This window comes from bacterium (genome assembly GCA_021371935.1).
Taxonomy (GTDB): Bacteria; Armatimonadota; UBA5829; order UBA5829; family UBA5829; genus UBA5829.
This window is the reverse complement of record JAJFVF010000013.1, coordinates 57,672-173,014: the sequence shown is the minus strand read 5'-3', so window position 1 is coordinate 173,014 and position 115,343 is coordinate 57,672. Positions and strand designations below refer to the sequence as shown.

General features: G+C 50.1%; 105 protein-coding genes and 2 pseudogenes (2 of these 107 cut by a window edge). 45 read left to right on the top strand and 62 right to left on the bottom strand.

Annotation, left to right across the window (positions count from 1 at the left end):
- The 3 genes from tadA to LLG46_10840 all read right to left on the bottom strand — a co-directional run.
- Nucleotides 1-135, bottom strand: the beginning of a protein-coding gene (gene tadA / locus LLG46_10850; GenBank protein ID MCE5323797.1) for a Flp pilus assembly complex ATPase component TadA. It extends 900 nt beyond the left edge of the window; the window shows 135 of its 1,035 coding nt (coding positions 1-135); its start codon is at nt 133-135; the stop codon falls past the left edge of the window.
- Between the two features lie 12 nt (nt 136-147).
- Complete coding sequence (locus tag LLG46_10845) at nt 148-729, bottom strand: sigma-70 family RNA polymerase sigma factor (protein MCE5323796.1); 582 nt, start codon at nt 727-729, stop codon at nt 148-150.
- Between the two features lie 100 nt (nt 730-829).
- Nucleotides 830-2,422 (bottom strand): peptide chain release factor 3, encoded by a 1,593-nt coding sequence (locus LLG46_10840; GenBank protein MCE5323795.1) that lies wholly within the window; start codon nt 2,420-2,422, stop codon nt 830-832.
- 478 nt (nt 2,423-2,900) lie between these two features.
- Between LLG46_10840 and LLG46_10835 the strand changes: the two genes are divergently transcribed.
- The 3 genes from LLG46_10835 to LLG46_10825 all read left to right on the top strand — a co-directional run bounded on the left by LLG46_10835 (nt 2,901) and on the right by LLG46_10825 (nt 6,112).
- Complete coding sequence (locus LLG46_10835; GenBank protein MCE5323794.1) at nt 2,901-3,161, top strand: NAD(P)H-dependent oxidoreductase subunit E; 261 nt, start codon at nt 2,901-2,903, stop codon at nt 3,159-3,161.
- Nucleotides 3,158-4,882, top strand: a complete 1,725-nt coding sequence (locus LLG46_10830; protein MCE5323793.1) for a 4Fe-4S binding protein — start codon at nt 3,158-3,160, stop codon at nt 4,880-4,882. The genes LLG46_10835 and LLG46_10830 overlap by 4 nt, the downstream gene beginning before the upstream one ends.
- Before the next feature lie 81 nt (nt 4,883-4,963).
- Nucleotides 4,964-6,112, top strand: coding sequence for a serine/threonine-protein phosphatase (locus LLG46_10825; protein MCE5323792.1), 1,149 nt, complete (start codon nt 4,964-4,966; stop codon nt 6,110-6,112).
- Between the two features lie 108 nt (nt 6,113-6,220).
- Here LLG46_10825 and LLG46_10820 read toward each other — a convergent pair whose 3' ends face one another.
- Nucleotides 6,221-7,339, bottom strand: a complete 1,119-nt coding sequence (locus LLG46_10820; GenBank protein MCE5323791.1) for a PDZ domain-containing protein — start codon at nt 7,337-7,339, stop codon at nt 6,221-6,223.
- Between the two features lie 197 nt (nt 7,340-7,536).
- Nucleotides 7,537-8,292 (bottom strand): hypothetical protein, encoded by a 756-nt coding sequence (locus LLG46_10815; GenBank protein MCE5323790.1) that lies wholly within the window; start codon nt 8,290-8,292, stop codon nt 7,537-7,539.
- 209 nt (nt 8,293-8,501) lie between these two features.
- Here LLG46_10815 and LLG46_10810 point away from each other — a divergent pair, with 209 nt between their 5' ends.
- The 8 genes from LLG46_10810 to LLG46_10775 all read left to right on the top strand — a co-directional run bounded on the left by LLG46_10810 (nt 8,502) and on the right by LLG46_10775 (nt 16,380).
- Nucleotides 8,502-9,188, top strand: a complete 687-nt coding sequence (locus LLG46_10810) for a response regulator (protein ID MCE5323789.1) — start codon at nt 8,502-8,504, stop codon at nt 9,186-9,188.
- A 3-nt stretch (nt 9,189-9,191) separates the two neighbouring features.
- Nucleotides 9,192-10,955, top strand: a complete 1,764-nt coding sequence (locus LLG46_10805; protein MCE5323788.1) for a PAS domain-containing protein — start codon at nt 9,192-9,194, stop codon at nt 10,953-10,955.
- Nucleotides 10,956-11,139: 184 nt separating this feature from the next.
- Nucleotides 11,140-12,189, top strand: coding sequence for a phosphate ABC transporter substrate-binding protein PstS (pstS, locus tag LLG46_10800; protein MCE5323787.1), 1,050 nt, complete (start codon nt 11,140-11,142; stop codon nt 12,187-12,189).
- A gap of 64 nt (nt 12,190-12,253) precedes the next feature.
- Nucleotides 12,254-13,216 (top strand): phosphate ABC transporter permease subunit PstC, encoded by a 963-nt coding sequence (gene pstC / locus LLG46_10795; protein MCE5323786.1) that lies wholly within the window; start codon nt 12,254-12,256, stop codon nt 13,214-13,216.
- Entirely contained in the window at nt 13,213-14,064 is an 852-nt protein-coding gene (pstA, locus tag LLG46_10790) for a phosphate ABC transporter permease PstA (protein MCE5323785.1), read from the top strand. Before pstC ends, pstA begins: the two co-directional genes overlap by 4 nt.
- Nucleotides 14,061-14,816 carry a phosphate ABC transporter ATP-binding protein PstB gene (gene pstB, locus LLG46_10785; protein ID MCE5323784.1) on the top strand — a complete coding sequence of 252 codons (756 nt, stop codon included), beginning with the start codon at nt 14,061-14,063 and terminating at the stop codon, nt 14,814-14,816. Before pstA ends, pstB begins: the two co-directional genes overlap by 4 nt.
- A gap of 314 nt (nt 14,817-15,130) precedes the next feature.
- Nucleotides 15,131-15,811 (top strand): phosphate signaling complex protein PhoU, encoded by a 681-nt coding sequence (phoU, locus tag LLG46_10780; protein MCE5323783.1) that lies wholly within the window; start codon nt 15,131-15,133, stop codon nt 15,809-15,811.
- 50 nt (nt 15,812-15,861) lie between these two features.
- Nucleotides 15,862-16,380: a peroxiredoxin gene (locus LLG46_10775; GenBank protein ID MCE5323782.1), complete on the top strand. Its 519-nt coding sequence runs from the start codon at nt 15,862-15,864 to the stop codon at nt 16,378-16,380.
- Here the strand turns inward: LLG46_10775 and LLG46_10770 are convergent.
- Nucleotides 16,315-17,310 carry a phosphodiester glycosidase family protein gene (locus LLG46_10770; GenBank protein ID MCE5323781.1) on the bottom strand — a complete coding sequence of 332 codons (996 nt, stop codon included), beginning with the start codon at nt 17,308-17,310 and terminating at the stop codon, nt 16,315-16,317. The genes LLG46_10775 and LLG46_10770 overlap by 66 nt on opposite strands.
- 169 nt (nt 17,311-17,479) lie before the next feature.
- On the opposite strand from LLG46_10770, the gene LLG46_10765 reads away from it, so the two are divergent.
- The gene (locus LLG46_10765) at nt 17,480-18,562 is read left to right on the top strand and encodes an AI-2E family transporter (GenBank protein ID MCE5323780.1); all 1,083 of its coding nucleotides are present in this window, start codon (nt 17,480-17,482) and stop codon (nt 18,560-18,562) included.
- 6 nt (nt 18,563-18,568) lie between these two features.
- Here the strand turns inward: LLG46_10765 and LLG46_10760 are convergent, their stop codons facing one another.
- Complete coding sequence (locus LLG46_10760) at nt 18,569-18,793, bottom strand: hypothetical protein (protein MCE5323779.1); 225 nt, start codon at nt 18,791-18,793, stop codon at nt 18,569-18,571.
- A 98-nt stretch (nt 18,794-18,891) separates the two neighbouring features.
- Between LLG46_10760 and LLG46_10755 the strand changes: the two genes are divergently transcribed.
- Nucleotides 18,892-19,716 carry an amidohydrolase gene (locus LLG46_10755; protein ID MCE5323778.1) on the top strand — a complete coding sequence of 275 codons (825 nt, stop codon included), beginning with the start codon at nt 18,892-18,894 and terminating at the stop codon, nt 19,714-19,716.
- Nucleotides 19,717-19,750: 34 nt separating this feature from the next.
- Here LLG46_10755 and cobA read toward each other — a convergent pair whose 3' ends face one another.
- The 3 genes from cobA to hemC are packed head-to-tail and all read right to left on the bottom strand — an operon-like array spanning nt 19,751 to nt 23,831.
- On the bottom strand, nt 19,751-21,259 hold the full coding sequence (gene cobA / locus LLG46_10750; GenBank protein MCE5323777.1) for a uroporphyrinogen-III C-methyltransferase: 1,509 nt from the start codon (nt 21,257-21,259) through the stop codon (nt 19,751-19,753).
- A complete protein-coding gene (gene nadB, locus LLG46_10745; protein MCE5323776.1) occupies nt 21,252-22,886 on the bottom strand; it encodes an L-aspartate oxidase in 1,635 nt (544 codons plus the stop codon). The genes cobA and nadB overlap by 8 nt, the downstream gene beginning before the upstream one ends.
- A complete protein-coding gene (gene hemC / locus LLG46_10740) occupies nt 22,887-23,831 on the bottom strand; it encodes a hydroxymethylbilane synthase (GenBank protein MCE5323775.1) in 945 nt (314 codons plus the stop codon).
- Between the two features lie 159 nt (nt 23,832-23,990).
- Here hemC and LLG46_10735 point away from each other — a divergent pair, with 159 nt between their 5' ends.
- From LLG46_10735 to LLG46_10725, 3 genes are read left to right on the top strand one after another with little or no spacing between them, the layout of a single operon-like run.
- Nucleotides 23,991-24,740: a DtxR family transcriptional regulator gene (locus tag LLG46_10735; protein MCE5323774.1), complete on the top strand. Its 750-nt coding sequence runs from the start codon at nt 23,991-23,993 to the stop codon at nt 24,738-24,740.
- Between the two features lie 27 nt (nt 24,741-24,767).
- Nucleotides 24,768-26,807 (top strand): ferrous iron transport protein B, encoded by a 2,040-nt coding sequence (gene feoB / locus LLG46_10730; GenBank protein ID MCE5323773.1) that lies wholly within the window; start codon nt 24,768-24,770, stop codon nt 26,805-26,807.
- Nucleotides 26,804-27,004 carry a FeoB-associated Cys-rich membrane protein gene (locus LLG46_10725; GenBank protein ID MCE5323772.1) on the top strand — a complete coding sequence of 67 codons (201 nt, stop codon included), beginning with the start codon at nt 26,804-26,806 and terminating at the stop codon, nt 27,002-27,004. Before feoB ends, LLG46_10725 begins: the two co-directional genes overlap by 4 nt.
- Before the next feature lie 45 nt (nt 27,005-27,049).
- Here the strand turns inward: LLG46_10725 and LLG46_10720 are convergent, their stop codons facing one another.
- From LLG46_10720 to LLG46_10705, 4 genes and pseudogenes are all read right to left on the bottom strand, one after another.
- Nucleotides 27,050-28,321: a hypothetical protein gene (locus LLG46_10720; protein ID MCE5323771.1), complete on the bottom strand. Its 1,272-nt coding sequence runs from the start codon at nt 28,319-28,321 to the stop codon at nt 27,050-27,052.
- Nucleotides 28,322-28,485: 164 nt separating this feature from the next.
- The gene (locus LLG46_10715) at nt 28,486-29,745 is read right to left on the bottom strand and encodes a DUF1835 domain-containing protein (GenBank protein MCE5323770.1); all 1,260 of its coding nucleotides are present in this window, start codon (nt 29,743-29,745) and stop codon (nt 28,486-28,488) included.
- 225 nt (nt 29,746-29,970) lie between these two features.
- On the bottom strand, nt 29,971-31,044 hold the full coding sequence (dnaN, locus tag LLG46_10710; protein ID MCE5323769.1) for a DNA polymerase III subunit beta: 1,074 nt from the start codon (nt 31,042-31,044) through the stop codon (nt 29,971-29,973).
- Nucleotides 31,031-31,060: pseudogene (locus tag LLG46_10705) on the bottom strand (hypothetical protein). The gene dnaN and the pseudogene LLG46_10705 overlap by 14 nt, the downstream one beginning before the upstream one ends.
- Nucleotides 31,061-31,259: 199 nt before the next feature.
- On the opposite strand from LLG46_10705, the gene LLG46_10700 reads away from it, so the two are divergent.
- The gene (locus LLG46_10700; protein MCE5323768.1) at nt 31,260-32,822 is read left to right on the top strand and encodes a sigma-70 family RNA polymerase sigma factor; all 1,563 of its coding nucleotides are present in this window, start codon (nt 31,260-31,262) and stop codon (nt 32,820-32,822) included.
- A gap of 248 nt (nt 32,823-33,070) precedes the next feature.
- Entirely contained in the window at nt 33,071-33,637 is a 567-nt protein-coding gene (locus LLG46_10695; protein MCE5323767.1) for a PEP-CTERM sorting domain-containing protein, read from the top strand.
- 63 nt (nt 33,638-33,700) lie between these two features.
- Here the strand turns inward: LLG46_10695 and tpiA are convergent, their stop codons facing one another.
- The 3 genes from tpiA to gap form a co-directional block, all read right to left on the bottom strand.
- The gene (tpiA, locus tag LLG46_10690; GenBank protein ID MCE5323766.1) at nt 33,701-34,501 is read right to left on the bottom strand and encodes a triose-phosphate isomerase; all 801 of its coding nucleotides are present in this window, start codon (nt 34,499-34,501) and stop codon (nt 33,701-33,703) included.
- A gap of 121 nt (nt 34,502-34,622) precedes the next feature.
- Complete coding sequence (locus LLG46_10685) at nt 34,623-35,831, bottom strand: phosphoglycerate kinase (protein ID MCE5323765.1); 1,209 nt, start codon at nt 35,829-35,831, stop codon at nt 34,623-34,625.
- A 2-nt stretch (nt 35,832-35,833) separates the two neighbouring features.
- On the bottom strand, nt 35,834-36,847 hold the full coding sequence (gene gap, locus LLG46_10680; GenBank protein ID MCE5323764.1) for a type I glyceraldehyde-3-phosphate dehydrogenase: 1,014 nt from the start codon (nt 36,845-36,847) through the stop codon (nt 35,834-35,836).
- 243 nt (nt 36,848-37,090) lie between these two features.
- Here gap and LLG46_10675 point away from each other — a divergent pair, with 243 nt between their 5' ends.
- Nucleotides 37,091-38,449, top strand: a complete 1,359-nt coding sequence (locus tag LLG46_10675; protein MCE5323763.1) for an ADP-ribosylglycohydrolase family protein — start codon at nt 37,091-37,093, stop codon at nt 38,447-38,449.
- 23 nt (nt 38,450-38,472) lie between these two features.
- Here the strand turns inward: LLG46_10675 and LLG46_10670 are convergent, their stop codons facing one another.
- A complete protein-coding gene (locus tag LLG46_10670) occupies nt 38,473-39,066 on the bottom strand; it encodes a GNAT family N-acetyltransferase (GenBank protein MCE5323762.1) in 594 nt (197 codons plus the stop codon).
- 108 nt (nt 39,067-39,174) lie between these two features.
- Here LLG46_10670 and LLG46_10665 point away from each other — a divergent pair, with 108 nt between their 5' ends.
- Nucleotides 39,175-39,891, top strand: a complete 717-nt coding sequence (locus LLG46_10665; GenBank protein ID MCE5323761.1) for a YafY family transcriptional regulator — start codon at nt 39,175-39,177, stop codon at nt 39,889-39,891.
- Between the two features lie 269 nt (nt 39,892-40,160).
- Here the strand turns inward: LLG46_10665 and LLG46_10660 are convergent, their stop codons facing one another.
- The 13 genes from LLG46_10660 to motA all read right to left on the bottom strand — a co-directional run bounded on the left by LLG46_10660 (nt 40,161) and on the right by motA (nt 54,584).
- Entirely contained in the window at nt 40,161-40,721 is a 561-nt protein-coding gene (locus LLG46_10660) for a PEP-CTERM sorting domain-containing protein (GenBank protein MCE5323760.1), read from the bottom strand.
- Nucleotides 40,722-40,837: 116 nt separating this feature from the next.
- Nucleotides 40,838-41,350 carry an AmmeMemoRadiSam system protein A gene (gene amrA, locus LLG46_10655; GenBank protein MCE5323759.1) on the bottom strand — a complete coding sequence of 171 codons (513 nt, stop codon included), beginning with the start codon at nt 41,348-41,350 and terminating at the stop codon, nt 40,838-40,840.
- Nucleotides 41,347-41,985, bottom strand: coding sequence for a glycerol-3-phosphate 1-O-acyltransferase PlsY (plsY, locus tag LLG46_10650; GenBank protein ID MCE5323758.1), 639 nt, complete (start codon nt 41,983-41,985; stop codon nt 41,347-41,349). Before plsY ends, amrA begins: the two co-directional genes overlap by 4 nt.
- Nucleotides 41,986-43,302, bottom strand: a complete 1,317-nt coding sequence (gene der, locus LLG46_10645; protein ID MCE5323757.1) for a ribosome biogenesis GTPase Der — start codon at nt 43,300-43,302, stop codon at nt 41,986-41,988.
- A 113-nt stretch (nt 43,303-43,415) separates the two neighbouring features.
- Nucleotides 43,416-45,263, bottom strand: a complete 1,848-nt coding sequence (mutL, locus tag LLG46_10640) for a DNA mismatch repair endonuclease MutL (protein ID MCE5323756.1) — start codon at nt 45,261-45,263, stop codon at nt 43,416-43,418.
- Between the two features lie 167 nt (nt 45,264-45,430).
- Nucleotides 45,431-45,928: a hypothetical protein gene (locus tag LLG46_10635; GenBank protein ID MCE5323755.1), complete on the bottom strand. Its 498-nt coding sequence runs from the start codon at nt 45,926-45,928 to the stop codon at nt 45,431-45,433.
- A 135-nt stretch (nt 45,929-46,063) separates the two neighbouring features.
- The gene (locus tag LLG46_10630) at nt 46,064-46,717 is read right to left on the bottom strand and encodes a CatB-related O-acetyltransferase (protein ID MCE5323754.1); all 654 of its coding nucleotides are present in this window, start codon (nt 46,715-46,717) and stop codon (nt 46,064-46,066) included.
- Between the two features lie 146 nt (nt 46,718-46,863).
- Nucleotides 46,864-49,470 carry a DNA mismatch repair protein MutS gene (gene mutS, locus LLG46_10625; protein MCE5323753.1) on the bottom strand — a complete coding sequence of 869 codons (2,607 nt, stop codon included), beginning with the start codon at nt 49,468-49,470 and terminating at the stop codon, nt 46,864-46,866.
- Nucleotides 49,471-50,044: 574 nt separating this feature from the next.
- Nucleotides 50,045-50,803: a hypothetical protein gene (locus LLG46_10620; protein MCE5323752.1), complete on the bottom strand. Its 759-nt coding sequence runs from the start codon at nt 50,801-50,803 to the stop codon at nt 50,045-50,047.
- Nucleotides 50,804-50,919: 116 nt separating this feature from the next.
- Nucleotides 50,920-51,405, bottom strand: a complete 486-nt coding sequence (locus LLG46_10615) for an NUDIX domain-containing protein (protein MCE5323751.1) — start codon at nt 51,403-51,405, stop codon at nt 50,920-50,922.
- Nucleotides 51,395-52,738 (bottom strand): tRNA (N6-isopentenyl adenosine(37)-C2)-methylthiotransferase MiaB, encoded by a 1,344-nt coding sequence (gene miaB, locus LLG46_10610; protein MCE5323750.1) that lies wholly within the window; start codon nt 52,736-52,738, stop codon nt 51,395-51,397. Before miaB ends, LLG46_10615 begins: the two co-directional genes overlap by 11 nt.
- A 74-nt stretch (nt 52,739-52,812) precedes the next feature.
- A complete protein-coding gene (locus LLG46_10605) occupies nt 52,813-53,679 on the bottom strand; it encodes an OmpA family protein (GenBank protein MCE5323749.1) in 867 nt (288 codons plus the stop codon).
- Nucleotides 53,680-53,693: 14 nt separating this feature from the next.
- Entirely contained in the window at nt 53,694-54,584 is an 891-nt protein-coding gene (gene motA / locus LLG46_10600) for a flagellar motor stator protein MotA (protein MCE5323748.1), read from the bottom strand.
- Between the two features lie 146 nt (nt 54,585-54,730).
- Here motA and LLG46_10595 point away from each other — a divergent pair, with 146 nt between their 5' ends.
- The 10 genes from LLG46_10595 (at nt 54,731) to LLG46_10550 (ending at nt 65,887) form a co-directional block, all read left to right on the top strand.
- The gene (locus tag LLG46_10595; GenBank protein MCE5323747.1) at nt 54,731-55,813 is read left to right on the top strand and encodes a Nif3-like dinuclear metal center hexameric protein; all 1,083 of its coding nucleotides are present in this window, start codon (nt 54,731-54,733) and stop codon (nt 55,811-55,813) included.
- A 180-nt stretch (nt 55,814-55,993) separates the two neighbouring features.
- Nucleotides 55,994-57,211, top strand: coding sequence for a DPP IV N-terminal domain-containing protein (locus tag LLG46_10590; GenBank protein MCE5323746.1), 1,218 nt, complete (start codon nt 55,994-55,996; stop codon nt 57,209-57,211).
- 103 nt (nt 57,212-57,314) lie between these two features.
- Complete coding sequence (radA, locus tag LLG46_10585; GenBank protein ID MCE5323745.1) at nt 57,315-58,688, top strand: DNA repair protein RadA; 1,374 nt, start codon at nt 57,315-57,317, stop codon at nt 58,686-58,688.
- Nucleotides 58,689-59,062: 374 nt separating this feature from the next.
- On the top strand, nt 59,063-59,962 hold the full coding sequence (nadA, locus tag LLG46_10580) for a quinolinate synthase NadA (protein MCE5323744.1): 900 nt from the start codon (nt 59,063-59,065) through the stop codon (nt 59,960-59,962).
- Entirely contained in the window at nt 59,959-60,810 is an 852-nt protein-coding gene (nadC, locus tag LLG46_10575) for a carboxylating nicotinate-nucleotide diphosphorylase (GenBank protein MCE5323743.1), read from the top strand. The genes nadA and nadC overlap by 4 nt, the downstream gene beginning before the upstream one ends.
- A 5-nt stretch (nt 60,811-60,815) precedes the next feature.
- A complete protein-coding gene (locus LLG46_10570; protein ID MCE5323742.1) occupies nt 60,816-61,541 on the top strand; it encodes a biotin--[acetyl-CoA-carboxylase] ligase in 726 nt (241 codons plus the stop codon).
- Between the two features lie 285 nt (nt 61,542-61,826).
- A complete protein-coding gene (locus LLG46_10565) occupies nt 61,827-63,068 on the top strand; it encodes a 2,3-bisphosphoglycerate-independent phosphoglycerate mutase (GenBank protein ID MCE5323741.1) in 1,242 nt (413 codons plus the stop codon).
- A 218-nt stretch (nt 63,069-63,286) separates the two neighbouring features.
- Complete coding sequence (locus LLG46_10560) at nt 63,287-63,748, top strand: hypothetical protein (GenBank protein ID MCE5323740.1); 462 nt, start codon at nt 63,287-63,289, stop codon at nt 63,746-63,748.
- A gap of 106 nt (nt 63,749-63,854) precedes the next feature.
- Nucleotides 63,855-65,336, top strand: coding sequence for a rhamnulokinase (locus tag LLG46_10555; protein ID MCE5323739.1), 1,482 nt, complete (start codon nt 63,855-63,857; stop codon nt 65,334-65,336).
- Nucleotides 65,337-65,536: 200 nt separating this feature from the next.
- Nucleotides 65,537-65,887 (top strand): hypothetical protein, encoded by a 351-nt coding sequence (locus tag LLG46_10550; GenBank protein ID MCE5323738.1) that lies wholly within the window; start codon nt 65,537-65,539, stop codon nt 65,885-65,887.
- A 133-nt stretch (nt 65,888-66,020) separates the two neighbouring features.
- Here LLG46_10550 and LLG46_10545 read toward each other — a convergent pair whose 3' ends face one another.
- The gene (locus LLG46_10545) at nt 66,021-67,088 is read right to left on the bottom strand and encodes a DUF2961 domain-containing protein (protein ID MCE5323737.1); all 1,068 of its coding nucleotides are present in this window, start codon (nt 67,086-67,088) and stop codon (nt 66,021-66,023) included.
- A gap of 141 nt (nt 67,089-67,229) precedes the next feature.
- Here LLG46_10545 and LLG46_10540 point away from each other — a divergent pair, with 141 nt between their 5' ends.
- Together LLG46_10540 and LLG46_10535 are read left to right on the top strand one after the other, a co-directional pair.
- Entirely contained in the window at nt 67,230-68,816 is a 1,587-nt protein-coding gene (locus tag LLG46_10540) for a glycoside hydrolase family 20 zincin-like fold domain-containing protein (protein MCE5323736.1), read from the top strand.
- Nucleotides 68,817-68,881: 65 nt separating this feature from the next.
- The gene (locus tag LLG46_10535) at nt 68,882-70,825 is read left to right on the top strand and encodes a hypothetical protein (GenBank protein ID MCE5323735.1); all 1,944 of its coding nucleotides are present in this window, start codon (nt 68,882-68,884) and stop codon (nt 70,823-70,825) included.
- 333 nt (nt 70,826-71,158) lie between these two features.
- On the opposite strand, the gene LLG46_10530 is transcribed toward LLG46_10535, so the two are convergent.
- Nucleotides 71,159-72,295, bottom strand: coding sequence for an NDP-sugar synthase (locus LLG46_10530; protein MCE5323734.1), 1,137 nt, complete (start codon nt 72,293-72,295; stop codon nt 71,159-71,161).
- 272 nt (nt 72,296-72,567) lie between these two features.
- On the opposite strand from LLG46_10530, the gene LLG46_10525 reads away from it, so the two are divergent.
- Both LLG46_10525 and LLG46_10520 read left to right on the top strand, forming a co-directional pair.
- Nucleotides 72,568-73,173 (top strand): PEP-CTERM sorting domain-containing protein, encoded by a 606-nt coding sequence (locus LLG46_10525; protein MCE5323733.1) that lies wholly within the window; start codon nt 72,568-72,570, stop codon nt 73,171-73,173.
- Between the two features lie 152 nt (nt 73,174-73,325).
- A complete protein-coding gene (locus LLG46_10520) occupies nt 73,326-74,225 on the top strand; it encodes a prohibitin family protein (protein ID MCE5323732.1) in 900 nt (299 codons plus the stop codon).
- 44 nt (nt 74,226-74,269) lie between these two features.
- Here the strand turns inward: LLG46_10520 and LLG46_10515 are convergent, their stop codons facing one another.
- Nucleotides 74,270-74,785, bottom strand: coding sequence for a PEP-CTERM sorting domain-containing protein (locus LLG46_10515; protein MCE5323731.1), 516 nt, complete (start codon nt 74,783-74,785; stop codon nt 74,270-74,272).
- A 328-nt stretch (nt 74,786-75,113) separates the two neighbouring features.
- Between LLG46_10515 and LLG46_10510 the strand changes: the two genes are divergently transcribed.
- Nucleotides 75,114-78,497: a hypothetical protein gene (locus LLG46_10510; GenBank protein MCE5323730.1), complete on the top strand. Its 3,384-nt coding sequence runs from the start codon at nt 75,114-75,116 to the stop codon at nt 78,495-78,497.
- Between the two features lie 132 nt (nt 78,498-78,629).
- On the opposite strand, the gene LLG46_10505 is transcribed toward LLG46_10510, so the two are convergent.
- The gene (locus tag LLG46_10505; protein MCE5323729.1) at nt 78,630-79,886 is read right to left on the bottom strand and encodes a hypothetical protein; all 1,257 of its coding nucleotides are present in this window, start codon (nt 79,884-79,886) and stop codon (nt 78,630-78,632) included.
- A 15-nt stretch (nt 79,887-79,901) separates the two neighbouring features.
- On the opposite strand from LLG46_10505, the gene LLG46_10500 reads away from it, so the two are divergent.
- From LLG46_10500 to LLG46_10490, 3 genes are all read left to right on the top strand, one after another.
- Nucleotides 79,902-80,138: a hypothetical protein gene (locus LLG46_10500; GenBank protein MCE5323728.1), complete on the top strand. Its 237-nt coding sequence runs from the start codon at nt 79,902-79,904 to the stop codon at nt 80,136-80,138.
- 29 nt (nt 80,139-80,167) lie between these two features.
- Entirely contained in the window at nt 80,168-80,773 is a 606-nt protein-coding gene (locus tag LLG46_10495) for a PEP-CTERM sorting domain-containing protein (GenBank protein ID MCE5323727.1), read from the top strand.
- A gap of 426 nt (nt 80,774-81,199) precedes the next feature.
- The gene (locus LLG46_10490; GenBank protein ID MCE5323726.1) at nt 81,200-81,466 is read left to right on the top strand and encodes a hypothetical protein; all 267 of its coding nucleotides are present in this window, start codon (nt 81,200-81,202) and stop codon (nt 81,464-81,466) included.
- Nucleotides 81,467-81,527: 61 nt separating this feature from the next.
- Here the strand turns inward: LLG46_10490 and LLG46_10485 are convergent, their stop codons facing one another.
- The 5 genes from LLG46_10485 to LLG46_10465 all read right to left on the bottom strand — a co-directional run bounded on the left by LLG46_10485 (nt 81,528) and on the right by LLG46_10465 (nt 88,092).
- Complete coding sequence (locus tag LLG46_10485) at nt 81,528-82,670, bottom strand: Gfo/Idh/MocA family oxidoreductase (protein MCE5323725.1); 1,143 nt, start codon at nt 82,668-82,670, stop codon at nt 81,528-81,530.
- Nucleotides 82,671-82,858: 188 nt separating this feature from the next.
- Entirely contained in the window at nt 82,859-84,016 is a 1,158-nt protein-coding gene (locus LLG46_10480; GenBank protein ID MCE5323724.1) for a radical SAM protein, read from the bottom strand.
- A 26-nt stretch (nt 84,017-84,042) separates the two neighbouring features.
- A complete protein-coding gene (locus tag LLG46_10475; protein ID MCE5323723.1) occupies nt 84,043-85,848 on the bottom strand; it encodes a U32 family peptidase in 1,806 nt (601 codons plus the stop codon).
- A gap of 280 nt (nt 85,849-86,128) precedes the next feature.
- On the bottom strand, nt 86,129-86,686 hold the full coding sequence (locus LLG46_10470) for a biotin transporter BioY (protein ID MCE5323722.1): 558 nt from the start codon (nt 86,684-86,686) through the stop codon (nt 86,129-86,131).
- A gap of 59 nt (nt 86,687-86,745) precedes the next feature.
- Nucleotides 86,746-88,092 (bottom strand): hypothetical protein, encoded by a 1,347-nt coding sequence (locus LLG46_10465; GenBank protein ID MCE5323721.1) that lies wholly within the window; start codon nt 88,090-88,092, stop codon nt 86,746-86,748.
- 345 nt (nt 88,093-88,437) lie between these two features.
- Here LLG46_10465 and LLG46_10460 point away from each other — a divergent pair, with 345 nt between their 5' ends.
- Both LLG46_10460 and LLG46_10455 read left to right on the top strand, forming a co-directional pair.
- On the top strand, nt 88,438-90,744 hold the full coding sequence (locus tag LLG46_10460) for an extracellular solute-binding protein (protein MCE5323720.1): 2,307 nt from the start codon (nt 88,438-88,440) through the stop codon (nt 90,742-90,744).
- Complete coding sequence (locus LLG46_10455) at nt 90,741-91,562, top strand: carbohydrate ABC transporter permease (GenBank protein MCE5323719.1); 822 nt, start codon at nt 90,741-90,743, stop codon at nt 91,560-91,562. Before LLG46_10460 ends, LLG46_10455 begins: the two co-directional genes overlap by 4 nt.
- A gap of 143 nt (nt 91,563-91,705) precedes the next feature.
- Here the strand turns inward: LLG46_10455 and LLG46_10450 are convergent, their stop codons facing one another.
- From LLG46_10450 to LLG46_10435, 4 genes are all read right to left on the bottom strand, one after another.
- Complete coding sequence (locus LLG46_10450; protein ID MCE5323718.1) at nt 91,706-92,581, bottom strand: hypothetical protein; 876 nt, start codon at nt 92,579-92,581, stop codon at nt 91,706-91,708.
- 367 nt (nt 92,582-92,948) lie between these two features.
- A complete protein-coding gene (locus LLG46_10445) occupies nt 92,949-94,769 on the bottom strand; it encodes a hypothetical protein (GenBank protein ID MCE5323717.1) in 1,821 nt (606 codons plus the stop codon).
- 514 nt (nt 94,770-95,283) lie between these two features.
- Nucleotides 95,284-96,543 (bottom strand): ATP-binding protein, encoded by a 1,260-nt coding sequence (locus LLG46_10440; GenBank protein ID MCE5323716.1) that lies wholly within the window; start codon nt 96,541-96,543, stop codon nt 95,284-95,286.
- Between the two features lie 59 nt (nt 96,544-96,602).
- On the bottom strand, nt 96,603-97,301 hold the full coding sequence (locus LLG46_10435) for a hypothetical protein (GenBank protein ID MCE5323715.1): 699 nt from the start codon (nt 97,299-97,301) through the stop codon (nt 96,603-96,605).
- A gap of 223 nt (nt 97,302-97,524) precedes the next feature.
- Here LLG46_10435 and LLG46_10430 point away from each other — a divergent pair, with 223 nt between their 5' ends.
- The 3 genes from LLG46_10430 (at nt 97,525) to LLG46_10420 (ending at nt 100,533) form a co-directional block, all read left to right on the top strand.
- A complete protein-coding gene (locus tag LLG46_10430; GenBank protein MCE5323714.1) occupies nt 97,525-98,505 on the top strand; it encodes a hypothetical protein in 981 nt (326 codons plus the stop codon).
- A gap of 193 nt (nt 98,506-98,698) precedes the next feature.
- Complete coding sequence (locus LLG46_10425) at nt 98,699-99,571, top strand: IS1595 family transposase (GenBank protein MCE5323713.1); 873 nt, start codon at nt 98,699-98,701, stop codon at nt 99,569-99,571.
- Nucleotides 99,568-100,533 carry a P63C domain-containing protein gene (locus LLG46_10420; GenBank protein ID MCE5323712.1) on the top strand — a complete coding sequence of 322 codons (966 nt, stop codon included), beginning with the start codon at nt 99,568-99,570 and terminating at the stop codon, nt 100,531-100,533. The genes LLG46_10425 and LLG46_10420 overlap by 4 nt, the downstream gene beginning before the upstream one ends.
- 205 nt (nt 100,534-100,738) lie before the next feature.
- Here the strand turns inward: LLG46_10420 and LLG46_10415 are convergent, their stop codons facing one another.
- The 3 genes from LLG46_10415 to LLG46_10405 all read right to left on the bottom strand — a co-directional run bounded on the left by LLG46_10415 (nt 100,739) and on the right by LLG46_10405 (nt 103,523).
- Entirely contained in the window at nt 100,739-101,557 is an 819-nt protein-coding gene (locus LLG46_10415) for an aminoglycoside 6-adenylyltransferase (protein ID MCE5323711.1), read from the bottom strand.
- A gap of 545 nt (nt 101,558-102,102) precedes the next feature.
- Nucleotides 102,103-102,354, bottom strand: a complete 252-nt coding sequence (locus LLG46_10410) for a hypothetical protein (protein ID MCE5323710.1) — start codon at nt 102,352-102,354, stop codon at nt 102,103-102,105.
- 338 nt (nt 102,355-102,692) lie between these two features.
- Nucleotides 102,693-103,523 (bottom strand): kinase/pyrophosphorylase, encoded by an 831-nt coding sequence (locus LLG46_10405; GenBank protein MCE5323709.1) that lies wholly within the window; start codon nt 103,521-103,523, stop codon nt 102,693-102,695.
- A 78-nt stretch (nt 103,524-103,601) separates the two neighbouring features.
- On the opposite strand from LLG46_10405, the gene LLG46_10400 reads away from it, so the two are divergent.
- Both LLG46_10400 and dinB read left to right on the top strand, forming a co-directional pair.
- Nucleotides 103,602-103,913 carry a hypothetical protein gene (locus LLG46_10400; GenBank protein ID MCE5323708.1) on the top strand — a complete coding sequence of 104 codons (312 nt, stop codon included), beginning with the start codon at nt 103,602-103,604 and terminating at the stop codon, nt 103,911-103,913.
- A 4-nt stretch (nt 103,914-103,917) separates the two neighbouring features.
- On the top strand, nt 103,918-105,123 hold the full coding sequence (gene dinB, locus LLG46_10395; GenBank protein MCE5323707.1) for a DNA polymerase IV: 1,206 nt from the start codon (nt 103,918-103,920) through the stop codon (nt 105,121-105,123).
- A 57-nt stretch (nt 105,124-105,180) separates the two neighbouring features.
- On the opposite strand, the gene LLG46_10390 is transcribed toward dinB, so the two are convergent.
- The 15 genes and pseudogenes from LLG46_10390 to LLG46_10320 form a co-directional block, all read right to left on the bottom strand.
- Nucleotides 105,181-105,750, bottom strand: coding sequence for a PEP-CTERM sorting domain-containing protein (locus LLG46_10390; protein MCE5323706.1), 570 nt, complete (start codon nt 105,748-105,750; stop codon nt 105,181-105,183).
- 172 nt (nt 105,751-105,922) lie between these two features.
- Nucleotides 105,923-106,336, bottom strand: a complete 414-nt coding sequence (locus LLG46_10385; GenBank protein ID MCE5323705.1) for a PadR family transcriptional regulator — start codon at nt 106,334-106,336, stop codon at nt 105,923-105,925.
- Nucleotides 106,337-106,427: 91 nt separating this feature from the next.
- A complete protein-coding gene (locus LLG46_10380) occupies nt 106,428-107,000 on the bottom strand; it encodes a Spy/CpxP family protein refolding chaperone (GenBank protein ID MCE5323704.1) in 573 nt (190 codons plus the stop codon).
- 50 nt (nt 107,001-107,050) lie between these two features.
- Entirely contained in the window at nt 107,051-108,280 is a 1,230-nt protein-coding gene (locus tag LLG46_10375; GenBank protein ID MCE5323703.1) for a P-loop NTPase, read from the bottom strand.
- A gap of 3 nt (nt 108,281-108,283) precedes the next feature.
- Nucleotides 108,284-109,171 carry an ATP-binding protein gene (locus tag LLG46_10370; protein ID MCE5323702.1) on the bottom strand — a complete coding sequence of 296 codons (888 nt, stop codon included), beginning with the start codon at nt 109,169-109,171 and terminating at the stop codon, nt 108,284-108,286.
- Nucleotides 109,171-109,773 (bottom strand): class I SAM-dependent methyltransferase, encoded by a 603-nt coding sequence (locus tag LLG46_10365; protein MCE5323701.1) that lies wholly within the window; start codon nt 109,771-109,773, stop codon nt 109,171-109,173. Before LLG46_10365 ends, LLG46_10370 begins: the two co-directional genes overlap by 1 nt.
- Nucleotides 109,754-110,611, bottom strand: a complete 858-nt coding sequence (locus tag LLG46_10360; GenBank protein ID MCE5323700.1) for an ATP-binding protein — start codon at nt 110,609-110,611, stop codon at nt 109,754-109,756. Before LLG46_10360 ends, LLG46_10365 begins: the two co-directional genes overlap by 20 nt.
- 1 nt (nt 110,612) lies before the next feature.
- On the bottom strand, nt 110,613-110,807 hold the full coding sequence (locus LLG46_10355; protein ID MCE5323699.1) for a hypothetical protein: 195 nt from the start codon (nt 110,805-110,807) through the stop codon (nt 110,613-110,615).
- A gap of 28 nt (nt 110,808-110,835) precedes the next feature.
- Entirely contained in the window at nt 110,836-111,195 is a 360-nt protein-coding gene (locus LLG46_10350; GenBank protein MCE5323698.1) for a NifB/NifX family molybdenum-iron cluster-binding protein, read from the bottom strand.
- Nucleotides 111,192-111,572 (bottom strand): iron-sulfur cluster assembly scaffold protein, encoded by a 381-nt coding sequence (locus LLG46_10345; protein MCE5323697.1) that lies wholly within the window; start codon nt 111,570-111,572, stop codon nt 111,192-111,194. Before LLG46_10345 ends, LLG46_10350 begins: the two co-directional genes overlap by 4 nt.
- Nucleotides 111,562-111,987, bottom strand: coding sequence for a PaaI family thioesterase (locus LLG46_10340; GenBank protein ID MCE5323696.1), 426 nt, complete (start codon nt 111,985-111,987; stop codon nt 111,562-111,564). The genes LLG46_10345 and LLG46_10340 overlap by 11 nt, the downstream gene beginning before the upstream one ends.
- A gap of 77 nt (nt 111,988-112,064) precedes the next feature.
- Entirely contained in the window at nt 112,065-112,787 is a 723-nt protein-coding gene (locus LLG46_10335; protein ID MCE5323695.1) for a glycosyltransferase family 2 protein, read from the bottom strand.
- Nucleotides 112,780-113,661 (bottom strand): signal recognition particle-docking protein FtsY, encoded by an 882-nt coding sequence (ftsY, locus tag LLG46_10330; GenBank protein ID MCE5323694.1) that lies wholly within the window; start codon nt 113,659-113,661, stop codon nt 112,780-112,782. Before ftsY ends, LLG46_10335 begins: the two co-directional genes overlap by 8 nt.
- A 462-nt stretch (nt 113,662-114,123) precedes the next feature.
- Nucleotides 114,124-114,386, bottom strand: a pseudogene (locus tag LLG46_10325) (DUF3795 domain-containing protein).
- Nucleotides 114,387-114,419: 33 nt separating this feature from the next.
- Nucleotides 114,420-115,343 carry the 3' portion of a formylglycine-generating enzyme family protein gene (locus LLG46_10320; GenBank protein MCE5323693.1) on the bottom strand. The gene runs 105 nt beyond the window's last position, so 924 of the gene's 1,029 nt are visible here — the last part of the coding sequence; the start codon falls outside the window, past its right edge; the stop codon is at nt 114,420-114,422.

Genomic DNA, 115,343 nt, shown 5'->3' with positions numbered 1-115,343 from the left:
ACTGCCAGTACGCTCCAGCACACCATCTACACGGATCGTAGGCGGTTCACCGGCAAGCAGGTGCAAATCACTTGCGCCGCGCGAATGCGCCATCATAATCAATTTCTCAAGCTCGATTGAAATTTGTTCCGACATTTCGGTCTCCTTTCATAAAGGGAATTCCTGGTCGTTGAGATCTTTTCGATCAGGTTCATCGCCTTGGACATAACCAAGCAGCAAGTCTCTCAGTCTGGCCCTGGCATCAAACAGGCGGCGCTTTACCGTACCCAGAGGCACATCGAGGATATCCGATATACTTGCGCAGTTCATTTCCTCAAGATAGAACATCTCGACTGCATCTCTATGGATATTTGGAAGCAACTGCAGAGCTTTGCGGACCACCATGCGCAGTTCTTCGGCTTGCAAACGATCTTGGGCAGAGCACTCACCTGAAGCAGACAGATCATTCTGTTCAACAGGCAGTTCTCGACTTTTACGTAGTATTCTTCCTGCCTGCGAACGGATAATCTGCCTGAACCAGCCGGCAAATGCATCGGGTTCGCGAAGATCGCGCAGATGTGTGATAGCAGTAATGAACGCTTCCTGCACGACGTCTTCAGCAAGGTCATGATCGTCCGTGATTGCAGATGCGAAATCCAGTGCCCATGGCCGAAAACGGCTGACAAGTTCAGCAGCGGCATCATTGTCGCCTGTTTCGCACAGCTTGAGCAGATCGCGCAGCAGAAGCATTGCCTATTGACTCCCTCTATGGTGTTCTATATATAGGAGCCATTTTAAGGCTTGTGGGTTCGATATAGATACAAAAAACGTAGAAATTCGGGGCTGAAGGCTATTCTGGGGCAACGGACTCGAATTTTAAATTAGGGTTTTTCTCTATGACACGTGAAAGTCCCCAATCTCCGTCAAAGAGCACTGCAGGGCGTCCTTCACAGTCTTCGACAAGCCGCGTACCTATCGAGAGCGATATATTGGCGATATCCTCATCACTGCCGATAATCCAGCGCGCATACTTCATGTCCATCGGCTCAAAGATTGTGTCCACATTATATTCACTCTTGAGCCTGAAAGATATCACGTCGAACTGCAGTCTGCCGACCACTGCCACTATCGGTTCTCGCGTGGAGCCTGCGCCTGCCGCATAGAATAGCTGCACAGCGCCCTCGGCCTTGAGCTGTTCCAGACCATTGCGGAATTTTTTGTAATTCGAAGGATCGGGACAGCGGAGTGTGCCGAAATGTTCAGGAGCAAACCTGGGAATTCCGCCGAATGTGACCGGACCGTTCGCGCTGACGCAATCGCCAATCGCAAACGCGCCGGGGTTCACCAGACCCAGGATATCACCCGGATATGCTTCCTCAACCGTGTCTCTGTCCCTGGCAAAGAGTTTATGCGGCCTCGACAGCCGCATCTTTGTGCCGAGTCGGGAGTGATGGACCTGCATGTCCTTCTCGAACTTGCCGGAACATACTCTTAAAAATGCGACACTGTCCCTGTGTTTGGGGTCCATGTTTGCCTGAATTTTGAAGACGAAGCCGGTGAAGTGCGGATATTCCGGCTCAATCATACCCTGAGCGGCTTTTCTGGCGCACGGCGGAAGACCCAACTTCAGGAATGAGTCGAGAAAGAGCCTCACGCCGAAATTGTTGACTGCGCTGCCGAAGTATACGGGAGTGAGCTTGCCGGTGCGCAGCAGTTCTGCATCAAACTCATCACCAGCCATATCCAGTAGTTCCATCTCCTCAAGAAACCTGGCATGCGTCTCTTTATCCACCAGTTTCGCACATTCGGGACTGTCTGGGTCGGTCACAATAACAGGCGCGCGCTTAGCGCCATGCTCAGTCCGTTCAAAGAGGTGCATCTTGCGATCATGGCGATCATACACTCCACGGAAATTGGAGCCATTACCCAATGGCCAGTTCATAGCATGGGTCGCTATACCGAATACCTTTTCAAGCTCATCTAGCAGGTCCAGCGGATCGCGCGAAGGTCGGTCCATCTTGTTGATGAGCGTGAAGATCGGGATTCCGCGCATCCTGCAGACCTCAAAGAGCTTGCGCGTCTGCGGCTCGATCCCCTTTGCTGCGTCTATGAGCATCACTGCATTATCGGCAGCGGTAAGTGTGCGGTATGTGTCCTCGCTGAAGTCTTCATGACCCGGCGTATCCAGCAGATTCAGAACATGGTCCTCGTAGTCGAACTGGAGCACAGTCGATGTGACGGATATCCCCCTCTGCCGCTCGAGTTCCATCCAGTCAGACGTGGCATGCCGCTGGTCCTTTTTTGCCCGAACCGAACCGGCCAGATCGATTGCGCCGGAATATAGAAGCAGTTTTTCTGTAAGGGTGGTCTTGCCCGCATCCGGGTGAGATATGATTGCGAATGTCCGACGTCTGCGGATTTCATCGCGGAAACTGTCAGCCAAAACAAACTCCATAACACACAAAAAATCGCCTTTCCTGCCGCCTTGACGGGAAAGACTAATATTATTATATCATAAACAGCCGCACTATTCGGAATTTGCAGGAATGCAAAGGAACCGTTCAGTTCTGCTGGCGCAAATATGGCTCGGCGGGAGTTTTGTCCTTCCAATAGTGAGCTTACTGGGAGGGCGAGGCTCCCGCCGAGCCAAAAATTCCAGATGACTGAGTCTCTCGGATGCAAAGAATATCAATATGTTTTTGCGCTCATGCAAAGCGCTCACATTCGGCTAGTTCAATTGCGATTAAGATAAAAATGCAGGCGAAATTTCCTGGGCAATTGCTTCCGGTCTACAAATTAACTCTTAGTTTTTGACGATCCAAAGCAGTTGGTCTCTTGACAAAGCAATAATTGGCGTGGAGAATGTTATTGTAGGTCACAGCGATGTGAAGAGGCTGACCCCGAGTGTCAGGAGTACCCCTATGTCCGATAAGCTGGAAATCAAGGTGTGCGTGGGCAGTTCATGCCACGTCAAAGGCGGCAGCAAGACCCTGAGAACCCTTGAGATGCTGATAGAACGAGAGCACCTCGACGGCAAAGTGGAACTCAAGGCCGACCTGTGTCTCGGCAACTGTCTGGACGCTCCCAATGTCGTCGTCAATGGTGAGGTCCATGGCGGAGTTACGCCGGATAAGACCGAGAAATTCTTCAATGACGAGATTCTGCCGCGGGTGCAATCGTGAATAATTCCATCATCACTACCGATAAGGCCAAGTGCAGAGACTGCTACAGGTGCGTCAGAGTCTGCCCGGTAAAGGCGATCAGGATAGCCGACGGCCAGGCGCGTGTCGATGCGGAAAAATGCATATTGTGCGGCACATGCGTGCGTGAATGCCCTCAACAGGCCAAACATGTGCGCGATGACCTGCAGAAAGTCATGCAAATCCTTGCCTCGCCGGACAAAAAAATAGCGTCGGTGGCTCCGTCATTCCCGGCATCATTCGGCGATTATGGCGGCGGCCTGCTCCCCACTGCACTAAAGAAGCTCGGGTTCGATTTGGTGACCGAGACATCAGTCGGCGCTGAACTGGTTGCTCAGGCCACGGCGGAATTGATGGATAAAACAAAGACAACGACATGGGTGACGTCGGCATGCCCTGTGGTGGTCTGTTATATGGAGAAGTACCACCCGGATGTATGCTCGAATATCACGCCTATTGCCTCGCCCATGATTGCACATGCAAGGTACCTAAAAAAGAAATACGGCGACGATGCTAAAGTGGTGTTTATTGGCCCATGCTCAGCCAAGAAAGGCGAGGCTGATGAAGAAATGGAGCACAGTGTGGATGCGGTGCTCACATTCGAGGAACTGCATCAGGCTCTGGCCGATGCAGGGATAAAAAAGAGCGCTCTGGAGCCGACACCATTCGATGATGTGCGTCCAAAGAACGCCCAGCTCTTCCCATTGGAAGGCGGCCTGGCAAAGACTGCATCCATTGCTTCCGGTCTGCTGCGTGAAGATTTCATTACACTCTCCGGCAGCAAGCATGTCGTCGAAATGATCGACCATCTGTCGGATAACACGCCTGTCAGGCTCTTTGAAGCGCTGTTTTGCTCGGGAGGATGCATAAATGGCGCATGTATGGGTCCGGCAAAAGATATATATGCCCGACGGAACAAGGTCCTTCAATATCACAAGAGAAAGACCTATGAAGCCGAGAAAGAATTCGATATTGCCGGCGCTCCCATGGTCGATCTGAAACGCGATATCAGCCCGCGCACACTGCCTCAGCCGCAGTTCAGTGAGGCGGCGGTCAAAGCCGTGTTGGCCGAGACTGGAAAGCATACCGTTGAAGATGAGCTTAACTGCGGCGCATGCGGTTACCCGTCGTGCAGAGAAAATGCAATGGCAGTGCTTTCTGGAATGGCCGAAAGAAGCATGTGTCTGCCTTGGATGAGACGCCTGGCCGAACGCAAAACCGACCAGATCATCGATAACAGTCCAAACGGCATTGTTATGGTCGATGCACAGTTCAACATAGTCTCGTTCAACCCTGCGTTTGCAAGGATGTTCAGCGCCACAGACAAACTTGTCGGCAGACCGATAAGCCTGCTGATGGACCCTGAGGACTTTGAAAAAGTGGCGGCTGAGGTTGTGCCGAGAATAAACGGTAAGGTGGTTTCTTTGCAGCAGTATAGCATAGTCGCAAGCGAGAGCATATACCGGCTCGAAGGCGAAAATGTAATGATCGGCATCTTCGTCAACCTGACCAAGAGTAAGGAAGAGGAAGACCGTATCGCTCGAATGCGCGCAGAGACTCTCGAAGGTGCGGAGAGCGTGATCGAAAAGCAGATGAGAATGGCCCAGGAAATCGCAAGTATCCTCGGTGAAACAACAAGTGAAACCCGTGTCCTGCTGCGCAAACTTACGCAGTTGGCGCAGGATGTGGAAGAGAGTAAATAGAGTTTGAAAGTCAAAAAGTTTGAAAGTCAAAGATACGCTCATTTTGACTTTTCGACCTTTTGACTTTTTGATTGTACATATATGAAGCAGTATACGGTTGATGTAATAGGCAAGAATTTCTCCAAAAAGGGCGAGGACACATGCGGCGACTCGTTCAAAGTCTTTCGCGCGTCTGATTCAACAGTCATCGTGCTTTCGGACGGTTTGGGCAGCGGCGTTAAGGCAAATGTGCTTTCAACTCTTACTGTTGAGATAGTCGGCGGCCTTGCCAGCGGCAACTTAAGTACGCATGAGATGGTCGAAACTCTGGTTGCGACTCTGCCGGTCTGCAAATGGCGCGGCATCGCATATTCAACTTTCTCGATCCTGCGAATTTATGATACTGGCCAGGCAACCCTTGTCGAATATGACTCGCCCGTTTCGTTGAGGCTCAGAGGCGGTGTCAAGGTCAGCCCCGCAATCGGCTCCGAGGTCGATGTCCTCGACAAAACGATCCGTGAGACACACTTCAAGCTGAGGCCGGGTGACGTAATACTGCAGATGTCGGATGGGATTATTCATGCGGGTGTTGGGACGACCATGCGCATGGGCTGGCAGGAAGAGGGTGTCCAGAGTTATCTAAGCCATGTCGCCTATCTCGCCGAGAGTGATCCTGAAAGACTGGCTGATATTGTCCTCAAGCAGGCAAGCGAGTTGTGGGAGTCATCTCCGGGCGATGACGGCACGGTGGTCGCCACCAGATATCGCAAGGCGCGCAATGCTGTGGTAATAACCGGTCCTGCCGGTGACCCGAAAGACATGCCTCGAATGATAAACGAATTCCTTTCCACCCCCGGGATAAAAATAATCGCCGGAGGTACGACATCGCACCTGGTTGCAGAAAAGCTCGGCAAAGAAGTCGAGATCGAGCTGAAATATCTCGACACGGGTCTTCCGCCCACCGCTCAGATCGAAGGCATAGACCTGGTCACCGAAGGCATGCTCACGCTTAACCGTGTGGTCGATTATATAAAGCGCGGCGTGCCGGATGACGATGAGAATGCCGCAACTGACCTGCATGACCTCTTAAAATCATGCGACGGCATAACGTTTATGGTCGGCACTGCTCGCAATGCAGCGCATCAAAATGCCAATTTTCCCCCGGAAATGCTCCTGCGGAGATCAGTCGTTGAGACACTTGCCGCATTGTTGAGAGACGAAGGCAAGACTGTCGAAGTAAGTTATTACTAAGTAAATCACGGTTGGCCGCTTGCATACCACTATAGTTTTTCACACCAGTACAACCACATGCACTAAGCAATTTACTGACCGTAAATATTGATTAGTGCATGAATCTATTCAATCGACTGAAGCAAGGTGATATCGCTCTACAAGGTTTGCGACAAGAAACCATTGCTGACCGTTTCTGACATATACCTCCAGACGTGTCGGCACCTGCAATAATGCTCCGCTACGTTCTTTGGCGCTTATTATTGCGCAGGCCACTGCGATATTTGGGGTTGCAATAACATCTATGCTTTTTATGTCAACCGATGATAAATCGAGAGCATTCCTACTCTCAGCGACCTGCTTGCCCATTACTTCTTGGAAGTTCTTTTTGCTGACCAGAGTCACCTTATTCTGCGTGCGTCTATATGAAAAGAAGCCCAATGGGCAGACTATTTCCTGTAAACTGTCTATATCGCCGTTTTTCAGGATTTCCATTTCTTTCCTGAGGATGTCTTTTATCGGCTGTGGATAACTCAGAAAACCAGTAGAGCCGGAGGGTGTCAAAGTTGCTTCCAATTTTGCACCAGTAAGTCTTGATGGAGCATTCAGCTCAATCTCGGAACCTGATCTTTGGATCAGCAGGCCTACATCAGACTTGTGTTTTTTGTTGATAATATTCGTTGGGGTATCGCTGAATACGGCTGGATCAATATCCTCGCCATTGCAAGAAATAATGATGTCCCCAGCCTTCAGCTGTGCCTTATCCGCAGGCGAACCTGGTTCAACAGACGTAACTGTTATTCTGGCATTCATTATTGCAGGCATGCCAAAACAGACTTTCCAGCGCGCATCTCTTTTTACGGCAATAACAAATTGCTTGCTGTTGACTGTCTTGCCATTGTTGAACTTGTCGTTGACAACCATGCGTATGAATGCAAGGTCGTTTTTCATTGCTATGTGCCGCTCAGTTATTGTCCGAGACCGAAGACCTCCTGCCTGCCAGATCTGTCTTTGTATGGCCATGAGAACATTATCTTTAGTTAGAACGAAGGCACCTTCCGCAGGTTCAGGATGATCTCCAATGAGCAGCAAGCCCTCATCGGAATATTGTGCCCCAAGCAGCTCAATATCATGAAGCGCATGAGCACTCTGGATGTTGTTCAGCATCGCGTTTATGGCATCAATATCATCGGCATATGCAATGCCAGTGAAGAAGCAGACTGCAAACAGCACCAAAACAAACCTCAACAACGATGTGATCCTCCATGCTGATAAAATTTTGAGTCCGAGTTAGACGCTCATGGATTAATTACCGTACGGCGGAAATGTTTCGGAAGCATCCACACTCATTCTTGCTTTTGACGGCCTTATTTGTACAGGTTTTGGACGAACCATTATCCGTCGATGATCACAAAATCTATGGGTCAAGATTAAATACCCGACCCCTATATCCATGAGCGAACCAGCGACATAGTTAAGCCATCTATTTTCACTTCAGACTTAAAAATCTCGCCGCTCGGGTAATCAAAAAGTATTATGATGCTGCCGACATCCTGCCTGGCATCACTTAACGACGAGACGAGTTTGGTAATCGTACCGTTGATTTTCAGGTACTTGATATCACCGAGCTCACCTTTGTCCGAAAGCATGTAGTCGATTGTGATGCTGTCCGATCCCTTTACAGTCCATTTATCACCGATCTTCAGTTCACGGTCGGGAAACTCCAGTCCCAACCAACAATATGCGTATGCACCTGCTTTGCCGAAGAGCACATTCATGTTTTTATCAATTTCGATATCGCTTACTTTTCCCTGCGGCGCTCGTGAATAGCTCATAGTAGCATTGCCTATCGGTCCTTGATATGCACTTGATTTGTTGCCACCGCTTATGAAATCCAATGTCACATTGCCCTCACGCACCGCATATGAGAGCATGGCGGCATTATCCTTAGCGGCAGTCACAGTCTCGACGAACACCGGCCAAGCGTGAACACTCAACGTACCACCGTCTGCCTTTGGATCCTCTAGATCTATCTCGGCCTTATATGCTCGCTTGTTCGTCTCGCTGTCCTTGAATTCTAACTTATATGAGATTGCAGCATTCTGCTCGTCTGCCGGTTCTTCTTCTGCGGCATATACCGACGTCATTATCAACATCACGGCGAAAGCCAATTCAAATACTAGTCGAAAAACTTTTCCCACAATATTGCTCCTCTATATTTTATAGGTCGTGCAACGCACGTCAGTGCTGATACATTCTGTGAACTGTGTTAAAATTCCTTTCTGATTGACACCAACAATGCAGATGTTGACCAACCGCTATCCAAAAACTACAATATCACCTGTATATCTTAACGTATTACTAACAAAGATATGGTTCAATATACGTGTGCTGTCGGGGAGTGATCTCAATGCCAAATGAAAAAGTGTTGATAGTCGACGATGAGGAAGACATTCTGAGGCTGGTCGAGTATAACCTCGCAAAGGAAGGATATTCGACCGAAACCGTCACCACCGGTGAACTGGCTCTAATTGGAGCACGGGCGAGCCTGCCTGACCTGATTCTCCTCGACCTGATGCTGCCGGGTGTGGACGGCTTGAACGTGTGCCGGATTTTGCGCTCCGACCCTGTCACAAAGGCAATCCCGATAATCATGCTCACTGCCAAGGGTGAAGAGTCGGACATAGTGGCAGGCCTCGAACTCGGCGCGGACGACTATATAACCAAACCTTTCAGCCCCAAAGTGCTCATAGCGCGCGTGAAGGCAGTGCTTCGCAGAGAAAAAACCGAACCAGCAACAGAGTCGGACATAATCACGATCCATGATATTCGCATCGATCCAGGCAGGCATGTCGTCACTATTGGCTCCGAGACAATCGAACTCACTCTCACCGAGTTTCGCATTCTCCATGCTCTCGCCAGGCGTCCGGGATGGGTATTTACCAGGTATCAGATTGTCGAGTGGTCGCGTGGCGAGGACTCCGAGGTAACGGACCGGTCAGTGGACGTGCACATCGTCTCGCTGCGGCGAAAGCTCGGTGATGCAGGCAAACACATTGAGACAGTACGCGGAGTCGGTTACAGACTCAAGGAGTAGATAATGCGCAGGAAACCTCTGGTTTGGAAGCTCTTCCCGGTATATTTTCTCATTACTCTCGCTTCCGTGCTGCTCGTCGCTCTATATGCATCCAATTCACTGCGCGAGTTTTACTATTCTCAGGTTGAATCCGACCTTGGAGTCAGGACCAAATTACTTGAAAATGAGTTGGGTTCCGTATATATATCCGGTTCGACCGATAATCTTCAGCGCGATGTAAAGCGTCTGTCAAAGACTTCGCTCACACGTATCACTGTGATATCGCCGGCCGGAAAAGTAGTGGCGGATTCCGAATCGGACCCGGCAAAAATGGAAAATCACTCCGACCGGCCTGAATTTCAAGATGCGCTTAAAGGCAAGGTTGGGACAGCGCGGCGTTTAAGCCCGACTTTGCACCTGACAATGGTCTATCTTGCAGTGCCGATCAAGGACGGTGGGCGCACTGTCGGAGTCATACGCACAGCGCTTGCCGCAACGGCTCTCGACGCCGCTCCAGACACGATTTACCGTCACATATTTATTGGAGCCTTTCTCATCACATTGTTCGCTGCGGTTGCCAGCCTGCTGGCGGTACGCTGGATCGATAAACCTCTGCTGAAGATGAAAGAAGCGGCAGGCCGGTTTGCCAATGGTGATTTCAGTTCGCACATGCCCGCATCCGATATAGAAGAATTTGCCAGTCTTTCTGACACTCTCAACCAAATGGCCGCTCAGCTCGATACACAAGTTCGCACTATCACGCAAAAGTCGAGCGAGCAGCAGGCAATACTATCGAGCATGAAAGAAGGAGTCATAGCGATAGACAATGAGGACAGACTGCTGATTTTGAACCCCATGGCAGAGCGGCTGCTTGGGGTCGATCTGGGTTCAGTCAAGAGCAAGACCATTCAGGAAGCAATACGAAATGCCGAGCTGCAGAAGTTCTTCGAGAAGGCTCACATCAGTCCGGCTCCTGTGACGGACGAGATAGTCTTTCGACCAGGCACATTCATTCAGGCCATGGCGACCCCTCTGCTGGATGCGAACGACAAAAAGATAGGTGTGCTGGTCGTCCTGAACGATATCACGCAGACGCGGAGTCTTGAGAATATGCGCAAGGAGTTCGTTGCCAACGTCTCCCACGAACTCAAGACCCCCATCACGTCCATCAAGGGTTTTGTGGAGACACTCCGTGAGGGAGCGATAAAAGACCCGGACAAGGCTGGTGACTTCCTCGATATTATTTCCCGGCAGTCCGAAAGGCTTGACGCAATCATTGATGATCTTCTGGCGCTTTCACGGATCGAGCAGAGGATCGAATCGAAAGAGATCGAGATGAAGACGGGGAGCATTAAGGATTTGATCCTTGCCGCCATGGTAAGTCTACAGCCCAAGGCAAATGAGCAGGATGTGACGGTCAACTTTGAATGCGACGAAGACATATCCGTGCGCATGAATGCACCTCTGCTGGAGCAGGCGGTCACAAATCTCATAGACAACGCCATAAAATACAGCCCCGGCGGAAGTGTGACGATCAAAACTCAGAAAACGGATCATGAAGCGGCGATACGGGTAATTGATACGGGTGTAGGGATCGAGCCGGAACATATACCCAGACTCTTCGAGCGGTTCTACCGTGTGGACAAGGCCAGAAGCCGCAAAATGGGCGGCACAGGGCTCGGGCTGGCCATCGTCAAGCACATAGTGCAGGCTCACAATGGCAGGACCGAAGTGCTGAGCAAGCCCGGCAGCGGCAGCACGTTCTCGATAATCCTGCCGCTCGGGTAAATTCATACAAACCTTGCGGCTTCCTTACACTATCTTAACAATCGGGCTGTAATCTTAGCAGTAAGTAAATTACGCCCATAAACTTGTATTAGAGATTGCACTTTAACATATACGGATTCTATGCCGAAAAGTGCAATTTACTTAGCGTAAATTGCTTAGATGGTTTGATAATGGAGGCGATTGTATGGATCGACGTGTCATGCACCTAATTCTTGTGGCAGCGTCTGCAGCCATTGTGATCTGCGGATGCGGTAAAAAGGGTCCCGTGGCAGTCAATGGCGGGAAGTCAGTCACCGTAAACGGCGCGGGAGCCACATTCCCCTACCCCGTATATGCACTTTGGGCGGACAAATATCATCAGGTCACCGGCGTCAAGATCAACTATCAGTCCATAGGCTCCGGCGGAGGCGTGCAGCAAATCGTAGCAGGCACTGTCGATTTCGGCGCATCCGATGCACCTCTGACGGCCAAAGAACTCGATAAGGCGGGTCTCATTCAGTTCCCGATGATTATGGGTGGGGTCGTGCCTGTTGTCAATGTGAAGGGGGTCACGCCCGGAAAGCTGAACCTTTCGCCCGAGACTATCTCAGGCGTCTACCTCGGCAAAATCAAGAAGTGGAACGATCCGGCCATAGTCGAAGAGAACCCCGGCCTTACGCTTCCGAATAAGGACATCACTGTGGTCAGCAGAGCCGACGGCTCCGGCACCACATGGATATTTACCAACTACCTCGACAAAATTTCCAAGCAGTGGCACGCGAAGATTGGGTTCGGAAAGTCAGTTGACTGGCCGGTTGGGGTCAGAGGCAAAGGTAATGAGGGCGTGGCCGCATATGTGCAGAGGCTCGACGGCTCCATCGGATACGTGGAATATGCCTATGCCCTGCAAAGCAAGATGACCTACACGAATCTCAAAAACAAAGCAGGAAAAGTTGTTACTCCGTCAATAGATTCTTTCCAGGCAGCCGCAGCTAATGCAGACTGGGCAAATGCTCCCGGCTATTATGTTGTCCTCACTGACCAGCCCGGCGAAGGCAGCTGGCCTATAACAGGCGCGTCATACATAATCATCCATAAAAAACAGTCAGACAAAAAGATCGCGGATGCAATGATCGGATTTTTCGACTGGAGCTATCGGCATGGCGGCGACATGGCCAAGAGACTCGATTACGTTCCAATGCCTGACAGTGTTGTGAAGATGGTCCAGGATAAATGGAAGAGCTGTGGGCTATGAGATATCGGTTGGCAGTCATGCCGGGAGGGCGAGGCTCCTGCCGAGCCTTTGATTTCTGACAACTATGGCAATAAACACTGACACAATAAAACCGGACATAGAACCGGCGGCACCACGCAAGCTGGAGGCGAACCGGCTTTTTAGAAGCATCACAGCCGCCTGCGCAGGCACACTGCTCATTCTAGCAATCGGGATAATATTCGAGCTGTGGCGAAATTCACAGATGGCGATAGGCAAATTCGGCTTCGGATTCCTCACTTCCACAAAGTGGAACCCGGTTTCAGGCGAGTTCGGAGCACTCTCCAGCATATATGGAACGGTGATCTCTACTCTCATTGCCCTGATAATCGCTACGCCTATGAGCGTGGTGGTAGCGCTGTTTCTGGTGGAACTGGCACCAAAGAAGCTAAGCGGGTTCTTCGGGACGGCAATCGAACTGCTTGCCGCGATACCCAGCATCATATACGGCATGTGGGGACTTTTTGTGTTCGCGCCATTTATGGCAAACCATATTCAGCCATGGCTGGGCAAATACCTGGGCTTCAGTTCGCTGTTTCAGGGTCCTCCAATGGGGATCGGAATGCTGACGGCCGGCATGATTCTTGCATTGATGATATTGCCGTTCATATCATCCGTAATGCGCGATGTGCTGCAGATGGTCCCGGCAGTCACCAAAGAGTCTGCATATGGCCTCGGCGCTACAACATGGGAGGTCACCAAAGATGTCTCGATTCCATATGGTCTGCGAGGAATGGTAGGAGCAATATTCCTGGGGCTTGGGCGAGCAATTGGTGAGACGATGGCGGTCACGTTCGTAATCGGCAACGACCACAAACTGGCGACATCTCTATTTGCGAGCGGCAACACGATAGCCTCGACCCTTGCAAATGAGTTCACTGAGGCGTCCGAACCTATATATTTGAGCGCTTTGATCGAGTTGGGACTGGTGCTGTTTCTGATAACAGCGCTCTTTCAGATAGTGGCGCAGATTTGGCTGAAATATGCGGCCAGAGGGAAGGCGGCATGAGAGCACGGTCTGTGACATCACGAAAGCTGACCAACCTGACGGTAACCATCATAGCCGGTTCAGCAGCCGTCCTCGGGCTGTTTATGCTGAGTTGGATACTCATTACAATCGCAGCGCGAGGCTTTGAAGCGATCAACTGGCAATTCTTCACTGACCTGCCTTCGCCTCCCGGATCGAGCGGAGGAGGACTATCCAATGCCATAGTCGGCACGATCATGATTACTATTTTGGCAACTGCGATAGGCGTCCCAATAGGGATTCTGGCGGGAATATATCTGGCCGAGTTCGGACACGAGAGCAAGTTCGCCAACGCTGTCCGGTTCGTGGCGAATATACTTATGGGCGCGCCGTCTATTGTGATCGGGGTGTTTGTTTACACACTCGTTGTAGTCCCGATGAGCGGGTTTTCGGGGTTGGCAGGCAGCATCGCACTGGCAATCATAATGCTGCCAATTGTCACGCGGACCACAGAAGACATGCTCAAACTGGTGCCGAACTCGCTGCGCGAATCGGCTCTGGCACTGGGCGCACCCGAGCACAAAATGATATTTCAGATAATATTTCGAGCGGCCAAAAGCGGGCTTATTACAGGCGTGATACTTGCGGTTGCAAGGGTGAGCGGTGAGACGGCTCCACTGCTGTTTACCACCCTCAACAGCCCATATTGGAGCCTATCGATGGCCAAACCGATGGGCAACCTCACGGTTACAATATTCAACTACGCGATGTCACCATACGCGGATTGGCAGGCAAAGGCATGGGGAGCGTCATTACTGATAACTGCGGGTGTGCTGTTGATGACACTGACGGCACGATTTCTGGTCAAAGACAGGAGAGCGCGCCGATGAACGTCAAGATATCAGTGCGCAATCTCAACTTCTATTACGGCACGCATCAGGCACTCAGGGACAATAACCTGGATATAGCCGAAAACCGGGTGACGGCTATTATCGGGCCGTCCGGCTGCGGCAAATCGACCCATATCAGGTGCTATAACCGAATATATGAGCTGTATAAAGGCCAGTCGGCGACGGGCGAGATCATACTCGACAACAAGAATCTGCTCGATGCAGATGTCGACCTGATCGACCTAAGAATGCGCGTGGGAATGATATTTCAGAGACCAAGCCCATTCCCGATGTCGATATACAACAATGTCGCATATGGCCTGAGGCTGCAGGGCAAAACCAGTAAGAATGAGCTGGACGGACGTGTCGAACAGGCGCTGCGCAAAGCTGCACTGTGGGACGAAGTAGAGGACAAACTGCATGAACCCGGCACTCATCTATCGGGCGGCCAGCAGCAGAGGCTGTGTATAGCCAGGGCAGTTGCAGTCGAGCCGGAAGTGCTGTTGATGGACGAACCGGCGTCTGCAATAGACCCTGTCGGGACCGCCAAGATAGAAGAACTGATTGCTGAACTCAAGGAGCAGTATACGATAGTCATAGTGACGCATAATATGCAGCAGGCTGCAAGGATTTCGGACTACACGGCATTTTTCTTTGAGGGTGAGATTGTGGAGTTCGGGGAAACTAAAGAGATGTTCACACGGCCTCAGAAACAGCAGACTGAGGACTACATCACAGGCAGGTTCGGATAAGATATGCGGGCAGGAATGCCCGAAAAACGACATTTCAAATTATGTCATTCCGAACGAATGTGAGGAATCTGCTTTGCGCACATGTATCCGGTTATGGCTAAGGCTGGGGCTAATGCGATAGGACCGGTTCAAAGCAGATCCCTCGGCTACGCTCGGGATGACTGTATATGCTAGGTTAGACTGTATATGTTAGGTTAGCTTGTCAATAAATAATGCAGGCTGGGCAAGTAATTATTAGCTCGATTTGTGGGGTGTCGTGTTTTGGAATCTGGACTTTCCACTCTCCACGTTCAGCTTACATAAAGGAGCACACAATGAGCACACATTTGCAGCGTGAGATAGATAAACTAAAGAAGAAAATACTATTTATGGGCGCGGAGGTCGAGGACTCTCTGAGCAAGGCCGTCGAATCGCTCGTCACTCGCAACCCTGATCTGGCCGATGAGGTAATAAAGAGCGATGAGGAAATGGATCAGCTCGAAGTCGAGATTGAAGAGGAGTGTCTCAAAATTCTTGCCCTGCACCAACCTGTGGCAATCGACTTGAGATATGTGGTTGCCATCCTCAAAATCAATAACGACCTTGAAAGAATCGGAGACCTCGGTGTCAATATTGCGGAACGGGCGGCATATCTGTCATCACATACTCCGATAGATCTTCCCCTGGACTTCCGCGGCATGGCCGAACTCACCCAGCTTATGCTCAAGCGCAGCCTCGACGCTCTCGTAAATCTGGACACAAACCTTGCCAGGCAGGTCCGAGCATCGGATGATGAGGTTGACGCTATGAACAGGCATATGTATAAGCTTCTGGAAGATTACATTCGCGAAAACCCGGACAGAGTTTCTGAGGCGTTCCATCTGTTATCTACATCGCGCCATCTCGAAAGAATAGCCGACCAGGCTACAAATATAGCTGAGGACGTCATATATATGAGCGAGGGTGAAATTGTGCGTCATCAGCCTGAAGTATTTAATGACATGGGGATTAGATGAGCTTGCCTCCGGGTATGTATGCCTTAGTTTACATCTGGAGGTAAATCGAGATGATACAAGTGGGGCAGCAGGCGCCGGATTTTGAACTCGACGCAGTGATCGACGAAAAGTTCGAGAAAGTCAAACTGAGCACGTATGAAGGCAAATGGGTAGTGCTCTTCTTTTGGCCATTGGACTTTACATTTGTGTGCCCGACCGAGGTAACTGCATTCAGCAAGCGGCTGGATGAATTCAAATCACTCGGCGCAGAAATTCTCGGTGCGAGTATAGACAGCACATATACACACCTGGCATGGACTCAGCAGATTGGGCCTATCCACTACCCGATGCTCTCTGACATAACAAAAGAGGTCAGCCGAGAATATGGGGTGCTGATCGAGGACCAGGGGATCGCCCTGAGAGGGCTGTTTATAATTGATCCAGAGGGCGTTTTGCGATATCAGGTGGTTCACGATCTCAACATCGGTCGCAATGTCGATGAGGTCATCAGGGTAATCAAAGCTCTACAGACGGGCGAGATGTGTCCGGTTGACTGGAATGAGGGCGCCTCTACCCTTGGCAAGGGTTAGGTCAGGGGCCAGCGCAACCTCGTTGATGTCATATAGCGCGAATAGCGGTTTGATGGCGGACGGCAGGTGTTCATCAAATGTGAGTCCCTGCCTCCGCTGCTCATATGGCTCCCAGGAATTTATACGACCTTGCATAGTGCGAACCTCATTTTCAACCATCTCCCATTGGGAAACCACACGCGGATGATTGTGAACCTCGATTATATTCGTGAGCAGCCTGCCGGGATATCGGATCATTTTTCCACGATAATACATCGCCGAGGACGTTCCTCCGTCCAGACTCACAGCATCCGTTGCGCCCAGGGATTTCATCACACTTGCCAGGCGTCCGAATGTGATTGGCGTGCTGACCGATACCAGCAGCAGCTTATTGTATCCGGTTATGCCCATCGCCATTCTGGTGCGACAGCCGAACAATCCCGGATGTCTGAACCCCTCGCGAGCCGGATTGAGCGCATATGCGCCGTTCGCCAGAAGCAGTGGACCTGTGCGCAGGCCAGTCCCGACGCCCGACCAGTTGAACTTTTCACCTTTACGAGTGGCGTTGAATGTGACCGTATATCCCTTTTCATTGATTTTTGTAAAGCATACAGCAGTCCCGATTGCGCTCTCATGCGCGGGCTGACCCTCGATTACGATGGAGCCGACCGGATAGAGTGTGCGGGTGTCGAAATATGTGCCGGTCACTGCTGCCTCGGGAGAATGCCGCTTCACCATGCTTAAAAACGACTCACTGGTGGGAATCCCTTTGGCTGGAAGACCTATCTTGACCTGTATATCCGGGTCGTTGAGGTTGGCTGTGATGACATACGTACATGCGCCGTATATGCGCATCTGTTGCAAGTTCACGCTTGTCGTGTCTGAATGCGACAGGGGCGGCGCAGTAATTACAAGAGCAACGAGGAAAGGCAAGAACCAGCGGGCTTTCATAGTTCCGCACCTCCTTGCCGGCCATTGCACTCTGTCGTCCGATCATCCCTGGTGCGGGCGGCCATGCGGCCGGGGATCGTAATGCATGAGCTTTCTCACTTATTTAGACGATTAGCGGGTTCAAAAGGTTCACTTTTAATGAACCTAATATGAAAAATGGTGGTCTGTAATGGGTGCACAAGGGCTTACTTTCAAAGACCTGCGCAATGCGATACTATTCGCTGCGTTTATATACCTTGTCGTTGTGTTCATCAACGATATTGTGGATGTGCTGCTCGTATTGAGCATCACCGCACTGCTGGTTGTCTCGCTCGATCCCTTCGTGACCTGGCTAGAAAAACATAAGATCCCGCGCTCGGCAGGCACAGCCATTGTGATATTGACGCTCCTGGGAACAATAGCTGGTCTGACATACCTGATCGCGCCTGTTGCCGGAAGGCAGTTATCAGAATTAGCCGCTGACTTTCCAGACCTTCTGGAAAAGATCAGGAGGTGGTTCGCATACTACTCAGAACACTTTCCAACGTTTGCAAAGCTTGCTCCAAAGCTCAATGTCGGCACTCTACTTCAGTTCATAAAACCCTTTATAGGCGGAATAAGCCGGGCTACAGGCAGCGGAATACTCGCCATTGCGGCTGCAGTCGTGATACTGGTGACGACGATTTATTCACTCATCAACCCCAAACCTCTTGTAGACGGGTTTCTGAGCATACTGGACGATGAAGGGAAAACAAGAGCGACTGCGGCATGCAGACTCCTTGCCATACAGATCAGAGCATGGGCACGAGGAACGCTGTTCGCCATGTTCGTCATATTCGCACTTACATGGTTCGCGCTGACTGTGCTTGGGTTCAAACAGGCACTTCTTTTTGCCGTAATTGCGGGCATTCTGGAGATTGTGCCTGTGATCGGACCCATTCTGAGCGCAGTCCCGCCCATACTCGTCGCTCTTGTAATAAATCCAGTGCTGGTGTTGTGGGTCATAGGCTCATTTATCTTAATCCAGCAGTTTGAAAACCATGTGCTCATCCCGCTGGTAATGTCACGACAGGTCCAGTTGCATCCTGTCACGGTAATATTCTGGGTACTTGTGATGGGAGCACTTTTCGGCCTTATCGGCATTTTTATTGCGACGCCAACAGCCGTTATGGCAGGCATTCTTTACGATGAACTGTACTTATGTGAATACAGAGGAATATGCCGTGAATCATCCGAGATCAATACAGAAAATGAGGAAAACACGCAAGAGTAGATTAACTCATTTTTCGGAGACCAGATCGATCACCTCTTCCAACTTCACCCAGATGACATCACCATTGTGCGAGACGTATAACAACATTGCCTCTTCAGCCACATCAAGTAGCCTGCCCTGCCTGGTCTCATATTCGACCTGGCCATCCTTTGCACGGACGGGAAAACGATAGGTCAGCTTGAACTTTTCGTCGGCATCAAGACGCGCCGCGACATCTGAAATGTCAATCAAAACATCCTCCAGCAAAGCATTTTGAGAATACTTCCGTGTCGATAAGAAGTTATATATCGGTCACGAAATATCCTCCCCTGGTATGATAAAATAGATATATGCAATGCAATCAACCACAATATTTCGGCAAAGTTATCGACTTCCACGTGCACGTATACCCCGACAACGTCGCCCAACGCGCCATAGACAATGTCTACACTGCCAATAATCTTATCCCGGCATATGATGGAACGACCTCGGGTTTGATTAATATGATGGATAATGATGGAGTGAGGCTTGCAGTCATTGCTCCGATAGCCACAAAGGCAAGTCAAGTCGAGAGCATAAACGATTGGGCAATATCTCACACCGACAAACACATAATTTCATTCGGCGGCATCCACCCGGACTGCGATGATCTGGACGATCAGGTCGAAAAAATCATATCAGCGGGTCTGCCGGGGATTAAGATCCACTCGAACTGGCAGGACACATACGTAGATGACCCCAAGATGCTTCCTATTTATGAGGCCGCGCAGGGACGGCTGATCGTGACGCTTCATGCGGGCGATGAGGCAACCTACTTTGAAGTGCAGAGAGCAATGCCGGACAGAATACTCCACATTCTCCAACTCTTCCCGAAATTGACTGTCAATGCAGCCCATCTGGGTGGATTTCAGATGTGGGACATGGCTGAAGAATATCTTATCGGCAAAAACGTTTATTTTGACGTATCGGCATGCTTTGGCCATGGCATATCGAATGAGCAGGCTCTCAGGATTATAAGAAACCACGGAGCTGAACATATTCTCTTCGGCACCGATTCGCCTCTTGACAGGCCGTCTGTCATATTCGGCCACCTAATGGAACTTGGTCTGACCGATAATGAGATGGAGCTTATATTGTGGAAGAACGCCGAGAGGCTGCTTGGATTAGACAAATAGTTGGTTGGGGGTATTCTTGCCCCCAACCATCCCTCTATTTCGCAATCAGGGCTTGCACCAGTCCTTCGATAGTATAGTCCTCAGCGATAATATCGGGTTCCAGACCATGCGCTCTGGCAGTTTTGGCGGTTATCGGACCGATGCATGCGATTTTGATGTCTTTGGACAGTTCAAGATCACCCGCAAGCTCTATAAAACTCTCTACAGTCGAAGAACTGGTGAATGTAATTATGTCTAAGTTTTTGGATAATAGTTGTGCACGCAGGTCTTCCGCGCAATCGTGATTTGTGACAGTCTCATATACCGGCGCAACAATAACTTCAGCCCCCATGGCTCTCAAACCATCTGGAATTGTGTCACGCGCTTTCAAGGCTCTGGGGATGAGAATAGACTTGCCTTTCACATCTTCGAGAAACTGCTTTATGAATTCCTCGGCCACATACTCCGAGGGCACATAGTCGGCCATGAGTTGAAACATCCTGAGAGTGTCAGCAGTTTCGGAACCTATCGCTGCCAGTTTTGCGCTGCCGAGAATCCGTATGTCCTTTTTCAGTTCGTTAAGACGCATCATGAACCGGCATACGCCGTTTACACTCGTGAATATTATCCAGTCAAATGTTCTTTCAAGTGCAGCGTCTATAATGTCATAATCGGGCGGACGAATAATCTTGATGACCGGGATTTCGACCACATCCGCGCCCAGTTCATGCAGTTTTTCAGTTAGCTCACCAGCCTGATGCTTCGCCCTGGTCACGAGAATGCGCTTGCCGAAAAGAGGTTTCTTTTCAAACCATGAGATTGTATCGCGCAGTTTTACAACCTCCCCCACGACCGTCACGGCAGGAGGGCTTATCTGCTCGCTCTCACACTTTTGAACGATATCGTCGAGCGTGCCGGTGACAGTCCTTTGAGACGGACATGTCCCCCATTGGATTACTGCAACGGGAGTCTTTGGGTCGCGGCCATTGGCTATGAGACTTTCGACAATATGCGGCAGGTTCTCTATCCCCATAAGAAAAACGAGGGTGTCTACTCCGGTCGATATCTTGTCCCACTTGATATCCGAGCCTTGCTTATCTGGGGATTCATGGCCTGTGATAACTGCAAATGATGACGCGAGGAACCTGTGAGTGACTGGAATCCCCGCATATGCTGCAGCGGCGACGGATGAACTGATGCCGGGCACGACCTCGAACTCTATCCCGGCCTCGGCGAGAGCAATCGCTTCTTCTCCGCCCCTGCCGAAGACGAATGGATCGCCTCCCTTGAGCCTGGCTACCATTCTCCCCTGCCTCGCCTGCTCGATAAGTGTGGCATTTATCTCATACTGGCTGAGTGTGTGGTCGCGCGACTCTTTGCCTGCATATATGATCTGTGCACCATGTTTGATATGGCTAAGAAGTGCGGGGTTTGCAAGCCTATCCGTGACTATTACATCGCATCGCCGGAGCAGTTCCATTCCCCGGAGCGTAATCAACTCCGGATCGCCCGGGCCCGCTCCGATCAGATACACTTTTCCTGTTTTTTTGAGCTTGTCAGCCATTTACAGGAACCATCTCGGGCAAGTTTCTCCCGTTCTTGACGAGTATCGTATCGCGCTTGAAGTTGACATCGTCGAGGTTGGGGTAATCCAGGTTGTAATGCAGCCCCCTGCTCTCTTTTCTCCACTGCGCAGACAGAATAATCAGCTCGGCAGTCAAGGCCATATTGCGAACCTCCAGCAACCTTGCAGTGAGCCTGCCATCAGCATATAAATCATCAGCCTGGCGCTGGATATCGTGAACATCGGCCAATGCGGCAGCAAGTCGCTCATTTGTCCTGACTATGCCGACATATTTCCACATCACCTTTTGCAGCCGCGCAATTAAACCCTCAATCAATTCCGCGTCCACACGCTTATCATGCCTGGTTACCGGAAATTCATTCACGTCGGCATAATCTATCGAGCCTATCTTTCGCTCGACGTCGATGCTTGCCCTTCTGGCAAACACGATTGCCTCCAACAGCGAGTTGCTGGCAAGCCTGTTTGCGCCATGCACGCCAGTACACGACACTTCGCCGCATGCATAAAGGTTTTCGATCGAGCTGCAGCCGTTGGTGTCTACCACCACTCCGCCGCATGAGTAATGCGCAGCCGGCACAACCGGTATCCAGTCACGGGTGATATCGACACCGGCCTTGAGGCAGTTCTCATAAATATATGGGAAGTGATGCTTTACCATCTCAGGGTCCAGATGAGTGACATCCAGATATACGCATTCATCACCGCTCTTTTTAAGTTCCGAGTCTATTGCTCGGGCAACCACATCTCTTGGAGCCAGACATCCCATATCATGATAGTGCTCCATGAATGTCTCGCCATTTGTAAGACGCAGTATCCCGCCTTCACCCCGTACGGCCTCGGATATCAAAAACGAGCGTGCGCCCGGTTCGGGGTTCTCGACATAAAGCGTGGTCGGGTGGAATTGTATAAACTCCAGGTTCGCAATCACGGCTCCCGCGCGGTATGCCATCGCGACGCCGTCACCAGTAGCAATATCAGGGTTTGTAGTGTGCAAATATATGCGGCTAAGTCCGCCTGTCGCAAGCATGGTCTCCTTCGCCCGGATGCTCATCACATCGCCCGTTTCCGAGTCGAGCACATGCGCTCCACGGCAGATGATCTTGTCTCCAACACGCTCAGTTATAAGATCGATCGCATGGTCATGCTCGAAGACTCGAATATCATAATTGGCCTTTACTTGAGAGACCAGCGCCCGTTCGATTTCGCGGCCTGTAAGGTCCGCAGCATGAACTATGCGCCTGGTGGAGTGGCCTCCTTCACGGCCAAGATCAAGGCGGGTAGGCTCTGGTGAGTCTGAACTGTGAGTAAACCGCACACCAAACTCCACAAGCTCTCTGATCCTGTCCGGTCCCTCATGAACGAGTATATCGACCGCATCTTCGTGGCATATGAACGCTCCTGCGACATGAGTATCCCTCACGTGTGCCTCGTATGTATCGTTAGGGTCCATTACGGCGGCTATCCCACCCTGGGCATAGTTCGTGTTCGACTCAGTGTCGCTCTTTTTCGTCACCAGCGCAACATGCCCCAGCTCCGCCGCCTTCAGCGCAAAGCTCAGACCCGCAATGCCGGTGCCCAATACCAATACATCCACATCAATAATCAACTATCCAGCCGCTCCAATATCATTTGTTGCCCCATACCTTGCTTCCTCAAGTAAATCCTCTGCGCCTGCATCTCGCAGTTCGTCTGCCATTCGTCTGCCTATATCTTCCCAATCGTCAGCGCTGCCGCTGAGGCTTTTTCGTATCATGCGCGATCCATCCACTGACGCCACCATCGCATCCAGCGCTATAATATCGTCAGACTCACGTCCATTTACCCCGACAGGCGTCCTACAGCCTGCTTCCAGCGCTGCGATGACGGTTCTTTCGGAACACACACACCTGCGAGTCTGAGGATGATCCAGGCTCGACAATATATCCGCAATATGCTCTCCCGCGCGGCACTGCACAGCCAATGCGCCCTGCCCTGCCGCCGGGATCGAGATGTTCATGGGGATCGCCTCGCTAATTCGGGATTCTAGGTTCATGCGCCGAAGTCCTGCACACGCAAGGATAATCGCATCATAATCGGGCCCGCAGAGCTTCCTGAGGCGTGTATCGAGGTTTCCACGAAGATCACGTATGTTCAGGTCTGGACGGTAATGCAGGATTTGTGCACGACGCCTAGCGCTGCTGGTTCCTACAGATGCACCTATGGGCAGTTCGCTCAACTTACCGGATTTAGAAACCAGAGCGTCCCGAGGGTCCTCACGCTCGGTGTATGCAGCGATGCTGAGGCGTTCGTCCATATCTGACGGCAAATCCTTGGCGCTGTGGACAGCAATGTCGATCTCGCCATTTATCAGCGCAAGCTCTATCTCTTTGACAAACAGTCCTTTATCGCCAATTGCTGCCAGAGGAGAGTCGATAATCCTATCGCCGGTGGTCTTTATGACCTCTATGCGGCAGGAGATATCCGGGTACGCTTCAATAATGCGGCTGACCACCCAGTGCGCCTGCCTCAGAGCCAGTTCGCTCCCTCTTGACCCGACAACTATCTCTTTCATTACAGACAATTATACAGCAGTCCAAGGCAAGTTGGTAGTTTTTTCGTGCATCGCAATATTCTGTGGTTAATCATCTTTTCTATTGACACCTACCGCGTAAACGTGGTATAGTTAGGTTAGTCTAACTTAGGGTTTCCTAACAGCAAAGGATGTTCACAGATGGCAGATAAGCATGTTTCGCTCTCGCGCTCTATGGAAGACTACCTCGAAGCCATCTACAACCTCAAGATCAAAAATCAGGTGGCGCGCATCAAGGACATCGCCCACCTGATGGAAGTCAAAATGCCCTCCGCCACTGAAGCCATCCGTTCTCTCGTAACAAAGGGTTTCGTGAAGCACGAGCCTTATGAAAATGTCGAGCTTACCGATCAAGGTTTGGACATTGCCAGAGACATAGCCAGCCGTCACAGCGCGGTGAAAGATTTTCTGGTAGGCGTGCTCGGCCTGAATGACAATGATGCCGAAAAAGAAGCCTGTGGGATCGAACATGCAATACGGCCGGATACTTTGACAAGGTTCCTCAAACTTGCTGAGTTTGTGCGCGCCTGCGATGATAATCACTCACTCAGGCTGGCACATTTTCAGCATTATATGAAGCACGGCACATATCCTGACGACTGTGACTTCTTCCACACCATGGGCAGTAGGCACGGACATCGTCATTGGCACACACGGCATTCGGGTGCAGCGACTCTCAGCGATCTTGAACCGGGCTCAAAAGGACGAATTGTATTTGTCCATGGTCATGGACCCATCAGAAGACGGCTTATGGAGATGGGGGTCACATCCGGTGCGGACTTTGAGGTGATCCGTATGGCTCCTATGGGCGACCCGATAGAGATCAGAATACGGGGCTACAATTTGAGCCTGCGCAAGTGTGAAGCAGAACATATCGAAGTCGAGTTATAAGTCAGTTATGAGCTTGTGAGTTAAAAATTGAAAACTGAAGTGGATAAAAAAGAAATTGTAATTGCGCTTGCCGGGAATCCAAATTCGGGCAAGACGACTGTCTTTAATGAACTGACCGGCGCGCATCAGCACGTTGGGAACTGGCCGGGTGTCACAGTCGAACGCAAAGAGGGAGTCATCCACAGAAATGGCCACGCGCTCAGGATTGTCGACTTGCCAGGCACATATAGCCTGGCTGCGAGGTCACAGGAAGAAGTAGTGGCGCGAGACTTCCTTCTGGAAAACCATGTCGATGTGATAGTCAATGTTGTAGACGCGGGAAACCTCGAACGCAACCTCTACCTCACCACGCAGCTCCTCGAACTTGGGATACCCATGGTTGTCGCCCTGAACATGATAGATATGGCCGAGCGCCACGGTCACAAAATCCATTTGAAGAAATTTTCAGAACTCCTGGGCGCAGCGGTTGTCCCGACTGTCGCGCATAAAGGCGAGGGAATGGATGCCGTCATCGAGCAGGCTATCAGCCAGGCCAAGTGTAATGTCTGTGAGCCACCCAGAAGTGCACGACATACCCCGGAAGTTGAACTCGAGATCGGCAAGCTGAAGGACAGACTTGCGCTCATGCCGGACAGCTCTGTCCCGATCAGATGGGTTCTCATTAAAGCGCTTGAGGGTGATCAAAGCGCCAAACTGCATCTTGCGAAGTGTTCTGCAATGGGTGATGATGCAATTACTGAGGTGGACAACACCCGCCGCCACCTTGAAGCTCACTTTGGTGACGACCTGGAAGCCATCATAACCGACGGCAGATACGGCTTCATCAGCGGCCTGCTGCGCGAGGCTGTGACACATACCGATGTACACGATGTCACTCTGACAGACAAGATCGACAATATCGTGCTCAACCGCATCCTGGGCATTCCGATTTTCCTGGTCCTGATGTGGCTGACATTCAAGCTGACATTCGATATAGGCGGCATATTCGCAACATATATCGACCACGGCGTCACAGAGCTGAGCATATGGGTGTCTGGTGTCCTGCCGCATGGACCGCTTTCTTCGCTGCTGGTGCATGGTGTGATCGCCGGAGTCGGCGGTGTGATCGTGTTCGTGCCCAATATCGTAGTCATTTTCGTAATCATATCCCTACTTGAGAACTCGGGCTATATGGCGCGCGCTGCATTTTTGATGGATCGCTCGATGCATGTGCTCGGACTGCACGGCAAGTCTTTCATACCTATGCTGATGGGATTCGGTTGCAACGTGCCCGCTGTTATGGCAACCCGCACGCTGGAGACCTATGAAGACCGTGTCCTGACGATCCTCATCAGCCCGCTTATGTCCTGCACCGCCAGGCTGCCAATATACATACTCTTCACAGGCGCATTCTTTTCGCAAAACGGAGCATGGGTAATCTTCTCGATATACGCGCTGGGTGTGATCCTGGCTGTGGTCTCAGGCAAAATTTTTAGAAAGACACTCTTTCCAAAGTCGATCTCGCCGTTTGTAATGGAACTGCCGCCATACAGGCTTCCCACATTAAAGGGCACCATAATCCACGTCTGGGAACGCACCTCTCTATTCATAAACAAGGCCGGGACTGTCGTGCTTGCCGCTTCGGTCATCATCTGGCTGATGGGGTCACTGCCATGGGGCGTAGAGTTCGGCAGCTCAAATAGTTTTGTCGGACATTTGGGCAGGATACTGGAACCCCTGGTCCATCCGTTGGGGCTGGACTGGAAAGCAGCAGTAGCACTTTTGATGGGACTGGGAGCGAAAGAGGTCGTGGTAGGCACTCTCGGTGTGCTATACGGCTTCAAACACGGAATCGGCGGCGAGAAGGGTCTTCAGCAAGCAATCAGTCAGGCATTTACACCGGTCACGGCATATACGTTTATGGTGTTGAGTCTTATCTATATACCCTGCATCGCCACCATCGCGACAATCAAGCGCGAGACAAACTCCTGGAAGTGGACTCTCTTCTCCATCGCTTATTCACTTTCTCTGGCATATGTCATGGGCTTTGCGGTATATAAAATCGGACTTATGATGGGGTTCAAATGAGCGTTATCTTGCAGTGGATTATTGTAGGCATATTGGTCGTGCTGGCGTCAGTGTACCTTGCCCGGCGATTTGCGAAGTCGAGCAGAGGTGATTGCACGGGATGCAGCGGATGCAAGACCGCGAGCAACCCTGACTGCTCGAATTGCCCATTGGCTGATCCGGACAAATTGTCATCAAACATCTCGAATACAAAATAAGAACATGGCGCTTCCACAAAATCATAGAAGCGCCCGGTAAAGTCACTAATTATTCTGTGACAATATCTGCTCACAGAGTCTCAATGCCTCGCGCTCAAATCCAACAACTTCTCTAAGCGAATCGACTTGAGCTTGACGCATCTCAGGCCTCCAGTCATCTCCAGCAGGACTCTCGCCCTTCGGCGCATACTTCTCGCACTCATTAAGCTCTGCGACTATCCGGCTATATACACCTGCGAGATTCATAAGCAAATCTCTGTTTTCCGAGCCGAGGATTTCAGCGTGGTTCGCCAGATAACGTGAGACGGACTTACGCGCATCGATCAGTGAATCCATTACGAACCGGTTTATGCTTGCATGCTTGCAAAAGCTATCGTAATCATTGGGGTCATAACGTGAATCATCAAGCAGATCTGATATCCATGTCTCAAGCCCCTCGAGTCCTCGTTTGTATGAGCATCCGCCTCCCGAAACAAAGCCGTCTCCGCGTGCATATGTGACTGCAATACGCAGAGACGTAAGTAGACTCTCATGACGGCTGCGAGGCGGTTTGCGCTCGCCTATCAGATAGTTGAGCCAGGGCAGACGCTCTGTTCTGGAATAGTCATCGCCTGGGTCATCGAAATAGGTTCTGCACAAAAGCGTTTTGCCTTCATCGGCATATCCGGTGATTACGCCCCACTCCGCTGCGCGAACAAGGTCTATGCCCAGCGCGGGACGGCCTTCATCTATGCTTTTTACGAATGCAACTCTTGTTTCACTTTCACCTTCAGCCCAACCACCTTCAAACCCGAGAGTATCCATTGCTGCCTGTCCATGATCGTAACCAAGCATTCCATCCACACAACTCCAGTCCCAGTCAGGATGGGCAAAACAAAAACGGAACGCAGCACCGCTCAGTCCCATCAAATCATCATAGCCGACCGGCTCTCCTATGCGGTTGAGTGCTCGCAGCAGTGCGCCTATGAATGTGCATTGACCGGGGTTGCCCCAACTCAGTTTCGGAACGCCATCGATCCAGACTTCTCCATTATGCCGATGGATGACTATTCCATTATCCATAATCGCCGATTGCTCGACATGATGCTTCATTGCATTCCAGCTACTGAAGCCGTAATCGAGGGCGAGTGCGAACTGAACCTCGTTGAGCTTCACATCGGATGCCAGAATTTGTGTGTCTGTCGAGTTAGCGAACCTGTAAAGCTGACGCAATATCGGACAAGCGGCACCGTCACCATGTTGGTGAGACTTGAGCAGGCTCTTGGCCTGACGTTTGAGGTGACCCAGGTCGGGTCGCGGTGGTAAATTTGTGGTCATATTGACCTCCTTTCGCATCACGCCTGTGGTCTGCAACTTCAGGCTGAAAGAAGGTGCCAATTATCGCACTCTAAAGGTGAACTGAGTTCTTCCCGCAGACCAGGTGGCGTCCTTCAACGCCACCTGGATAATATCATGGGGTTAAATGCTTGTCAAGGATGAAACTAAGCGGGCCGATTAACGAGCTTTTCATTCGCCTCATCCCATCGCCATACCGATTTCGCTCCCAGCAGATGGACGCCTCCGAACCACTGGTCAATGCCGTTGATTTCAATCCAGTCTGATTTCCCATCGAGCACATCGCGGCCCGTATCCGTGAGATACATACTCAACTTGTCGACAGGCCACGCTTTATTACGGTTTTGTATATTCTCAAGCCCTTCAATTTTTATAAGAGGGCTGGAACCATGTGCCAGAGGTTCCAGTCTGTTGAACAGCATTATGTCTCCAAAATACGGCGGGTCTTCCATATCGGATACATGCCAAAATATATCACCGAATTTATGATAACCCTGAGTTATTACCTCAAGCGCTTCCTGCTGCTCACGGCCGAGCCCGTTTCTCACCGATGGAAACCTTTGCAAGTGGCGCTTTAGCGCAGACGCAATATATGGCAACGCAGATGTATCCTGCGACAGGAAATCTTCTATTGCTGTCGGGTCATCTGAGCGATACGCCTTCCATGCCTGCGCGCCCAGGTCAAGCTCATGCTTGGTCACTTCATGTCGGGTATCCAGCAGTGAAGCCATTTGGTCCGGCTTTAGTTCCCCCAACCCCTTGAATTTCGGCATGCCCGGATACTCGCCAATACAGATCAGGCTCAGCTTCGTATCTCCCATATCGCGATGCGAAAACCAGTCCAGGTGATGAATTAGTATAGTCTGATCATAGAGACATGCGTCGAACCATAATATAACCTCTTCATAGTCCGTATATTCATTAAGCTGGTTATACATGTTGCGGAAGCTCGCAGCGGCATTTTCTGGGTTATCGAACCAGTCTATAAATGTGTCCGAGCGCAGTTTGAACCATGAGTCATCAACCGGGACATCCGGCACTGCTCCCTCACAGAATGCGTCATACCAGACTCTCACAACGCCCGGCACACCGCTTCTTCTCAGGCTCTCTGCGGACACATCGCCGCACTGCAGATGCAAAAACCGACTTTGATCGTGCTTGACTATTACGGCTTCCTTCAAAGCATTCCAACTGGCAAACCCGTAATCCATGGCAAGAGCATACTGCGCCTGCGCCAGAGTCAACTTTGAGCTGAGTATCTCCTGGTCGGAAAGATTGGTGAAGCAGTTCAGACGCCGCAGGACAGCACATACTCCCACGTCGCCTGAATTATGCGATTTGAGGAGTGTTTTTGCCTGCTTCTTGAGGTTCTCAAGGCTTGGCCTTGCGGGTAATGATGTGGTCATCTCGACCTCCTTTCAATTTGCGCCCGCTGTCTGCAAATAACAGGCTGAAAGAAGGTTAATCTTGATTCGCTTAACTGGTGGGCTTAGCCCTTTCCGCAGACCTGAGGCGTCCGTCGCGCCCAAGGTCAGGATATATCAATATTGCGGGTCTGTCAAGTGCAAAAAGGCGGCGATTCGGAGATCGCCGCCCATCATATTACTGTCAACTGATTATCGGCAACCGACCTAGTCTATCTGCATCGGCATAAGAACATATGTATAATCGAATTGTCCCTGCGGCCTGATGACTGCCGGGCTGGACTCTCCCGAAAGCTCCACATCAATCGCCTCAGTGTCGATCACGTTCAACACATCCAGCAGATAGCGGGCGTTAAAGGCCATTTTGGTGTCGTCACCCTCTTTGATGACCTCGACTTCTTCATGTGCTCTGCCGATATTTCCGCTTTCGGCTGTGACCGTCAGAGTGCCGTCCTCTATACTCAAAACAGTCTTATGCGAATTTTCGCGAGCAACAATCTCAACACGCTTTACGCTCTGCAATAACTGATCCGTTGGAACCGTGAGTTTCTTATTGTGCTCCTGGGGAATTACCTTATCATAATTTGGGAACTGACCTTCGATGAGTCTTGAGATAAGGCTGGTCTCACCTATCTTGAACAGAACCTGACTTGCCGCGATCTTGACCTCAATCGTCCCCTCGCCCTCCGGCACAATGCGTGAAAGTTCGTTCATTGCGCGACCTGGGATTATCGCGTTCACGCTGCCCTGGCTCTGAGCGACAGTGCACTCCTGCAGACAGAGCCTGTGACCGTCAGTAGATACCAGCTTCGCTCCGTCATCGGTGACCTGCAGCAGGATTCCGGTAAGGATCGCGCGGGACTCGTCAGGACTGATGGCGAATGACGTCCTCTTGATCGCGTCACGCAGGACATCGTGTTCGACAGACAGGCTGACGTCTTCATGTATCTCCGGCAGCATCGGGAACTCTTCCGCTGGCAAACCCAGAATCGAATAGTCTGATGTGCCGCATTGCAGGCTGATAGTGTTTGTATCATCCACAGAGAGTGTCACATCAGTATCCGGCAGAGCCGCAAGGATTTCGGTCAGAGTCTTCGACGGGACAGCCATCTGACCCGGTTCCTCGATCTTCGCCTCTACAACGCACTCCATGCCTATCTCAAGGTCTGTTGCGGCGATCCTGATCTTATCCTCCTCAGCCGTGATCAGCAAGTGCCCTAGAATCGGAAGTGACGTGCGCGGACTGACAGCTCTTCCGGCAGTCTGAACACCCTCGAATATATCCTTTCTTGCACATATAACCTTCAACGACTGTTCCCCCTTAATCTGCTTTCAAATCTGGCGTTAGTATAGCACAGCAGGCCGCCACTTACAAGTGATACTTGTTGTTTTAGAACTCTATAGCTGCTTCATGAGCTGCGAAAAAACAATCAACTTTTTCCGGCAAAGATGCATCCTGTTAATAGAAGGCCTTCTGTTGTAGAATAGGAGCAATTATGAAAGATCTCACATCACTAATTTCACGGACCAAGTCCGGGGACCTGGATGCATATGGTGAAATCGTGCGCCGGTTTCAGGACATGGCGTATGGTTACAGCTATTCTATGCTCGGGGATTTCACTGCTGCCGAGGACGCTGCACAGGAATCATTTATCCAGGCATACAAAGAACTTGCAAATCTGCGAGAGCCTGACGCATTTCCGGGTTGGTTTCGCAAGATTGTGTATACCCAGTGTGCAATGATCGCGCGGCGCAATAGTGTGCCGACTGTTCCGCTCGATGATGTCATGGAGTTGCCGTCAGCAAACACCGGTCCGCACGAACTAGCCGAACAAAGCGAGATGCGCCAAAGAGTCCTTAATGCAATCCGTGCTCTGCCTGAAAACGAGCGTGTGGTTACAGCTCTTTTCTACATAAATGGATACTCACACAATGATATCGCCGGATTCCTTGAGGTGCCGCTTTCGACAGTCAAGAGCCGACTACACACCGCCCGGACACGGCTAAAGAAGAGGATGATAGACATGGTAAGCGAATCACTGCATGCAAACAAACTGCCCGAAGACTTCGGGAAAAGAGTACTTTCTTCGATACCTGTGCTGAGCTGGGGAAATAATAAAGAATGCACATTCGCAGGCGCACTGGAATCGGCGCTTTCGATTACAGACCATCCTTGCAGCTATGAGACGATAATGGGCGGAACCGCGCTCGCCTTCCGAACGCGCTGGTGGAAAGCTAATGACGGCACAGGTTGGTGCGGGTCGAGTCCGGTTGGGGAGTTTCCTGAAGAGATTGAGGCTGCCGGCAAGGTGACCGGCAGGCCGATACGTATTGAATGTCATCTTGGTAATCCTGAAGCACATATGGAACGATTTGCATCGGACATAGTGACCTCGATTGACAAGGGTATTCCGGTGCTGGGATACGATGAAAAATCCAATGTTTCAGTAATCTGCGGATACGAAGATGAGGGGCACACTATCCTGATGCGCGATTACTTCCGTGGAGATCAGATCAACCGGATTGAAGTGGATAAGTTGGAACCCTTCCTGCTTTTTTTGACTGATTACATAGGTGCTGCCTCTCGCGGAGATACCTTAAAAATGGCACTGGAGCTTGCGGTGGAGAATTTCTCATGGGCAGATATTGTTCCGCATCCAAATCAGTTGGGATCATATCATTATGGCAAACACGCCCTTGCAAAGTGGGCGGATGACATAGCTCACTATGACAATTATACACAGGAAGAGCGGGAGAAATTATTTTTTGTGAGTTGGTGGAATATGGATTGTCTGTATGATGCCCGCCTTGCCGCAGAGAGCTTCCTGCGTCAGAACCTGGACCTGGCAGACTTGGGTAAAGCAGCCGACCTGTACAGAAAAGAAGTGCAGACCATCCATCAGGTATCGGTCGTCTCAAAAGAGGCGTTTCTTGGTCCATGGACCGGTAAGTCTATCTCCGATTGGACTCCAGAGGTAAGGCAGCGCGAAATAGACCTGCTTAACCAAGTGTGCAAGATCGAGGAAGAGGCCATTGGGTCGGTTGTTGCTGCTTTGTGATAAAGGCAAACATCATATCGATGTAAAACCGGACACATAAAGACATTATCTTGTCATTATATATAGCACGCCATATATACCAATATTATCATACATCTTCACGGCATAGCCATGAGTAGGTTGGGCTTATCTGACACAAATTGTCGTTATTGACATCATAGTGTTGACATTCATGGGTTTTGGTGATACACTCCGACTGCTTGCCAAAAAGAATACCAAAGGAGAATGAAAGGAGGGTTGAGGGTAGAATGAAAAAAGCGTTGTTGTGCGCTGTTGTGCTTGTGCTGTTGTTGAGCACAGGAGCGTGGGCTACCGTTATCTGTAACGGCAGTAAATGTGGCGGCACCGGTATTCGAGATTACATCTATGAGGTGTCTTTTGCCACAACGTTCGGCTACTTACAGATCGGCACATGTGACGGCAACATCAATGACTACACAAGTGTGTTGACTCCGAATGGCTGGACGTTCAATATCGTTGAAGCTACAGAAGCAAACGCCGAGCTTCACGATATATTTTCGCCACATGGGACAGTTCAACAGACTCCAGTCGACAAGTGCCCGTATCTCATAGTCTGGGCAAGTACTGACGTTCAGTATGACGTCAGTGCCTTTGTGTTTGGATATAATAATTCAAATGCACCACATGACGCCGACTGGACAATCGGCTTTGCCGATGACGGTGATTGGACCATGGCTCTGGGTATGGGTGAAGGAGTAGTTCACTCTCCGAGCGTGCCTGAGCCTGGCTCATTTTTTGCACTGGCAGCAGGTCTTTTGGGGCTAGCCGGGCTGAAACTAAAGATCAGACGCTAGTTCAACCACAGATGAAAAAGTAACACAAAAGGGCGCAGGGTTGCGCCCTTTTGTGTTATATATTTATTTTGCGGACTTGATTATAGTCGCAAACTTCTCAGCAACCAGCGCCGCACCACCGACCAGACCGCCGTCTATGTTCGGCTTTGCGAGCAGCTCGGCTGCATTCTTGTCATTCATGCTGCCGCCATATTGTATTCGTACAGCATCGGCCACATCCGCGCCATACATATCTTTGACAATGCTTCGTATCAAACCGCAAACTCTGTCGGCCTCGTCCGAATCGCATGTCTGGCCTGTACCTATAGCCCATACTGGCTCGTATGCAATGACCATCTGCATGGCCTGCTCTTTTGTGAACCCGGCAAGATCAGTCTTCATCTGGGCAGTGATGACTGCGTCAGTCTTGCCTGCTTCGCGCTCGGCAAGCATCTCACCGCAGGCAATGATCGGTTTGAGACCGGCAGCGAACGCGAATTTGGCCTTCATATTGACAGTGGCATCGCACTCGCCGAAATATTCAAGGACCTTGGCAAGCTCATCATCAACCGTGCCGAATCGACCACGGGTCTCCGAGTGACCTATAATAACCCACCGGCATCCCGCATCCATAAGCATCTTGGGCGAAATCTGGCTTGTCCATGCGCCGGACTCTTTCCAGAATGTGTTCTGACCGCCGAGCATGATGTTCGAGCCTTTAATCGCATCGCCGACCTTGGCAAGCGACACGAATGTCGGGCACACGGCTATGTCCACATTGTCGATTTCCGCAACGAGCGGCTTAAGCTCATTGACCAGAGCGACGCCCTCGTCAATGGTCTTGTTCATTTTCCAGTTTCCAGCAATAAAAGGTTTTCTTGACATTAGTTTTCCTCTAATAATTTCTTAAGCACTGAGTGGGCGTCACCACTTCGATGTGCATGCAGGCCGCGATAATGACCGCAGCCTGCAGTTAGTTATTACTAATTTGATGTTTTACAGTATCTTATTTATCCTGCAGCGCAACCACGCCCGGCAGTTCCTTACCTTCGAGGAATTCGAGAGAAGCACCGCCACCAGTGGATACATGGCTCATCTTGCTTGCAAAGCCCATCTGCTCGACTGCAGCAGCGGAGTCACCACCGCCGATAATCGTAGTTGCATCAGCATCGGCGAGAGCTTCGGCTATGGCCTTAGTGCCGACTGCAAAATTGGGCATCTCAAATACACCCATCGGGCCGTTCCAGACCACTGTTTTGGACTTAGCGACCACTGCCTTGAACTTCTCTATCGAGGCGGGACCGATATCCATGCCCATCCAGTCGGCAGGGATTCCGTCTACCGGCACAACCTTGCGCTCGGCTTCGTTTGAAAACTCAGTCGCCACGACAACGTCTACCGGCAGTACCAGCTCAACGCCAAGCTCTTTGGCCTTGGCCATTGCATTCTTGGCAAGGTCGAGACCCTCGGCATCCAATAGAGACTTGCCGATCTCATAACCCTGTGCCTTAAAGAACGTATACGCCATGCCGCCGCCAATAATCAGGCTGTTTACTTTGGTGAGCAGGTTGTCGATTACAGGGATCTTGTCCGCAACCTTAGCACCACCCAATATAGCAAGGAACGGCCTTTCGGGGTTGCCGATAGCCTTGCCCAGGTAGTCGAGTTCCTTCTCCATAAGAAATCCCGCAACACCCGGCAGATATTTTGTAACGCCCTCGGTGGAAGCGTGCGCTCTGTGAGCAGTGCCGAACGCATCGTTGACATAAAGCTCACCAAGACTTGCAAGCTGCTTGGCAAACTCAGGGTCGTTCTTCTTTTCTTTTTTATAGAACCGGACGTTCTCCAGAAGAAGTATGTCACCGTCCTTAAGGTCCTTAGCGGCCTGCTTAACCTCATCACCTATGCAGTCGTCTGCTTTTTTTACATTCTTTCCAAGGAGGTCCGAAAGGCGCTGCGCAACAGGATCCAGATTGAACTTCGCTTTGGAATCCGCCGTGACAACACCGTTATCGTCCGTCTCAGGGCGGCCAAGGTGAGACATAAGAATCACCTTGGCGCCGTTGTCTATCAGATATTTGATGGTAGGAAGCGCCGCAACGATACGCCGATCATCGGTTATGTTGCGGTCCGAATCCAGCGGCACGTTGAAGTCCACACGGACCAGAACGCGCTTCCCGCGAACGTCGATATCCTTTACGGTCTTCTTATTCATCCTCAGAGACCTTTCTTGACCATGAACATGATGAGGTCGCCTACTCTCATGGAGTATGCCCACTCGTTGTCATACCAGGAAAGAACCTTGGCGAACGTGTCACCGAGCATCATCGTGGACAGGCCGTCGAAGATCGAGCTTCTCGGGTCACCCTTGAAATCTGTGGAAACCACTGCGTCTTCTGTGTAACCGAGGATTCCCTTCATAGGACCATCGGCTGCGGCCTTGACTGCTGCGTTGATCTCTTCGACGCTGGTCGCTCTCTTGAAGTTGACTGTGAGGTCAACCAGGGAAACGGTCGGTGTCGGGACGCGCAGTGAAAGACCGTGCAGTTTGCCCTTAAGCTCAGGGATTACAAGACCGATGGCCTTAGCTGCGCCTGTGCTGGTCGGAATGATATTCACGGCGGCTGCGCGGGCACGTCTCGGGTCCTTGTGAGCCTGGTCGGCTGTCCTCTGGTCATTGGTGTATGAGTGGATCGTATTCATGAAACCATTCTCGATACCAATGGCGTCATTGAGAGCCTTTGTAAATGGAGCAAGGCAGTTGGTTGTGCAGCTTGCGTTGGACACGATGTTGCATGTGGCCGGATTGTAGACATCCTCGTTCACGCCCATGACGATGGTGGCATCCTCATTCTTGGCGGGAGCGGAGATGATGACTTTCTTTACTGTGCCGTGCTTGTGAGCGGCGGCCTTTGTGGCATCGGTAAAAACGCCGGTGCTTTCTACTACGATCTCGACGCCGTGCTTCTCCCACGGAATGTTCGCGGGGTCCTTTTCGGCATAAACAGCAATCTTCTTGCCGTCGATGATGATTCCGTCATCGACTGCCTCGACGGTTCCCTTCCACGGGCCGTAGTTGCTGTCATACTTGAAAAGGTGGGCATTGGTTTTGGAGTCGAACAGATCGTTAATTGCAACGACTTCGATATCGTTGGGATAGTTCTCAAGCATCCCTCTCAGGGACAAGCGGCCGATTCTGCCGAATCCGTTGATTCCGACTTTGACTGACATTTTGTTTTTCGTTCCTCCTGTCATCGGTTGTTTGGTGGGTGGATTTATACATGCCAAAACAGCCCGGGGACTTAATAAGCTGCCGGGCTTCCTAAACCTATATATTTTATACGGCCAGAAGGCAAGTGTCAAACTTTTTATGTCGGTCGCAGTCGGCGGTTGACAGTTTGCGGTCGTGCAAGGCGGTAGGCAGTCAAAAGTGATATGATATCATGCTGATGGAATTGTTTTGCGGGAGCAAATATGGACAACTCAAATCAACTTGACTGGGCATGGATCCGTCCATGTGCAGAGCATATAGACATCGAGATTATGCAGTGCCATGAAGAAGGAAAAGACATCTCTTTGATTACCGACCAGGCTGCGCAATTGAAAAGTCTGGATTTTACTCTTAGTGAAAACGTTCAGCTTGTCGGGGAATTTTATGACATGACTGCCAGTCTGCCCGTTCGGGATGGTTACCCATATAAAGAACCGTCGGATATCAAAGGGATTCGCGCGCTCAGCAAAGGCTCGGATACAAAGAAAACCTGCGACATCGATCGGGATGTGCTGTATGATAAAGCATATGGCGCGTGGCTGGGCAGGATCGCCGGCTGCATGCTGGGTAAGCCTGTGGAGGGAAGGTCTTCCGCTCAAATCAGAACTTATCTGCAATCTCAGGGCAGGTGGCCGCTGAACGATTACTTTTCAATGAGATCCGACGAATCCGTGCGCAAGGAATGTGGGTTGGACTATGACTGGAGCAAAATGTCCGCTGAAGGGATGACTTGTGCAATTGCGGACGACGATACCAATTACACTACTGCCTGCCTTGCTGTATACAATACACATGGCGCGGACTTTACGCCCAGCAATGTCGCCGGTTTCTGGTTGAACAACATTCCATTTCTATACACATGCACGGCGGAGCGTGTTGCCTATCGAAACCTGGTAAATCTGGTTGCGCCACCCGAATCGGCAGCATTCAGAAACCCATATCGTGAATGGATAGGCGCTCAGATCCGGGCGGATTTCTGGGGATACGTATGCCCCGGCGATCCTGCCCGCGCAGCAGAATATGCGTGGAGAGATGCATGCATCAGCCACGTCAAAAACGGCATCTACGGTGAAATGTGGACAGCAGCGATACTCGCAGCGGCATATGAGACGAGTGATATCGAAACCATAATACGCGCAGGACTAGCGCAAATTCCCGGCACCAGTCGATTGCATGAAAGTATCGAAAGGGTTATCAGGCAATATCATGACGGCCTGAGTTATGAATGCGCCATCGCGGACATGCATTCACGCTGGGACGAGGCTCATCCACACGGCTGGTGCCACACAATCTCCAATGCGATAATCGTGACTATTGCGCTGCTTTGGGGCGCGGGCGATTTCACCAGGACGATCTGCAATGCAGTGATGGCAGGTTTCGATACAGACTGCAACGGAGCGACCGCCGGAAGCATACTCGGGCTGATTGTCGGCGCTAAAAACCTGCCGGACAACTGGGTCAGACCTCTTAATGACACGCTGCATACTGGGGTGGCGGGATATCACTGCGTCAAAATCTCGGAAATTGCAGGCCGGACTGCTGCACTGGCATCACATTCTTAATCCCTGCGCAAGCATAATTGAACCTAGCACTTCTCATGCACATAGTAATCGCCGTAAGGCATGAGTTTGCGGTCGCGCACTTTCTTTCCATCGATCCAAGTCCACAGAATATTACCACGCGGCATAACTATGTTGGTATAACCGCAAGAGTCCAATGCACCGATGCGTTCCGCAGCTTCCGCAATGGCTTTTGTCAGGATTTTCTTTACTCCGAACGCCTCATAAAATTTCTCAGTCGATAGTTCGATGATCTCAAGCAGATGTTCACTCTTTTCGTATGTCGAGCGCAGGTCAAGACGAAGAATGCCGATGTCCTGGGTCTTGTCGAACATCTCGATCGTGCCGACGGCTTTATCGGAGTGTCTGTCGATGATGGAAAATCGAATAAAATCACATTGCTTATATGATCCTATCCATTCCCGAATTGAATCCTGCATCTCGTCCGGCGTTTGGAAATAAAAATCGCATGTGCAGTTATCTGCGTTCATCAATCGGACTGCAGATGGATCGGAATAGCATTCGAGCAGATCATGTGCATCATTCTCATCGACCAATCGAAGCCTGAAATGATCGGATTCGTAAACCGGACAATTGTTATAGACTGTAATATCTTTCACGTTTGCTTCTCCTATGGAATATTGCTTGCAATATTAATTGTAGCGGGGCAATGTTGACAACCTACTGGCATAGTTATAAAATCATTCAATATTTTTTGGTGCAAAAGCATGAGAATACATAGATTGATTGCTATACTAACACTGCTTGAGTCCAGAGGACGAATGAAAGCCCGCGAGTTGGCTTCGGCCCTGGAGATATCGGTTCGCAGTATTCACAGGGATATTGATACATTATGTGAGTCCGGGATACCAATCGCATCGGTTGCAGGTCCATGTGGAGGGTTCGAGCTTATGAGCGGATATGCAGGACGGCTAAACCATCTGGCACATGATGAAGCGGTAAATCTCTTCTTCAGTGGAATCGGAATACATCCGCAGCAGCATACTGATGCGCATTCCAGCCTGATGAGAGCGCTCGCAAAACTGGAATGCTCGCTGCCTGAGCAATATAAGTCCGATATCAGCGCTGTGCGTCAGCGATTTCATTTCGATCCGACCAACTGGTGGGATGACTTGGTGGTTCCATCATCACTGGGTGTTTTGCGACAGTCCGTGCTTCAATCGCGAAAGTTGAATATTACCTACCGAAAAGTCAACGGAGACATTTCGACTCGTGTTGTAAGGCCATACGGAATGGTGGTAAAAGTAATGAGCTGGTACCTTGTGGGATATTGCGAGATACGCCGACAGATACGCACATTCAAATGCGACCGGATCGAAAATGCAGCTATGTTGGATGAGCAATTCACGATACCCAGCGATTTCTCTCTTGCGAGTCACTGGAAGGCCTGTGGAGCCGCGCTCATCAACCGGATTGAAGATTGATCGGAATAGCATTCGAGCAGATCATGGGCATCTTTCTCATCGACCAACCGAAGCCTGAAATGATCGGTTTCGTAAACCGGGCAGTTCCCAAACATTGTCGTTTCTTTCATATCGGCTTCTCTCAAGTATATTGCATGCAGCTCATTATATACGATCAACGGTGAAATATTCAATTCTTTCGCTATGCCTGGTACGCAACGAGAAATCTGCCTGAATTATACGTTACCAAGCAGATTTCTCGAATATGCTAAGAATATGCGCGTCCTTGATCAGAGCCTTTTGCGTCGTGCAATCAGAGCCGCACAACCGCTTATGAGCGCGATGATGCTTGCAGGCTCGGGAGTATCGGGAATTTCCGGAGCAGTTCCGGACGGAACATCCACACTGCCCAGCATTATCCAAGTGCCCCCACTCGAAAATGCGTCATAACCCCAGTTGCCGACTGGAAAGTCCTCCAGGACGTAATCACTCACCGTGGTTGTGTACGCCGACGGAACAGTCATGGAGACAGTGAGTATTTCGCCGTAGTCGATGCCGCTGTTTATTGGATCGCCGGTATACCAGTAAATATCTGAAGCTCCGGTTGGGTCGATCTCAACGCTGAAGTCCCATCCTGTGTCGGCAGTCCAAGTCGTGATAAGCGACGAGTCTACAGGCGCAAAGACATGAAGTGCTGTGATTGTGTCGTATGATTCCTCGTTGTTGAGATAGGAATAGGTGTAGGTGGTGTTATCACCCGAGTTCAGAATGTCACAGCCGATAGAGCCTAATGCTCCAGAAGCCAGAATTGCCACCAGCAGGGCGGCCATAAAAACAGTGCGCACAAACATAAATATCAACCTCCTGTTTTGTATAGCCCCCAGCCACAAAACAGTTGTGCACAAACCGTGCCAATTGCAGAGACTTGATATTCATATATTAAATATTTGTGATGCTATGGCAGAGGTTAGTAATACCGCAGCACTTCAAAACGGTAGAGCTTGACCGGTTCATGGCTGTGTATGTATGCTTTTCGACGAGCAATGTCTATCTGTTGCTCCGCAGTGTCGACTCCATCCAGGTCAGGCAGCAGCAGACCACGCCGTCCTTCACTCTCGACTATCACTCCGTATCTCTTTGGATCAAGTTCAATGAGATCATGAACCGGCTCTGACGGGCTGAGCACGTCCACACTGCAGTCTATGCCGTCAAGCTCTCTCAGTTCGACAGGCATGAACCTCGGGTCACGTGTCGCAGCGCTGACCGCGTTCTCCATAATCTCAAGAGCCAGGCTGTCCATCACAGGTTCTATCGTTCCGATGCAGCCTCGGAGCTGGCCGTCGCACTTGAGACATACGAATGCACCCGCACGGGTCGTAAGCAGTTCATTTGGAATGTCTGCTGGCACACCCGGCAAGCTGCCTTCGTGCAGATAACTATCTATCGCGCTCATCGCAAGCATGACATGTGGACTGTTCATTTAGAAACCGCTTCCTTTTCCTTCGTGGTATCAACTTTCTGACCGATTTTGGATTCTGTGCCGCTCAAAAGCCGCCTGATATTGGACTTGTGCTTTATCACAATCCCAAGGGAAGCCAATATCGCCAGCGCCAGATATGCCGGCGCCACATGTTGGCTCTTCCAGAAAAACATCATTGCAGGAACGGATATTGCGCCGATCATAGACCCAAGCGATACATATCTGGTGACGGCTACCACAACAACCCATATCACGAATGCTATCAGCGCTATTGTCCAGTTGAGTCCGATGATAACGCCAAGGCTTGTGGAGACTGCTTTGCCGCCAGTAAATTTAAGAAATATCGAGAATGAGTGACCCATAATCGCAAGCAGAGCGCCTGCAACTACTATATACTGGCCGACATGCCCCATATTCAGCGATTCGCATATCAAGACAGCGGCGCACCCCTTGAACGCATCGAGAGTAAATACTATGATCGCAGGAACGACACCAATTGAGCGAAGGACATTGGTCGCGCCTATGTTTCCGCTGCCGACTTTTTGAATATCGATTCCGCGCAGTCGACCCATAATTACGCCGAACGGGATCGACCCGATCAGATAACACAGCACAAGCGCCAGTGCAACTTTCAACTATCTCTCCTTCTTCGCTTTTCGTATGATAATCCTCAGCGGAGTGCCCTCATATAAATACTCCCGGCGTATCCTGTTTTCAAGATACCGCACATACGAAAAATGCGCAAGATCGGGGTTATTGACGAAGATCACGATGGTCGGAGGCTTGACATCCGTCATGGTCGCATATTTGACCCTGAGGTCCTTGCCTTTGCGCGTATATGGGTGCTCGTCGACGGCTTCCTGGACGATCCTGTTCAACTCGCCGGTCGGAATGCGCATAGCATGGTTTGAGGCGGCGTCAATCGCAGTATCTACCGCATCGACAATCCCCGTGCTCTCGACTGCCGATGTAAACACAACTGGAGCATAGTCCAGAAATGGTACCTGTCTGTGCACATCAGCTGCAAACTTGCGCATATCCTCTTCGGAAACCAGGTCCCACTTGTTCACGACAACAACGCATGCCCTGCCCGCATCATGTGCAAAACCGGCAACACGTTTGTCGCCGTCACGCAGACCGTCCGCGGCGTCGATCACAATCATCGCCACATCTGCACGCTCCATGGCCCTGACAGCGCGCAGCACGGTATAATACTCCACCGAACCCTGAATCTTTCCCGATTTTCTGATCCCGGCAGTGTCGATGAGCACTATCTCTTCATCACCGCGCCGCAGCACGGTATCGACCGCGTCGCGCGTGGTGCCGGGTATGTCGGAGACTATAGCGCGTTTCTCGCCGAGGATTGCATTTACGAGAGAAGACTTGCCCACATTAGGTCGGCCGATTATCGCAATTCGGATGGCGTCTTCGGGGTATGCAGGCTCTTTGCCTTCCTCAGGCAGGCTCTTTACCACATCGTCGAGCAAATCGGCGACAGCCCTTCCATTAAGTGATGACACGGGGTGAATATCGCCCAAACCCAGCCCATAAAACTCGGCGGCGTCCTGTTCACGGGCGTCATTGTCCGCCTTATTTGCGACCAGCAGCACAGGCGTCTGCGATCCGCGGAGTCTCTCGGCTATGTCCTCGTCACCGGGAGTAATGCCTGTCGTGGCATCGACCATAAACAGGATCACATCGGCCTCATCAAGAGCCACCTGTGCCTGGACAGTCACTTCCGACTTCAGCGGGTCACTCTCATTTAGCAGAATTCCGCCGGTGTCGATCATAACGAACTCGCGGTTGTTCCACTCGGCCTCGGCATAAATTCGGTCACGAGTGATACCGGCTGTATCCTCGACAATTGCAATCCTGCGGCCCACTATTCTGTTAAAAAGAGTCGACTTGCCCACATTCGGCCTGCCGACTATCGCTACCAAAGGTTTATCCATCTGATTCATTTTCCCCTTATTTCCGAATCAGATGGTACCATAGAGTGGGGTCTGAGTCAAACGAACAAGGTAACAGGCCACAGTAACGTTGCCTGTGCCATATTGCCTGCTACCTATATCCTGTGAAATTTGCGATCAAGCTCCCAATTCGAGAGGCTTATTATAATCGGCCTGCCGTGCGGGCATACAAAGGGATTGTTGGTCTTCATCAGGTCATCGACAAGCCGTTCCATCTCAGGCATAGTAAGTAGCTCACCGGCCTTGATGGCCATTTTGCATGATGCGGTAATCAGGACCTGATCCGGGCGGACGAGCAGGTGTTTGGATATACTCAAATCCACTAGTTCCTGGATCATATCACGCAGGGTGCTTTCGGCCTCTTCCAGTTTCACATTTGCGGGAGCGCCGCGCATAACGAATGTATTCTGTCCGAACGGCTCAAGCGCATAGCCCGATTTTCGTATTTCTTCGAGCCTCTGAGTAACGACTGCGCTCTCTTTTGCACTCAGTGAAAGTGTGATAGGCACAACCATCCCCTGCACAGCAATCCCGCTCTCCTCACGCGACTTCATCATGCGCTCGAAGAGCACCCGCTCATGCGCAATATGCTGGTCTATGATGAGCACTCCATCGTCACATTGTGCAATAATGTATAAGTTTCTGGCCTGACCTATAACTTTCACTCCATTCAACGAGACTGTACGAATAAAATTGGAATCTGCCTCTGGCACAGGAGACTCTTCAACCGGAACGCCCTGCCCTTTCGTCCAGACGAACGGGTCATCATTATCGGATTCGGATATGGCTGCTTCTCGTCTCTCGGCCAGAGCCTGCTTGAATGACTCAATGTCGGTCTCCGAATGCTCAACAAAACTCCCTTGGCGGGCTGGCTTTGGCGTATAATCCGGCACTGGACGATGCTGCTGCGCCGTGTCCGAGTTTGCTATAGTTGGAGCGGCTGCGCCAGCCATAAGAGCCTCATTTACAGCTTTATAGACCGCGCTGTGAACCTCATTTTCCCGAGAAAATTTGACCTCGGTCTTGGTCGGGTGGACATTGACGTCCACAAGCTCGGGCACAAGGTCGATAAAGAGCACCGCCACAGCAAAACGTCCAGGCTGCAAGAGACCCCGATACGCCTGATCTAGAGCGTGAGTGACTGTGCGGCTCTTTATAGGCCTGCCGTTTACAAAGAAGACCTGATCACGGCGGTTGATTTTGGTAAGCTGAGGGTTGGAGACAAAACCCTCGACTTTCATTACCAGTGTCTCGAACTTAACCGGAGCAAGCTGCTTTGCTATATCTTTTCCCATCACCTGGGTTATGCTGTTGAGCCGGATACCGGTGCCGGGCGATAACAATACTTCGCGGCCACCGTGGGTCAGTCTGAAATGAATTGACGGGTATGCCATGGCAAACCAGCCGACGATCTCAGTGATATGGGACAACTCTGTTTGAGAAGTTTTTAAAAACTTTAACCGTGCCGGGGTGTTGAAGAAGAGTTTTTTCACAGATATCGTGGTCCCATGAGGCGCACCGACTGATTCAAGGTTGTTGATAGTGCCTGCCTCAACCTCCAGCCTGACTCCATCTGTCGATTCAGTCTTTGTAATCATCTCTATAACCGAGACCGACGCTATGCTAGGAAGGGCCTCCCCGCGGAAGCCGAGAGTGTGGATTGATTCCAGGTCCTCAGCATCTCTTATCTTGGATGTGGCGTGGCGTTGGAGGGAGAGCACGGCGTCATCACGGATCATGCCGCAGCCGTTATCTACTATCTTGATAAGGTCTTTGCCGCCCTCTTCGAGCACAATAGTAATTGAGGATGCTCCTGCATCAATGGAGTTCTCGACAAGCTCCTTTACCACTGAAGCCGGGCGTTCGACAACCTCGCCAGCCGCTATACGGTTTGCGGTGTGCTCATCAAGGAGGGATATTCGGTTTTTTATTACATCTTCCAAGATCAGTTCTTTCTAATCGCGAAAACTCGAAAGAGAGAAAATATTTTTCGGGCGCTTATGTTCGGGCGCGATATCCGATCGCGACCGGAAAAGAACACTGCGATTTGAAATCGCCGGATTCCCTTCGGGGCAGGATCAAATATCCAGCCCGAACAACACATATGAATTTAATCTGATAGTCTTCTGTACCAGATCAAGACTCTGACCATATCAAAAACATATATGCCGCTCACTAACACAAACATCGAATACGTCCATATTATCGTAGACTTGAACAACTCTCGCTGCAGCAATATAAAGCAATACATCACTCCAACAATAAGAACCAGTCTGGCAAGAGCCAGCAACACTACTTTGATTCCATATACAGACGGCCATATGGTAAGCTTGCCGGACCCCATACTCTTCCGACTCATTATACTGTTTGTCAGTGACAATATATTTAGCCACGATTCAACAAACCCGGCTGCCAATCCAATCACAATGGCAATCGAAACTTGAACAATGACATTCTTCGGCACGGGACATACAAATGCGGCGTATCCCGGAATAATCAGCACGCCAATTAGCATTATAGGGACCGCAATCAACATCAGATAGATAAACGGCGGACGGTAATAATATGGAACGTCGTGTTTTGTAATTGTAAGATCATTTACTGTCATTTTCACCCTTAACTGAAGTTCATGCGGTTGGTTTCAAAGCAGATTGGGTGTTTCGGGAGTTCAGTTCCGAAACTAACTCGTTTGATCGCTATGTCTTTGTTCGAGATGAATCAAACATCCAGACCGCACAACAAACTATTCAGCTTTTTCCAGTGCATCTATATCCGCATTCTGTATGTATGGCAGGTTAGCTGCAATTTTACCCGCGTCCCAATTCCACCACTGCAAGGCCAGTAGTCTCTGGATAGCAGATTGATCAAAGCGATACCTAATCAACTTTGCAGGAATACCGCCTACAATTGCATATGGCGGAACATCTTTTGTGACCAGAGCCCTGGTTCCGATAATGGCACCATCGCCTATGCTGACACCTGCCATAATCACCGCCTCATATCCTATCCACACATCACTGCCGATAACAATGTCGCCTTTGTTGTCCCATGCATCATTGACCTTGAAGCCACCATTCCATTCATCATAAAAGATCGGGAACGGATAAGTCGACAAAGACTTGAGTGTGTGGTTTGCCGAGTTAAATATGAACCTGGCGCCGCAGGCAACCGAACAAAACTTGCCGATGATAAGCTTGTCGTTATTGATAGGATAATGATATAAGACATTTCGACGTTCAAAATCAAGACAATGCTCAGGATCATTATAGAAAGTGTATTCGCCGACTGTTATGTTCGGGTTTGTAATGACGTTTTTGAGGTAGCATGTGCTCTTGTCATTTACGCGCGGGTAGACCAACTGCGGGTTAGGGATATTGCCTTTATATTTATCAGTCATCTTTGGTTACTCTTGTCTTAGTTCAGGTGTGATATCCAATCACGACCGGAAAATACTCTGCGACCTAACATCGTAAGGTCTCATATTCGATATAGATCAGATACACAGGCCGAATAAAAACAATAATCAATAAAAAATACCAAATACTATATCTTAAGCACTTGCTTCTGCAGTTCGTAGAGCTTGTTCATGGCCTCTATAGGAGACATAGTAGCAACGTCCAGCTTTTCGATCTCTTCGACAACCGGGTGCTTTTCGCCTTCAAAAAGGGTCAGTTGAAGAGTCTCGCGCTTTGCGCTCACTTTCGCGCCTTTGCCGGTCGCTCGTGAGGCAGCACCATTAGACTCCAGGTCTTTGAGAATCTCCTTAGCCCGCTCTATTGCTTCATTGGGCAAACCGGCAAGCCTTGCGACCTCAATGCCGTAGCTTTTGTCCGTGCCGCCGGGCATGATCTTGCGGAGCCAGACTATACGGTCTTTCTCTTCTCGAACCGCGATTCGGTAGTTCTTAATCCCATCAAGCTGCTTTTCGAGGTCATTGAGGTGATGGTAATGCGTGGCAAAAAGGGTCTTGGCCCCGAGTCTGTTGATCTCCTCAGCAACCGCCCACGCAATCGACAGGCCGTCGTAGGTGGATGTGCCACGTCCTATCTCATCGAGCACGATTAGGGACCGCCGCGTCGCGTTATTCAATATATTAGCAGTCTCATTCATCTCGACCATGAATGTCGACTGCCCGCTGGCAAGCTCGTCATGCGCTCCGACACGCGTGAAGATGCGGTCTACCACACCTATTTCGGCCTCGTCCGCCGGCACAAAGCTGCCCATCTGAGCCAGCAGCACAATAAGCGCAACCTGACGCAGATAAGTCGATTTGCCCGCCATATTCGGTCCGGTGATGATAAGAAGTTGGTCTGAATCACAGTTGACCAGAGTGTCGTTGGGAACAAAGCGCTCCTCAATGAAGTGTTCGACCACTGGATGGCGTCCGTTTTTGATCCTAAGCACGTCGTCGTCAGTGACAGTGGGTTTGACAAAACTCTTTATTGATGCGATTTCAGCAAGGCAGGCCAATACGTCTATCTCAGCAACTGCACGCGCAACCTTGGCGACCTTAAGGGCTTCGTCGGCTACAGCGCTTCTCACCTCGCAAAAAACTTTGTATTCCAGTTCTGCGGCTTTCTCATCCGCACCAAGAACCTTTGCTTCCATCTCCTTGAGACCGGGTGTAATGAAGCGCTCGGCATTGGTGGTGGTCTGCTTGCGTATGTAATCCTCGGGCACCAGGCTCAGATTGGACTTGGTGACCTCCAGGTAATAGCCGAAGACTGAATTGTAGCCCACCTTGAGGTTCTTAATGCCCGTGCGCACACGTTCATCCGCTTCAAGACTCGCTATCCAGCTCTTGCCGTCACGCGATGCATGGCGTAGTTCGTCCAAATCAGCATTATATCCCTCGGCGATGATCCCTCCTTCTCTGATCAAAATAGGAGGGTCGGGCACGATTGCTTTGTCTATGAGTTCAATCAGCGGATCAAGAAATTCAATGGCAGCGGAAAGAGTTTTAAGACGCTCAGTCGACACGTTTTGAAGGGCGTTCACCAGTCTCGGAAGCTGCTTTAATGACTGTGCAAGGCCAACCAGATCGCGCGCATTGGCGCTCTCAGCTACTATTCGTGACATCAGTCGTTCGAGGTCCTGAACGCTGCCGAGTATCTCGCGGACTTCACCACGCATCATCGCATCGTTATATAATTCCTCCACACTGTCAAGGCGTTTATTGATTTGACGAACGTCGAGCAGAGGTTGATCGAGCCATTTGCGCAATGTGCGGCCGCCCATGGCAGTGCGGGTCTTGTCTATGATAGAAAGCAGACTAGCTCCACGTGTATCGGCGGACATAGAGTGAGTAAGCTCAAGATTGCGCCGTGCCGCAGCATCCAATACCATAAAACCACTGGTCGAATATGTGGACATAGTAGATATGGATTGAAGCGCATTGGCATTGGTCTGCTTGAGGTAGTCGATGACCATCGCAGCCGCTTCCAGACCCGCGCTCATATCCTCAGCACCGAATCCCCGAAGAGAATCGGTATGGAAGTGCTCGGTGAGCATCTCCTTGGCCGATTTGCGATATATCGAGTTGTCCTCATACCGAGTGACTGCCGCACCCGTCGTACGACGTATCGGATCGGAGAGGTCAAGCTCCATCTCCTTTATCAAGACCTCCGCCGGAGAGAGCCTGCCAAGCTCCTCTATAAGCTTCTGTGAACCGTGTTTGGCGTCTATCTCGGTCACTGCGAACTCGCCTGTGGATACATCGACCACCGCCACGCCGTATATATCCGGCTCGCTGGCCAGAGCGACCAGATAATTATTGGCCTTGGCGTCAAGCATGCCGTCTTCGAGGATTGTGCCGGGCGTGACCACACGAGTGACGCCGCGCTTGACTATCTTCTTTGTCTTTTTGGGGTCTTCGAGCTGATCGCAAATTGCCACACGATAGCCCTTGGAGATGAGCCTGGCGACATATCGCTCCACGGCGTGATACGGCACGCCGCACATAGGCACATCCGCAGCATATCCCTGGGAGCGGCTGGTGAGCACTATCTCAAGCTCGCGGCTGGCAACCTCGGCATCTTCGCCGAACATCTCGTAGAAATCACCGAGGCGGAACATCAGTATTACATCGGGATATTGATCCTTGATGGCCTGATATTGAGCCACCATGGGAGTGACTTTTTTAGCTTGCATCTTTTCTCCATATAGGGCACAGGGAACAGGTAATAGGCAACAGGACTATTGCCTATTGCCTATGCTCTGTAGTATGATACGTGCTTCCATTGTATTGTATCCCTCCAGGAATCTTTCATGGAGGGATTTACACTGTCTACTCCAGCCTCCAGGTAGGATACCTGGAGGCATAAAACGGACCTGCTGCCGCGCTGAGTCATAGGCTGTCAATCAGAGGTCGTAACCATGTGAGCAAGCTTCCAAGCAACAAAATTAGCGCTATGCTTGTAAGGTACTCTGCCACCGGCACCAACGTCACATAGGCCAACATACCAAATCCAACAAAGGCAAAATAGAATCCCGTTCGCGTGTCACGCCGCTTAGCCTTAAACACCCCGTACAAAGATACTATACTTCCAAGACAGGAAGCGATTGTACCCGGCACTATCACATCTTCACCTCCGCAGATATCATATGGATTGGCGTATTGGGAATAAATTCCCGATACGTGCTTTCAATACCAAATTATAACTTAAAACCATTGCCGATCAGCATATATGCTGTATAAACTGTGTGTAGAATGTAGACATCTGAATTAGCAAGCACACGGAGCATCTTTGACTCTTTGAATCATCCAGCTTACGAACGGCTTGATAGTCGATATCAAGACTTCGGGCAACATGCAGACCTCATGTGGAGCATTTGACACCCTATGCGTCAGATCATAAATCATCTTCCATTCAGGATACGCCATTCTTAATCCATCAAGCACATCCGACTGCCGAAACGATACAAATCTTCCATCGAGCATCAATAGATATGCGCCTTCTAGCAAGACAAAGTAACGAGCTATTTTTCTTGATGCAAGGAATGGATCATCAGGGGTCTTGAACAACTTATCAGGTATCTTTCCGCCGCAGGCACATTGCCACATCGGCTCGGTCCAGCAAATACGCGACTTGAGCAATTCGATAGACGGTGGCGGTGTCGTAATACCCTCTTTTTCCAATTCCGCAATTATATCCGCACCATGGAGCCTGATAGAGTTATATTTGATAATGAATCGCCAGCTATCCTGTTTGCGTAAATGCTCCACAGGAAATACCCCAAGGCTGAATTCCGAGACTACAGGATAATCGCGCTCCAGCATTTGCTTTGTCTTTACTTGCCAGCGCAAATCAGCTTCCGTTGGTTCATCAGTTGTAAAGGCAAACCAGTCCATGTCGGACACTCCGGCCAGAGCCTCATCAAACGCAACACTGCCACCTAATACAACCGTTTTGAGCCGGTCGCCAAAACGCAACCGGCATAAACCAAGAGCACGCTCTATCCCTGGTCGGAACTCATCTTGCACTGTGCATCATTCCTTTTACCTTTCCTGGAGAGCAACCTGACTATTCCAGCCTCCAGATAGGATACCTGGAGGCATAAAACAACGCACAGGTTTCTCGAAACATTATAATTAGCTAGTTAGCTTGTATTTGTTACTATCTTCTGCGCGAGCCGGAGCATCTCTACAGCAAGCTTTGATTTCCCATATTCTAGTATACACAGAAATTGATCAGGAGGTACTAGCTGACGATAAGTGATTTCGTGTTCAGGGTTGAATGCATGAACACTTACAAGACAGCAATACCTAAGCTGGTAATGAATAGAATTGTTGTCCAAGTCGCACACATGCTGCCAACCAAGCAATTGCGCCTTTTCAATCTCACAGCAGGCTTCTTCCCTGACTTCCCGACTTAAAGCAATGTCCAAAGGCTCATCGCTCTCCGGATGGCCGCCCGGTATTCCCCAGTGTAGACCATCAGAACTGATCATTACAATTTGCTTGCTGGAAGTATAGCAAACAGCACTTACTTGTGTGATCTGACTGCGTGGTGGAAGAATATGCGTACCATGCCAAGTGATTTCGTAAATCCTATTGTTAATTGTTGCTATTTCCCTAATATCCATCACATGACATGCCTATAAAGCCATATAAATGACATTCTATGGCTTTTACATTAACCAGTTTTCCCACAAGGCTCTCATCGCCCTTGAAGTTTATCGTTTTGTTCTGGCGAGTGAGACCCGTGATGCGCGTGCGGTCCTTCTGGCTCACGCCCTCGACCAGGACTTCGTATATGTTGCCGACCTGACTCGCATTGATCTCACAAGTAATACGGTTTTGGATATCTATGAGACGGCCGAGGCGCTCATTTTTGACTTTCTTTGTAAGTTGGCCGTCCAGATTTGCGGCGGCTGTGTTCGGGATCACATTATATGCAAACATAAATGCCGCATCGAACCTGATATCCTCAGCCAGACGCAACGTGTTTGCAAACTGCTCGTCTGTCTCACCAGGAAAGCCTACCAGGAAATCGGTGGTAATTGCAATATCCGGCACTGCATTCTTCAGCGCAGCGACACGTTCACGGAAGTGGTCCGACGTGTATTTGCGGTTCATCCGCCGAAGGACCTCGTCATCGCCCGACTGGACGGCAAGGTGGATGTGCTCGCAGACATTGGGCAGGTCGCGCATGGCCTCTATCAGGCGATCGGAAAGGTCTTTGGGGTGAGAAGTCGTGAACCTGATCCTCTCGATACCCGCTATGCCGCTTATAGCATATAGCAGGTCAGCAAAATCGACATGATCGTCAAGTGTGGCGCCGTATGAGTTGACATTCTGGCCTAATAGAGTCACCTCTTTGCGGCCGTTTGACGCCAGTCTTTCGACCTCGGCAACCACATCGGCCAGAGGCCGGCTCCTCTCACGTCCACGCACATATGGCACCACGCAGTATGCGCAGAAATTGTTGCAGCCATACATCACCGGCACAAAACTCTTGAGAGCTTGCCCTGCCCTGTCGACCCTGGGCGGGATTGTCAGAGTATCGGCAATCGTTTCCGGCAAATCCAGCGCGGATTTGAACTTGCGATTATACTGGATATCTTGTATCAGGCTGGGAATCTGCCAGATATTGGCCGTGCCGACCACAAGGTCGAGGTATGGCCTGCCCTTTTTGAGCTTTTCGCCCTCGCGCTGAGCCATACATCCGCAGACACCTATTATCATCTCGGGCTTATCGGCCTTGATCTCACGGAGAATGCCGAGTTTGCTCTTGGCTTTCTCTTCGGGCTTCTCTCGAACGCTGCATGTGACCAGCATCGCTATATCGGCCTGGCGCTCATCGTCAGTAGGCGAATAGCCCATACTCATCAGAATGTTTGCTATTTGCTCGGCATCGTCTTCATTCATCTGGCAGCCCCAGGTAAATACAATAAATTTGAGGTCAGTGGTGGTCATTTTGCTCCAAATCTGCAGGTAAATTCACTGCAGCCATGGTAGCAAAATGCGACTTTTCGTGCAAGGATACAAGACTATTTGGAACCGCTGATGCCGACCGGATCGGACGAGTCTATAGCCTTTGTTTTCGTGCCGATAGCCTTATCGACAGCAGTGCCGACAGTGGGCACTTCGCCCATCCCCTTGAGTACGACAATGATGCTCACACGTCGATTTGTGTAGCTTTCAGGATGTGCAGAATCGCGCGGATGAGTAGCAGCATAACCGCGCACCTGGTCTATCTGTTTTTCGCGCAGGCCACAGCTCTCCATGATCTGTCTGGCGCTGTTTGCACGGTCGGCTGAGAGTTCCCAGTTAGTATAGCCATCTGAACGCGCAAGCGGGCGATTGTCTGTGTGCCCCTCGATAATCACGTTGTTCGGCAGTTTCGTCAGTTCCTGAGAAAGACGACCTAGAAGTTGTTTTGTTGCGGGTTTGACCTTGGCGCTGCCGCTGTCAAAAAACATGGACTCCTTTGCATCCAACAGATCTATCTCAAGCCCTTCGTTTACAAGCCTGATGTCAACATACTGCTTAATATTCTTAAACTCTGGGGTGCCTGCTACGATATTTTCCAGTGTCTGTTTCGTCTTGGCCAAGCGCACTCTGTCCGCCGCTGCCTCTTGGGGTTTTGTGCCGGGACCACCTTTGTCCAGGTCTGAAACACAAAATGGCGCCTTGCCTCCCTGAACTGCCTTCATAAAGCCCACTGGGTCCTGGAAGTAACCCGCAACGGATTGCTTGATATTCTGGCTCAGCCCGACGATCCACATGACCAGGAAGAACGCCATCATGGCGGTCATGAAGTCGGCGTAAGCCACCTTCCATGCGCCCCCATGGTGGCCTGCATGCGATTTGCCCCTCTTAATAACCCGTATTTCAGCTGCTTCTTTTTCGGCCAATTACTTCACTCTCACTATGCGGCTTTCTTTACTTCTTCCGAGCCTTCGTCCTTCTTGCGGCCTCTGCAGGTGTCTTCCATCTCAGAGAAACTGGGCCTGAGTTCGGGTTCGATGTTTCTTCTGGCAAACTCGACGCATATCAGCGGGGCGTCGCCTCTGGCAAACCCGACCACTGCGTTCTTTATGCATGCCATATACTGCGATTCGCACTTGGCGATCGCCTCGCAGGCTTTCGCCATAGGCGCGAACAGTCCGTAGGCCAAAAGAATACCCAGGAACGTGCCGACCAGAGCAGCCGCCACTTTCTCACCGATGACCTCCGGCGGACCGCCGATGGCCGCCATGGTGATAACGACGCCGAGGACCGCAGCCACAATTCCGAAGCCGGGCATGGAGTCGGCAACCATGGTCAGCATACCGCTCATCTTCATCGACTCTTCATGCTGCGCCTCAAGGTCTATGTCCATCATATCCGAAAGGTCATAGACACTGATGCCGCCCATTACGACAAGTTTGAGCGTGTCGGCAAAGAGGTTCAAGGCATGATGGTTCTGCAGAAATGTCGGGTATTTCTGAAACAACTCCGATTCCTGCGGGTTCTCCACATGCTTTTCCAAAGCTATGAGTCCGCCTTTGCGCCCGACCATGAAAAACTCATACATCGCCTGAAGCAGTTCGAGGAAAACTTCTTTCTTGAATGGGTTGCCCTTCATCAGTTTCAAACCCACGGTGACCATAGCTATGGCGTCTTTGAGGGAATAGGCGATTACCACGCTTCCAAACGCGGCTCCACCTATTATAATAAACTCGGTATATTGCATGAGGGCGGCTACCTTGCCCCCGTGCATTGTAAATCCAGCCAGGATGCTGCCGAATACTATTGCGATGCCAACGAGCACAAACATCAGGCAATAAACCCTTCCTTGGAACTAAAAATTGCACTATAAAAATCATTCCATCAAATATGCGCCATTCACCACGGGAATTTGGCATTTATATCTGAGAAGGTGCTTAAGGCAAAAAAAGGGAACATAAGATCGGAGGTTTGCTGATGCCGATCATAGCCGACATAATCGAACAACTGGAGAACTGGGTTCCACCGGAACTGGCCGAAGATGGCGACCCTGTCGGACTGCATGTTGGTGACAAGAGCCGTGAAGTAAAGAAAATCTGTGTCACGGTGGATGTTTCGCCTCACACAATAGACCGTGCGCTGGGGATGAATGCCGATCTGATCGTGTCGCACCACCCGTTGATATATAAGCCGCTCAAGTCGCTCACGCCGGATGAGATAACAGCAAATCGCGTAATCAAACTCATTAAGTCCGATACAGCGCTCTACGCAATGCATACGAACTATGACACAGCCCCAGGTGGGGTAAACGATATCCTGGCCGACCTGCTGGGCGTGACAGGCTGCAAGCCTCTCACAAACCGCAGGCAGGACACATTCTATAAAATCGTCACATTCGTCCCTGAAGAGGCCGTCGAAAGCGTCCGCAACGCCATGGCCGAGGCTGGCGCCGGCAGGATCGGCCAGTATACTCACTGCAGTTTCCGTGTGAGTGGGACAGGATCGTTTGTGCCGCTGCCTATGGCCGATCCATATGTGGGTGATATAGGCAAACTCGCGGAGGTTGAGGAATTCCGACTGGAGATGATCTGTACCGAATCATGGCTGGATGCAGTCGTCGAAGCTATGATCGAAAAACACCCTTACGATGAGGTCGCATATGACCTCTATCAACTTGCAAATGACCCGATCATATATGGCTATGGCCGCGTCGGCACTCTAGAACATGAAATGAGCCTGAAGGACTTCGCCGAGAAGGTACGCACCGACCTTGCAGTAAAATGGCTGAAGGTGGAGGGCGATTTCAGTAAGCCTGTGCGAAAAGTCGCAGTGCTCGGCGGCAGCGGGTCGTCGCACTTCAAAGATGCGCTCGATGCGGGAGCCGATGTGTTCGTAACCGGCGACACCAAACATCACGACATACTAGACGCGAATGCATATGGCCTTGCAATAATAGACGCAGGTCACTTCGAGACTGAGAGGCCCGGCATGATCGCTATCACTCAGAGGCTCAAGGCCAATTACGCCGGATGCGGGATGGAAATTCATTACATCGAATAGATATTTGCGGAAGGACAGAACGTGATTACAAGACCTATTGTATCGCAGAACTGGAAATGGACTGTATTTGCAGTTTTTGTCATGTTATTTGTCCCCTCAACAGCTCAAGCAAATATATGGATACCCAGCTTCGTTCAAGTTATCACGTCTCCCCTTGCGGCATCATTGTTGGTCGTAACGATGATTGTCACTATACCGGTTTTGCTTGTGATCTCAGGCGTCGAAGCGCTGGTCGTGCGCAGATACACAAAAGGAAGAAAAACACCTTTTGGCGGCCTGGTTATTATAAATGCAGTCACAAGTATCTTCGGCACATTCTTTATGCCGCAGGGCACAGAGCTATGGCCCGGCCTGCCTATATGTTATGTCCTGACAATATTATCAGAAGGCTTAATCCTGTTTGTATTTTCCAATCGGATGAGACTGCCGAGGTCGATAAGACAGTCGTTCGTGATATCGGCAAAAATGAACACCGCAAGCTATGCGCTTTTAACGGCTATACTTCTGGCTGTGATTTATCTGCCCCAGATAGGCAATGAGAACCCAAACATCAGGAGAGCTGTCAGCGGAAAACTTGTTATGCATGAATATCGCAATGATTTCCAGATTCTTAACATCTCATCCAGCCCTCCAAAACTGCAGGATGTAGTTGAGCTTGGGCTGCGAACCAGCCCTCTTGATTCGGACGAGAAAAGAATCAAAAATTTTTTATTGCTGGCGGATGGACAAATAATCGGCCTGATGCCTCATAAGTTGCTGCATCTACGATATATTGACGGCAGTTGGCAGAAAGACTATGTGAACTTGCCGGATGGATTGTCCGATCCTGTTGGAATGTCGCATGATGGTGGGCTGATCTGCTGCACATTTCGCGGTCGCCAGGTCATATACGATCTCGAGTCGAAAAAGAAACTGCAGGACCTCGATAAGTATATGGATGGGATTGATCGGGCAGCTTTTTCATTCGACAATCGATATGCTGCCCTTGCGCATCGATATGAAGTCAGTCTCGGCAACAATGCAACACAATCCGCGGTCAAATCAATACTGGTAGACTTGGAAACAGGTTCTGTCACTCCGTTAAAGGACGCATGGTATTTTGCATCTTGCCCAGTCAAGGCACAGGTTGCATGGGTAATAGACAATACGATTGTCGTAATTGACTGTTCGAGCAGACACAAGAGAACAACTAGAGTGCCGGGTTCGATATGTTCCAATTGCATTGCATGGAGCCCCGACGGGTGCTTCATAGCTTATCTGGGACATCCGAACCCGTTTACTAAAGACATCTGGCGGCCGGACGCAAGAGCGGTTGATGTAAAAACCGGAAAATCCACTACGTTTTATCGTAATATCTGGACATCGGGCGCACCGACTAGACTTTTTTGGATGGAATGAGCTTCTCTGAAACAGTTGAAGCCCTTCCGCTCTTCTGCTAAAATATACCGAATGGAAATGGGGTGAAAAGACATGGGTCTGATTGCCCCGTTTGTTTAAGTCTATGGCTAAAACTCATACAAAGTTTGTCTGTCAATCATGCGGCTACGAATCACCCAAATGGCTGGGGCGCTGCCCGGACTGTGACGAATGGGGCAGCCTGGTCGAAGAAGTCGTTGCGCCTGAAGCACCCGTCAGTAAGCACGCCACAGCATTTTCCGGCGAATTCGCCACTCCTACACCAATTACAGACCTCACAGCGACCGGCGCTCAGCGAATATCCAGTGGCATATCGGAGTTCGACCGTGTGCTTGGCGGTGGCGTAGTTTCGGGTTCGCTGGTTCTCATTGGTGGCGACCCAGGTATAGGAAAATCCACAATACTTATACAGGTCGCTAATCATCTAAGCACAAGTAATGGCAAAGTGCTATACGTATCTGGTGAAGAGTCGGCTGAACAGATAAAGCTGCGCTCCAACAGGATCGGGATAGCTTCGCCGATGCTCTACGTGGTCTCGGAGACGAACATCCACGGCGTGGAGCACTATGTCGATAATGTTGCTCCTCAATACGTGATAATCGACTCCATACAGACCATGTTCGATCCAAACCTCGCATCCGCGCCTGGGACTGTGAGCCAGGTCAGAACTTGCACTGCTGCCCTTGCACGGATCGCAAAAAACGCCGGAATACCTGTTTTCATAGTAGGTCATGTCACCAAAGAAGGCTCATTGGCGGGTCCGAGGGTTCTGGAACACATGGTCGATACCGTGCTATACTTTGAGGGAGACCGGCATCAGAGCTACCGTGTGTTGCGCGCGGTCAAGAACAGATTCGGCTCGACGGATGAGCTCGGCATCTTCGAGATGCGTGAGGTCGGGCTGGTCGAGGTGCCCAATCCGTCTGAAGCGCTGCTCGCCGAGAGGCCGGAGCATGGGTCGGGATCGGTTGTGACTTCGACTATGGAAGGCACGCGGCCTATACTGGTCGAGATACAGGCATTGGTAGCGCCCAGCTATTTCCCCAGCCCGAGGCGCACATGCACCGGCATCGACTATAATAAACTCTTGATGATCCTTGCCGTGCTGGAAAAGCGTGTCGGACTTAACCTTTCGGGTAAGGATATTTACGTAAATGTGGCCGGTGGCGTGCGGATCATCGAGCCTGCAGCCGACCTGGCGGTCGCGCTGGCCGTAGCGTCGAGCCTGTCGGACTGCAGCATAAACGACAGCACTATCGCTCTCGGCGAGATAGGGCTTGCAGGTGAGGTGCGGGCAGTCGGCCAGGCCGAAAAACGACTTAAAGAGGCAGCGCGGCTGGGCTTCGACAAATGCATTATGTCAGGCCGCAGCGCAACCAAGATTTCAAAATCTATCAAGATCGAGCCTGCAGGGGTGCTGACAGTAAAGACAGCGATAGACAGCGCCTTTTCGGGATAAAGCGGGTTTTTATCACGAAAACACAAAATGAAGAACGCAAGAAAAGAAGTGCATATTGCTCTGTCGGCTGCAATTCAAAACGGAGGTTAAGCTTATATGTCATTCCCAGCTTGACTGGGAATCCAGGAACAGGCGCTTCGACGGAAGAGAGGTGTCTGGATTCCCGCTTTTGCGGGAATGACACAAGTTTATTTACCTTTGCTATAAGGTTGCATCTTGCTCTGTCATTCCTCACTGCACTCGGAATAACATGGCAAATAACTTAATTTATTAATTGGTCAGCGCACCATTCTTGGTACTATCGGAAAGTACGAAAATAGAATTTCGTGTTTTCGCACATTCGTGCTTTCGTGATTCAAATAGGAAATTATTTAATGAGCGAACTAATAGACAAAATACAAGCACTCAAGGCCGAGCGCGGCGCGGTAATACTTGCGCACAACTATCAGCTCGGCGAGGTGCAGGACATAGCCGATTTTACGGGCGATTCACTCGAGCTTTCGCGCAAAGCCGCACAGACGGACGCGGCAGTGATTGTCTTTTGCGGTGTGCACTTTATGGCTGAGACCGCCAAAATACTCTCACCGGACAAAACCGTTCTGATCCCCGATCTGCATGCGGGCTGCCCGATGGCAGACATGATAAATGCCAATCAGCTCAGGGAGTTCAAGAAGATGCATCCCGGTCTGCCGGTGGTGGCATATGTCAATACAAGCGCAGAGGTCAAAGCCGAAAGCGATATCTGCTGCACATCAGCTAATGCAGTGAAGATAGTCGAGTCTATGGCTGCCGACACGATACTCTTCGTGCCGGACAAGTCCCTCGGGGCATATGTAGCGTCAAAGACAAACAAGCAGGTCATCACATACTCAGGATTTTGCCCCACGCATCACCGCATACTCTCGCAGGACGTGATGCGCGCTAAGCATGCTCATCCTGATGCGCTGGTGATCGCTCATCCCGAGTGCACACCGGATGTAATTGCGCTGGCGGACGGTGTCGAGAGCACATCAGGTATGATACGGTTTGTAAGCGGCAGCGATGCAAAGGAGTTTATAGTCTGCACCGAACGCGGCATACTCCATCGTCTCAAAAAGGATAACCCGGACAAGATTTTCTATAACCCAAGCCCGCTCAATATTTGTCCGAACATGAAGAAGATTACGCTTGAGAAGGTCCTCTGGAGCCTTGAGGACATGAAGTATGAGATCACATTGTCCGCTGATGTAATTGAAAAGGCGCGCGCTGCAATAGAGGGGATGATTGCCATATGATCGGACTGGACCCTGTCTACCTGGAATCCGTGGTCAAAAGTGCAATAGCGGAAGACGTGGGCAGCGGCGACATTACCACGCTGCTCACCATTCCAAATGACATGACCGCTCGAGGCGTTATTACTGCCAAAGAGAGCGGAATTATTGCTGGTCAGGAGTTGGCATGGGTCGTCTTTCACGAGTTCTTTACTCAGACGATGTACGAGCCATTGATCCGTGACGGTAAGCATGTAAAGGCCGGGACCGTGATCGGCAATGTTTCCGGCAAGGCCAGGACAATCCTCACGGGCGAAAGGGTGGCTCTGAACTTTTTGCAGAGAATGTCAGGTATCGCTACTCTTACAGCAAAGTATGTCGACCAGGTCAAACACACCAAGGCGCGTATCGTCGACACACGCAAGACCACACCCGGCCTCAGGCGGCTCGAAAAATACGCGGTCACCTGCGGAGGCGGATATAATCACAGGTTCGGCTTGGACGACGGCATTCTCATCAAGGACAATCATATCGCTGCTGCAGGGGGTATCACGGCAGCAATAGAGGCAGCAAAAGACAGCGCTCCACATACTCTCAAGATCGAAGTCGAGGTTACCAATATCAACGGCCTTGAGGAAGCGATCAAAGCCGGGGCAGACATAGTCATGCTCGACAATATGCCTCTCGACCAGATGCGCAGAGCAGTCACATTTACCGACGGCAAGGTATTACTGGAGGCTTCCGGAGGAGTGAGCCTGAAGAGTGTCAAAGAAATTGCCGAGACAGGTGTGGATTTGATTTCAGTCGGCGCACTCACCCACTCCGCTCCTGCGATGGACATCAACCTGGAGATCGTTGGAGACATAGTGTGATCCCTATGCGAATCCATCGCTACGGCATGGTGACTTCGACCAATGATATAGCAATCGAGATGCTGCGCCGGGGCGAACCTGAGAGGACGGTCGTTACTGCGCTATCGCAGAGCAGTGGACGCGGCAGGCGCGGCAGAAGCTGGATAGATAAGCCGGGCGATTGCGCGATGATAAGCGTAATACTGACACCGGGCAGGCCCATATCTGAAATGGGCGAGCTGACATTCGTAATGTCACTTGGTGTCGCGGACTATCTTGAGATGAATCACAATCTTGAACCGGCTCTCAAGTGGCCGAACGATGTGCTGGTGGGCGATAGAAAGATAGTAGGAATTCTCGTCGAGACAGTAAATGGCTCCGGTGCGGTAGCCGGGATAGGATTGAATGTAAATCAGGTCGAGATGGCAAATGAAATAAAGGATACGGCCACCTCCGTCGCTATCGAGACCGGGCATCAGTCGAATATAGACGAGGCATGCGAGCGTCTTGCTGCAAAAGTGCTTGAAGTGTACGACCATTATCTTTCAAGTGGGTTCGACGAAATCTTGAGACGGTGGCGAGAACGCATGTGGGGCATCGGTCGTATGGTCGAGGTTTCTTCAGAGGCTGGTTCGATCGAGGGGACCATAGATGGCGTGAAACCATCGGGCGCGCTTATCGTCAAATGTGCGGACGGCAGTCTGCATGCAATACATGCGGCGGATGCAATCAGGGTTATTAGAAACACGTAAAGGGCAAGAATGCCCTTCATACAGGGTCGGGGGCAGGAATACCCCCGACCATCGGCATCAGCATGCGTTGGATACTTTGTTCGGGCTGGATATCCGATCCAGTCCGGAAGAGAATATTGTGATGTCAAATCGCAGATTTCTTTGCGGTCGCGATCAGATATCGCGCCCGATCATATATCAAAATAATCGCAGCTTAATATCAGTGGAAAGCCGAAAGTGGAAAGCAGCATATTCTGAACTTTCCACTCTCCACACTCCACTTTCAGCTATTATAAGGAGGAAGTAATGGCAACACCGAAAGCAGTGCTTTTGATCGCAGACGGTCTGGGTGACAGGCCGATTAAGGAACTGGGAAACAAAACTCCCCTGGAAGCGGCAGATAAGCCAAATTTGGACAAGCTCGCAGCCGAGGGTGAGTGTGGTCTTATGGACCCTATAGCGCCTGGGATTCGCGCAGGCAGCGATACATCCCACCTCGCAATTTTGGGTTACGACCCATACAAATATTACACCGGCAGAGGTCCATTTGAGGCAGCCGGGATCGGCATGGATGTCAAGAAGGGCGATATAGCGTTCAGGTGCAACTTCTCCACCGTGGACGATAATATGGTCATAAAAGACCGCCGCGCTGGCCGGATTGAGAGCGGCACGGATCAATTGGCTGCAGCCATAAATGGTATGAAGCTCAGCAGCGGTGTCGAGGTTATCTTCAAAGAATCGGTGGCGCACAGAGGCGCATTAATCCTCCGCGCACCCGGGCTCAGCGCTGAGATCACAGACACCGACCCCCATCATGAGGGCGTGGCTGTTTTGACCAGTGAGCCATGCGACCCTGATAACGCCGCAGCAGCAAAGACCGCTCAGGCAGTCAATGAGTTCGTCAAAAAGTCCTATGAGATTCTAAAGGACCATCCGGTCAACAAGGATAGGATTGCCAAGGGACTTATGCCCGCGAATATCATTCTGCCCAGAGGCGGTGGGATCGGGCCTAATATAGAGAGTTTCGAGTGCGAGCATGGCCTTAAGGCCGCATGTGTCGCGGAGACGGGTCTGATCAATGGCGTCGCAAAATACGTCGGCATGGATATCACCGAGGTCCCCGGCGCAACAGGCGGGCTGGACTCCAATGTGATGAACATGGCCAAGGCAATTGTCGAGCAGCTCAAGGACAATGACTTCGTGCTCTGCAACGTCAAGGGAACCGACCTCGGCGGTCATGACGGCGACCCCCAGGCGAAGCTCGATGTTATTAAGAAGCTCAACGAGATGATCGGATATCTGCATGACAATGTGCCGGAAAACACTTATATTGTGCTCACAGCCGATCACTCCACGCCATGCGCAATCATGGACCACTCGGGCGACCCTGTGCCGATCGTATTCTGGGGCGAGGGCGTGCGCACCGATAAGTGCGATAAGTTCGATGAGAGATCGGTCACGTCTGGTGGGCTTGGCCGCATTCGAGGCATCGATGTGGTAAATATCATCACTCAGCTTATGAATGTACAGGAGAAATTCGGGGCGTAGGAAAATGTTTTACCCTCCAGGTAAGATATTTGGAAGGATATGAAACACGCCCGTGCCAGCAATTGACACGGGCGTGTCCCAACTAGTAGAATAGCCGCGAAAGCCAATGTAGATCAAAAGCAATGTTAGGCAAGACAAAGAGAATGCTAGGCCATCGGATATATTTCTATGCGACGCGCGAGGATCTAGAACCAGTTATTCATTCAATCGAGGTTCTGATGAAATTTAATTATGCGCTGACCGGTCTACATACTTCGCTCAGTTTTCCAGTGTATTCCTCTGCGCTTGAGATTCCGACACTTGGTCAAGCAACGCAGGACTCGGCTATTGGTTGCGATTCGTATCTGGTTGTCCCAATCGGCACCCAAATTGTGGTTCGAGAGGTACCACAGATATCCGGTGGGGTCAGGTATGCGGTTGACCAATTAGTGAACCCCGATTCGATACACTTTCAGTCAGGCGGAGTGCGGGAAGGTGGCATAATCATCCACGGGCTGGTCGATACGACAGGACAGAGCGACAACGCGAAGGTAATATTTAAGCTCTTCAAAAAGTACTTAACGAAGAGTCTCATTAAGCAACAGGCATTCTACGTTGGTCCCACCGCGATAAAACTAAAGGAACAGGGATTCCGGTTAACGGCGGCAGTTCAATGCCCTCGCGAGTATGACCTTACATGATTCACAAATGAGGAAGCTCAACGAAAAGAATCTATTCTCAACACGACACTTTGCCGTACTAGTATGCTGCGCAAACCATAACTCATAACCCATAACGGAGCAAATCATGGCTAAGGATTCTAAGTTTCTGGCATTCGATTTCGGCGCTGAAAGCGGGCGCGCACTTTTGGCGACACTTGAAAGCGGCAAATTGACTCTGGATGAGATCCACAGATTTCCCACCGCATGCGTCTCGACCCTGGGACATATGCACTGGGACGTGCTGCGACTCTTTGATGAGATCAAACAAGGGCTCAAACTTGCGCTTGAGAAAACCGGCGGCAAGATAGACGGCATCGGGGTGGATACATGGGGTGTAGACTTCGCACTGCTCGGCGAAGATGGCGAACTGCTCGGCAACCCATATCATTATAGGGATGTGCGCACGGACGGCATTCCAGAAAAGCTCTTTGAATTAGTGCCTTGGGAAAAGGTTTTTGAGACGACGGGCATTCAGCTTCTGCCGTTCAACACTCTATATCAGCTCTATGCCATGACGCTTGACCATGCGACGGCTCTTAGGGGCGCATCGACGCTGCTCTTTATCCCTGACCTGTTCAACTATTGGCTCACAGGTGTGAAGTCATGCGAGTTTTCGATAGCGTCCACATCTCAGTGCTATGATATGCGGACCAATGACTGGGCATATGGCTTGATTACAAAGCTCGGCATACCCGCGTCAATCTTCCAGAAAACAGTCGAGCCGGGCACTGTGATCGGTACGCTTTCAGATTCTCTGGTCAAAGAACTGGGCATGGGCGCTGATATAAAGGTAATTGCTCCGGCGACTCACGACACCGGCAGCGCTGTGGCGGCAGTCCCCGCCAAGGACAAGGATTACGCTTATCTGAGTTCGGGGACATGGTCCCTGATGGGAGTTGAAACCGATAAGCCAATCATAAATGACAAGTCCCGCGATCATGGGTTCACAAACGAGGGCGGCGTGTCGGGCACGATCAGGCTGCTGCATAATATTATGGGGCTGTGGATCGTGCAGCAGTGCAGGCAGACGTGGCTCAATGCAGGCGAGCAGATATCGTATGCAGAGATAACCGATATGGCTGCTGGATGCGAAGGGTTCGTATCTGTGGTAAACCCAAATGCCGCCGTATTCCTCACTCATGGCGACATGCCAAGCCGCATACAGAATTATTGCCGTGATAGCGGCCAGAAAGTCCCTGAGACGAAGGGCGAGATCGTCAGATGCGCTTTGGACAGCCTGGCTCTGGCATATCGCGCCACAATGGAAGACCTCGATGACCTGCTCGGCAAAAAACTTGGTAAGATCCATATAGTCGGTGGCGGCACGCAGAACAAGCTGCTTTCTCAGCTCACTGCAGACGCGACGGGACGAACAGTCATTGCAGGACCCGTGGAAGCTACTGCAATCGGGAATGTGCTGGTGCAGGCTATTGGGACAGGTATGGTTGCCGACCTGGGTGAAGCCAGGCAGATCATACGAGACTCATTCGAGTTGACCACATATACGCCGACGCGGTCTTCGGAAATTGAGAGCGCTTATGCAACATTCAGGTGCTTGTCCAAGTAGTTTTGTTTCTGGAGTGACCAGGTGACAGAAAATTCAGGATTCGGAGATCCTGATCTGGTTTTAGGGTGGCGATTCGGAGATCGCCACCCATCAAGAATTGTTGGTAAAGATTGGATGCCGGGTGCGCGAGGTGGATTAGAGCAGTTTGAGCTGAGAGGACGTATTCCTGAATCATGCTTCAAGAAAGGAGTACGATTACCATGGCAACTATACCGATTGAGTTTATTGACTGTTCAGTAATATGGAATTGTCGACATATAGACCTACCTTTTCCCATTAAAGATGCATTCGTAGTGGGGAAAACGATAATTGTTCTCTTCAAACAAGACGCTGCCGATCTTGGAAAATCTTTCCAAAATCTTATCGCTCTGGATTCAAACGGTTCTCAGTTGTGGATCGCCGCGCTTCCGGAAGTGCAAATAAATGGAATAGCAGATGCATACCTCCAGATAGTGTCGCGGGAACCATTGATTGTGTATACTTGGTCTGGCTATGATTGCACAATTGATATAGCAACCGGCAAAATCTTAAAGCAGCAGTTCACTAAGTAAAATTGCAATCCATCAAGGAGAGTGCCTCCGCAAAATTCAAGGACTTGCCTGCGTAGTTATGTTTCGGGCACGATGGATATCGTGCCCGACCATAGAGATCCAAATACTCAATACAAAATCTAAATTACTAAATCTATCTGGGCCATCTGAGGTGAACGGGCAGTATCTCAGGAAACTTGGCATGCGGCTCGACCTGATACCAGTAGGCCGTGGAAGCGATATCGTCCTGAAGCTGCTGATATTTGCCGTTCGGCCACCAACCCAGCGCCTGGATTGTAACCTTGAGATCACTGTCAAACCTGACCGGATCGGGTATGTGCCAGCGGTATAACCCGAACTTCGGCACCTCATTGTCAATGTGGCGAACCAACGGCATGCCGGTGTAGGAGCCGGAATAGGGTTCCTCCCTGCCGTCGGGACCATGGAAACACCATGCACCGCAGAAGTAATCTTCAGTGCCGGTACCGCAGATTGTCGGGAACTTGGTGTCGCCGTCCATGAAGAACTTGATCTCGCCTTCGCCCCACCAGCCGTTTGCAAGCTGTGTCCAGGCCAGGTATGTGCCCACATATTGACCTTTGCCTTTGATGCCGTCGAGAATCACATGCTCGGGCGCATCTATAGGAGTGACCGCGCGCCTCCACTGCGCATGGAAATATGCAGCGTCACTGGGCACATCGTCGAGTTCATAATCTACTTGATAGAAGAAACCATGAATCGGCTCATGCCACTGGTTCTCGATCTCGATTTTGGCACTCTTTCTAAACGGCATAGGCCAGTAGGAGTTGAACCCGCCGCTGGGGTTCACGGCCATCGGGATCGAATCGACTTTTGTCCTAATGGCATGCCCGCAGCAGAAGAAATCACCAAGTGGGACTTCAACCGAAGGAATCTTCTCACCATCCCAATACACTCTGATGATACTGTTTCGATAAGTCTTTTCATTGGCCGTAATCCAGATGTGGCGGATAGTGCCAGACCCCTTTATTTCGGCTATTGTTGTCTTGGAATTCGGTTCCAAGGAGATGCATGGGCGGATTTTCCAGCCCTGGCCCAGCATCGACCCTGCACTATCGGCCTGGGGAATTTCCATCGCGCCTTTGCCTTTTTCACCATTGGGGTTCTCGGCGGATATACTGCGTGTTTTTGCGTTGGTTATCTTCGCGACGTTTGACAGAAAACCTGTCTCGAAGAAGCTCATTTCGTATATTTCCTCCTGATGGATATTCGATTATGCAACAATGTAGCACTTATATCCATGACGGTCAAGCAAATTCATTGACAAACTGTCTGCCATGTGCCAAACTGAGCTTAATCACACAGATTGGAGAGACCGAAATTCGTGGGCACAAGCATAAACATAGTGCACAAACCAAACAATATCGAACATGATATAGCCGCTATCCTGGCAAAGAGAATAACTCAGCGCTCAGGCTCCAATGCGGTCGGCAGCCCTGGTGATGTGAGTGTATTTCTTGAGATCGAAAATGACGGACATCCAGAAAGTTACAGCATCATCGATGCACCGAACGACGGAATAAAGATAGTCGGCTCTGATGGACGCGGGTTGCTCTATGGTGTCGGGAAATTTTTGCGGACTTCCAGCTTCGACAATGGCTTTGTGCCGAGCACATGGCGTGGCAGTTCCAGCCCGGATTGCGATATCCGCGGCATATATATGGCAGTCCACTTTAATAATTTCTATGAGGCTGCGCCTGCAGATGAGGTCGAACTATATCTTCAGGAGCTAGCTCTGTGGGGAGCAAACAGTATTGCATTCCATTTTCCACCGCAGCAGTTCGATGGTTTCAACGACCCGGCGGCAAAATGCAATATTGAGAAAATACGTGTGCTGATGCAGACTGCAAAACGCCTGGGGCTGGATGTTGGTCTGATCGAATGCCCGAATATAGGATTTAGGAATGCTCCCAAAGAGTATTATTACCAGCCGTTTCCTGATGATCTAAACAAAAGAGGCAGCCTCGGGACCCTGCTGTGCCCCAGTATTCCCGAGAGCAGGAAATATCTTTTGAAGCTCTGGGATGGGCTGACAGACGAGTTCTTGGACATTGGGCTTGATTTCTTCGTGTCATGGCCATATGACGAGGGCGGATGCGGATGCGACATGTGCTGGCCGTGGGGAACGAAGGGTTTTCTCGACATTTCAAAGGATGTCTCCGGCATAGTCCGGAGCAAGTTTGCCGGTGCAAAATTTATCTTGTCGACATGGCTGTATGACACTCCAGATGCGGGCGAATGGGAAGGCCTGAGCAGATCAATGGCCGACGATAAGTGGGTCGATTACATAATGGCAGATGCGCATGAGGACTTTCCGCGTTATCCGCTCGATCACCCGGTCCCCGGCAATCTGTCTCTGATCAACTTTCCTGAGATCAGCATGTGGGGTCAAGGACCATGGGGAGGCTATGGAGCCAACCCACTGCCTGCAAGGTTTCAAAGGCTGTGGAGCCAGGCATCAGACAAACTCGCAGGTGGATTTCCATACTCTGAGGGTATATTTGAAGATATAAACAAGGTCATATGCCTCCAGTTATACTGGGATAAGGACAGACAAGCAGATAATATTATAAGAGAATACATATCCAGCCAGTTTTCGCCCGGTGTCGTGGATAAAGCATCTGAGGCTATTGATATATTGGAATCAAATCACTGCCGTGAACAGATCGGCGAGAACTCGGCGAAGGCATGGGAACTGATTAAAGAAGCAGACGACAGTCTATGCGGCGATATCAGAAATTCATGGCGATGGCGCATAATTTACTTGAGAGCGCTGATCGATTATGAAATGTTCAAGACAGGCGGCAGATTGTGTGGTTCGACCTTGAAAAACTCATTCGCCGAACTCACGGATATATACTACGCACAAGAGGCTTTTGGAGTGGTTCATCCTCCAATTGTCGACGAATGAGTGGGAACATGTGCGTTCGCCATGCGTCTATAAAATAGAGGAATAAGCAGGAGGGCGGAAGGAGAATGACTCGCAAAATAATCTTCTTCAAGCGCATAGCTGCAGCCATGATGGCTGCACTCGCGCTGTGCTATATTACGCCTTCGATTGCGGATTCCACCTCTACCGACGCTCTCGGTGTTGTCACGGACGTCATTGTGGGTCATGGCAATAAGGGTCCCTATTTTCTTTCGTGGAACCAGATCGACTCGAACACAGTGAGCGTAGTCCTGAACGGCAGGACGCTGCGTTCGACCACTGATTATAATGTCGACACCACAAACGGTATGATATCGTTCAATGCAAATGTGCTCAGTGATGCAATCGTGCGTGTCTCATATAAGAAAACCAGCAGCTCAAAATCCACATCAAGCACCACAAACACACCTGTCTCCATCAACCTTATGCAGAATGGTAGTTCAGGACTGAACTTAACCAGCCTTTATGTGAAAAGTGCAACCGACAGTGAGGCAGGAGATGCGGTTATGGGCGTTGGTGGTAATAAGTCATGGTCCGGCGGCAAGCTCGAGTCTACGTTCCTTATGAGCCAGAAGACAAATGACGACGAATCGGATTCTGCCGATAATCTGGACACCTCTGCATTCAAACTCAGCAACACAACGAACCTGGGTGGACTCAAACTCACCGGAACATACTCCAAAGCAGGAAAAGATTTTGCCGGAGCCAAACAATATGGGCTTACGACAGGCCAGCAGACCATGAACCTTTCAGGCACCTATGGACTAGGAAAACTGCAGACCGGCTTCAAGTTTCAAAATGCTGACCAGACATCAGGAACAAATGAGGGCTATTATTCACGTGTCAACGAGCAGACCATGACCTATGCTCCCACGGGTGCGACAAAAGTCTCAATGGCTCATTCGACTACTGAGAAAGGCAATTCCCTAGCTGATGACTCAGAAACGGCCATCGAGACCAGCAAAGTGCAGTTGGATCAAAAGATAGGTTCCAAGACAAGCACAAGTTTGAGCGTTGTAAACACAAACACAACGGATGATGATTCCACAAATCAGGTTCAGACTAGGCAGGCGTCACTTACAACAAGTGCGATCCAGGGTATGAGTGTTCAGGGTACCGTTACGCAGAAAGACTCACTTGCCGATGGCTCTCAACAGAAAGTGTCGACTGCCGTCACGATATCTCCAATGTCCCAAGTGACGGTGAAAGCGGCATATACCGAGACAAACTCTGACGATAGCGATGAAAACGAATTTAAGAAAGATGTCAGCCTGTCGGTGACACCGGTTAAAAATGCCAAGCTTACAGCTAATTTTTCTCAATCGGGCGCAGATGACACTGATGCCATGACAAAGGGCGCCGCGCTGGAGATGTCACCAAGCAAAAAAATGAAGCTGTCCGCAGGGTATAAACAGGTGACCGACAGCAGCAACGGTATCATGACGATACGCGATTATGCCGCCACAACATCGCCATGGACATTTTTGAGCATGACAGGCAGCCTTCGCGACCGATGCATGGAGCAGGACTTTGCCCCAGACACAAGAAAGCTCAACCTCTCGTTGGCCCCATTCAAATTTATAAAACTGACCGGCGACTATCAAGAGAATCCTGAGAACACAAGCGGTACTGTGCAAGAATATAAAGCTACAACGATGGGTATGAAGTTCACGTTCGGCAGTATCGGACTGACAACCAATTATACATCCAAAGACGAATACTCTGAAAACGCCTTGTCGGATGAACGCGAGGTAAAATTGGAAGTCCCGGCATTCGGTCACGGCAAAATGAAGACTGGATATAAGATGGCGCGCAGCCTGGACGGGTCTGAAGTCTCGAAAAACACATATTCCCTTGGCTATGAACACTCAATCGGGTCGGATTTCAACCTCTCGCTGACGGGTTACTATTTACGATATATGCAGGACCAGGTTTTGATACCGGAAGAGTCTGAATATAAGACTGAACTGAACCTGGGAATTAAGTTTTAAACGTAATCATCGAACATTCATCCAATGGAGGATTTATTATATGTCACAGACAGAGATCGAACCAGTACAGGGTGCTTGCCGCCATATGAGAGCAAGATATAAACTTCAGACATCGCATAAATCACCTTTTCCCGAAAAGAGGTTCATAAGGTGGGAGTGTGAGCGTGGATATGATATTGAGAATTCAAACCAGGAAGACTTGACCAAATGTACGGATCAGGTAACCGGTTGCTGGAGAGAGGGATCATAGTCTGCATAGCTCACGGACTATGTCAACAATTTTCCAATTGCGGAGATGCTGAATTTATGAGTCGACATCTCCGCAATTATTTTTCATTCTCGTCTTATCACGACACCGGCTTCGATCTTACGACTCTCCATTCCGCGCTTTGATGGAGTTGTTGGAATCGTGGGAGAGCTTTCGACTGTCGGCTTTGAGTAGTGGATATTGGAAATCAACATCTGATCAGATAGCCCATCGCCTTCAGTGATACTATAGCCGCCGCCCACAATGCAACTGCTGATGCGGCAATCGCGACCGACAAATGAGCCACTCCCAATTACGCTGTGCGAGACTTGTGCATAATCATCGACCACACTGCCTTCACCAACCACTGTGCGGCTGCCGATTATTGCGCCTCTTCCGATACTGGCACCAGCGCCTATGTAGACCGGCGCGGATATCTCCACACTCGGGTCCACAACAGCCCTTTCACCAATCCATATCCCCTCGCCTATGTGCGTGGCCGGCAGATCGAGCATTAGTTTTCCTGTCAGTGCGTCGAAATGTACGTTTCGATATTGACCCGCATCTCCCACGTCACACCAGTATCCGGCAGGCGATAATGCTTTAATCGACTCACGGTTCGCAAGCATCGCCGGGAAAACTTTTCTGGAAAAATCGCATGACGCATCATAAGGTATACAGCTCATCACTTCGGGTTCGAGTATATATATACCGGTCGAGACCATATTTGTAAATACTTCGGTCGATTTGGGCTTCTCAAGAATCCGTGTCACATTAGCTGACTCATCACACCCGACAACGCCGAACTGAGTCGGTTCATTGACCTCGGCAAGCAAGATAGTGGCGATTGCGGAGGACTTTTTGTGCTTCCTTATTGCGTCGGCAAGATCGAAATCGGTCACTATGTCGCCATGAATGACTAAAAATGTGCCGTCGATCATCTTTCGAGCCTGTTTCACGGCTCCAGCCGTCCCAAGAGGTTCATTTTCTATGCAGTAGTTGATATTCACGCCCCAGCGGGCACCATTGCCAAAGTAATCTATTATATCCTGCCCATCTCGCGATATGGCAGCTATTATATCCTCTATACCGTGCTTGCGGAGCAGATTTATGGTGTGTTCCATCACTGGTCTGTCGAACAATGGAGCCATCGGCTTCGGACAATCGGACGCATAGCAATGGAACTGTGTTGGTCTTCCACCCGCCAATATTATCGCTTTCATGAGAGTTACCCCATTCTTTTGCATACCCGTAAAATTACGGAGTTCTAAAGGTATTATCGGTTTGTCTGCCCTATGGTGTTAGCCCGCATTATTCACGAGAAACGTGAATAATGCTCCCGGAGACATGGATTATGCGCTTTATGCATAATCCGGGTTAGATAAGCATTCATACAATAAATCATATAAATTAACCGTTGACAACCAAGCACTAATAATATATATTGCAATAGAATGAAAAGCAAAAGATCGATAATATTGGAAGGGGTAAAAGTATGAGAAAAATGATGTTAGTTGCAGTGTTACTGCTTATTGCCTGCAGTGTCGGGATTGCATATGCAGGAACATATGAACTGACGATCCCCGCAGCAGGATATTATTATGGGTCTGCCAGATATTTCAACATTGACTTTGGCCGGGAGTTTACTAGCATATCCGGCATGAGTATTGAGTGGTCCGGCGCGGTTTATCCCGGATACTACTATAATTTGACGGAAGGTTTCAGCGGCCCTTGGGGCGGTATGTTTTATATAGGAATAAATGGACCCAGCAGCAGCACGGCTTGGGATGCAGGCACATCTACACTGGGCACAACAACATACCCAAGTTGTGAGAGCTTTTCACAAACCGATGCTTTTGAGCCGTTCGACAGATACAATGTAGTGCCCTGGGACTTTCTCTTGGATGGCAAAGGTACTATTTATGTGGAATTTGTGCCATCGAATATCGCAGGCGGCGCTACGGGCACGAACCCATATGGCATCCTTTCTTCGGCAAAACTTATTCTGGATGCAACTGTTCCCGAACCGTCATCAATCATAGTCATTATGAGCGGCATATTGGCTTGTGGATTTAGCATAGCCCGACGCAAGAAGGCATAACCTGTTTTTTATATAGTATAGTGTTCTTATGGCCTGTGATCTGGATCACAGGCCATTTTTTCAAGTAGATTCTTGAAATCATCCTAAAGGACTAGTGCAAAACAACGACGAATTATATTCTGCGACAAACTGTGGTCGCAAGGAGGATGGTAATGGGATTTGTATGGCTTGGTTTGATCTTATTTATGGTCTCGTTTATGCTCAGACGCTTTCACAAGGAAACCAGCGATAATATCAATTTGAGACCCTGGGCATGGGCAACCAGGATTCTGGCCATTGTAATGGTGATCGGCGGCTTGCTGTCAGCATCCATCGTCATCGTGCCTGCAGGTTACCGCGGTGTAAAGATGCGTTTCGGAGCTGTAAGGGGAACGCTGAACGAAGGTATAAGTTTCATCGTCCCGTATGTAAATTCAGTTGAACTTATGGAAGTCAGGACACAAAAAGAAGCCTCAGAGGCGACTGCAGCATCCAAGGACTTGCAGATAGTAACAACATCGCTGGCGCTTAACTTTCACATAGACCCAGCACGCGTGGGTGATCTCTATAAATCTGTGGGAATTGACTATAAGTCGAGAATAATCGATCCGGCTGTGCAGGAGTCCATTAAGATGGTGACTGCCCAGTATACGGCTGAAGAACTTATTAAGCATAGAGCGGCCGTTAAGACCGGTGTCGAAGAAGATATCACCAAACGTCTGAGTGTATATGATTTAATTGTTGAGCCGGCGGGGCTCTCCATAACAAACTTCAATTTCTCAACTGAATTTAATGCCGCAATTGAGGCTAAACAGGTCGCTCAGCAGGAGGCTGAGAAACAGAAATACATTTTGCAGAAGGCGGAACTGGAAAGGCAGACTGAAGTAACTATGGCAAAGGGCGCGGCGGAAGCAGCCAAACTAAATGCACAGGCGCTTCAGGCGCAAGGTGGTTCAAAAGTGCTTGCGCGCGAATGGATAGAGAAGTGGGACGGCCATGTTCCGACCGTCTCCGGCGGTGCAGGCAATGGTGTGATAATAGATATCAACTCACTGCTCAGAAACGGTCAGTAAATATGATAAGATAGCCCGGCATTATTAACCGGGCTATCATCACACTAGACTCGCCTTCGCATCTTTACTCCGACAAGGGATGTAATCCCCACCAACATAGCAATCATACTAGCAGGTTCCGGCACAGCCGTCTCCAGCACGCCGAACTCACTCGGGCTTTCACCCGGATTATCGATGTTATTGAACATTACTGTCCATGACTGATATGCAGGCGCAGCACTATACTCCGCCTGGAACCCATTCTCACTCTCCCCAGCGTATAGCTCATTCGTCACATACATCCAACTGATGAAGTGAGGCACGCTGGTGTCACATGCCCATCCCGACGGTGAAGACACATTGAGAACGTCCGTCGATTCGTCAACTTCGATCGCAAGGAGCCAGATTGTATAGTTTGCGCTCGCGCTTGTGTTTGTCAGTGTGTAGACCCATGCGCTCGGGTCACCTATATCTACCGGCTGTCCCATAACAAGTGCACTATATTGCTGTGCGCCTATTGCCTGGCACATCGCCGGACCGCAGCAGACAATCAATATCGCGGCGATAATTAACGCTCGCATCAGACATCGCCCTCCTTTGGCTGCTGAGCTGTCAGGAATTCAAACGATTATGTGCTGGCCCATCAATAAGCGAATGCACCTGTCATACATCCTACTCACTTGCCTTATGACGTGCAAGATGCGTGCCATATTTCGCCTGAGCTGGCATAAATGGCGTAGTTTAATATAAACTCATGCACAATAAATGTTGAGCTTAATTACCGTACTAAATAATAATTTCATAACTCAGGTTTTCATGGCAGGCAGACGGGTATACTTCGATGTGGCATCGGCAGCCGGGCGTAATGTCACGCCCTCAAGCCCAACGGCAAAGGAGGACACAAGACCTATGTTGCGATTAACCCTGCTTCTCACAATTGTCTGTCTGTGCAACACTCAAGCACAAGCAGTTCAGTCATTTAAACACAAATGCTACAGTGCCGAATTTTCGAATGGTGAGTTTCGATATCTTTCCAGATCATCGCGTAATGCTGATTTCAAATACGCATTCCATAGCCTGCAGTTGGGCGCAAAGCGGATTATCTTCAAAGGCGATCCTGAAGTAAAAACTGCGCATGATGCAGTCTGCTATTATTACGGCAATATCATATCCGAAAGCTACAGCGCTCTGGATAAGGGCGTGGAGCAGACATGGGTCATAAATTACAAGCCGAAGAGTATAGGCGACGTTATTATCGAAGGCGAGATATATTCCCCACACACTCCACGAACCTCACCTTTCGGCATAATCTTTACCGATAAAAATGGTCATGTGGCGCTTACTTACGGCAGGGTCACAGTGATAGACAGTGCAGGTAAAAAGTTCGCGTGTCTTCCACAAATCAGCGGCAATAGTCTGAAAATATGTATCCCTTACAATTTTATATCCAGCGCAAAATTCCCGATACAGGTGGACCCTGTTGTCGGCAATGAAACACTGGTCTGCCCGACATACGGCGCTGCGCCGGGAACTCAGGAATCAATGAGCATTGCTGCGGGCAGTAATGGCTACCTTGCAGTCTGGTCGGACACACGTGGTCCCGATGATTCGGACATATTCGGCTGCAGGATCAGTTCGAGCGGCGAAATTATCGATGTGCTCGGCATACCGATATCCACATCCTCGGGCAAACAACTTACACCGGATGTCGCCTGGAACGGCACCGAATATCTTGTGGTCTGGGCGGATAGGCGGAATTCTCTACAGCACATATACGGCTGCAGGGTCCGACCAAACGGCGAAGTGCTCGATCCTCAGGGAATTCTTCTGTCTGGATCGACCGCCAATCAGTATTACCCTAAAGTTGCATCGGACATGAGCAGCTGGCTGGTGGTCTGGCAGGACACAATCAGCACCTCGCTGGATGTGTATGGCTGCAAGGTCAACTCGGACGGGACTATTAGCAGAAGATACGGCATCTCCACGACCGCCAACAATGACGAGATGCCGGATGTGGCATACAACGGGACCAACTATATTGTCGTCTGGCGCGATTATAGAAATTATTCATCGAGCAATACCGACATATACGGCTGCAGGGTATCACGGCTCGGCGTCCGTTTAACGGGGGATGTGCTGATCTCATGCACGTCGACCGGGTCGACCGGAGCGCCGGGAATCCAGATGAACCCGCGTATCTGTGGCATGGGCACCACATGCATGGTCGTCTGGGAAGATTACAGAAACTCAGACGATGAGTCCGATGTATATGGAGCAAGGGTAAGTTCAGCAGCCTCCGTTCTGGACAAAGGCGGCATTGCGATATCTACTCAGTCCGGCGATGAGGAGATGCCCTGTGTCGAATATAATGGCAGCAGGCTGCTGGCCTTATGGCGCGCTAAGGGCTCGGACAGGACCATGCGCGGAGCCAGGCTCGACACAAGCGGCACAGTCCTCGACGCTTCGGGTATTGCAATATCGACCGGTATGGCGGGCGCGACATGTGGATGTGCGGCAGGATTAAACAGCTCGTTTGTTGCGGGATGGAGCAGTTTCAGCGTGACGGACTCGGATGCGCTGACCACACTCGTAACCAACGGCGGATCGGTGCAAAACGCTGCAGGTAATACGACATCCATGGCGCTCGACGATGAGAATGACTACTCCGTGGCCGATAATGGCAGTGAATACGCAGTCGTATGGTCCCAAAGCGTAAACGGCAGCTGCGATATTATGGCTGCAAGGATATCTCATGATGGCGAGCCGCTGTGTGACGAGCCAGTAAATATCACTTCCACATATTACGGCGACCAGGTCGAACCGTCGATAGCATGGAACGGAACAAAATATCTTGTGGTATGGTCGGGCAATGAGACATATTCATCCACCGAATGGGATATTCGCGGTTGGTTTTTGGATTCCAATCTTAACAAACTGAGCATATCACCATTTTCAATATCTGTGGCCTCGGAAGATCAAGCAGACCCATGTGCGACATCCAACGGAACCAGCTTCTTTGTGGCATGGGAGGATTCCAGATCGGCTGTCTCGCCTAATTACTATACTGATATATACGGCGCCGTGGTATCGTCCAGCGGCACAGTTACAAACGCGACAATCTGCACCTCCACCGGCAGCCAATTGAACCCTTATACCGCCTCAAACGGCACAAATTACTTTGTGGTTTGGGAGGATTACCGCTCGTCAGCGCGGATATACGGCACGCGCGTGACCTCCTCGGGAACCGTGCAGGACTCAGGTGGAATCGCCATGCCGCAGATAACTTACAGTGAAACGACACCCAGCGTATGCTATGGCGGCGGCAATTATTTCGTCACATGGTCGGACATCAACAGAATATCGGGGTGTAGGGTCTCCACAACAGGCTCGGCCCTCGACACCTCCGGCCTTTGTATCGACAGTGGGACCAAGACAAAATCCAAGCCGAGCGCTTGCTGGGACGGGTCGATATATAGAGTCGTATGGGAAGACTACCGCTCATCAGATTCAGCAAACTCTGACATATATTACACCACTGTCGATTCGACCGGTGTAGTGTCTTCATCACCGAAGATCGCGCTCGTATCGAACCTGATCCCGCAGTTGGCACCAAGGATATTCTACTCAGGCAGCCAGGGCTTTATGACATATTCACGGCTATACAATTACTCCGACGGCGTATGCGCAGTCACATTGCAGGATCAAGCCGCTCAGGAAGTGGACACAATCGCGGAGGCAAAGAGTCTGTCTGCCGGGACAACGGTCTCACTTGCAGACAAAGCCGTAACTGGTGCATTCTCAGGCTACTTCTATATCGAGGACCTCGACAGGGTGAGCGGGATTAGAGTGATATCTGATGCGGCCATTACTCGCGACAGTCTGGTGAATGTTATCGGTCCCATATCGATATCCGACGGTGAGCGCCAGATCATCTGCACGGAACTCTACAATCTAGGCACGACTGATGATCCCCCTGCCCCGCTTGGAATTCGAGGCGACTATCTGGGCGGCGCTGCGCTTAATGCTCAGACACCGGGAATCACCGGCGCATACGGCGCAAACAACATCGGACTGCTGGCAACCACATGGGGCGAAGTAACATCCACCTCATCCACATATTTCTATATCGAAAGCCGTTCCGGCACGACTATCAGGGTCACATCCGGTTCTCTTTCAGAGCCAGCGGTGGGAGATTATGTGTCCGTGACCGGAATAGTCTCGTGCGAGTTGATATCCGGCGCAGTGTGCCGCGCAATACTGCCCAGGGAGCAAGACGATATAGTGGTTTACTAGTGATAACTATGCGATGCTGCAGGGATGGACATTATGAGTAGATTTGCAGACTGCAAATTAGTGGCATTCCTGCAGCACATCAAGCTTTTCCGAGGTTCAGACACTTTGGTCAAAGTAATAGATCATCGCGGATCATCGGAATGGATTATGATCAATCGAGTGAAGTGTTGAAAAAGCATTTTGTCCATTTTGCTTCGTTATTCCAACATATATAGCAGACCTGCTTTGCCTAGATGGCCATAGAAGCAGAGGTGGGCTATAGGTTCGGTAGAAACAGATACCCCACTTGGTTCCTTCTTTTGGCAGCTGGAAATCAGCTTTATATCGCAACGATCTTAAAGTTTTGAGGTCATTTTCCCATCTTGATATTTTGTCTGTTGTTGCATAGAGATCAGATATTACCTTAATTTTAGGTATCCACAGAGCATACGTTTCTTCAAATTTCTCTGGCTGTTTCTGCTGCTGCCAGAGCTTGTTAGCAAAACCACGTATGCTCTTTGATTCTGCCAGTAACTCCTCGCTTGCAACACAACCGATGACAACAAGTTGTTGAGATAGATATCTATCTGTTGTCTTAAAAGTGTGATCCGCTGCAACTGTTCTGGAAAGCTTTTCTAGGTTTTCATAACCGGCCAAGTTTTTAAGTTTTAGAGGTTTGCTGAGGTCTCCACAGCTCACATAGATTTTTGCAGCAGGCAAAGCATAAATACATAGATCAACAAGATAAAAACATCCATTTACAAGCGTAATCATGGCTATTGAAATCATCACCTTAAAATATAGCCTACGACTACGCTTTGGCTTTTTACCAACCATCGCTATGCCTTTCACTATAAATAAGAACCATATGAAACATATTACTGCCAATCCGCATGCTGCAACTATTGTTTGCCAGTTATCTTGTGGTCGCAATTGAAAATTGGTATTACTTACTATGCATCGATAAAGAGATGTATACAGACTCTGGCCGATAGAATTACAGATCCAGGTTGATAAAATTGAATAGGGCAGATAGTATGCAGAAGCATAACAGATGATTTTTGCAACCAACCATCTCTGCTCCCTATTCCAACCTCGAAACATTATTGTAATGAAAAACCAGAATACCATACTTCCCATTACAAGCTTCGGTAGTGATAACTTCAGGCTGTTGTGGATGTTGCCTTTTGGAAAAATATTATCTACAACAATCAGACTAATAAACGTGTTTAGACACCAGAACCAAACTGGCCCTATGATATCTTGATCCGATGATACATTCGCATTTCGCGTGAGCCATTTCAAAAATTCCGATGGATGAAACACAACCTGAAAGAACGTTGACGGAACAGTATACAGTGCTTCGATCCAATCTCGTATATTTTTTTCTCGAATCTTAGGATTTTCCATTCGCAGCAATATCCAATGGTATTTCGTTCGTTGCTTCGGTCAGCAGTCAACTTTGCACTTCCTGATGATTTCAACTATCCCGCTGCAGAAGCCGCCGAACGCACCAGCCTTATAAACTCACCCGCATTCTATCCCCAACCTGCCAGGCTGTCAACATCAGCTTTTGTTAGGCTGCAAATAAGCGGCATTACCACAGCATATCAAAAAGTGGCGAGATCCGACTGGAACTTTTTGCTTGCCTGTCTCGACTAACAATTGCAAAACATCCTATGGAGGCAACTATGCGCGTACACCTTGTTGTTGTTGTGACAATACTGTTGTTAACATATCCAGCCTTGGCAAACGCACAAGCAGCAGTCGACTTTGACGACTTGGTTACAGACACAAACTATTATGTCGGAGACACATTTGTATCAAATGGTATTGAGATCAGTCTGGACGCTCTTTCGTCCACTTACCTGAGTGGCCATTGCACCATAATATCAGATGGATATGCTTGTGGATCAGGCAATGAAGCCTGGACAGGCAACGTGATGCTTCACTTCGGTTTTGGTAGTATTTCAGGACTATCGTTGTTGTTCGGAAACTATGGTGGCTACACAAAAGTTGAAGTTAATGGAGACACACAGAAAATTTACAATATGCTGGATTTGGACGGCGTACAGATTGGTGGGGTTAATGCTTCCGTCACCCAGAGTGCACTTACCGGCAATGTCCACGGTTGCTTAACGCTGAGCGGTCCGATTTCCTCTTTTGGTATTGGCGGACAAGAATTCGCAATTGACAATGTGACTGAGGTGCCGGAACCATCCACTGCGTTGTCATTAGTGACCATATGCAGTGCACTTCTGGGGATAAGCAAGATGCGAAGGCGTCATGTGCTCTAGACAGCCAACATTGTAGACTACGACTGACAAGACATTTGGTGTTTTGGTGTTTCGGGAACAAGTTCCCGAAACACCGCCGGACGCATTATCCCTAAAAACTCACCCGCATTCTATCCCCAACCTGCCCAGCTGTCAATATTTACCGCATTAACTGCATAACTCGTTCAGCGTCTCAGCGGTTCAAAACACCTAATTCATTTGTGTCGCCCAGAATTATAAAAACTTTGCGCGTAAATTCTTAAGAATAATGTCTACATTTAAGAAAATGGTGGTATACTTCTATATCAGGCTCAACATCAATAGTCTCATCTAGCCCGTATTATGCATAAAGCGCATAATACGGGTTTCCGAGAGCATTATTCACGTTTCTCGTGAATAATGCGGGCTAATAGTGGTTTGCTATTTCCGCGGAGGGGGGAGATCAAGATGACGGTAGTCGATTCAGCCATGACAAGAGAAGTCATGAGGGACATCTCAAAGCGGTCTGCGTTGGATTTAGGCAGTCTGGACGTGCATGTTATGCGCGGAGTCATCTATCTTCGAGGCAGACTTGAAAAGATCAGGAGCAGCGATGACATCGACCTCCATGAAGAGCTTCACATGATCGTGAAAGTGTTGAGGCTCAAACCTGGGATAAGGGACGTTATTTGCGAGGTCGACATCAAAGGTCCGAGGATGAACCTGCGGCAATGAATATTATTTAGCCCGGTCCACAGTGTGAACCGGGCTTTTTTATGGTCCCAGCCTGGATCGGCTAGATATCGAGTTTGGGAATATCAACGGGCATGCCGCCGTTTCGCATAGACTGTGCCCCACAGCATCCTGTCGCAACGCTCATGCGCCCATCGATTGGTGACGCAATAGGCGCCTTGCCATCGATCACATAGTCGAGGAAACCCTCTGTGATGACAGGGTCCGCACCACCATGGCTGCCTTCGGACTTCTTGATCTTGTATGTGCAATCTGATAGTTCACGATAATCGTTTGTGCGGCGTGTCTTGACCCAGACCTTGTTGGCTCTCTCAGATAATTCCACGCTGCCTTCGGTCCCGATGAACACGTAGTTGCGCTCGTCATCCGGCGTGAAGTGGCATTCCAGATATGCAGCTTTTGCGCCCGATTCGAGCTGCATCAACAGGAAGTTATTGTCCTCGACATCAACATCCTTGCGCTTGGCGCACTGTATGAGTTTCTCCCAATGCGGAGTCTCTGCAAGACAAGTGTCTTTTTCGTCACATGTGCGGCAGTTGAGGTCATTAGGCTTATCGCCGCCGAAGAAGTCCATATCACCAAACGCAGCAACCCGTTTTGTATATGACCCGCATATCCAGTGGACAATGTCGATATCGTGCGAGCCTTTCTGAAGCATCAGAGATGTGCAGTTTTTCTTTGTGGCATGCCAGTCATGGAAATACCAATGGCTGCCGCTCCATACGAAGTGGCGAACCCATGCGGCCTTGATCTCACCTATCATGCCCCTGTCAACAACGTCTTTCGCGGTGCGATAGATATTCATGCATCGCATATTGAACCCGACCATCAGTTTCTTGCCGGTCTCTTTTTCTGTGCGGATGATATGATCGCAGCCCTCAACGGTGATGGCCATCGGCTTTTCGAGATAGACATGCTTACCCGCCTGAAGCGCGGCGACAGCATGCTCTTCGTGCATAAAGTCGGGTGAAGCTATCATCACCGCATCTATATCTTTACGATCCAGCATCTGACGATAGTCAAGAGTCGTGAAGACCGAATCGCCAAAACGTGATTTAAAGTCGGCGAGGTTTTCTTCTTTTACATCAGCCCCGGCTACAACCTCGGCACGGCTGCTGTCTTTCCAGTTGTCGGCAAGAGATCCTCGCCCGCACACACCAATAACGCCTATTCTCAGCTTGTCCATATCGTCCTCTCAATAACCGGCATGAGGCTAAATCATGCCGCTAATTCTTCGGGCGAAGAGGTTAAATCCATAACCAACATACACCTTGACTACTTTAACACGCTGAGCTTGGAAAGGCAACAGGGAATGACAAAAACTTGTGCGGGTCGGTGGCTTTGGTATCCGATATCTAGCGCATAGCGTAGGGTTTACAGCCCTATCTCTTCATCCGTCAGATAGCATGCAGGGTCGGGAGCCCAAATATCGTTATACACCGCCTCGGAGCGGACTCTGAAGTTGCCGTTGCAGATTTCCAGCCATTTGCATTCGGCGCATCTGCCTGTGAGCAGTTTTTTACGATCCTTGAGACCGGCCATAAGCGGATCGGATGTATCGAGCCAGATATCGCCGAACGCTCGCTCGTGGACGTTGCCGAATGAATAGTGCCGCCAGAACTGGTCGGCATGGACATTGCCTTCGTTATCCACGCATGCAATGCTGATCCCCGAACTGTTGCCGCCGTTGACGCGCAATAGCTTCAACACGTCCTCAGCCCGACCTAAACCCTCATGAAGCATACGCATATATAGATACGGACCGTCGCAGTGATTGTCGACCGTCAGGATATCGATATCCAGTCCACGGCGCGCAAAGTCGGCTGTGCGATCTATAATTTTATCGACTGCCGACCGTGACTGCTCATGCGTGAGGTCCTGATCCTTGATCGAGCCGCCTCGACCCGTATAGACCAGGTGATAAAAGCATGCTCTCGGGATATTGTGCTGCTCGATAAAGTCGAATATGGTGTCGAGCTGGTCATAGTTATGCCGGGTGAGCGTGAGCCTGAGACCACATTTCTGCCCGACCGCTACACAGTTATCAAAACCTCGCACAGCCGCCTCGAAAGCGCCTTGTTTGCCGCGAAATTGATCGTTATCCTTGCCTATTCCGTCCAGGCTGATCCCCACATAGCCGAACCCTGTCTGCTTGATATGCTCGGCCATTTTCTCAGTTATGAGAGTGCCATTGGTGGATATTACAGTGCGCATGCCGAGTTCATTGGCGAGTGCGGCATGCTCGAAAATATCATCCCTTATCAGAGGCTCGCCGCCAGAAAAGAGCAATACGGGCGCGCCAAAGTCGGCAAGCGACCGTATCATTGCCTGAGATTCATCGAATGTAAGCTCATTGGGGTAAGCCATATTGTCGGAATCCGAATAGCAGTGGATGCACTTGAGGTTGCACCTGCGAGTGCAGTTCCACACCACTATCGGCTTGCGCTGCATCGCGCCCTGGCTCGCGCGGCCATATCGCAGTGCGTCGCCTGGAGTAGATTTGCCACAATATAGTTTGGTTATATCGATCATTATCGCTCCAAAAAAGTGTGCGGCAGTCAACCGTTAACCAATATCACATCCATCTCGCAGCGTGAGCAGTCGAAGCGAAGTTCCAACTTGTGACCCTCAGAATCGACCAGGAACAGCGGCTCATTTGCCTGCTTTGATGATCCGCACAGGCCGATCTGGCGCTTTATGCAATATCGAGTGGTCATCACTTTGCGACCGCGCATATCCAGACCGGACTCAGCCGCCGGTTCGACCGATGAGACTCCATGGCGCTCATAAAACCGCCTTGCGCAGATGTTGAGCACATTGCCCCGGTAAGATAGATATGTCTCAGGATACGGCACATCATTCCTGATGATCGCACCATAATCAATCGGCCTGTTCACCGCTCGCACTCCTATCAGTTCATCCAATACGCCGCGGCGCAGGCTGTTCAAAACCGATATCGGAATAAAGTATATATCGCTGAGTTCAAACGTCACGTTTGTGCATGTAAATATTGTCCCGCCGAGCTTGCTGAGCTGTTTATTTATATTGTCGATGGTCTGCTCGGGCTTTTGCGCAATAACTTTCTCGCATTCTATCGAATATTCAGCCGTGTTGCCGTCCTCGTCCTCAGCAGTCAAACACAGCCCGGTATCCGTGTCATGCAGGCTCATCGAGACATCGATTAGCCTCTCTGCTTTGGACTTCTGCAGCCGCGTAAGATACTCATGATCGTGATTGCGAAAGATAAAAGTGCCTTTTTCTATGCCGTCGAGCTTATCGGGAATGATCGTCCTGCCCCGTACGTTGTTTATCACACTTCCACGCAGATCGCCGCTGCTGTCAAAAAAGCAAATGCCGTCGCCGTTGTGCATGGAAATATTCGCATCCACAGTCACTCCGCGCGCACTGACCGATGTCACCTTGCCCACAGCTTCGCCTACCATCTTGGGGGTATCTATCGAACCCATATCATAATCGCGGCCATGCAGAAAATACGTAGTGTAGCCACGGTTGAATGTCTTGTTCACGTCGGGTTTGATATCGATCCGGCTGGCGCCTGATGACGGCCTCTTGACACCGAGGTCGTCCAGCTTCTGCCTGTAGAACGACACCACATTGGCCACATACGGCCTCTCCTTGAGCCTGCCTTCTATCTTGAATGAGGTCACACCCGCCTCGATAAGGCTCGACAAATGCTCAGAGAGGTTCAGGTCTTTGAGCGAAAGCAGGTGTCTGCCGGGTATCAGGGTTTTGCCCTTATTGTCGACCAGATCATAAGGCTTGCGGCACGGCTGCGCGCATTCGCCTCTGTTCCCACTGCGCCCTCCCAGGGCGTAACTCATATAGCACTGACCACTATAGCAGACACACAGCGCTCCATGCACGAAAAACTCAAGCTCGATATTTTTTGTAGCCGTTCGTATTGCCTTGATCTGATCCAGGCTGAGTTCACGTGCAAGGATCACCCTGTTTATGCCCACTTGCTCCAGAAATGACACTTTTTCGGGGGTGTTGTTGTGCATCTGGGTGCTTGCGATAATCGGAATGGGAGGCAGGTCGCATTCGAGCAGGGCGGTGTCCTGAATGATGATGCCGTCTGCGCCTATATCATATAGCTGCCGGATCATTCTCAGAGCTTCATCTATCTCGTCATCGCGCAGAAGCGTGTTGACAGTAACGTATACCTTTGCCCAGTATTTGTGCGCATGCTCAGCCAGGCTCGCAATATCATCCAAGTTGTTTCCGGCGGCAGACCTTGCGCCGAACCTTGGCGCGCCTATATATATCGCGTCCGCGCCGCAGTCTATAGCAGCAATGCCGCATTCAATATCTTTTGCTGGAGCCAGAAGTTCAATTGGTTTCATAACAGTCGTCGGTCGACATTAATTCTATCACACGCCTTAATATAAATACGTAAGTCGGGGGCAAAAATACCCCCGACCTGCGCAACAACAATAATCCAATAATCAATATAAAATATCAAATACTAAATAAGGTGCACCTCTTGCTTAGATCTATGTCATTCCCGCGAAAGCGGGAATCTAGACACCTATCTTTCGTCAGGTACATGGTTCCTGGATTCCCAGTCAAGCTGGGAATGACACATAAACTACATCTTAGTTATGGGATACACCCTGCAAAATACTAATTATGCTTTCTGGTGCATAGACCGGCGGCTATTGCGGCTTTTGCCGCATCCACGCCAATAAACGGCACTGCGCCGACCAGCCATGCGCTCAGACCCGCAAATGGATGTCCCGGCCACACGGCAAGCCAGCATACTCCGCATGTATGTATCACGCCTACCCCGATAAGCCCAGCCGCAAATGCAAACTTGAGTGACGCATTTTCACGAGTCTCCATAAGCCTACCGACCATATATGCCGCCCCCACGAACCCGACGAGGTAGCCTACCGTAGGGCCGGTAAGGACCGTCGGACCTGAAACAGAACCGCAAAAAACAGGCGCACCCATCAGCCCTATGGCAATATACTCGATCTGCGAAAGCGCTCCGAGACGGCCTCCAAGCACCATGCCGCACAATATCACCGCGAACACCTGTCCGGTAAACGGCACAGGACTTATAGGCAGATAAAATATGATCTTAGCGCAGAGAGCAGTAAGCCCGGCGCCTATAAGGGATGCAATAAGCGCCTGATAACCAGTCAGTTTCCTACTTCTTATTTGAGTCAGAACTTGCATAATAGACTACCTCTCATTTCTACAATCGACCAGTCATTGTAACATCAAATGAAAAAAAACTAAAGGTTGTAAAGCGTCACATGGAACGAAAGGCGCTCCATTCTGTTGTTCCAGCGCAACCATGATGCCAGACAGTCACTCCGCCAGCCATACAGCGCTTCCCAGTTATAGAAGTCATCTTCATCAATATCATAACTCAGCACCAGCCCGATAGTATGCTTGCTGAAATTGACTTGGAATGCACCTTGATACTCGTGAAAGATATCCACATCATCGAACTGAAACGGCGTTGTGCCGCTCTCGCTGCGGGCTATATATCTGATTGAGGCAAACGATGAGTTCGGGAATAAGTGGCTGGCGTCTATCGCGAATGCGGATTGTTGATAGTGGTCGTTATTGCTGTAGTTCGACCATGTATGCGAAATTACCGGCTGAAGAGTGGTGGACGGACCGAGCGGGATAATATTCAAGCCTGCTGTGGCGACAAGCTGATTGCGGTCGATGAAACCTGCTGGTCCGGGTGTCTCCTTATAGTGCCCCCATGTCGCGATAACCTCAGGGTAGATATCCAGTCTGGGATCGAGTTTTGTCTTGGTAAAATTGATCTGCCTGCCTATATAGTCCAACCCGAACTCGGGCTGTCTATAGACAACCAGATTGTCATTCTCGATGTCATACGTCCTTTGTTTGATCGTAAATGTCCCGAACCCCCTCAACCGTGCTATGCCGGGCGGCTCAAGCATCTCGGGCGGACACGGCTCCCCGACAGGCTGCTTAGGCAGGTCCAGGACATCTGACCGCAGCGAATCATAGGTCAAAAAGCGTCCCGGAAAACGGTCCAGGTTGCCATTGATACCATATTGCCCGGTCAACTGACCCTGCACACCGTTATTCGTGGTCAGACATATATCGGCTGTCGTATGGAATTGATCGTTGTCTATGATCCGCAGTATTTGAGAGAGAGTAAATCCATCGTTCTTATTGAAGCCGGGAGTCGGAAAGACATTTGTAGATGCACTCGCCCCACCAGTCCTGAGCTTTATCGACGGCAGCGTCAATACTTTAAGTTTGCCCAGATAAAGAGAAGCATTGCGCGCACGGATTTTTTGGTTCGGAAGCAGGGTTACCTCACTTGCTCGAATGTGATAGTCCGGTCTTTTGGCACAGCATGTTGTGAACATAACGTCGCGCATGGTGCCTGTGCGTGCATTGTAATCATATTCAGCCGATGATGCCCATATTCGAGTCGATCCTCTTTGAAAGAGCACATCGCCGTCCGCCCATATCTTTGGTCCCAACAGTCCCCACTGCCTGCCTTCCACGCTTATCTTCTCAGGCTGGTCGCTGACGCACACAGGCTGAGGACGCACGACATCCGGTTCGCCGACAGAATCCTGTGCAAACACGGGGTCATACGCCGATAATAACAAACAGAGGATTAAACAAATACGCAGTTTCATTGCACGGTCAATCTAGCACAGCAGCTGCGTCATTGTCAATTATAGACGCCGGGAACAGCGCAATATGGCCTATCGTATTGTTTACGTGAATGGAATTATACACTATGTTGAACAGCCAACTGATGTATGAGTAAAGCTCACTTGTCATTCCCAGCTTGACTGGGAATCCAGAAACCTGCACACTAACGAAAACCGGGTGTCTGGATTCCCGCTTTCGCGGGAATGACAGGCTTGTTTGCCTTTAATGTAGTGTTTACATAAACGCAATTTTCCACTATATTGGATGACTATATGAGAATTAGAGCATTACTGATCACAACAATTCTTCTGTTGACTGCATCACTGGGCGCACAGGCTAAGGAAACAATCGTATTCTGGTATGGCGCGTCTCAGGACGAGCGCGCCGCCTACGAGAAGATGATCGCAGACTTCGAGCGTCAAAACCCGGACATCAAAGTCAACGCAATGCTGGTCCCGCAAAAATATGTGGAGCAGAAGCTGATACTCTCAGTGGCGGGAGGAGTGCCGCCTGATGTGGTGAGATTTTATGCCCATCTTGGCGGCGAGCTTATGTCCCGAGGCGGTCTGGAGCCTCTTGATAACCTGGTCAGACGCGATAAGTTCGATGTGCATGATTTCTACAAAGTTGGACTCGAACAGAACACCTACGAGAGCAAGCTGTACGGCATTCCGTGGGTCTTGAGTCCGAACGCACTCTTTTACAACAAGAGGCTGTTCAAGATTGCTGGTCTAAACCCTAACAAACCTCCACAGACCTGGGCGCAGCTCGAAGAATACGCAATGAAGCTCACCAAGCGCGATGCCAAAGGCCGGATCGAACGCATAGGCTATGCCGATTTCTTGTATAACCCGAACAATTTTTCCATGTATCTCTGGCAGTCCAATGGCGAACTGCTCTCCAAGGACGGCAAGAAGGCATTATTCAATAGTTCCGAAGGTGTCTCGGCGCTGACATGGATGAAGTCATTTCTGGACCGTGAGGCAGGCGGAGTAAAGCCTCTTCAGACATTTTCCGCAAATTTCAAGGGAGCCACGCAGGACCCGTTCGGCCAGGAAATGGTCGCGATGCGCGTGGACAGCCCGTTCCGCATACCCGACCTCAAAAAATATTTTCCAAAGCTCGATTATGGTGTCGCAGGGGTCCCTTATAAGGACAAACCCGCAATTGAGGTGGTCGGCAACTCGCTCATAATCCCACGCGGCAGCAAACACCGCGAGGCAGCATGGCGGTTCATCAAATTCGCGTCCAGCCCGGAGCAGCTTGCAGCCATATGCAAAGTAGCGGGACGAATACCGGCGAGGATATCGGTTGCGCACAGGCCGGAGTTCTATTCAGACCCGATTACCCGTGGGTTCATAGACCAGATTCCATACGGTCGCACTGTTCCGATTGTGCCGGGCTGGCAAGAAGTGTCGGATACACTTGCCAGAAATATCGAACGAGCGCTGAAGGGCCAAGCGTCTCCCAAAGCCGCACTCGACGCGTCGGCAAAGTCGGCAAATACGATTTTGGCTAAGGCAAATGAAGATATGTCCAGATTTCCTATAGTGCCGTGGAAAATGCTTGGGATAATCGCATTTTGCGCACTGGCCATTACGGCCGTCGGGGTCGTAACCTATGTCCGAAAACACACTAACGGCAGCAGGTCCGCCCGCAAAGAGGCCGCGACGTTTTATATGTTTGCCTCGCCGTGGATAATAGGTTTTCTGACGCTCACACTCGGTGCCATGCTCGCGTCGTTGGTAATCAGTTTCAGCAAATGGGACGCGCTATCCCCTGCCCACTTCATAGGCGCGCGGAACTATTCTGATATGTTCACTGCCGACTCCAGGTTCTTCAAGGCTCTGACGGTCACGGGCTATTATGCAGTCTTCAGTATACCGCTCGCCATCGTTGGCGGATTGGCAGTATCGGTCCTGATGAATCAGAAGGTGTTCGGGATCCGTCTCTTCCGCACGATGTATTACCTGCCCGTAGTAATTTCGGGCGTGGCGACGTCGATGCTCTGGCTGTTCGTGTTCAACCCGACCACCGGCATTCTCAACAAACTGTTGACCCTCAACATAATTCCTGGAATATCCGGCGGGCACTTCGCGTGGCTGCCTATATGGGCGAACCCGCCGAGCTGGCTGCTTGACCCCGCGTGGTCGATGCCCGCATTCATCATAATGGGGTTCTGGGGTGTCGGCGGAGCGATGATAGTATATCTGGCTGCGCTTCAGGGAATCCCCGAGGAATTATACGAGGCCGCCAAGCTCGACGGTGCGGGCGCATGGAAAATATTCAGGCATGTCACTCTGCCGCTGATGACCCCCGCGATATTCTATCAGCTCGTGGTGGGAACGATGTATTCACTGCAGATGTTCACCCAGGCATATATCATGACCGGCGGCGGACCCGAAGACTCGACACTCTTCTACGCCCTCTACCTCTGGAAAAACTCCTTCGAGTGGATGAAGATGGGCTACGGCTCGGCAATGGCGTGGATACTTTTCCTGATCGTGCTCTTGATTACACTGTTCCATCTCAAAGGCTCGCAGCGATGGGTCTATTACGAGGGGTCTAGTCAGAAATGAAGTATATTCGCACAGCATTTACATATCTGTTGATACTTGCCGGAGCGGCATTGTTTCTGATCCCGCTATTGTGGATGGTGACGGTCTCGCTGAGCACGCCCGAACAGGTCGCTCAACCAGGAATTCACCTGCTGCCGACCCAGCTTAAGTGGGATAACTACAAGGCAGCCCTCACGCTCATGCCGTTTGGCAGGTATGCGCTGAACACAGTTATAGTGACGTTCTTCGCGGTAATGGGCGGTATGCTCTCCAGCGCTATGGTGGCGTTCGCATTTGCGCGTCTCAAGGCTCCGGGCAAGGACACTCTTTTCATACTGATGCTGAGCACGATGATGCTGCCGGCGATGGTCACGATGATACCAATCTTTATAATCTTCAAGAGCTTCGGCTGGTATGACACACTGCTGCCGCTGATCGTGCCCGCGTTCTTCGGCAATGCGTTTTATATCTTCCTGATGCGTCAGTTCTTCCTCACTATCCCCGTGGAACTGGAAGAAGCCGCAAAGATAGACGGCTGCGGCACATTCCGCATCTTCTGGCAGATAATCATGCCCCTGTCGAAACCCGTATTGGTGAGCGTGGCGGTGTTTTCATTTGTTGCGCACTGGAACGACTTCCTTACTCCCCTGCTCTATCTGAACTCAGTAGATAAGCGCACACTCGCACTCGGCCTTGCCACATTCTCGGACGTGTGGGGAGTGGATATAGTCTCGCTGATGGCTGCGTCAACTGCAGTCCTACTGCCTGTGCTCATTATATTCTTCCTGGCGCAGAGATACTTTGTGCAGGGTGTTGTGATGACGGGGTTGAAGGGATAATTCCTAATAAACAGGATTAAAATCCCAAATACAGAGGTCCGGGATTTAAGTCCCGGACCATCAACAACTCAGAACACCGTGTATAAGCGTCATTCCCGCATGCAAGTGTTACACATTTTTGAGCAATTACGTTCAGCATAATGCTACCAACTGAAGTTCATTGAACCACTGAGCAAAATCGTGTTGCTAAAATCTCCCATGAGAAGAGCAGCATCAAACTTGCCGAATTCAGTGCCGACACCAAAACCGGCGGTAAACCCTTTTGAGTAGCTGGAACCAAGTCCATAGTATCCTGCACGAACGGCAAAATCTGTTAATACGGAATTTTTCGTAAATTCCGGCAGATGCAGTTCGCAACCCACTCTAAAGGCTCTATCAACTTCGTCAGTGACGTCATAAATTTCAGCTGATATAAGCGAGTTTTTGTCCGGCCTAAATGCAAAGCCGGGTCTGATATTTCTACAGTATTCTGTCGCAGTTATACCGTCGACTTTTACCTTCGGCTTGTTTACATCTTGAATCAACAGACCAAAACTGATCTGGTTATCCAGTTTGTAAAGATAACCAATATCTAACCCAACACTTGTATCTACAGACATACCTGGCGCTGAGTCCTCCACCTGTCGAATATTTATTCCCAGCATACCTGCTTTGCCTAAATCAGCTGCTGCAGACACCCAATACCAGTCCTGTTTATCTATCACATAACCAAGTTGCATGTTATTTTTGATGTAGGATACACCAAAGGCAAGCGGCTGTTCCGTCTTTGCATCTGTTATGCTCATCGCCACTGAAGCATAATCTTGATAGTTGATTTCATCTCTATTGGTAGTTGTATGCATTCCAGTGAAATAAGGCATGTTTGGTTTAAGTTGGGCTAAACCAGCAGGATTCCAATATGTAGCGTTAGCATCATCAGCAACACCGACAAATGCGCCTCCCATAGAAAGTGGTCTAGCTCCAACACATGCATTCACAGCAGTCACATCAATTAATAGCAAATTGATGATCACAAACACCCTAAACCACCTCATTATTTCCCCCTTGTATCATAATTTAATTTGTGGCACGTGAACTGAAGTGCCAAGCATTACAGCACAAAGATATCAACAGATGAGTTACTTGTCAAGATTGAGCGATTTACATCGTACATCCGTATCATATTGCCCACCCGCAAGACATAGATGGATTGCGTCACTGCCAGTGAACAAAATTGATGTCTTCGGGGATTAAAATCTTTAATATAGAAGTCCAGGATTCAAATCCCGAACCATCAGCAATTTATTGGCTTGGCAAGCTGCGGGAATTAACGCCGTGCAAAACTGAAAACGCCGAGTATAAGCGTCACCCCCGCAGCATACAAAAAGATATATTTGTAGCACCAGGTCATTTCTTTTTTGCCGGACGCGTATAATGATCACCAAGGCTTCGCGTCCCAAGAGAATCAATTGGTGTGATAGCTCCAGAAGGAAAATCCAAATAGCACACATTCCATATTTGGTGCAAAGTTGTGAATCCTCGACTGGTATTCAACTGGAAAAAGCGTGTATTCTGCCCAAATGTGGACACACTAATTGACACAGCAACTGCATCAGTAACACCATGTTGGCTAAAATAGTCCACCCACAACCTGTAGCGTCCATCAGGCAACGAGTCTGCTGTGATATGTTCTGGACCAAAACCATCTATATCATCAAAGTCAAGTGAGCCACCCCATAATGGATTCTTATTGTAGTAGTAGCAGTCATCAGTAGAGAATGGCTCAGCGTAATCTGGTGTTAAGTGAAGGTCTAGATCATTGTAATCAGTATTCCATGACAATTCAGTCGCCAACAATTGGGAAGGTATATCTGCAATCACATTGACGGTAGCAGTCGAACCACCGGCGGAAGGCATAAATGCAGCCACTCGAATCACATTACTACCTGGATTGAGAGCAACAGTTTGAGAAAAGCTACCATCGTCGTCTACAGGCAGTGCACTGGTGTTGACACTTGTACTGATGGTGGCACGGCAGGATGTATTCCATGGCCATATAGTTCCGGTTACAGTGCAAGAGACAGAGTGTATAGTAGTCCCCGAAGAAGGGCTGGAAATGGTGATATCTGGTACAGTCCACTCGTTATTTCCACCCAGCGTAATGTCTCGGTTACTATCAGGGCCATACCAAAAATCCGCGTTGTTGTCATGGAGCGACGACGCCGGGCATGCATCAACAGCCTGCCGTAGTGTCTTTCCAGCAACCATGTAAGCAATGATTCGCCATGCAGTGTAAACTGCCGTGCCCTGTGCATCACTCCATCCAGTATATGCATCGATTCCATGTTGAAATAGCGCATTCCTGTATGATTCGAAAGCAGAACCAGAACACTCTAAATTCATAAAGAGTCCATGATTAAATGATTTTGTCGCATATGCACTCGACCAGAAATCACTATTGACGGCAAAGAAATCACCGCGATTGTCTATATTATGCAGCCGAGCTATTCGGCCCTTCAAAAAGTCGAAAGTAAAGATGTAAGAGGTCTTCCACCGTCCTGCCATAGTATAATATGGGTTTTGTGGGTCACCAGTAAGGCAACCGTGCCCACTGAGCAGAATCAGGCTATTGCCTTGAAGGTCTTTCAGAATATCAGGAGTACATGTTTCCTCAGTGTACAGTGTCACAGTAAACCCTGATGCCTCTAATAAATTCTTCATCGATTCAAAATAAGGTAGTCGGACGGCACGTTCAGTCTCATACGTAAACGAATTTATTATCACAGCATTCCGATTGCCTATCGATTGGCGTATTCTTTGGTTACTACTTATTATCTCCCGAGTCCTGGTCTGCACATCTGGAATATCTGTGGGAGGCTGATCTTCGGGATCATCATGCACCCACATTTCTGTACCGCCCGCAGAATAGCGAACAATCAAACCATCGTTCGAGACTGTCGCACTTTCGACACCTTGCTGCTGTCGAGCAACAGCTACCGCATCATTTAGCGGTGAATCGGATCCATTCTCTTCATTTGTAGTTATAGCATTTGTTATAGCCGTGCTGGCAGCTTCTATTTGATTCGCCTGATCTTGTGTCAGCGTAATTGGCTGGCTTCCACCACCTCCCCCACCTCCACATCCAGCAAATAACACCGCGCAGACAGCGGCGATTAGTGTTAATACTACAATCAAATATTGCTTATTCTTGCAATATTGCACAAACATACTCTCTCTCCCTTTTCTTGTAGTAAAATATATCTTATCAAGTGCTACATATCACTAATAGCCTCAACCGCATTTTATCCCCAACCAGCCTACCTGTCAATATTCAAAGACTCGTTTCGGACATTCGTGTCATATAGCGCTCTTTAACAAGGCAATTCCTGATCAGTTCACAACTATTGAACGGCTTTTAGCTAAAATACCATGACCTGTTAACCACATTTTTTCGAGTTGTTGCCTTGTAATCATGGGAGAATATTGTTAACTGATGATTAATTCTTTCGCGTTTTCGCAATTTCGCGTTATTGTGAGAGGAATGAATTTGTGATATAAAAAAAACCGCTACCCCGTATTATGCGGGAAACGCATAATACGGGCTCCGAGAGCATTATTCACACTTCTTGTGAATAATGCGTAAAAACGAACTGCCCACGCTTAAAATTTCTAATTTCACGCTCAGTTCGTTTTGACGATTTTGCGAATTTTGCTCATGGTCTTGGCTGCGCCGACTGTGTAGCTACTTAGTCTCCTGCAGCCCATTCTCACCGATCCAGTAGTCCACAAACTGCCGCGCGCTGCGGCCTGATCGCGCGTGCTGCCAGGAGAGCGCGTTCTTTCGCAGGTCATCGGTCATCTTGATGTCCGCGCGCTGTGCCAGGGTTTCGACAATCTTCAAAAACTCGTCCTGGTCGGGCGCGAGGAACGGCAGCTTGATCCCGAACCTGTCCGAGAGCGAGAGCTTTTCCTGCATAGTGTCGCCGGGATGCACCTCATCATCATTCTTTTGGCGGTCAGAGAAGCGCTCTTTTACTATATTGCGCCTGTTCGAGGTGGCATACAGCGCCACGTTCACCGGCCTGGCCTCAAGCCCGCCCTCCAGCACTGCCTTGAGTGCCTTATACTGAGTCTCGTTCTCCTCGAATGAGAGGTCGTCGATGAAGAGGATGAACTTCTCGGGGCGCTTGCGCAGGATCGAGAGGATGTCCGGCAGGTCGATGAGGTCGTCTTTGGCAACTTCAACCAGCCGTAGCTTGCGATGTGCATACTCGTTGAGCATGGCCTTCACCGTGGAAGACTTGCCTGTGCCCCTGTCGCCATAGAGAAGCATATTGTTTGACGGCAGACCCGCCAGCAGCTTTTGAGTGTTCCGAGAGACGGCCTCGCGCTGCCATTCATATTCCACCAGGTCGTCCAGGCGGATCGGGTCCGGCGATTCTATGCCCTTGAGCTTGCCACCACCCGATGATCTCAGCCACCTGAAAGCGTAATATTTGCCGAAAAGCCCTGTTCCGCTCGATGCATAATATCCGGCGATCCGTTCGAGATATGTCGACCAGTCGCAGCATCCGCTCAGTGACTTCTTGAGGTCGAGCAGCCGCTCATCCACCCGTGAGGCGGCTATCGGTTTGAATGTGTCAAGAGAGGGATAGTCCGCCAGGATAGAGTCGACATCGGCATCATACAGCTCCTTGAGGGCTTTGAGTTCAGAGCCGACCTGGCTCACCAGGGACTCCCCCATCCCATCGAGCCCTACCATCTCGGCCTTGCGCGCGAATATATTGTCATCGGCAAGGATAACGTTCATGAGGTGGTTCTGCCATGCGTTTCCTATTACAGGCTGACTCGCCATCTCAGCGCTCTCAGCCAGAATCGCGAACAGGTCGGCCCTGCCCCGCTCATCATCCGCTCCATTGCCGTCGAGCAGGCTCAGAATCAAACTGACCGCCTCATCATCCAGGACCGAGCCGAATATCGATATACATCCCGCAATACTCATCACCAAAACCTCCGAACTACACCGATATTCTAGTCCGCTCAGTTTGTATGGTCAAGGCTCTATCCTGTCCAACCCAGCAGCTTTGTGTAGAACGCAGAGTCCTGGGATATGCCGTATTGTGTGAGATGGCTGCGGATCATGGCTTCGGCTTTGTCGCGGCCAAGGTGGTCGGCGGCGGTGAACATATCCGGCACCCAGCGCTCGACCAGGTCCCATATATAGCCGTATGTGCCCATGGTCCTGCCGGTGATGCCTGTCTTGGTGATGATGAACTGTCTGTCGAAATCATGCAGGATGCGGTCGGCAGCAGCCTTTGCGCCCGGGGTGAGTTGGCGCTTCAGGTCCTTTATAGGAATGGGACCGCTCGCCTCAATAATGCTGTAGATCAGCCTATGCTCCGGCGTGAGCACGCCGTTGAACACGAGTTCGTCGAACACTGCACCGTTTGTGGCCATAAATGCAGGCAACATGGCGTATGAGATGAAGCATGGCTTGCCGCCGAAGACACGGGTGTAATAGACTCGCTTTTCGATGTGCAGATCGTCTTTCCAGAACCATGGGTGGGGCACATCCGGCTCCACATCACCAATCACTGCGCTTTGATACGGGAAATTCGGGTATCCGGGCAGTTCCATGCTCATGCAGCAGCCGACTGAGTCTACAAAGCGGACCATGTCTTCAGGTGTGCAGACTCTGCCTGCCCATTGCTTATGCCAGGGGCTTGGTTGATGCGGGGTTGTTTTGTTTGTATGTGCCATAACTGATTTCCTTTGAGATATCATAACACATAGGCTAAGCTGCTGGAATTAACGCCGTGCAAAACTGAAAACGCTGATTATGGGTGTCGTCCCCGTATTAGCATACAAAGGATATACTACGCTTTTTTACGTATATACGTATTATAGTGATGTCTATTGCATCTACTTGATAAGTGATTATAGAGAATATTATAGCCTGCATATTTGATAAAGGGTGGATTAAATGAATAATAGACCCATGCAACGTTTTTCGGCAGATAACCTTCCGAGATTTAAACAGGGAGTGATCTTACTTACTCCATCGGAAATGGCATACAATCCGTGTAATGACTTGATTTTTCCCAGCGTGATCAATGCACAGGATTACTGCTCTGATCCGCTCGGCAAATATTATATGTATTACGCACCTCATAATGAACCTGGGGGAATATGCCTGGCTTATGCGTCATCCCTACGCGGTCCTTGGATCGAATATGCGGATAACCCCATTATCTCGAACCAGTGGTTACCGCATTATGATGTTGAGCATGTGTCAAGTCCTTACGCAGTTTATATATCGGAGGAGTCACTGCTCTTTCTTTATTACCATGGCGACAACGAGCTTACGCATTACGCCATCAGCAAAGATGGTATAAGTTTCACATATGGCGGGGTGGCCATCGATTATACTATGCTTCCCGGATCCGATGTTACGGCATACGCCCGAGTGTTTCGTCTTACATCCCCTGATGGTCCTTTTCGCTATGTTATGCTGTTTATGAGCTTGGCTTATGAGCCGGAATCCTGGGATACCTTTACATGGTATGGGTTATACCGCGCATGGTCGAACGATGCGCGAAGCTGGCATGTCGATGACAACCCTATCATCTCGCATCGAGATCTTCAGGAACCCGATGAGTATTTTGTCTGTTCGCCATGTCTTTTTTCCTGGCATGGGAAGCAGTATGTGGTGTTTCACAAAGATTGGAAAGATAACAGGGTTCCAGGCGGAGTGCTTAGTGATTTATTTGCTGTCGAAGTTGACGCAGGTTTGCAGCCAATAGGACCACAACGGCTATTTTGCAGCCGGCAGCTCTTCGGTGATGACTGCATGCGTGTCAGCGATCCCTGTCCATTCTATGAAGACGACACGCTCTATCTTTTCGCTGCCATCGGCGGCCGTTTGGGTCAGAGTATCGGACTGACTATGGCCCCTATGTCATAAGTTCAATACATACTTGCTAAGCTGCAAGCGTAATGCTCTGAATATTTGGTGTTTCGGAAACTTGTTCCCGAAAAATTGCGGGCATCATACTTTTTCGGAATGTCCTAGCAAAAGGTAGTGAATTATCCCTTGACAATGCCTGTTTACCATGATAGAATACAACCAGCCTAGCAAATGGTAGAAGGTTTGTGTTTTGAATATCGTATCTGTATATGAGAAATTCCCTACAGAATCGGACTGCATTAACTATCTTGAACAAGTTAGATGGAGCGGCACTCCTGTGTGCCCGTATTGCAAATCCGATCGCACAACTCCTTTGCCGGAAGAACATCGCCATCACTGTAACAACTGCAATACGTCATTCAGTGTCACTGTAGGCACGATCTTCCACCATACTCACCTGCCACTGCAAAAGTGGTTTCTTGCCCTGACTCTAATCCTCAATGCCAAGAAGGGGATAGCTGCTCGTCAATTAGCTCGTGACTTGGATGTCCATCGAAACACAGCTTGGTATTTAAGTATGAGAATACGTAACGCTATGGCGGAAGCAGATCAACGCTCATTACTAACCGGAATAGTTGAGATGGATGAGACCTATATCGGCGGTAAGCCTCGCAAGGGTGACGGAAAACCTCACAAGCGTGGTCGTGGCACTGACAAGATTCCAGTAGTTGGAATGATAGAGCGAAACGGCGAAGTTAGATGTGCGGTCATGAGGTCAAAACAACTAATATCTCGATCGCTGTGTGCATTGGTTAGAGAACACGTCAACCGCAATGAATCTACACTAATAACCGACGAGTATCGTGGCTACATGCGCATGAGTTGGATTTTGCCACACGAGACCGTTAATCACAAGGTATGGTACGTTGACGGAGACCTTCATACAAATAATATTGAAAGTTTTTGGTCTCTCCTTAAGCGTGGTATTGTTGGGCAATTTCACAAAGTAAGTGTTCGGCACTTGCCACAATATGTCGACGAATTTTGCTACAGGCATAATCATCGGGAAAATAATGATCTGTTTGCATTAACGATCGCTAGAGGTTTGGGGGTAGCATTATGACAACAACCAATAAGTCGACGACTGTAGACTCCATGAAGCAAAAACAAGACCTACCATATGCTACACACGATGGGGAACTGCATATTTCTGCTTCAACAATCCCCTGTGCAGTTCTAAATGACGGTCGACGAGTTTTGACGCAACAAGGTTTTTTGCAGGCTGTTGGCAGGGCTGCAAAAGCAAAAGCAGGACAAGGAGCTGCTGGGGAAAGCAAAATGCCAGCGTTTTTGGCGGCAAACAATCTGAGAAAGTTTATATCAGACGAACTGCAGAAAGCATGTGCACCTATCATATTCAAGCCACTTCACGGAGGTTATAGAGGAATAGCCTTTGGATATCCAGCCGAACTATTGCCGATGGTTTGTAATGTATTCATAGATGCCGAAGATGGCGATGTGCTTTTGGCTTCACAAAAGCACATCGCCAAGAAATGCAAATTGCTTATTCGCGGGCTTGCGACAGTAGGCATAATCGCACTTGTGGACGAAGCTACCGGATACCAGGAAGTGCGAGATCGATTAGCACTGCAAAAAATACTCGCAAAATATATAACCGACTATCGTTTGCCTTGGACTAAACGTTTTCCAGACGAATTCTATCAGCAATTGTTTAGGTTGAATAATTGGCGATATTCTGGAATGTCGGTAAAGCGTCCTATTAGAGTTGCACAACTGACCAATGATCTTGTTTATGAACGATTAGCTCCTGGCGTGCTAGATGAATTAAAACGTCTTACTCCAAAAGATGATAAAGGACGCCGAAAGCACAAATATTTTCAACACTTGACCGAAGACCATGGTTGTCCTGCATTAGAAAGGCATCTATTAGAGGTGATAGCACTGATGAGGGCGGCGCCCACATGGAGTGTTTTTCATCGGCTTATACAGCGATCGTTACCAAAGCCTAGCTTGCATCCGGTCCTTCCGGGAACTGAAGAACCTATTGATGTAGACGAAATATAAAAACAGTAGCTTAAGGGCTGATTATGCAATCAGCCCTTAATATAGTAAGCTACCTTAAACTAGGACATTCCGTACTTTTTTATGCTTATGGAACGGCACCAATCACAACACCTGCGCAATTTATCGGCTTGGCAAAGCTGCAGGAACTAACGCTGTGCAAACTGAAAACGCCGAGTATATGCGTCATTCCCGCAGCATACAAAACTTAGTCAACATTTCTGAGGAGACTGGTGCGCACTCGTACGATATAGTCCAGCAGTGGCTTTCGATGGTCTTCATAATCACTGTTCATCTGAGCAGCGAGACATTCAAAGCTGATGGCACTTCTTTCGATGCTGCTTAGAATTTCCAAGGCTGTGTACCCGCTCAATGGTGGGTTAAGTAATTCTATGAAGTGGTTTCCCATGCTCCCATCACGGTGATGATTCGTACCAGTTGCCTGATCTCTGATCATCATGGATAAAACCAGACAATCTCTTATCATATCCAGAGCCAGATGCAAAGCTATCAGTAATTCATTACGTGCTGCCTTGGTGACGGCAAGCATGCCCTTAAACCAGAAATCGTTAGCAATTCGCTCGAATTGTTCAGACGTGCATTTTTGTTGAACATGTTCCGGATATTTTATTCTCAGGACTTGGTCCAAAAGTGGCGACCGGGAAAAGAGGCAACGATTTTCAAACTGAAGCGGATTTTGTGTCCAGTGATTAATAGATTTAAGAGATGATTCGGGGATGATGACGAAATCGATACGCTGGGCATCAGTGTATTGGACGCGAATCGCACTGAAATACTCTCCACTAGACAAGTGAAATGCGTAGAGGTCGCCGAACTGGGTAGTCCAGTCGGTCGTGGGATAGTAGTGGTCAACAGATTTGTCATCAACAACGACCACCAGATCAAGATCGCTCCACTCATCCGGCACAACGTCCGACTGCGCATGTGAGCCAATCAGGACTAACCCCTTTATAGACTCATCACCGGCCAGGATTTCCGAAATCCAAGTTTTGGTTATTTTCTGCATATGCACAACATCCTCCAGTATTCGCTATCTTTATCGATTGAGCCAACGATTCTGCTAAGAGAATGCGCAAATGCGTATAGTTCCCGAAGCACGCAAACACATATATGGAAATTGACTGGTGCCATAGCAACTAATACGAACAATCAAATAGGGGGTCTGTCTCTATTTTGCATGATTTACATAACTTGATACCGTATAAAAGACTACGATGGCCCCAAATTTCGACAAGCTAAAATGTGAACCCGGATTGTCGGGAAAGAGGTTCATTAATATGATTAGGGTTATTATCGCCGCAATAGCACCGACTAAATAGCCGACTAATTTAGAACGCGATTTTTTGACGACGCTTTTAGGAACAAAAACAACCCCTTCAGGTCGCACTTTTCTGCATTTTCGGCATCTTATCTTCGACTCGAAATTTACCGCGCCACACGTGCAGTGCCAGACTCTTGGCTGATCTTGAGACACAATCTACCTCCTTATGTTTCGAATCCTGTTGCCGCCCTTACGCTCCACTTATTGAGATCTTGCTGCATTAAGCAATATCATCCGAATGAACATTCCCAATTCAAACCGATCAGCAGCATAATAGCTGTTGCTATTGCTTGCTGAAGCCGTAGAAATCCAAGGTTCCGCCTCGCGATGAGATAATAGAAAGCCAATATGGTCGGCAATAATGCTACCCCACCGTAACTCTTCATGGTAATGCCCATAATCACACCACACACAAGCCCGGAAAAGATCGAATGGGTCCACGCGTTGGTGGTCCAATCCTGCCGCTCCTTGTCTGTCCGCATTGTTGTTACCTCCCGCCCCTGATTCTTCAGTGTTATATAAATAGACGCGTATTTCTTGGCCGATTTTTCATGCTTCGAGAACGGCGCCAAACGCAATACTACCTGACAAATAAACGAGATAGTTAGTTCCCGTAGCCTGCGCAATTTAAGGATTGTCGGGAATTCTAATCCCGGACCATCAGAATTAAAACCCGCCGCGGCATCTGAACTGCTATACTGCAGCCCACATACAACAACTGGCTCAGCCTTAATGTATCCTGTTTTTATCCGATAGTCAATATTGGTTTCGTTGTTTCGGGAAACCCTTTTCCCGAAACCGCATATGGCTAACTTTTTGACTACCTTGGTCCCAAACCATCCACAGCAAGCAGAGTAAGTATCTCCCTGGTCGCCTCCTCGACTGATTTATCGGTAGTATCGACATTTCTCCAGCCATGCTCTGCGCAGAGTCTGCGGGCATGCTGTAATTCCTGGCGGATAAACTCAATCGATGCATACGGCTCCTCAGGCAACTTCAATGAAGCTGCGCGCACCCGACGTAGTTCCTGCAATCGGCTCGGAGACATATACAGACAAAACACTCGCTCCACCGGCACCTTGAAAAGCTCATCCGGCAGAGGAATCTCAGGCACAATCGGCACATTCGCCACAAACCATCCGCGATATGCCAGATATAGCATAGTCGGCGTCTTCATCGTCCGCGATATCCCGACCAGCACGATATCCGCTCGATCAAGACCCTCGGGGCGCTGACCGTCATCGTGCCGGAAAGCATATTCCACAGCCTCGATCTCCCTGGTCCTGGCGTCGATCAGCTGCTTCAAAAGCCCAGGCTGCTGCATCGGATGGAGCTTGAGCAAATTTGCCAGACGGTCCAGCACCGGGCCCATCAGGTCCACGGCCTCAACATGCAAGAGCCTTGCTTGATCGAGTATGAGAGCGCGAAGATCACTGGAGACCAATGTGTGCACGATTGGAGCTTCATTATCCGCGGCTTCTTGAACCACCGACTTTACCTGGTCAGGTGTGTTGACCTGGCTGCGGCGGATAATCGTCGCATCGGCGTCCTTGAACTGCACCAGTGCCGACTGGACAATACGCTCGGCTGTCTCGCCGCTTGCGTCCGAAACCGCGAAAATTACTGAATGCCTGGTTTGATCGTGTGTCATATCTGCCTCCACAGCCGTATTGTGCTTTGAGTCTCAATTTGACATGTAACAAATCTATTCCTTCAGGGTATATACTACTTGACAAACGAACATCTGTTCGTTACAATCCATATGACAAACTACTGCGCAGAGGTAATAAGCGTGGAAACAGCGGCGGTTGATGAACAGATCCGCGTTGGAGCAGCATTCGACAAAGGTAAGGCAAAACCTGTCTGGTTTCTGTGGCGCAGCCGGTACTATAAGGTCGGCACAATTAATTTTGCATGGAGCAGCAACATCGGCTCGGCAAAACTCAGGCACTACTCCGTAACCGTCGGGGCCAACATGTATGAGATTTGCTTCAACTCGCTGACTCTGGAATGGACGTTGAGCAAGATATGCTCAGGATGATAATATGACAGACCGCACGATCATACTTGTGGATATGAATGCATTTTTCGCCAATGTGGAGCAGAGATGCAACCCAGCTCTGCGCGGCAAGCCCGTGCTGGTAGGCGGAAGCCTGGCGAAGCGCTCAGTCGTGGCTGCGGCAAGTTATGAGGCCAGGCCATATGGCATCCACTCGGGAATGGCGACTTTCCAGGCAATCGAAAAGTGCCCGGATGCGATTATCGTGACCGGAGACACTACAAAGTATTCCGACACCGCCCGGCGTATATTCGATATTTGCGGCGACTACACAGACCTGATGGAGATATATTCCATCGACGAATGCTTCCTGGATGTCACACACACTCAGGAGCGCTTCGGCGGGGCATGGAAAATTGGCCGTGCGATAAAACGGCGTATTCGAGCGGAGTTCGGGCTGACATGCTCTGTGGGTATTGCGCCGAATATAATGCTTGCCAAGCTCGCCGCTAATATACAAAAACCGGACGGGCTGGTTGAGATCAAGCACGAAGACGTCAAAAATCTGCTTGAAAGCCTGCCCGTGGAAAAGCTCCATGGCATCGGCGAAAGGCTCAGGCTCCAACTCGAAAAAATGGGGATCACCACCGCAGGCCAGCTCGGTCGGACGCCCAAGAATATACTCAAGCTGAAGTTCGGGGTGCTCGGCGAAGCGCTGCATGGGATGGGCAACGGCATATATAACCCAGCGATAATCCCATATTACGGCAAGCCGGACATCAAGTCTGTGAGTCACTCCTACACTCTCAGCCGCAATACGCGTGACCTCGACCTCGTGGCTCGCCACTTGCTGAGGCTTTCGGAGATGGTCGGACGCAGGCTCAGAGAGCAGGGTTTCGCCGGAAAGACTGTCACGCTCGTGATCAGATACGCTGATATGCATTTTGCCGGCTACAGGAAGACTTTCAGCCGATACTTCGATGATGGATTCGATATATATCAAGCGGCCATGTCGATCTTCGATCAGCACTCCGACAGGCGCGCTATCCGGCTGGTAGGCGTGTGTGTCTCCAGCCTGGCGAAGAATGCTCACCAGATGAACCTGTTCACCGATCCCCGCGGCCAAAACCTCTTAAAGGCGCTCGATGCGATCAATGACAGATATGGAGAGTTCGCGATCAAGCGCGCCAGCCTGGTGGGGATAAAGGCTCTGGAGAAGGTTCATGGGTTCGACAAGAAAAAATTCTCATAAAAATGCCTCTGCACAGGTCTGCAGAGGCATCAAGAGGTAGTTAGATTGAAAGAGGTATCACTTCTTCATCCGAGCAATGACCCCACCGAGAACGCCAAGGCCGCTTAGCAGTGAAAGCAGGCTCGACGGCTCCGGAACCGTGGGACCATGGACCGGACCATCACCCAGCCCTACCGGCATCGACCAGTTCTCGACCGCGCTGCTGGAATTGATAAACCAGCCGACGTCATGCGGACTGTTGGGGTTGTCGAAGCCGAATGTCGCACTCGCTATACCCTGACCCGTAGTGTCAGTCCAGACCGCGCACCACTGGCAATAGCCGTCGGCAGACGATATCTGACCATGGGGTGTGAATTTATCCGCATGGTCTTCGAGAATGCTGTAGATATTGAAACTCCATCCAGCAGGCATCAATATGTTCGAATAATCCGCAATGTTCGGGTCACATGTGCCCACATGGAACTGATAGATCAGCCCGTCAGCCACGCTGACATCATACTGGTAATTGCGAATTCCACCGCCTCCGCAGATATTACCCTGACAAAGAACCGATGCACTAAACGAAAATGCCGGAACAGCCGCCACAACAAGCACAAGCATTATGATCGGCAGCAAAACTCTGTACATTTCTTTTCCTCCCTTCTCCTTAAGATATTGTGATACACTTGCATTCCACTGCCACACTTGTATCACAGTGACGACCAACCTGTTCTTTATATCCTAAGATTTGACGTTTGTCAATGGTATTGTTGGGAAAGATTTTATGACAGAGAATATTTTTCAGCCGACAAAAATACTGTCATGCACTGTCCGCTACAGAGATTTGTTCCAGAAGACTGCGAGCATCAGATACGAAACCCGACATCGAATTAGCGAGTTGATCTAGTACAGTGACCCATTCATTAAGATGCTTCTCGCCATCCGGGGTAAGTTCATATAGTCTTTTCGCCGGACCGGCACCGCTGACATCCCACTTCGAGATTACGTAGCCGTTCTCTTCCAAACGCCGCAGTGTGCGGTACAGCGCCCCCGGCTCGATGATCGAGTCCGTCAGGGAATGCTCACCGAGTGCCTTTCCAAGCTCATAGCCATAGGTCTTGCCCTTCTTTTTGAGCAGATATAGCACTACCGGCTCCACAAATCTGTATAAGTTGCCCATCGCACATGTGCACGGCTCTCCCGGTCCATGGCGACGACAGCATCGTCTTGGCATTGCATCAACTCCAACATTATTGTCTCGGCGGGGCTTGACCGTAAGTCCCCGCCGAAAACAATTTGATTCTACAGTCCGGTATTCGGATTAACTACTTCTTTTGACCGCCGCGATATCCCATGCCGCTTCCAGACCCGCCCATAAGGCAGCCTGCGCCGTTCATGTCACACCCGAGACCCAGACCCATGCCCATTCCTGCGCCGAACCCGGGTCGGCTCTTTACCAGGCTGCGCAGTTTTGTCTTCTGGTCTTTTGTCAGCACACTCATAACTGAAAATGTCCGGCTAACCATTGAATTCCTGATCTTCGCTCGAAGCGTGTCAATCTGAGCGATCTTGCCGCGGATAGCGGACTCGCTCGGCTTTTCAGCGGTCCAAAGCTGCGCAAGCTCTTTTAGACGCGTCTGTAACTGTGTGCGTGACGTCTGAGTATCCGCAAGGTATTTGCTGCGAATACTCTGGAGCTTGGTCGTCTGTGCATCAGTAAACTTGAGTTCACTGACTGCAGGGCCAAGACCTAAACCAAGGCCTAGACCGCACGGCTGACCGGCACCCTGTCTGGCCATGCCCTGCCCCATCCCAGCACGGCCGCGCTGGGCGATTGCAGTTCCGGCGGCTACAACAATTACCACTACCAAAACAACAGCAAACAACTTTGTCTTCATTGTCCGTCGCTCCTTTGAATAGGAATTATTCTGCATTTTACCTTATAAGCTTAGTGGTCGCAAACATTTTCACCAGTTTCGAGCGTGCCGTTAAGATAAGCCATCACAACGCTCTCAGGCTCGGCAGGCTGCGCGCCGGTGATTACTTTTACCCCGGACTGCGAGAAGAGTTCCTGCGCATGCTGACCCATTCCGCCCGCGATTACCACGCTCACGCCCTCTCCGTGGAGCCATTTGGGCAAAAGACCCGGCTCATGCGGCGGCGGGATCAGAATCGTCTTCGCGATGATCCTATTCTCATCGGGGTCGACTTCAAATATCGCAAACTTCTCACAGTGGCCGAAGTGCATGCAAAGCTGGCCGTCGGACGTAGGAAGTGCTATAAGCATTTTCTGTTCCTCCTTGCTTTTTGGTGTCAGGTTTTCATTGAGCGTATCGACAATACTCTCAAACGCTTTGGCTGCGGTGGAGTCGCCGTATTTGTAGATATATGGAGTGCCGTCGTCACCGGCGGATACAACTATCGGGTCAAGCGGCACACGGCCGAGGAATGGTACACCCATTTCGATCGCCATCTGCTCACCGCCGCCTGATTTGAATACATTGACCACTTCGCCGCAATGCGGGCAGACAAAACCGCTCATGTTTTCGATCACGCCGAGCACAGGCAGTTCGAGCTGCTCACAAAACCGTATAGACTTGCGGACATCGGCAAGTGCCAGATCCTGAGGTGTCGTAACAACTACCGCGCCATCCGCACCCTGCAGGGTCTGGATGACCGACAATGGCTCATCGCCCGTTCCCGGAGGGCAGTCTACTATCAGGTAATCGAGGTCGCCCCAGTCTACTTCCTCGACAAACTGCTTTATCACACCGGCCTTCATGGGTCCGCGCCATATCACGGCATTGTCCTCACTCTTGAGCAGAAAACCGATGGACATCACCTTGATGTTGCCGACCTGCGCCGGGGTCATCTTAACGCCGTCCGATTCGAGCACGTGGTTGTCCAGATTCAGCATCTTGGGAATGCTGGGACCATGGATATCGACATCCAGCAGACCGACACGGCTGCCATTGAGGCCCAGAGATACGGCCAGGTTCACCGCAACTGTGCTCTTGCCGACGCCGCCCTTGCCCGAAAGGACCACTATTTTGTGCTTGATGCGCCGCAGAGTCTCCTCGCGGTTCATCATCTCCATGAACTCATCGACGCTCTGCGGGCTATTGGCTGCGCATGAGCCGCACTCATGCTTGCCGTCACAATTCTCATTACAAGACATTTATTACTCCTTGTGTTCCAGCTGACCCCATATATCCCGGATCAGTCTGCTTATATTATTATCCGAATACTGCGTGATACTCATGCCAGCTATCTGCGCCTTTGTGACGTCAGGGTCATACGGCAGACGACCGAGCATCTCTATATTATGCGACTCTGCAAAACCGGCAATCTCATCGGACTTATCCGAGTTGATATCGCATTTGTTTATAATCAGACTTGCGGGTATCTTGAAATACTCAACAAGCTCCGCAACCCGCTTTAGGTCATGCACGCCCGACATGGTCGGCTCGGTCACTATTACCGCCATGCTCGCACCCGTAAGCGATGCAATTACCGGACAGCCTGTACCGGGAGGACCGTCGGTGAGCACTATATCCGCTCCGACAGACTCGGCTATCGATCTCGACTCATTTCGTATCAGGGTCACCAGTTTTCCAGAGTTTTCGCCTCCGGCTTTCAGCTTGGCATGCACCATCGGACCGACATGCGTCCTGGATACGAACCACTGCCCTGAAACATCATCTTCCATGACAATCGCATCAGTAGGGCAAAATTTTGCGCATACTCCGCAGCCCTCGCACTCGGTTGGGTCAATCAAATAAGTCTTTGCAATCAGGTCGTTTGCCGGACCGTTGAGACTCACCGCTTCAAACCTGCAGATCGACTCACATTTGCCGCAGCCCATACATAGGCCTGGTTCGATCCTCGCGCATTTGCCGCCTGTGAAATCCTCGGTGCGCTCGATTTGCGGCGAAAGCACCAGGTGCAAATCGGCGGCATCCACATCACAGTCCGCAACTACTATATTTTTTGCAAGAGTGGCAAATGCAGCGGTGATGCTCGTTTTGCCTGTCCCGCCTTTGCCGCTTATTACTACGATTTCTTTTATCATTTATCCGAAGCCGGCTTCTTGCCGGACGCGATCCATACGTTATTTAGTGTGAGACTGTGACACTCTACATTCACAAAGTGCAATTTCAGTTGAGACTCGATCCCCTGCGAATCCATAGCGCTTCTCTCATGCAGGCCTTTGTCGTGGTCCTTATGCAGAATCTCCATGACCTCGAAACCTTTTGTGTTGAACTCCATTATAACCAGCTTGCCGCTGTCGGCGCAGGCTTTGGCCATCTCGGATATCACCAGGATCGGGTCGGCAAAGTGATGGATCGCATTTGCGCACATTACTGAGGCGAACTCGCCATCGTATGCCATATCGGAAGCGTCCAGATCTATAAACTTCACACTGCCAAGCCCACTTTCTTTAAGCCGGGCTTTTGCTCTTTCGAGGGCGTCCGGGTCTATGTCGCCCGAAAGCACATTATAGCCTGCCTGCGAAAGAGTAGAGGCCATTCTACCGGAACCCGTCGCAACATCGAAAACCTGCTCATTCGGATCGAACGCGGCAAGCTTTACAGCCTGCATATACTCGCCGAGTATGCTGTAGCCCATCTCTGCTATATACTTGTCATTTTCAGTTTCCGCAATACTCATCAAATTTTCCTTTTATGGCCGCAGCCAAATCCGTGAATTGTGCCCGGCACTCAGGAACCGCGCACACAGCCATTTCGCCCCTCGAATATGCCTGCGCTATTCGCCTGTCATCCGGGATTTTCATCAGTATTTCTATCGACTCGCCGCGGCAGTAGTCAAAAACGGCCTCATCGCCCGCATCGGCTCTGTTGACAACCACTCCGAATGGCAAATTTAATGCCTTGAGCATATCCACTGCCAGCTTGAGATCGTTCACACCGAATGGAGTCGGCTCGGTAACGAGCACAACATAATCTGTGCCTTTCACCGCTTCGACCACCGGGCAGGATGTGCCGGGGGGCACGTCTATTATCGCGATCGAATCATCGTCTATGCGTTCCTTGACATATTTTATCACAAGAGGTGAAAGCACTTCGCCGATGTTCAGCATTCCATTGACAAACATAATATCGCCCGCTCTGCCCTGCTCTATGAACCCGATTTCACGCTGAGTCTCGATCAGTGCGCCGGTCGGACATACGAGCGAACATCCTCCGCAGCCATGACAGAGTTCGGGAAATGTGAGCACACTCTTGCCGAGAAGCACAATTGCATTATATCTGCATATGTCCTTACACTTGCCGCAGACCGTGCATTTCGACTCGTCGATTACCGGAACGGGAGTAGTGACTACAGCGGTCGACTCGATCTGCGGTTTCAGGAAAATGTGCCCGTTAGGCTCTTCAACATCGCAGTCGAGATACTGCACCCGGTGCGTGCTCGAAAGAGCAAGTGCAAGGTTCGTACTGACGGTCGTCTTTCCCGTTCCGCCTTTGCCGCTGGCTACCGCAATTATCATATCAGCGTGCTCTGACCATTTTTGTGCCGCACTTGGGGCAAGTTTTCTCCACGCATGGCACGCCGCGCTCATGAGCCTCGCGATGTCCGCACGATGGGCATACACAATCGCCGCCCGGTCCGGCAGATGCGCGTCCGCCGCCCATTTGACCTCTTCCTCGACCTCCAGCAGGTCCGGTTCCGTCTCCTCTTGGCATGATATGACTCCTTTCTGAAACTAATCGATTACCAGTGTCCCTGGACGTCCGCATTCTCGGCGGGCTTGAGCTCACCACTCTGAAATGCGGCCAGTGTCTGTGATATACTGCCAGAACAGCCTGTATAGACTTTGATACCTGCGGCACCAAGCACTCTGAATGCCTTCGGACCGCAGTGACCGGTCAGCAAAACTTGCGCGCCGCTGTTCGCGAGCATCTGGGCAGTCTGAATTCCTGCCCCCTGGACTGCATTAAGGTTCGGATTGTTCTCGATGGACTGCCATGAGTCTGAATCCGAATCGTAGATCATGAAGCTGTGGGCGCGGCCAAATCGTTCGTCCACATTGGCTTCGACATCAGGTCGCATCGCTGATATTGCTATTTTCATTTTTCCTCCGATAAAAGACCGAGATGATCGGCCATGGCATAGCGCAGCGCATCGATGCCGAGATTTGAACAGTGCATCTTCTCCTCCGACAGACCACCCAGATAGTTCGAGACGTCCTCTGGAGTAAGACTCATAGCTTTTTCAAGCCGCATACCACATGCAATCTCAGTGGTGGCGCTGCCGCTGGCTATGGCTGCAGGACAGCCCTTGCATAAAAAACCTATGTCGACGATTGTCCAATCCTCGACTTTGATACTGATACACATAAAATCGCCACAGCCCGGGTCGCCGATAAGACCGACACCGCTCGCACCATCGACCAAGCCAACATGACGCGGATTTGTGAAATGGTCCAGGACCTGCTCGCTATACGCCACTGCGTGACCTCATGAACCGCCCGGACGCAGAGGCTCTCACCTTTGCGCGCTGAGTTATGCTCGCATCGAGTTCATAGACACGACCGCGCGTACTTATAAGTGCGGCCTCGACTGTCAGGCTCTCATTTATAAACACGTTCTCATGAAACTGCACGTTCAGGCGCACCGTCATTGCCTCGACGCCATGAGCAAACAGGCAGTTGGTCATCGCGCAGTCCAGAATGGTCGCCACTATTCCGCCCTGCACTATGCCCGGATAGCCCTGATAGCGCTCATTGATTACACACTGAGCGCCCACATGGCCATCATCGTATTTTGTGAACACAAGCCCCAGCCCGCCTTCGTTCTCAGGACCACAGGCGAAACAGTGACGGTGACTTGTGCATGTCAGCACGACTTTACAGGAACTCGCCAAATTGTATTCTCCACCTATATGTATATTACACTTATAACATACTGCAAGGAAAACGTCAACCCTGATATGAGGAAAAATCAGCCTCTCAAGCGCATGCGAATTACATCCGCAATCACTCTGAGAGCACCCCTGAACGGATGGAGCTTGGAGCCTGCCATATGAGACCATTTCACAGGAATCTCGGCTGTTTTATAGCCCAGTTTCCGCGCGAGAAAGAGCACCTCGACATCGAACCCCCAGCCGTTTATGAAGCATTTTGAGAAGATTTTACGGGCGGCATCGCCTTTGAACAGCTTGAACCCACACTGAGTGTCTTTAATTCCTGGAACTGCAAGCATTTGTATAGCCAGGTTGAGCGCTTTGCCCCCGAGTTCACGATACAGAGGTTGGTGAACTGGAATTTCCGCGCCCTTCACTGCGCGCGAGCCTATCGCGACGTCATAGCTGTCCTCAATCGCACTAAACAGTTTCGACAGCTGATCTATTGGAGCCGACAGATCGACATCAGTGAAAGCTATATACTCACCGCGCGCAGCATACACGCCCTGTCGAACGGCATAGCCCTTGCCCATATTATGCTCATAGCTGACAATCCGAGTCGAACCGTTGCCTATCTTTCTCGCTATCTCGAGCGTGCCGTCAGTGCTGCCGTCATCGACCAGAATAATCTCGTATGACTCATCCTTGCTGTTCAGATATGATTTTATCTCGCCCAGCGATTCGGTAACCCTGGTCTGCTCGTTGTATACAGGAACAATTACACTTATACAAATGTGTGAATCACCATTGTCGCTATTCAAACAATGCCTCCACAAACCCTCGCGGATCGAAGTCCTCCAGGTCATCGAGACCCTCGCCGGAGCCTGCCAGTTTGATCGGCAGACCCAGTTCATCCTTGATCGTCACCACAATGCCGCCCTTGGCAGTGCCGTCAATCTTGGCAAGCGCGATGCCCGTAAGCGGGACTATATTCATAAACTCCCTCGCCTGAGTGACTGCATTCTGGCCGGTCGTGGCGTCCAGAACAAGCAGTGTTTCGTCTGCATCGCGTCCAAGTGTCTTGTTCACGATCCGTCCGACTTTCTTAAGCTCCTCCATCAGATTCGTCTTTGTGTGAAGCCTGCCTGCAGTATCGATTATTACCACATCTGCCCTGCGGGCAATCGCAGCCTGCAGAGAATCGAAAACGACCGCTCCGGGGTCAGCACCGGGCTGATGTTTGATGATCTCGACGCCTATCCTGTTCGCCCATATCTCGAGCTGGTCTATAGCTGCGGCTCGGAAAGTGTCTGCCGCCGAGAGTATTACCCGCTTGCCATGGTTCTTGAACCTGTTGGCGAGTTTTGCAATGGTAGTGGTCTTGCCGACGCCGTTGACCCCGACGAACATATACACAGCCGGAACGTGCTCGGGAACACTTATCCCCTGCCCGTCACCTTCGGCTAAAATTGCCACAAGCAGTGACTTGAGGTGATCCCTGATCTCATCGGACTCGCGGAGCCTCTCTTTTCTGGTGATGTCCCTGAGAGAATCTACGAGTTTTGTGGTGGTGTGTATGCTCAAGTCCGCCTGGATCAGCAGTTCCTCAAGCTCGTCGAAGAGTTCATCGTCGATCGGACGCCGCCCGGTGAGCAGTTGATCGACTTTGCCGAATATACCTTTGAACAGACGCATAACGCGGCCGCAATCCTCCATATACGTAATCGAAGCGGCGCATACGCAGCGCCGCTTTTAGTCAAGTATAACGTGGAGTGCGGTGATTGTAAAGTTTCATCATAGTTGGCAGTGTTGGCAGTAGACGGTTTGCGGTTCAGGTGGGTTTTGGGATTTACGGAGCAGCCCAACACATATTTTCTGGGTTTTAGGCCTATTCTGCGCTACTCAAATCCCGAAATACCGAAGCATCATATTGCATAAGGCGGCTTCGGCAGCGGTGCTCGATATATGTGTCAGAGTTGACTGCTATTCACTGCTGCCAGAAGCAACGAAATTAGCCGTTCCCGCAGCATATAATAGTTCTGGTGCGACGCCTCACTTCTTTTTCTATTGGATTGATAGTTCTCACTTTTTGTTAAAAATACTCAGGCACAGTTAAGATATCCAGCATCTCCTCGATGTTAGGAAGGCCTTGGAGCTTTAAGATTCTTTCATCCAGGAACGGAGAGTCTCTAGACGCACGCCATTATCTCCGTGAACAGGATCATAAGCATAATCATTCAACTGCTTACATGGGAAACTTTCGCATTCCCCGCAATGAGAATGGCTTTTTTTATGCAACATAAGGCGACCGGACAATCTCCGTGAAAAGGATGACCATTTGATTCCAAGCATCCTTTGCATCCGCATTGTTTTACTAAGTCACATTTTGAGCACTGCAAACCACATCTTGATTCTATCATTTTAGATAACTCTACCTCCTGGTAACTTAAGGGCTATGCCTTACGCCGTCTCAACCCGATAAGTCCTGTCAAACCGCCAAGCAAGACGATAATTGATGAGGGCTCAGGAACAGATGAATATGCTTGGAAGACACGGAACCCCATTTCAAGGTAATCGTAGTTCGCATTGGTGAAGCAGCGTTTCGTAGACCGCAACGTCTGGCCGTTTCCGCCTTCGGTGCCATCGAAGCACGAACCACCGCGCTGGCCGCGAGAAATATCATACAAAGTATCGTTCCACTCCCACAAGTTGCCGCCCTGGTCGAACGTGCCATACGCGCTTACCGAGTTCTGAAACTCACCAACAACAGTGGTGTACTTGCCTGAATCTATCGGATAGGAGCCGTAGCCATTATAGTAGTTGGCATTGTTGCCTGATGGGTCTGCCATATCACTGCCAGGGGCAGTGTTGCTCTGAGTTGAATACAACCAATAACCAGCGTCTGTGCTGCCTCCCTTGTAGTAAGCAGCCTTATACCACTCATCCTCACTCGTCACGGCCCATGTCCAACCGGCATTGCGCTGAATAGTATGTCCATCATCTCCGGTGTAGCCGTCAAGAGTGTATGCTCCATCTTCAGTGGTTGTGGCATCCTGTGCGCCCGTCTTCTGGCCGTTGCCCAGCCAGTTGGTGAATCGGCATGCATCCCAGAAGCTCACATAGTTCACAGGGCGGTTTGTGAACGCGGCGTCCACTGTGTACGTGTAGTTTCCCGACGATCCGCTACGGCTGATTCCGCTGCCGTAACTCGTGTTCGCCATGTTCGTGTTATACAAAGTGTTGGTGTCCGTCTTAGCCACAGCATTCAGAAATGCCGTATACTGCCCGGCGGTGACTTCATACTTGCCGATATTGTAGGTGTAGGATACGGAACCATAACCAGTTGTCCCATCACTCATCACACAAGTGTCAGCGGC

What these genes read in the sequence shown, in the direction of transcription:
- LLG46_10715 (MCE5323770.1), bottom strand. Translation starts at nt 29,745, where the DNA reads ATGACCACATCATTACCCGCAAGGCCAAGCCTTGAGAACCTCAAGAAG.
- LLG46_10390 (MCE5323706.1), bottom strand. Translation starts at nt 105,750, where the DNA reads ATGTACAGAGTTTTGCTGCCGATCATAATGCTTGTGCTTGTTGTGGCG.
- LLG46_10455 (MCE5323719.1), top strand. Translation starts at nt 90,741, where the DNA reads ATGAAGTATATTCGCACAGCATTTACATATCTGTTGATACTTGCCGGA.
- LLG46_10420 (MCE5323712.1), top strand. Translation starts at nt 99,568, where the DNA reads ATGACAACAACCAATAAGTCGACGACTGTAGACTCCATGAAGCAAAAA.
- LLG46_10495 (MCE5323727.1), top strand. Translation starts at nt 80,168, where the DNA reads ATGCGCGTACACCTTGTTGTTGTTGTGACAATACTGTTGTTAACATAT.
- LLG46_10350 (MCE5323698.1), bottom strand. Translation starts at nt 111,195, where the DNA reads ATGAAAATAGCAATATCAGCGATGCGACCTGATGTCGAAGCCAATGTG.
- miaB (MCE5323750.1), bottom strand. Translation starts at nt 52,738, where the DNA reads ATGACCACCACTGACCTCAAATTTATTGTATTTACCTGGGGCTGCCAG.
- LLG46_10630 (MCE5323754.1), bottom strand. Translation starts at nt 46,717, where the DNA reads ATGACTGATAAATATAAAGGCAATATCCCTAACCCGCAGTTGGTCTAC.
- LLG46_10515 (MCE5323731.1), bottom strand. Translation starts at nt 74,785, where the DNA reads ATGCGAGCGTTAATTATCGCCGCGATATTGATTGTCTGCTGCGGTCCG.
- gap (MCE5323764.1), bottom strand. Translation starts at nt 36,847, where the DNA reads ATGTCAGTCAAAGTCGGAATCAACGGATTCGGCAGAATCGGCCGCTTG.
- LLG46_10695 (MCE5323767.1), top strand. Translation starts at nt 33,071, where the DNA reads ATGAAAAAAGCGTTGTTGTGCGCTGTTGTGCTTGTGCTGTTGTTGAGC.
- LLG46_10535 (MCE5323735.1), top strand. Translation starts at nt 68,882, where the DNA reads ATGACTCGCAAAATAATCTTCTTCAAGCGCATAGCTGCAGCCATGATG.
- LLG46_10385 (MCE5323705.1), bottom strand. Translation starts at nt 106,336, where the DNA reads ATGCCAAGACGATGCTGTCGTCGCCATGGACCGGGAGAGCCGTGCACA.
- dinB (MCE5323707.1), top strand. Translation starts at nt 103,918, where the DNA reads ATGACAGACCGCACGATCATACTTGTGGATATGAATGCATTTTTCGCC.
- LLG46_10480 (MCE5323724.1), bottom strand. Translation starts at nt 84,016, where the DNA reads ATGATCGATATAACCAAACTATATTGTGGCAAATCTACTCCAGGCGAC.
- LLG46_10665 (MCE5323761.1), top strand. Translation starts at nt 39,175, where the DNA reads ATGAGAATACATAGATTGATTGCTATACTAACACTGCTTGAGTCCAGA.
- ftsY (MCE5323694.1), bottom strand. Translation starts at nt 113,661, where the DNA reads ATGCGTCTGTTCAAAGGTATATTCGGCAAAGTCGATCAACTGCTCACC.
- LLG46_10355 (MCE5323699.1), bottom strand. Translation starts at nt 110,807, where the DNA reads ATGCCAAGAGGAGACGGAACCGGACCTGCTGGAGGTCGAGGAAGAGGT.
- LLG46_10810 (MCE5323789.1), top strand. Translation starts at nt 8,502, where the DNA reads ATGCCAAATGAAAAAGTGTTGATAGTCGACGATGAGGAAGACATTCTG.
- LLG46_10475 (MCE5323723.1), bottom strand. Translation starts at nt 85,848, where the DNA reads ATGAAACCAATTGAACTTCTGGCTCCAGCAAAAGATATTGAATGCGGC.
- LLG46_10460 (MCE5323720.1), top strand. Translation starts at nt 88,438, where the DNA reads ATGAGAATTAGAGCATTACTGATCACAACAATTCTTCTGTTGACTGCA.
- LLG46_10490 (MCE5323726.1), top strand. Translation starts at nt 81,200, where the DNA reads ATGACGGTAGTCGATTCAGCCATGACAAGAGAAGTCATGAGGGACATC.
- LLG46_10685 (MCE5323765.1), bottom strand. Translation starts at nt 35,831, where the DNA reads ATGAATAAGAAGACCGTAAAGGATATCGACGTTCGCGGGAAGCGCGTT.
- LLG46_10825 (MCE5323792.1), top strand. Translation starts at nt 4,964, where the DNA reads ATGAAGCAGTATACGGTTGATGTAATAGGCAAGAATTTCTCCAAAAAG.
- LLG46_10700 (MCE5323768.1), top strand. Translation starts at nt 31,260, where the DNA reads ATGAAAGATCTCACATCACTAATTTCACGGACCAAGTCCGGGGACCTG.
- motA (MCE5323748.1), bottom strand. Translation starts at nt 54,584, where the DNA reads ATGTTTGTGCTCGTTGGCATCGCAATAGTATTCGGCAGCATCCTGGCT.
- LLG46_10755 (MCE5323778.1), top strand. Translation starts at nt 18,892, where the DNA reads ATGCAATGCAATCAACCACAATATTTCGGCAAAGTTATCGACTTCCAC.
- LLG46_10430 (MCE5323714.1), top strand. Translation starts at nt 97,525, where the DNA reads ATGAATAATAGACCCATGCAACGTTTTTCGGCAGATAACCTTCCGAGA.
- LLG46_10485 (MCE5323725.1), bottom strand. Translation starts at nt 82,670, where the DNA reads ATGGACAAGCTGAGAATAGGCGTTATTGGTGTGTGCGGGCGAGGATCT.
- LLG46_10470 (MCE5323722.1), bottom strand. Translation starts at nt 86,686, where the DNA reads ATGCAAGTTCTGACTCAAATAAGAAGTAGGAAACTGACTGGTTATCAG.
- der (MCE5323757.1), bottom strand. Translation starts at nt 43,302, where the DNA reads ATGGATAAACCTTTGGTAGCGATAGTCGGCAGGCCGAATGTGGGCAAG.
- LLG46_10530 (MCE5323734.1), bottom strand. Translation starts at nt 72,295, where the DNA reads ATGAAAGCGATAATATTGGCGGGTGGAAGACCAACACAGTTCCATTGC.
- LLG46_10835 (MCE5323794.1), top strand. Translation starts at nt 2,901, where the DNA reads ATGTCCGATAAGCTGGAAATCAAGGTGTGCGTGGGCAGTTCATGCCAC.
- LLG46_10440 (MCE5323716.1), bottom strand. Translation starts at nt 96,543, where the DNA reads ATGAGTATTGCGGGATGTATATCGATATTCGGCTCGGTCCTGGATGAT.
- tpiA (MCE5323766.1), bottom strand. Translation starts at nt 34,501, where the DNA reads ATGTCAAGAAAACCTTTTATTGCTGGAAACTGGAAAATGAACAAGACC.
- LLG46_10675 (MCE5323763.1), top strand. Translation starts at nt 37,091, where the DNA reads ATGGACAACTCAAATCAACTTGACTGGGCATGGATCCGTCCATGTGCA.
- pstS (MCE5323787.1), top strand. Translation starts at nt 11,140, where the DNA reads ATGGATCGACGTGTCATGCACCTAATTCTTGTGGCAGCGTCTGCAGCC.
- pstB (MCE5323784.1), top strand. Translation starts at nt 14,061, where the DNA reads ATGAACGTCAAGATATCAGTGCGCAATCTCAACTTCTATTACGGCACG.
- LLG46_10570 (MCE5323742.1), top strand. Translation starts at nt 60,816, where the DNA reads ATGCGAATCCATCGCTACGGCATGGTGACTTCGACCAATGATATAGCA.
- LLG46_10615 (MCE5323751.1), bottom strand. Translation starts at nt 51,405, where the DNA reads ATGGATATTAGGGAAATAGCAACAATTAACAATAGGATTTACGAAATC.
- LLG46_10445 (MCE5323717.1), bottom strand. Translation starts at nt 94,769, where the DNA reads ATGTTTGTGCAATATTGCAAGAATAAGCAATATTTGATTGTAGTATTA.
- LLG46_10550 (MCE5323738.1), top strand. Translation starts at nt 65,537, where the DNA reads ATGGCAACTATACCGATTGAGTTTATTGACTGTTCAGTAATATGGAAT.
- pstC (MCE5323786.1), top strand. Translation starts at nt 12,254, where the DNA reads ATGGCAATAAACACTGACACAATAAAACCGGACATAGAACCGGCGGCA.
- LLG46_10735 (MCE5323774.1), top strand. Translation starts at nt 23,991, where the DNA reads ATGGCAGATAAGCATGTTTCGCTCTCGCGCTCTATGGAAGACTACCTC.
- LLG46_10375 (MCE5323703.1), bottom strand. Translation starts at nt 108,280, where the DNA reads ATGTCTTGTAATGAGAATTGTGACGGCAAGCATGAGTGCGGCTCATGC.
- pstA (MCE5323785.1), top strand. Translation starts at nt 13,213, where the DNA reads ATGAGAGCACGGTCTGTGACATCACGAAAGCTGACCAACCTGACGGTA.
- LLG46_10525 (MCE5323733.1), top strand. Translation starts at nt 72,568, where the DNA reads ATGAGAAAAATGATGTTAGTTGCAGTGTTACTGCTTATTGCCTGCAGT.
- LLG46_10775 (MCE5323782.1), top strand. Translation starts at nt 15,862, where the DNA reads ATGATACAAGTGGGGCAGCAGGCGCCGGATTTTGAACTCGACGCAGTG.
- cobA (MCE5323777.1), bottom strand. Translation starts at nt 21,259, where the DNA reads ATGGCTGACAAGCTCAAAAAAACAGGAAAAGTGTATCTGATCGGAGCG.
- LLG46_10555 (MCE5323739.1), top strand. Translation starts at nt 63,855, where the DNA reads ATGGCTAAGGATTCTAAGTTTCTGGCATTCGATTTCGGCGCTGAAAGC.
- LLG46_10410 (MCE5323710.1), bottom strand. Translation starts at nt 102,354, where the DNA reads ATGCGGACAGACAAGGAGCGGCAGGATTGGACCACCAACGCGTGGACC.
- LLG46_10725 (MCE5323772.1), top strand. Translation starts at nt 26,804, where the DNA reads ATGAGCGTTATCTTGCAGTGGATTATTGTAGGCATATTGGTCGTGCTG.
- LLG46_10405 (MCE5323709.1), bottom strand. Translation starts at nt 103,523, where the DNA reads ATGACACACGATCAAACCAGGCATTCAGTAATTTTCGCGGTTTCGGAC.
- mutS (MCE5323753.1), bottom strand. Translation starts at nt 49,470, where the DNA reads ATGCAAGCTAAAAAAGTCACTCCCATGGTGGCTCAATATCAGGCCATC.
- LLG46_10380 (MCE5323704.1), bottom strand. Translation starts at nt 107,000, where the DNA reads ATGAAGACAAAGTTGTTTGCTGTTGTTTTGGTAGTGGTAATTGTTGTA.
- LLG46_10365 (MCE5323701.1), bottom strand. Translation starts at nt 109,773, where the DNA reads ATGAGTATTGCGGAAACTGAAAATGACAAGTATATAGCAGAGATGGGC.
- LLG46_10435 (MCE5323715.1), bottom strand. Translation starts at nt 97,301, where the DNA reads ATGGCACATACAAACAAAACAACCCCGCATCAACCAAGCCCCTGGCAT.
- LLG46_10560 (MCE5323740.1), top strand. Translation starts at nt 63,287, where the DNA reads ATGAAATTTAATTATGCGCTGACCGGTCTACATACTTCGCTCAGTTTT.
- LLG46_10590 (MCE5323746.1), top strand. Translation starts at nt 55,994, where the DNA reads ATGATTGTCACTATACCGGTTTTGCTTGTGATCTCAGGCGTCGAAGCG.
- LLG46_10805 (MCE5323788.1), top strand. Translation starts at nt 9,192, where the DNA reads ATGCGCAGGAAACCTCTGGTTTGGAAGCTCTTCCCGGTATATTTTCTC.
- LLG46_10720 (MCE5323771.1), bottom strand. Translation starts at nt 28,321, where the DNA reads ATGACCACAAATTTACCACCGCGACCCGACCTGGGTCACCTCAAACGT.
- LLG46_10770 (MCE5323781.1), bottom strand. Translation starts at nt 17,310, where the DNA reads ATGAAAGCCCGCTGGTTCTTGCCTTTCCTCGTTGCTCTTGTAATTACT.
- LLG46_10520 (MCE5323732.1), top strand. Translation starts at nt 73,326, where the DNA reads ATGGGATTTGTATGGCTTGGTTTGATCTTATTTATGGTCTCGTTTATG.
- LLG46_10660 (MCE5323760.1), bottom strand. Translation starts at nt 40,721, where the DNA reads ATGTTTGTGCGCACTGTTTTTATGGCCGCCCTGCTGGTGGCAATTCTG.
- LLG46_10415 (MCE5323711.1), bottom strand. Translation starts at nt 101,557, where the DNA reads ATGCAGAAAATAACCAAAACTTGGATTTCGGAAATCCTGGCCGGTGAT.
- LLG46_10845 (MCE5323796.1), bottom strand. Translation starts at nt 729, where the DNA reads ATGCTTCTGCTGCGCGATCTGCTCAAGCTGTGCGAAACAGGCGACAAT.
- LLG46_10360 (MCE5323700.1), bottom strand. Translation starts at nt 110,611, where the DNA reads ATGATAATTGCGGTAGCCAGCGGCAAAGGCGGAACGGGAAAGACGACC.
- radA (MCE5323745.1), top strand. Translation starts at nt 57,315, where the DNA reads ATGGCTAAAACTCATACAAAGTTTGTCTGTCAATCATGCGGCTACGAA.
- hemC (MCE5323775.1), bottom strand. Translation starts at nt 23,831, where the DNA reads ATGAAAGAGATAGTTGTCGGGTCAAGAGGGAGCGAACTGGCTCTGAGG.
- LLG46_10545 (MCE5323737.1), bottom strand. Translation starts at nt 67,088, where the DNA reads ATGAGCTTCTTCGAGACAGGTTTTCTGTCAAACGTCGCGAAGATAACC.
- amrA (MCE5323759.1), bottom strand. Translation starts at nt 41,350, where the DNA reads ATGAACAGTCCACATGTCATGCTTGCGATGAGCGCGATAGATAGTTAT.
- nadC (MCE5323743.1), top strand. Translation starts at nt 59,959, where the DNA reads ATGATCGGACTGGACCCTGTCTACCTGGAATCCGTGGTCAAAAGTGCA.
- LLG46_10500 (MCE5323728.1), top strand. Translation starts at nt 79,902, where the DNA reads ATGGTATTTCGTTCGTTGCTTCGGTCAGCAGTCAACTTTGCACTTCCT.
- LLG46_10765 (MCE5323780.1), top strand. Translation starts at nt 17,480, where the DNA reads ATGGGTGCACAAGGGCTTACTTTCAAAGACCTGCGCAATGCGATACTA.
- LLG46_10510 (MCE5323730.1), top strand. Translation starts at nt 75,114, where the DNA reads ATGTTGCGATTAACCCTGCTTCTCACAATTGTCTGTCTGTGCAACACT.
- LLG46_10565 (MCE5323741.1), top strand. Translation starts at nt 61,827, where the DNA reads ATGGCAACACCGAAAGCAGTGCTTTTGATCGCAGACGGTCTGGGTGAC.
- LLG46_10505 (MCE5323729.1), bottom strand. Translation starts at nt 79,886, where the DNA reads ATGGAAAATCCTAAGATTCGAGAAAAAAATATACGAGATTGGATCGAA.
- LLG46_10595 (MCE5323747.1), top strand. Translation starts at nt 54,731, where the DNA reads ATGCCGATCATAGCCGACATAATCGAACAACTGGAGAACTGGGTTCCA.
- phoU (MCE5323783.1), top strand. Translation starts at nt 15,131, where the DNA reads ATGAGCACACATTTGCAGCGTGAGATAGATAAACTAAAGAAGAAAATA.
- LLG46_10635 (MCE5323755.1), bottom strand. Translation starts at nt 45,928, where the DNA reads ATGACAGTAAATGATCTTACAATTACAAAACACGACGTTCCATATTAT.
- nadA (MCE5323744.1), top strand. Translation starts at nt 59,063, where the DNA reads ATGAGCGAACTAATAGACAAAATACAAGCACTCAAGGCCGAGCGCGGC.